Here is a 115343-nt window from a genome sequence, read left to right on the forward strand (position 1 = left end):
ACGGCCCACGCGCGGGCACCGGGATACGTCGACGCTGCCGCGATGGCCGAGACGGCGGCCTGGCCGTCGAACAGGGCCCGGCCGAGTGTCACCGATCCTGCTGCCAACACGGCCCAGTGGGCACCCGCGCGCCCGTACGGCAGGCCGACGCTGCCGGGGTTGACGACGGTGCGCCCGTCGACGAGGCGCACGAACGGCATGTGGGTGTGGCCCAGCACCACCGTCGACACCGAATCCGGCACGGGCGCCAGAACGGAGCGCCATCGTGCGAGCGACGAGTCGACGAGCACGACCTCCTCGTCGTTCCGCGGGGTGGCATGGACGAACAGGACCGGCCCGAACCCGTCGACCTCGACGGTCGCCGACGAGGGCATCGACTCGAGCAGCGCCCGGTGCGCCGCGGTCAGCTGGGCCGCACCCCACACCGACAGAGGGTCGTCGGCGAGCCCGACGTCCACTCCGCGCGACATCTCGAAGAGCTCGCGGTCGGCATTGCCCCGCACCAGCAGGCATCGGTCGCCGAGCCCCACGAGCCGGTCGAGCACCTCCGCGGGCTGCGGCCCCCAGGTGTGGTCGCCCGTGACGACGATGAGCTCCGCCGACGCGACCGCAGGGTGCGCCAGCGCCGCCTCGAGGGCCGGCAGCACGCCGTGCACGTCCGACAGCACCGCGACGCTCGAGACCATGCCCTCAGCCTGGCACTCCGTCGCTCAGACGGTCGCGGCGAGGGCGGCGAACTGCGTGATGCGGTGCGCGGGGTCGGGCACGTGGCCCTCGCCGCCCTCGGGATACCCCGTCGCAGCCGGAATGCGGGCCGCCAGCCACTCACCGTGCGCGGCCGGCACGATGACGTCGTGCACCCCGTAGCGGATGGTCACCGGCACCGCGATGTCCGCCGGGTCGAATCCCCACGGCGACACGAAGGCGAGGTCGTCGTCGACCCACCCGCCGGCGCCCTGCCGGTGGGCTTCGCGCTGTTCGTCGGCGAACACCCGGAAGATCGCAGGATCAGCGAATCGGTCGCGGTCGGCGTCGCTGAGCTCCCACCCGTCCGGCAGCAGAGCCGGGCGATCGCCGTCCAGCCGGACCAGGTCGGCCGCGGCCTCTCGCGCCAGCTCGACCTCGGTCCGTTCGAGTCCCTCGAGAGCCCACCGGAACTCGGTCACGTTCATCGGGTCCATGTCGGCGAACCAGTCGAGGCCCTCCGCGTCGATCGGGGCGATCCCGACCCGGCACTCGACCGCGCTGACCCGGCCGGGCAGCCGGTGCGCGACCGCGAGGGCGTGCGGTCCGCCGCCGGAGCCGCCCGTGACCGCGAACCGCTCGAGACCGAGGGCGTCGGCGAGCTCTTCGACATCGGACGCGAAGTCGGCGATGGAGCGTCCGAGCCGCCTGGACGACAGACCGTAGCCCGGCCGGTCGGGCGTGACGAGCCGGATCCCGGCACGGCTGAGCCCGTCGAGATCGACCGGATGGCCGAGGCGTGATCCCGGCGTGCCGTGGAGCCCCACGATCGGGACTCCGGCCGGGTCGCCCCACTCGGCGAAGCCCAGCGTCCGCCCGTCGCGCAGGGTGATGGTCTGGTCGCGGAGAGTCGTGTCTGCGGTCATGCTTCGACGCTACCCGGCGCTGGAACCCGTCAGATTCCGCCGAACGACCCTGCGACGCCGCCGAACCGCAGGTGCCGCTGGAAGACGAGGAACAGCACGACCGGCGGCAGCGACATGAGCAGCGCGAGCGCGGGGGAGTGACCGGCTGCCTCCAGGCCGATCGCCAGCGTGTAGTTCTGCTGCGACCGCAGGAAGACCAGCGCGACCAGGTAGTCGTTCCACGAGAGCAGGAACGTGAACACCGCCGCCGACAGCACCCCGGGCAGCGAGTTGCGCATCACGATCCGCCAGAAGCCGCCGGCGATCGAGCAGCCGTCGAGCCACGCGGCCTCCTCGAGCGCCACCGGCACGGACGCGATCGCCGAGGCCATCATCCACACCGCGGCGGAGATCGACATGCCGACGTAGACGACGGCGACGCCGGGCAGCGAGTCGACCAGCCCCACACCGGCGAACAGCACGAACAGGGGCACGATGGTCAGGATCAGCGGGAACGCCTGCAGCACGAACACGACCAGCGCATACCCCGACACCGCTCGGGAGCGCCCGCGAGTGAGCACGTACCCGGCGGGCGCGCCCACGAGGACGGCGACGGCGACGGTGGACAGGGAGACGGCGAGGCTGTTGCCGAACCAAGTCAGGCCGGCGCCCTGGACGAACGGGAGGAAGGCGCGCACGCCTGCTCCTGCGCCCACCAGCGACCGGAACGTCGCCGCGATCGGCACGAGCACCAGCGCCGTGACGATCGCCAGCAGGCCGAAGCGAGCCCAGGCCCCACCTCGCCGCGTCGTCACCGTCTCAGCGTAGCCGGGGTCGCACGGCGCACCCGACTGGGCGTCAGTTCGCCGCGGAGGCGGCGGGCACGCGCGCGAAGACCTGTGGGTAGTCGCTCAGCGAGGTCCAGTGCGCCGACGGCCAGGTGATGATCTCGGCCTTGCCCACGATGTCGCTGATCGGCACGAACGCCGTCGCGTCTTTCTTCGTGTAGTGGTACGCCGAGTCGGCGGAGTTGTACCGGTTGTCGCCGAGCACCCAGACGTCGCCCTTCGGCACGGTCACGGAGTACTGGAAGGCGTCGGCGGGCTTCGACGCGGGCACGTTGATGTAGGGCTCGCTGATCGGCACGCCGTTGACCTCGAGCTGGCCGGAGGCGTTGCAGCACGACACCTTGTCGCCCGGCAGGCCGATGACCCGCTTCACGAGGTGGTTGTCGCTGTCCTGCGTGCCGAGGCCTATCTGAGTGAGGCCCCACTGGATGCCCGCGATCACGGGGTTGCTGGACGTCGTCGACACCGTCGGCGCGCCCTCGCCGGAGAGCCAGCCGCCGGGGTCGGTGAAGACGATCACGTCGCCGCGCTTGAGCGACGAGACCTTGGGCACGAGCTCGTTCACGACGATGCGGTCGTTGATCTGCAGCGTGTTCTCCATCGACCCGGAGGGGATGTAGAACGACCGGAACAGGAAGGTCTTGATGAGGAACGAGATGAGGATCGCGGCGAGCAGGATGATCAGCAGGTCGCGCACGAAGACGAGCGGCCCGCCCTTCTTGGCCGGCTTGCGGCCACCCTCGCGTCGTCGCCCCGTGCGGCGGCGCAGGCCGTCGGCGTACCCCTCAGCAGATTCCGTCACGAAATACGATGTTACGGTGTCGAACCCGGGAATCCGCCGGGGCGCGCACACACCTCGGTCGGCGGGCGGCGGGGCGGACGGCCGTCACGGCAGCGGCACCTGCACCTCGACGTACGACGAGTCCCAGAACAGCGCCGCGCGGCCGGCCGGGGCCTTGCCCTGCAGCTGTCGGGGCAGCGGTGCGCCGAAGGTCTGCGTGCCGTTCATCGCGTTCGCGGCGGACAGGAGGACTCCCTGCCGCGCCTTCTTGGCCTCCGGGAACACACCCCGGAACAGCCCGCCGGCCTCCTCGGTGTGCGTCGCGACGACGAAGAAGAATCCCGCCTTCTCGTCGAGCAGCAGCGTCTCGAGCGGTTGGTCCTTGAGCGTCTCGACGTCGTCGACGACCACGGCGATCGGTCCGCCCCCGGCGGCGACCAGAGGCCCCGTGACGTCGTGGAGCGCGTCGCGCGAGAGCGCAGGATCCGACACCACGGGCACCCCGAGTCTCGTCGCGACCTCCCGCAGCGGCGAGTCCCGCAGCGACACCACCACGGTGGGCTGCCCGTCGGCGGCGAACCCGGCGACCACGGCGGCCAGGGTGGTCGAGCGGCCCGAGCGACGTTCTCCGACGACGAGGAACCCTCGTGCGGCGGCGATGTCGACGCGGTGCCGGGAAAGGGCGTCGCCGCCGACGCCGATGTCGACGCCGGTTTCGGCTGATCCTGCGGCCAAGGGCAGGTCCCCCGCCTCGAGCGAGGTGATCTCGGTCGGCATCACGTCGACGCGGAACGGCCGAAGGGCCGCAGGAGCCGGTGCCGCGGTCGCGGCGACCTCCGCCACGATCGCGCGGAACGTCGCCGTCTGCCCCTCGCCCGTCGGCTCGCCCGGCAGCATGGCCACCTGCACCTCCCGCAGGGGTGTGCCGAAGAACACCCGCCCCGGCCCGATCTCGGCGGGGAGCCCGCGGATCGGGATGCCCGCCGTCCGGTAGTCCTCGCGATCGGTCAGCGGCAGCACGTAGCGCGTGTCGATGAAGCCCGACACCTTGTCGTTGATGAGCGCCCGGTCGCCCGTGACGAGCAGGCGGATGCCCACCGCGGGGCCCTCGCGCAGAATGCGGACCATCTGCTCGCGGAACCCGATCATGTCGTCGGGTCCGAGATCGCTGGCGAGGCGCTCCCACCCGTCGAGCGCGACGGCGATGTACGGCAGGCGCTCGTGGGCCCGCTCGGTGTCGGCGAGGGCTGCGCGGTGCTCGGAGATGTCGCCGAACGAGTCGCGGGCGAGGACGCCCTGACGCCGGCCGATCTCGGCGATCAGGCGGGTGACGAACCGGGGCAGCCTGCCCTGCTCGAGCGGGGTGATGAGCGCGCCGGTATGGGGCAGGCCGGCCATCGGCCCGAGTCCGCCATTGCCGTAGTCGACGCCGTACAGGTGCAGGTCGGCGGGCGGGAAGGTCATGGCGAGCTGCGCGACGAGGCTGCGGAGCGTGGAGGTCCGCCCCGAGCGGGCGCCGCCGACGAACGACAGGTGCGAGCCGGACTCGATGCTCCAGGCGAGCGGCCGCTGGGCCTGATCGGACGGGACGTCCTCGAGCCCGATCACGACCGACCCCGCGGGGACCGCCTGGGTGACGTCGTCGAGAGTGAGCAGCGTCGGCAGGGGCAGGAGCCACGGCGACGGGTTCTTGGCGACGCCCAGCTCGTCGGCCGCCCGCTGGATCACGGCGACGAGGGCCCGGAGGTCCGTGTCGTCGTGGTCGACCGGCCCGGTCTGGGCGGCCTGCTTCTTCGGGAACACCACCGGCGCCCCGACAGCGCGCCACGGCCGGCTCAGGGCCGCAGGAGCCGAGGCGGTCGCGTGCACGACGCCCGGCCGCCGGCCCGCCACGCGCGCGGTCTGGAACCCGGCGGGAGCCGCCCCGACACCCCGCCGCGCGTACCCGCGCCCCGGCGTCGTCGTCGAGATGAGCGCCGCCTCGCCGGAGCCCAGGATGTCCGTCGAGTCGGCCTTGTCGGTCACGCGGAGCGCGACGCGGAGGTTGGTGTTGGACTGCATCTCGGGAGTGATCGCACCCGACGGGCGTTGCGTCGCCAGGATCAGGTGCACGCCCAGCGAGCGGCCGACGCGGGCGATGCGGACGAGACCGGTGACGAAGTCGGGGAGCTCGGTCTTGAGCTCGGCGAACTCGTCGATCACGAGGACCAGTCGGGCCATGCCGCGAGCGGCCGCCTGGTCGGGGTCGCGCTCCCACGCGGCGTCGGCGTCCTTCGCGCCCATCTCGCGGAGGACGTGCTCGCGGCGCTTCAGCTCGGCGTCGAGCGACTCCAGCGCCCGCTCGGTCTCGCGCCCGTCGAGGTTCGTGACGAGGCCCGTGGTGTGGGGCAGCCGCTCGCAGTCGGCGAAGGCCGAGCCGCCCTTGTAGTCGACGAGCACGAAGTTCAGCGCGTCGGGGCGGTTCGCGAGAGCCAGCGAGACGACGAAGGTCTGGAGGAACTCGGACTTGCCGGCGCCCGTGGTGCCGGCGACGAGGCCGTGCGGGCCGTCCTGGGCGAGGTCGAGGGCGAAGTCTCCGTCGGCTCCTGCGCCCACGACCGCCCGGGTCTCGCGCGGCGAGTACGACCAGCGGGCGACCAGCGGCGCCGGGTCGTCGAGATCGATGCCGGCGAGGTCGACGAAGCGGACGGCCTGGGGCAGCAGGTTGTCGTCGCCCACGCCGCCGACGTGCACGAGAGGCGCGAGGGCGCGGGCGACGACGTCGGCGCGATCCGGGGTGACCTGGTCGAGCAGGACGCGAGCATTCGGCACGGTCGAGGAGCCGGCCGACGACTCGAGCCGTGCGACGAGCGGAGAGGCGGGATCGACGAGGATCTCGCACGCAGCCTCTTCCGGCAGCCTCGACCGGTCGTCCTCGACCGCGATGACGTGGATCCCGAGCGCAGGGCCGTGTTCGAGCAGGCCGACCATGCCGGAAAGCGTCCGGTAGGCGCGCGCCTGGTCGAGCAGGACGACGACGTGCTGGTCGAAGCGGACGCCGCTGCGGGTGCCAGCGGCCTGCTGCCGGGCCTCGAGCAGGGCCGTCAGCTCGCGCAGCCGAGCGAGTCGCGTGTCGCCGGTGTTGCCGATCGCGGCGAGGGCGGAGGGGGAGCCGTCGGCGTGCGGCAGCCAGCGCACGAACGACCAGTCGGCCTCGGCTGCCTGGTCGCAGAGGAGGACGAGAGCCAGGTCGCGCGGCGACCTCGTCGTCGCCAGGCCGATCAGGAGCGAACGCGCCAGCGCCGTGGCCACCGGGCGAGGACCGGCGATGCCGACGACGCCGGACGCGAGGTCGACCGTGACCGGCGAGGGTGAGACCGTGAGCGACGCCGCATCGGAGGCCGTGGTGCGCGTGCCGTCGAGCGAGACGTCGAGCGGCACCGACCCGACTCCGATCCGCACCCGCAGGGCGTCGGGCTCGGCGGCCCGCCGTTCCCAGAGGCGAGCCGTGGGGGTCAGGGCGGTGTCGGCCAGGGCGACCGGCCCGGGATCCTGCGCCCACGACCGGACTCGCTGCTCGTCCGCGACCTCGGCCAGACGCGTCTTGGCCTCGGCGATCTCGGTCTTCCACTTCGCGACGGTGCGGCGGCCCGAGCGGGCCGCCGTGCGGCGGCTCGTGACGTTGTTGCCGATCACCATGACCGGCGAGGCGGCGGCCATGAGCAGCATGATGGGCTGCTTGAAGGCGAACGCCATGGCGACGCCGATCACCACGGGGAGAAGGGCGGAGAGCCAGGGCAGGGGCGACCTCTCGGCGGCGGTCGGCCGATCGCCGGGCATGCGGACGGACGGACGCTCGTGCGACGGCTGGATGCGCGACGACCGGTTGTAGGCGACCCGCCCGAGGCCCTCGGGCGAGACGTCGGCATCGCGTCGCGGCTGCGTGCCGATGCGCACGAGGCTCGCCCCGAGCTGCACGACGTCGTCGGGAGTGACGGTCGCTGCGCCGTCGACCCGAGACCCGTTGACCAGGACCACGGCGTCCGCCGACGCCGGCTCGATCGTCAGAGACGGCCGCGCTGCCGGGTTCGCGTTGTCGCGGCTCACCGCGACGGAGGCGTGCAGAGGCTCGAGCGCGGGGTCGACGATCTGCAGGAGTGCGTCGGGGCCCGACCCGACCGAGATCTCGGCGCCCGCGGGGAGCGCCACGACGTCGCCTCCGAACGGCCCGCCGACGATCTCCAGGCGGACGGTGCCCGGCGGCAGCTCGCTCAGGCTCGCGAGCGGCAGGCGGACTCCCGAGAGGACGCCGGTCGACGCCACCTCGCTGTCGGGATCGGCGCCCGGCACGATCGCCTGGGCCGGCAGACCGAGGGCGGCGGCGAGCTCGCCGACGGTCACGGACGGCTCGGCGTCGAGCACGACGTCGTGAGCTGACGCTGTGTCGTCCGGTCGCGGAGCGGAGAGGTTCAGGCGCACGGCGGGCCTCCTTCGGCAGGGGCGGGGATCACGAGTCGGCCTTCGGTCGGATCGGCGACAGGATCGGGGTCTTCGAGGCGGAGGCGGGAGCGGTCACCGCGGCCTGCAGGGGGCTCTCGGCGCCGGCCGCGAGCGACGGCTCGGCCAGGCCGGTCCGCACGACGACGGCGCCGACCGCCTGGTCGCCGGTCTTCGTCACGTACACGTGCGTGCCGAACTCGTCATAGCCGGTGAAGCCCGCATCGGCTGTGTAGACGAACGACCCGTCGCGGTGACAGACGACCCGGCCGTGGAGCGGGGTGCCGCACGACGACAGGATCGCCGGATACCGCTTCTCGCCGATGTCGCGAGCCGTTGCATCGCCCGTCACGGTGCGGGTGGCGGAGGCCGCGGCGACAGGTCGGGTCGTGGGCGCGTGGCTCCGGCCAGGAACCACGTTGACGCGCACGGTGCTCGTCGCGGTCTGGTCGCCGTAGCGATCGCGCAGGCGGAGTCGCAGCGACGCGCGACCCGAGAAGTCGGGCGCGGGGGAGAACACCACGCCGGTGCCGGAGAAGCGCACCGTGCCCGCCGCGCGCGGCGAGACCGAGCCGGCGCGGAACTGCGGCGACGCCGTCGTGCACGAGGCGCAGACGTACCGGAAGGTGTTGTACGGCACGGTGGTCGGCGTGCCCTGCGGCAGGGGGTAGCGGTAGCGGATCGTGGCGGGCAGCGTGAGCTCCGGCGCCTCGAGCGAGACGCGGTACGTCTTCGTCGACGACCGGCCGGCCGACGTGAACGCCACCGTCACGCGCTGCGTGCCGACGCCGCGAGCGAAGTCGGTCGCCGTGAAGGTGATCTGCCCGTCGTCGCAGGTCAGCGACACGAGGTCCGGCGACGCGCCGCGCGGGCAGGCGGTGACGGTCGCGCCCTTCGGCACGCCGACGCTGTCCGACCCGAGGTAGGGCAGCTGAATCGTCGCCGACGACGTGGACGCCGCCGCGGGCTCCGCCAGACCGGGGCGCAGGATCGCCGACACGATCACGACCAGAGCGGCAGCGGCCAGAAGGCCTCGCGCCGAGCGGCGGAGATCGCGCACCGGAACCCCCATTCCACCCGAGCAGAGAACGTGTCTACGGTAGCATTTTGAACACCACCGGAGACTCCGGCGGCGCCGGAGGGGGCTTCGTGACGATCGACGACGACGCGGCCGTGTCGTCCGCTGCCGCCGACCCGAAGCGTCCCATCCGCCCCGCGGGCGCACCTCCGCGACCCGGCGCGGCCGGCGGGCGGGTCGACGCGCCCTCGCCGGTTCCGAGTGAGTCCGCGGCGCACCTCGACGACGCCACGGTGGTCCGGCCGCAGCCGATTCCGCTGCCGCGGCGGGTGCTGCGCGACGAGCCCCTGGTCGCCGAGCGGATCGCGCCGCCCGGGCGGGAGTCCGGCCGAGAGGGTGTGGGCGGGCGGGTTCCCGATCCTGCGACCACCCGGCCCGCCACCGCACCCGTGCGCACCCTGGCCCCGGCCGCCGCCGCCCTGCCGACCGCTCCCGCCGTCGCGAGCGTGCTCACCCACCGGACCATCGGCCGGTCGGCCGGGCACCTCGACCTCGGCGACCCCCGCTGGTCGGTCGGCTCCGCCACCACTCTGCTCGAGACCCGCGTCGACGTGCTGCCCGAACTCGACGACGACGTGCCGGTGCGGCGGCTCACACGCCAGCCGGCGTTCCTCGTCTCGATGGGCGCGGCGGTCGTCGTGGTGGTCGTGGTCGTCGTGATCGTGCTGATGCAGACCGTGTTCCGCGGGCCCGACCGGGTCGAGAACCTGCAGCTCCTCGACGGCGGGGCGAACTACGTGCTGCAGTGGAACGGCCCGAACGTGCCGTACGCGATCGCGATGACCAACGCCTCGACGGGAAAGACCATCGACGTCTCGTCGCTGGTGCGCGGCGGCCGCGAGGCCTGGATCCCGAAGAACGGCGCCGAGGTCACCGACCGCTCGTGCTTCATCGTGCGGAGCCAGCGCGAGGCGACGTCACAGAAGCTGCCGGCCACGGCCGCCGGCCTGTCGGCGCAGGGAGCAGCGAAGGTCTGCGTGTCGCAGATCTCGTCGAACTGACTCCGCCCACGCGTCCGGCGTCGACGGGGCGCCGGTCAGGCGCGAAGGCCCGACAGCACGTGCGTCTCGCTCGTCCACCGCAGGGTGACCGACGTGCCCAGGCCGATGCGTGACCGGACGCTGGCTTGACCGCCGATGTTCGTCACGCGCTCGAGGATCGACACCCGCACACCCAGCCGCTCGCTCGGGCGGGACGTGTCGAAGCCCTGACCGTCGTCGACCACGACGATCTCGGTCACGCCCTCGATCACGCGGATCCTCACCGACCGGGAGGCACCGTCGCCGGCGTGCTGACAGCTGTTCACGAGCGCCTGCGCCGCCGCCGAGAAGAGCGTCTCGGCGACGTCCGCGGGCAGGAGCATGGCGGGGATCCGGTGCTCCGGCGTGATCGCCGCGTCCGGGTCGAGACGGCACAGCTCCTCCACGAGCCGCTTCTGCAGGGCGACGAGGGACACCGGCCGGTCGTCGACCGGGGGAGCCTCCGTGGCGTCCGCGAGCCTCTGCATGCTGAGCTTAGCCATCTCGGAGGCGAGGATCTCGGCGTCGCGGTTCACGGCCTTCGCCGCGGAGAGCAGCGTCGTGAGCACGCCGTCGTGGATGATCGCGTCGACCGAGACGCGCTCGACCTCCATGGCGTGCTCCCGCACGGCCTCGCCGTATCGCTCGATCGCACCGGCCTGCGCCTCGTCGACGGCTTTCGCCGCTCGCCAGAGCAGCGTCGCCAGGGTGAAGATCGCGACGCCGAGGAGGAAGGCGTACATCGAGTCGAGGAGGGCGAGGCCGAGTGACGCCCCGCCGCCTGACGGCGTCATCCGGACGACGATGTAGAGGAGAGGGACGACCGTCACGTAGACGGCCGCGATCCAACTCGAGAACGCGAAGACGCTGGACGCCATCGCGAGGCTGTAGAGGTCCCACAGCCACGGATGAGTGGGCTGCACGGAGCCGGGGTGGACGGCGGCCCAGGGCCAGCAGACGAGCGCGACGACGAACGCCACGGTGACGAACTGCGCGACGATCGTGAAGCGGCGGTTCAGGAGTCCCAGGACGGCCATGGCCCCGAACGAGCCGAAGAAGAGCATCAGCAGGAGCGACTTCCACGCGTTCGGCAGCGTGTGCTGCGAGAGGACCGCCGGCACGGACGACGCCCCGTAGACCACGCAGAACGCGCCCATGCAGCGCCGGAGGATCGACGCGATGAGGGTCCCCGTCACCGGTGACGCGGCGCGACGGCGCGGCGCGACAGGGGGCGTCTGCGGGGTGAGGGACACGGGCGGCTCATCGGATCGGGCGGGCGACGGGCGTGATCGGCAGCACTCGACGGTCGCTCGCTCAGGTCGCCGAGTGCGTTGCACTGTAACCGCCGCGAGTGTCCGACACGCGCTCGGCTGGCCCCCTGCCACGCGGACTGGGGGTACGTCTCAGCCGCATCGCGCAGCGCCCGGCTCGCCCGGCTCCTGAGCCTCGCCCGAGACCGGAAGAGCCGCCGGTCTAGACCAGGTCGCCCTCGGCGGCGTGCTCGAGGGCGGGCAGGGCGGCCAGCAGGAGCCGGCTCTCCTCGTCCGTGAGACCGTCCAGCAGGGCCCCGGCATACTCGGCTCGCTCCCGCCGCGCGTCGAGCACGGCCTGCTCGCCCGCGGTCGTCGCGCGGACGAAGAACGACCGGCCGTCGTCGGGGTCGGGAGCCTTCTCGGCGAGGTCGCGCCGGACCAGCTCGTCGATGATCCTGGTGGCCGACGGAGCCGAGACCCCTTCGACGCGCCCGAGCTGCGACGGCCGCAGCGGGCCCTGCCGCGCGATCGTCGACAGGGCCATCATCAGTCCGGGGCTCAGCTGCGACCTCGACGGTCGCAGCAGGCGGTTGAGCCGGCCGACGACGAGGGCGAGCCGAGCCGCCGCGCTGTCGGCGCCGACGTCGAGGACGCCGGTCGCCGCAGCGCTGTCGGTGCTCATCAGCTGTCTCGCACCGCGTTCGAGGCCGTCACGGGCGTCGACGAGCTCGACGTCGATGGCACGACCTCCGTCTGGCCGTCCTCGCCCGTCTCGACGATGTCGACGGAGCCGGTCGGCAGGTCGAGGTGCACGAACTTCTTGCCGCGGACCAGCGATGCGATGGCCGCGATGACCGTCATGATCGTGGCCGCCGTGAAGACGACGACGAGGCCGTGGTGGAACGGCGCCGAGATCAGCTGCGGGAAGAACTCCTTGCCGACGAGGGTCGATCGGTTGGCGCTCGACAGGCCCGACAGGACCTTCGAGCCCAGCAGCTCCTGGATCGGGTTGAAGCCGAGGAAGGCCGAGAACAGCGTCGAGACCGGGGGCAGCTGCGAGATCTGCGTCGCGACCGTCGTCGAGACGCCGTGGGAGGCGAGACCCGACTTGAGCGTCGACGGCAGTGTCGTGGAGAGGCCCGCGATCATGAGCGAGAAGAACACGCCGATGGAGAGTGACGTGCCCGCGTTCTGCACGGTGCCCGCCATGCCGGAGGCCGATCCGCGCTGGTTCGCCGGCACCGAGTTCATGATCGACGCGCGGTTGGGCGCTCCGAACATGCCCGACCCGACACCCGACAGGAAGGTGATGACGGCGAACGGCAGGTAGCTGAAGTTCACCGGCAGCAGGAGCAGGCCGACGAACGTGAGCGCGACCAGCACGAGGCCGCCCGTGGCGAACCCCTTCGCGCCGAAGCGGTCCGACAGAGTGCCCGAGATCGGCCCGGCGATGAGGAAGCCGACGGTGAGCGGGATCAGGTAGATGCCGGCCCAGAGCGGGGTGTCCTCATACGAGTAGCCGTGGAGCGGCAGCCAGATGCCCTGCAGCCAGATGATCAGCATGAACTGGAGACCGCCGCGGCCGATCGAGGCGAGGAGGCCGGCGAGGATCGCCATGGAGAACGACCGGATCTTGAACAGGCGCATCTCGAACATCGGGGACTTCGAGTGGAGCTCCATGAACACGAACACGACGAGCAGCACGATGCCGCCGATGATCCCGGCGAGCACCCACGGGTTGCCCCAGCCGGTCGCCGACGAGCCGTAGGGCTGGATGCCGTAGGTGATGGCCGCCAGAAGCGCCGTGAGGCCCACGGCGAAGACGATGTTGCCGGGCCAGTCGAGCTTGCCCTTGTTCTTGACGCCGACCTCGTGCAGAGACTTGTACGACCAGATCGTGCCGATGATGCCGATCGGGACGCTGACGAAGAACACGGCGCGCCAGTCGATGGTCGAGAGCAGTCCGCCGACGATCAGGCCGATGAACGATCCCGCGATGGCGGCGACCTGGTTGATGCCCAGCGCCATGCCGCGCTTGTTCGAGGGGAAGGCGTCGGTGAGGATCGCGGTGGAGTTGGCGAAGAGCATGGCGCCGCCGATGCCCTGCACGAGGCGCCAGATGATCAGCCACATGGCGCCGGTGCCGCCCGTGTACGGGTCGAAGGCGAGGGCGATGGAGCCGATCGTGAAGACGACGAAGCCGGCGTTGTAGATGCGGACGCGGCCGTACATGTCGCCGAGGCGCCCGAACGTCACGACCAGCACCGCCGTGATGAGCATGTAGCCCATCAGCATCCAGAGCAGGTAGCTGACGTTGCCCGCGGCGAGCGGGTTGAGATCGATGCCCTTGAAGATGGCGGGCAGCGAGATGATGACGATGGACGAGTTGATGACCGCCATGAGCACACCGAGGGTGGTGTTGCTCAGTGCGATCCACTTGTAGCGCGGGTGGTCTTTCGCGACGAAGGCAGGCACAGCAGCTTTCCGGGACGTAGTGGGTGGTCTCAAGCGAGATAGTTGCTTGATGTGAACTAACTATACGCCTCTTCCAAACGATCCGGTTCGTTCACCGAACGGTCGCGAGCCGTTCAATCGTCGTCCCTACTTTGTGGGCCATGCCCATCTCCTCCGGCTCACGCCGATCTCTGGGGCTGACGCTCGCCGTCGCCCTCTCCGTCACAGGCGCAGCCTCACTCACCGCCACCGGCGCCGCATCGGCCTCCGCCGCGACCGCCTCCTTCACTCCCGGCGACGTCGTCGTCTACCGCGTCGGCGACGGCACCACCGCGCTCAGCAGCGGAGCGACCCCGGTGTTCCTCGACGAGTACACGCCCTCGGGGACGCTCGTGCAGTCCGTGCCGATGCCCCAGACGGCGAGCGGTACGCAGCACGCCCTCACGGCCAGCGGCAGCTCAGGATCCGAGGGCCTCCTCACCCTCTCGGCCGACGGCCGCTACCTCATCGCCCCCGGGTACTCGGCCGCCGTGGGCACGAAGAAGATCTCCTCGACGGCCTCCGCCTCGACGCCTCGCACGATCGCGCGCGTCGCCGCCGACGGCTCGGTCGACACGTCGACGGCCCTCACCGACTCGGCCGACGGCAACAACGTCCGCTCCGCGACGTCGACGAACGGCACCGACCTCTACGTCGGCGGAGCCGCGGGCGGCGCCCGCTACACGACGCTCGGCTCGTCGACCTCCACCGAGCTCGACAACGGCACGTACAAGAACGTCCGGCAGGTCTCCGTCGTCGACGGCCAGCTCTACGCGTCGGCCGACCCGACGAAGGCGGGGCTCACGATCGGCACGATCGGCACCGGCACGCCGACGACCACGGGTCAGAGCGTCACGAACCTGACCTTCGACACCGCACCGAACGACCCCTACGCGTACTCGCTCCTCACCCTCGGCACCGGCACCGCGCCCGACACGCTTTACGAGGCCGACTCCACCAACGGCACCGTCGTCAAGTACGGCCTCGTGAACGGCACCTGGACCCAGGAGGGGTCGGTCCTCGTCCCGCAGGTCACCGGCCTCACCGCCAACGACTCGAACGGCGACGTCACGATCTACGCGACGTCGGCGGGCGTGAACTCCACCACCGGCACGCTGTACTCGATCACCGACGACTCCGGCGTCGGCGGCTCGCTCAGCGGCGTCGCGACGACCGTCGCGACGCTCCCGGCGAACGAGGCCGTCCGCGGCGTCGCCTTCGCCCCCGGCACCACGATCGGCTCGGGCGGCGGCATCAAGCCCCCGGTCGTGAAGCCGACCATCTCGACCGGCGACACGTCGCTGCCCGCCGCGCTCGGCGACACCACGCAGCAGACCCTCGCGGTGACCGTGGGTGACACGGCCGTCGATCCTGCGGACCTCACCGTCACGGCCACCTCGTCGAACCAGGCCGTCGCGGCCGACAGCGGCATCTCGATCACGGGCGCAGGAGCCGACCGCACCCTCTCGGTGAAACCGGGCGGCGTCGGCACCTCGACCCTCACCCTCACCGTCACCGCACCCGACGGCTCGAAGGCGCAGACCCAGGTCGCGTACGGCGTCTCGGATGACTACTCCGAGACAGCGTCGAAGGTCTCGTACCTGTCGGGTGCCGCGAACGCCTCGGCCGCGGTCGACGCGGGCGACGGCTACGCGTTCGTCGGCGACGACGAGTCCGACACGCTTCGTCTCTACGACATGACGAAGTCCGGGGCTCCCGTGGCGTCGTTCGACTTCGATTCGCTCCTGCCCGACGGCGACAGCGAGATCGACATCGAGGGCGCGTCCAAGCAGGGCGACGTCATCTACTGGGAGGGGTCGATGAGCAACAGCTCGAGCGGCAAGCTCGCCCCCGCCCGCAGCACGGTCTTCGCCACGCGGGTGACCGGCACCGGCGCGAACGCGACGCTCACCTACCTCGGCAGCTACACCGGGCTCCTGGCCGACCTCGTCGCCTGGGACCAGTCGAACGGCTCCGGCCTCGGCGCGAACTACCTCGGCCTGGCCGCCTCGTCGGCCGACGGCGTAGATGGACACGACTCGTCCGCACTGAACGTCGAGGGCCTCGAGTTCGCCTCGCCGACCTCGTCGACGGCGTACCTCGCCTTCCGCGCACCGCTCGAGCCGACCACCGACCGCCACCTCGCGATGCTGATCCCGGTGACGAACTACACGGCGCTCTCGACGGCGGGCAACCAGTCGTCGACGCACGCGACGTTCGGCAAGCCGATCTTCATGGACCTCGGCGGCCTCGGCATCCGCGACATCAAGGAGAACGCGAACGGCCAGTTCCTCATCGTCGCCGGCACGGCGAACGGCGACAACACCGGCTTCTCGCTCTACGCCTGGGACGGCGACCCGGCCCACGCGCCGCGCCTCACCGGCACGCAGCTGCCGCAGGTGCCCGCGACGCCGAACAACGGCTCGTGGGAGACCATCGTGAGCGTGCCCGACAGCCTCACGACGGGTTCGCAGGTGCAGCTCGTCCAGGACGACGGCACTGTGGACTGGTACGGGGACGGCCTCACCTCGAAGACCGGTGAGGCGACCGGGCTGCAGAAGGACCTCGCGGCCACGTTCACCTACACGGCTCCTGCGACCCAGGCCTCGTCGCTGACCGTGACGTCCAGCGCCGCGACCGTCGCCCCGCACACGGCGGTGACGCTCACGGCGACCGTCGCGGGCCAGCCCGCTTCGGCCGCTCCCACGGGCAGCGTGACGTTCGCGATCACCGGCGCCGACGGCTCGACCGTCACCTGCGCCGCCGGAGCGACCGCACCGCTCACCACGACGGACGACACCGCGTCGGCCGCCACCTGCACGCTGCCCGCCGGAACCCTGCGGGCCTCGGGCTCGGCTTACACGGTGAAGGCGACCTACGCAGGATCCGACGGCTACACGGCCTCCACCGGCTCGCTCACCGAGACGGTCGCCGGCATCGCCACGAAGACGTCTGCAGCGACGATCGCCCTCCTGCCGACGACGAAGACCCCGATCGGGATCCTCGGCGTCGTGGTCCCGGCCAAGCTGTCGTCGCAGACGATGGCCGGCACGGTCACCGTCACGGAGAGGAACTCGGCGGGGGCCGTCGTCGGGTCGCAGAAGACGACGCTGCCCGGGCTCCTGCCGATCATCGCCACCACCGTGCCGGGCGGGATCCTGCCGGTCGGCACGTCGACGGTCACCATCGCCTACGCGGGCAACGAGTACTACTCGCCCTCGTCGACGACGCTCACGGTCAAGCTCACCCGGTAGCCGGGGCGCAACCCCTCCCGCAGGCGCCTGTCGAATGGAAGAATGATTCCATGTTCGGCAAGCGCCTGCGGGGAACCGATTCCCCGATCACCCGCGACACCGGATTCGGCGTGGGCGCGCAGGTCTACGTCGTCGATCGATTCGAAGACCCGACGACCCCGTTCCCGGACGGCCCGACGGGCTTCGTGGTGCGTCACGGCGGGTCGGCCTGGGGCCCGGTCTCGGTGATCGGCGGGTCGTCGCGCGTGTGGTGGATCGAGTTCGACACCCCCCAGTACACCGCCGACCTCGAGGGGCCGCTGTCGCGCGTCCAGGTGCCCGAGCGCTACCTGCGGCTCGCGCCGCCGGTGGGGGAGAACGACTACCTCTCGTACTGAACGGACTCGCGGCGTCGTGAGCGCCGCGTGTCACCCGAGCGGGGGGCGCTCGCACTGGGGCTGCCGCGGCCGCACCGGCGAGCCCTACCGTCGGAGCATGATCTCCCCGCGCCTCGCCATCGCCGCCACCGTGCTCACGGTGGCCATCGCCGTGCCGAGCGTGATCGCGGCGAGCGTGTCGGCGGCTCCTGCGCCCCACACGCACTCGCACACGGTCACGAAGCACTAGCCCTCCGCCGGAGCCCTTCTCTCCTTCTTTCGAGTGGCCCGAAACGCACGCCGAACCCCGGTTCCACGTGCATTTCGGGCCACTCGTGGTTGCGGGGAATAGTTGGGCGCGCCATGCGTTGAACGAGATACATGCAAACGCATGGAATCTGACGTAAGGTTGGGGTCATGACACAGGCAGCACAGGGTCCGGTCCAGTTCGGCATCTTCTCGGTCGGCGACATCACGACCGATCCGACGACGGGCATCACTCCCACCGAGCACGAGCGCCTCAAGGCGATGATCACCATCGCCAAGCACGCCGAGGAGGTCGGCCTCGACGTCTACGCGGCGGGCGAGCACCACAACCCGCCGTTCGCGAACTCGAGCCCGACCACACTGCTCGCCATGATCGCGGCGCAGACCGAGCGGATCATCCTCTCGACCGCCACGACGCTCATCACCACGAACGACCCGGTGAAGATCGCCGAAGACTTTGCGCTGCTCCAGCACATCGCCGACGGCCGCGTCGACCTTACTCTCGGTCGCGGCAACACCGGCCCGGTCTACCCGTGGTTCGGCAAGGACATCCGGCAGGGCATCAATCTCGCCATCGAGAACTACGCGCTGCTCCACCGCCTCTGGACCGAGGAGGTCGTCGACTGGAAGGGCCACTTCCGCACGCCCCTCCAGGGCTTCACCGCGACGCCCCGCCCGCTCGACGACGTCGCCCCGTTCGTCTGGCACGGCTCCATCCGCTCGACCGAGATCGCCGAGCAGGCCGCCTACTACGGCGACGGATTCTTCGCCAACCACATCTTCTGGCCCGCGTCGCACACCCAGCAGATGGTGCAGCTCTACCGCGAGCGGTTCGAGCACTACGGCCACGGCCGCGCCGACCAGGCGATCGTAGGCCTCGGCGGCCAGGTGTTCATGGCCAAGAACTCGCAGGACGCCGTGAAGCGGTTCCGCCCCTACTTCGACAACGCGCCCGTCTACGGCCACGGCCCCTCGCTCGAGGACTTCACCGCGCAGACGCCGCTCACCGTGGGCAGCCCGCAGGAGGTCATCGACCGCACCCTCGGCTTCCGCGACTACGTCGGCCACTACCAGCGCCAGCTGTTCCTCATGGACCACGCCGGCCTGCCGCTCACGACGGTCCTCGAGCAGCTCGACCTGCTCGGCTCCGAGGTCGTGCCCGTACTCCGCGCCGAGATGGCGAAAGACCGCCCGGCCGACATCCCCGAGGGCCCGACCCACGCGGGGCTCGTCGCGGCCCGAGACGCCGCCGCTGCCAGCTCTTCGGTCGAGGCGCAGGATCGCGACAGCCTCTCGGCGGAGGTCTCCGCGTGACCGCCAAGCGCCTCGCCGTCGTGTCGGCAGGCCTCAGCCAGCCGTCATCGACCCGACTGCTCGCCGACCGTCTCGCCGAGGCCACCACACGAGCCCTCGCCTCGCACGGCGACGCCGTCGAGGTCGAGGTGATCGAGCTGCGCGACCTCGCGCACGAGATCACCGACAACCTCCTGACCGGGTTCGCGCCTCCGGCGCTGGCCGCCGCCGTCGACGCCGTCACGTCGGCGGACGGCGTGATCGCCGTCACGCCCGTCTTCACCGCGTCGTACAGCGGACTGTTCAAGTCGTTCTTCGACGTCGTCGATAAGGACTCGCTCGAGGGCACTCCGGTGCTCATCGCGGCGACAGCGGGCACGGCGCGGCACTCGATGGTGCTCGACTTCGCTCTCCGGCCGCTGTTCGCCTACCTGCGTGCGGTCGTCGTGCCACTGGGCGTCTTCGCCGCCTCGGAGGACTGGGGATCGGGCTACGGGACGACGACCACGCTGCCCGACCGCGTCGCCCGCGCAGGGGAGCAGCTCGCCGGGCTCATGGCCGGGCACGCGACCACGCGGCCCGACCCGCTCGCGGTCGTCCCGTTCGAGGAGCAGCTGCGACGACTGTCGGCCGAGTAGACCGCAGGAAATGTCTGCGGCGCCCGCTACGTTGAGACGACCATGACCGACACCAGCTCCGCCACCGCAGTCCTCGAACGCTTCCACGAGCGCCGCCACGCTCGCGCCGTCGCCCCGCAGGGGCTGCTGGCGCTCGTCAACACGCAGTGGGTCGACTCCGCGCAGACGATCTGGGGTGTGCCGGGCGAGTGGTCCCCGGCTCCTGCGGGCCTGGGCGGGCTCGCCCTGACCGCGACCGCCGCGGACGGCATCGAGGTCGACGGCGAGATCGTCGACGGCACGGTCTACGTCTCGGGCAGCGACGCCATCGCCCCGTCGACGATCCGCTTCAGCCCGACCGTCACGGGTACGGTCATCGCCAACGACGACAGTTCGTCGTACGCGCTTCGCGTGTGGGACGCCGAGTCCGACGGCATTCGCGCCTTCGGGTCGATCTCGTCCTTCCCGCTCGACGAGTCGTGGGTGATCACGGCCGACTGGGTTCCGACCGACGACGGCGCCGCGGTCGAGATCCAGCACCAGAAGGACGACGCGCCCCGCCGGCGCGACCTGCCGGGCCTGATCCGATTCTCTCGCGACGGCGCCGACTACGAGCTCGCCGCGTTCCCGGCGGGCGACGGCGAGCGGCTCCAGCTGGTCTTCGGCGACGCGACCAACGGAGGCTCGACATACTCGGTCGGGCGCTTCCTCTTCCCGATCCCCGGTGACGACGGCACCATCACGCTCGACTTCAACCAGGCCGTCCTGCCGCCCTGCGCCTTCTCGTACAACTACAACTGCCCGATCCCGCCGAAGCAGAACCGCTTCGCGGTGCCCATCGAGGCGGGCGAGCAGCAGGTGCTCGCCGCCGACGGATCGCTCCTCCACGAGGAGTGATCGCCCCCGTGTCGGGCGGCCGAAAACGGCCAGCCGAGTAGGATCGAACATGTGTTCACCCTGCTCGTCCGCCTCGCCGACGAGTCGATCGCCGCGACGACGTATGCCAGGGACGACACCGGTGAGCTGAAGCAGACCGAGACGCGATCCCTTCCGCCCGGTGACGACGAGGCCCTCCTGGAAGAGGTCGATCGTGGCGAGGCAGAGCACACGCGATGGGTCTGGGACGACACGTTCCGCTGGTACCCCGCGCTCCTCGCGGCGGGCCGGCGCGTCGAACGCTGCGTGGACCTCCGGCTCGTCCACGCCATCCTCCGCCGCTCCGCCTTCACCGCCGGTGCGGCCCTCCACGGCGCGGCGCCCGGCGCGTGGGACGCCGCGCAGGCGGCGGTCGCCGACGCGGGCGCGCTCTTCGTCGTGCAGCAGGAGTCGATCGCCGGCGCCGACGTCGAGTTCCTGCGGCAGCGCGAGGCGATCGAGCGCTCACCCCAGCGCAGCCGACTGGAGCTGCTCTCCGCCGCCGAGTCGACCGGCGCCCTCATCGCCTGCGAGATGCGTCACCGCGGCATCCCGTGGTCGGCGACGCGGCACGACGAGCTGCTCACGGCCGCCCTCGGGCCGCGGCCTCGCGGGGTCGGCGACCGACCCTCCGGGATGCTCGGCGACCTGTCCGCGGTCCGGTCTGCACTCGAAGCGCCCGACCTCAATCCCGACTCGCCCGGAGACCTGATCAAAGCTCTTCGTCAGGCGGGCCTCCAGGTGAAGACGACGCGGCAGTGGGAGCTCAGGGAGCTCGAGCATCCGGCGATAGCGCCGCTCCTGGCCTACAAGAAGAAGCAGCGTCTCCTCGTCGCCAACGGCTGGTCGTGGCTCGACACCTGGGTGGTCGGCGGCCGCTTCCGCCCCGAGTACGTCCCCGCCGCGGCGGCGACCGGGCGCTGGGGCACGTCGGGTGGCGGAGCGCTGCAGCTGCCTCGCGCCGTTCGCGGTGCCGTGACGGCCGACACGGGGTGGAAGCTCGTCGTGGCCGACGCGTCCCAGCTGGAGCCTCGGATCCTGACGGCCCTGGCTCAGGACGAAGCCATGGCGCGCGCGGGCGAGGGCGATCTCTACGAAGGGATCGTCGCCTCGGGCGCCGTCGCGACGCGCGCGGAGGCCAAGGTCGCCATGCTCGGCGCCATGTACGGCGCGACGCAGGGCGACGGCGGCCGGCTGATGCCACGACTGACGCGAGCGTTCCCGAAGGCGATCGCGCTGGTCGAGGCCGCCGCCCGCACGGGGGAGCAGGGCGGCATCGTCACGACCCTGCTCGGCCGCTCGTCGCCGCCGCCCGGCACGTTCGACGCGTCACGCCCGCCGGAGGACGGCCCGGCCGCGGTCGACGGCGGCATGCGGGCCTGGGGTCGGTTCACCCGCAACTTCGTCGTGCAGGGCACCGCCGCCGAGTGGGCGCTGTGCTGGATGGGCGCGCTCCGACGCACCCTGGCCGAACAATGGGGCGCAGGAGCCGAGGCACCCCACCTGGTCTTCTTCCTCCACGACGAGGTCGTGGTGCACACCCCCGAAGACATCGCCGACGACGTGGCCGACGCGGTCCGGGCCGCCGCGACCGAGGCGGGCCGCCTGCTCTTCGGCCGTGCGCCCGTGCGTTTCCCGGTCACCGTGGCCGTCGTCGACTCGTACGACAAGGCCAAGTGACACACGGGCCCACTCTCGGTAATCACACAGTTGTCATTTCGTTATCGAATCCGCCATAATTCACGTAAGTACCGCAGTTCGTTCGTTCACAGGTCGATGGGGAAGTCGCACCTAACGAATGGAGGAACCGTGGCTGACAAAAATCGAACCGCGTCGAGCGCGCGTGGAGTGCTGTTCATCCACTCGTCCCCTCGAGCTCTCAGCCCGCACGTCGAGTGGGCTGCTGGTGGTGCCCTTGGCAGGGCCGTCAACTTCACCTGGAGCGAGCAGCCCGTGCTGAAGGGCTGCCTTCGCGCGGAGTTCTACTGGGAGGGCCCCCAGGGCACCGGCGCGGCCATCGCGTCCGCGCTGCGCGGGTGGGAGCACCTCCGCTACGAGGTGACCGAGGACCCCAGCGCAGGGTCTGACGGCGGTCGCTGGATGCACACGCCCGATCTCGGCGTCTTCTTCGCGCAGACCGACTCCGCCGGCAACACGGTCATCCCGGAAGACCGGATTCGCTACGCGATGGAGATCGCAGGATCCAACACGCTCGAGCTGCACCGCGAGCTGCGGCTCGCCCTCGGCCAGGCGTGGGACGACGAGCTCGAGGCCTTCCGCCACGCGGGTGAGGGCAACCCCGTCGCCTGGCTGCACGCCGTCGGCTAGTCCGCTGCCCCTCCCGCCCGGCGCTGCCTTCCCTCCGGCGACAAAACGCGACACCTGCGACGCCCGGAAGCGTCGCAGGTGTCGCGTTTTGTCGCGATGGGGTGTGCGGGCGGCCGTCGCCTCAGGTCCCGAGCTAGACGGAGCGGAACGCGACGACGGCGTTGTGCCCGCCGAAGCCGAACGACGTCGAGATCGCGACGATGGGCTCGTCGCCGATCGGGCGCGGCTCGGTGACGAGGTCGATGTCGATCGACTCGTCGGTCTGCGTCGTGTTGATCGTCGGCGGCAGCGTCTTCGACTCCAGGGCCTTCACGGTGAACGCCGCCTCGATTGCGCCGGCGCCGCCGAGGAGGTGCCCGGTGGAGGCCTTCGTCGCCGAGATGGCGATGTTGGCCAGGTGGTCGCCGAAGACCCGCTCGAGGGCGCGGATCTCCGCGACGTCGCCGACCGGCGTCGACGTCGCGTGCGCGTTGATGTGACGGACGGCCTCGCGGGGCACGCCGGCCTGGGCCAGAGCATCGATCACGGCGCGAGCACCGCCGGTGCCCTCGGGATCAGGTGCGGTGATGTGGAAGGCATCGCTCGTCACGGCGCCGCCCAGGAGCTCGGCGTAGATGCGCGCCCCGCGGGCGAGAGCGTGCTCCTCGGTCTCGAGCACGAGCGCCGCGCCGCCCTCGCCGAGCACGAAGCCGTCGCGGGTGACGTCGTACGGGCGCGACGCGGTCGCCGGGTCGTCCGTGCGGCTGGAGAGCGCGTGCATCGAGGCGAACGCGGCGAGGGGCAGCGGGTGCACCGACGCCTCGGACCCGCCCGCGATGACGATGTCGGCGTCGCCCTTCTGCAGGTGGTCGTACGCGTTGGCGATCGACTCGGTGCTCGACGCGCACGCTGACACGACCGTGCGCGCCCCGGCGCGGGCGCCGAGCGACATCGAGATGGCGGCGGCCGGGCCGTTCGGCATGAGCATGGGGATGGTCATCGGCAGGACGCGCCGGGCGCCCTTCTCACGCAGGGTGTCCATGCCGTCGGTCAGAGTCCAGATGCCGCCGATGCCGGTGGCCCAGTCGACGAGGAATCGCTCGGGTACGACCTCGGGTGTGCCCGCATCGGCCCAGGCCTCGCGTGCGGCGATCAGCGCGTACTGCGAGGAAGGGTCGAGGCGCTTGGTCTCTTGCCGGGTGAGCTGTTCGGCGGGATCCTGCGCCACCGAACCGGCGAAGCGGATGGGGAGGTCGTACGTTGAGGTCCAGTCGGCCTCGACGGTGCGGATGCCGCTCTTCTTGGCGAGCAAGGCCTCCCACGACTCGGTGAACGTGCCGCCGAGCGGGCTGGTCGCGCCGATGCCGGTCACGACGATCTTCTTGGTCACAGTGTTCTCCTCGAATGCGCACCGCCGCCCGGGGGCGGAGGAGTGCGCGCAGAAACGACTCGGCCCGCGTCGGCGTGGACGCGGGCCGAGTGTCGGGGTGCTTAGCCCTGAGCCTTGGTGATGAAGTTGACGGCGTCGCCGACGGTCTTGAGGTTCTTGACCTCGTCGTCGGGGATCTTCACGTCGAACTTCTCTTCGGCGTTGACCACGATGGTCATCATCGAGATGGAGTCGATGTCGAGGTCGTCGGTGAACGACTTGTCGAGTTCGACGGTGTCGGTCGCAATGCCCGTCTCGTCGTTGATGAGCTCGGCCAGGCCGGCCAGGACTTCTTCGGTGGACTGTGCCATTGTTTCTCTCTCCTTGAGGGTGTCGTTGTGACCGGGGTAAAGCCTATTGCACGTCGTCGCGCCCTACGGCAGGACCACGACCTGCGCGCCGAAAACGAGACCTGCTCCGAAGCCGATCTGCAGTGACAGACCGCCCGAGAGACCCGGGTTCTCCGCCAGCAGGCGGTGCGTCGCGAGGGGGATGCTCGCGGCCGACGTGTTGCCGGTGGTCTCGATGTCGCGGCCGATGACGACCGACTCGGGCAGGCCGAGCTGCTTCGCGAACTCGTCGATGATGCGCATGTTCGCCTGGTGCGGCACGAACGCCGCCAGGTCGGCGGACGTGATGCCGGCCGCGTCGAGGGCCTTCTTGGCGACCTTGACCATCTCCCAGACCGCCCAGCGGAAGACCGTCGGGCCCTCCTGGCGGATGGTCGGCCACGCGACGCTCCCGGCGCCCTCGCGGAACTCCTGATAGGTCGAGGTCATGCCGATGGTCGACCACTCGCCGTCGGAACCCCACACGGTGGGCGAGATTCCGGGCGTGTCGGAGGGGCCGACCACGGCGGCCCCGGCGCCGTCCCCGAGCAGGAACGAGATGGAGCGGTCGGTCGGGTCGATGATGTCGCTGAGTTTCTCCGCGCCGACGACGAGCACGTAGTCGGCGATGCCCGACTTCACCAGGGCGTCGGCCTGGGCGATGCCGTAGGCGTAGCCGGCGCAGGCCGCCGAGATGTCGTAGGCCGCGGCGGGCTTCGCGCCGATCCGCTCGGCAAGCAGGGCCGCCATCGACGGCGTCGGCATGGTGTTGCTCACCGTCGAGACGAGCACGACTCCGATCTGGTCGGCCGTGAGGCCCGCCTTCTCGAGAGCCTCGCGCGAGGCGGTCTCGGCCAGGTCGACGGCCCCGACGTCGTGGCTGGCACGCTTGCGGGTGATCACGCCGGTGCGCTGACGGATCCACTCGTCGCTGGAGTTGATGGGTTCCGCGATGTCGTCGTTGGTGACCGTGAGGTCGCCGCGGGCTCCGCCGAGGGCGAGGATCCGGGTGAACTCGGGGCCGCGATTCTGCTTCAGCACGGGGGTGGTCATGAGGCTGCTCCCTGGAGAAGGTCGACGGCGGCCTGGAGGTCGTCCGGTGTCTTGATGGCGACGGAGGGCACGCCCTTCATGCCGCGCTTGGCGAGGCCGGTGAGAGCACCCGCGGGGGCCAGCTCGATCTGGCCGGTGACGCCGGCGGCGAGGAACGACTCCATGGTCTTGTCCCAGCGGACGGGCGACGCGACCTGCGAGACGAGAAGGTCGAGGTACTCCCGGCCCGAGGCGACGCGCGAGCCGTCGTGGTTCGTGAAGATCGGGGTCGCAGGATCCGAGACCTGCACGGCGGCAGCGGCCTCGCGAAGCGCCGGGATCGCCGAACCCATGTACCGAGTGTGGAACGCCCCCGCCACCTGCAGGGGGATCACTCGCGCCCGGGCCGGCGGCTCGTCCGCGAGCTTCGCGAGGGCCTCGAGGGCGCCCGCGACGACGATCTGGCCGCCGCCGTTGAAGTTGGCGGGCTCGAGGCCCAGCTCGTCGAGCTTGGCGAGCAACTCGGCCTCGTCGGCGCCGAGGACGGCGCTCATTCCCGTCGGCGTCTCGGCGGCGGCCGCGGCCATGCCCTTCGCACGGACGGTCACGAGCGAGACGGCGTCGCCCTCGGAGATCACTCCGGCGAGGGCCGCGGCGGTGAGCTCGCCGACCGAGTGACCGGCGACGGCGCCGACGGTGTCGGCGGAGACCCGCTGGAACAGGGCGCGGGCCGTGAGGAGACCCGCAGCCACGATGAGCGGCTGGGCGATCGCGGTGTCGCGGATCGTCTCGGCGTCGGAGACCGTGCCGTGCGCGACGAGATCCACGCCCGACGCCTCGGAGAGCTGCGCGAGGAGCGCGCGCGCCTCGTCGCCCGAGTCGGGGTCGTCGATCCAGGGGGTCAGGAATCCGGGGGTCTGAGAGCCTTGGCCGGGGGCCGCGAGAACGATCACCGGACCATCCTGCCAACCCTCACGCCGAACGCGGTGTGGCGACTCGACCAAGAATCAGGCGAAACGTTGGAGATCGCACTCAGGTGGACTGCCGTCACGATCGCGCGCCCTTCGTCTTGCCGCGCCCGGTCGGTGCATCCGGGTCGGCGATGGAGCCCAGGATGAGCGCCGCCTGCAGGATCAGAGCCTCGCGCGCCCCGGTGGCGTCCCACCCGATCACGTCGGTCACGCGCTTCAACCGGTAGCGCACGGTGTTGGGGTGCACGAACAGCTCACGCGCCGTGGCCTCGAGCGACCTGCCGTTGTCGAGGTAGCACCACAGCGTGGTGAGCAGCTCGGTCGAGTGGGCCTTCAGCGGCCGGTAGATGCGGTTGACGAGTGTGCCCCGGGCGACCGGGTCGCCGGCGAGCGCGCGCTCGGGCAGGAGGTCGTCGGCCTGCGCGGGACGCGGGGCGTTCCGCCAGGCGCGGGCCACGGCGAAGCCGGCGAGAGCCGCCTTCGCGCTGCCGGAGGCGTCGACGAGCCCCGGGACCTCGTGGCCGAGCACGAGCGGGCCGTCGCCGAAGCCGGGCTCGAGAGCGACGGCGATCTCGGTGAAGGTGGGGCGGGGGCGGGCGGCTGCGGTCGAGGAGCCTCCGCCTGCTCCTGCGCCCTGGTCGCCCTGGGCGATCTCGTCTTCGGTCTCGGCCCGGCCGATCACGAGGACCAGTCGGGAGCCCTGGACCCCGATGAGCACGTCGGCGTCGAGGTGGCGGGCCGTGCGACGGAGCACGTCGACGTCGAGCATGCGAGGGGCGGTGCCGACGAGCACCGAGACCTCGCCGTGGCCGTGCCAGCCGAGAGCGGCGATGCGGCTGGGCAGCTCGTCGTCGTACTCGCCGGAGAGGATCGAGTCGACGACGAGCGCCTCGAGCCGGGCGTCCCAGAGGCCGCGCGCCTCGGCGGCACGGGCGTACACGTCGGCGGCCGCGAAGGCGATCTCGCGGCTGTAGAGCAGGATCGCCTCCCGCAGGTACGGGTCGCGGTCTTGCACCCGGTCTTCGACGACCTCGCAGGTCACCCGGATCAGCTGCAGCGTCTGCTGCAGGCTCACCGAGCGCAGGAGCTCGCGAGGCGCCGCCCCGAACACGTCGGCGGCGATCCACGGTGTCGACCGCGGATCGTCGAACCAGCTGATGAACGACGTGATGCCGGCCTGGGCCACCAGCCCGACGGCCGAGCGCCGCCCCGGCGGCATGGAGCCGTACCAGGGCAGCGTCTCGTCGAGCTTCTTGATGGTCGCCGTGGCGAACTCGCCGGAGACGGTGCGCAACCAGGCCAGAGTCTTCTGCTTCGCCGCGGGATCCTGCTGCGGGCGAGGGGAGCTCACGACCTGATCAGCTCTCACCGCCGGCCGCGCCCGAGGTGCCCGCGGTGACGTCGTGCAGCTGGTAGCGGTCGATCGCCTGCTGGACGACGCTCGGGTCGACCTCGCCGCGCTTGGCGAGGGCCTGCAGCGTGCGGACCACCATGGACGGGCCGTCGATCTTGAAGAACCGGCGAGCGGCCGCGCGCGTGTCGGAGAACCCGAAGCCGTCGGCGCCGAGCGTGTAGTAGTCGCCGGGCACGAACTGACGGATCTGGTCCTGGACGGCGTGCATGAAGTCGGACACCGCGATGAACGGCCCCTCCGCCTCGGCGAGCTTGGACGTCAGGTACGGCGTCTTCGGCTCGGCGTTCGGGTAGAGGAAGTTGTGCTCCTCCGCTGCGAGGCCGTCGCGACGCAGTTCCGTCCAGCTCGTGACGCTCCAGACGTCGGCCGCGATGTTCCAGTCTTCCGCGAGCAGCTGCTGGGCCTCGAGAGCCCACGGCACGCCGACGCCGGAGGCGAGAAGCTGGGCGCGCGGACCGAGGTTCTCGGCGGCCTTGAGCTTGTAGATGCCCTTGAGGACGCCGTCGACGTCGAGGCCCTCGGGCTCGGCCGGCTGCGGCATCGGCTCGTTGTAGACCGTCAGGTAGTACATGACGTTCGGGTCGGAGTGCGTCGGGTTGCCGAGCGCGTCGGTGCCGTACATCCGCTCGATGCCGGCCTTCATGATGTGGCCGATCTCGTAGCCGTAGGCCGGGTCGTAGCTGACCACCGCGGTGTTCGTCGATGCGAGCAGGTGCGAGTGGCCGTCGGCGTGCTGGAGGCCCTCGCCGGTCAGGGTCGTGCGGCCGGCGGTGGCGCCGATGATGAAGCCGCGCGCCATCTGGTCGCCCGCGGCCCACATGGCGTCGCCCGTGCGCTGGAATCCGAACATCGAGTAGAAGACGTAGACCGGGATCAGCGGCTCGCCCTGCGTCGAGTAGCTCGTGCCCGTCGCCGTGAACGCGGCGAAGGCACCCGCCTCGTTGATGCCGACGTGGATGATCTGGCCCTGCGGGCTCTCCTTGTAGGCCAGGAGCTGCTCGCGGTCGACCGAGGTGTAGTGCTGGCCGTTCGGGTTGTAGATCTTCGACGTCGGGAAGTAGGCGTCCATGCCGAACGTGCGGGCCTCGTCGGGGATGATCGGCACGATGCGGTGGCCGAATTCGGGGCTGCGCAGCAGGTCTTTCAGCAGGCGCGCGAAGGCCATCGTGGTGGCGACCTCCTGCTTGCCGGAGCCCTTCTTGACGATGCCGTAGGCGCCCTCGTCGGGCACGTTCACCACGGTGTGCTTGGTGCGACGCTCGGGGATGTAGCCGCCGAGGTCGCGACGACGCGCCTGGAGGTACTCGATCGCCTCGTCGTTCTGACCGGGGTGGTAGTACGGCGGCAGGTAGGGGTTCTCCTCCAGCACCGCGTCGGTGATCGGGATGCTCATCTCGTCGCGGAAGGCCTTCAAGTCCTTCAGCGTGAGCTTCTTCATCTGGTGGGTCGCGTTGCGGCCCTCGAAGGTCGGGCCGAGGCCGTAGCCCTTGACCGTCTTCGCCAGGATCACGGTCGGCTGGCCCTTGTGCTCGCTGGCCGCCTTGTAGGCCGCGTAGACCTTGCGGTAGTCGTGGCCGCCGCGCTTGAGGTGCCAGATCTCCTCGTCGGAGTAGTCCTTGACGAGCTCGAGCGCCTTGGGGTCGCGGCCGAAGAAGTTCTCGCGGACGTAGGCGCCCGACTCGGCCTTGTAGGTCTGGAAGTCGCCGTCGGGCGTGCGGTTCATGAGGTTGAGGAGCGCGCCGGAGGCGTCGTTCGCGAGGAGGGAGTCCCACTCGCGACCCCAAACGACCTTGATGACGTTCCAGCCGGCGCCGCGGAAGAAGCTCTCCAGCTCCTGGATGATCTTGCCGTTGCCGCGCACCGGGCCGTCGAGACGCTGCAGGTTGCAGTTGATCACGAAGTTGAGGTTGTCGAGACCCTCGTTCGCCGCGACCTGGAGCTGGCCGCGCGACTCGACCTCGTCGAGCTCGCCGTCGCCGAGGAACGCCCAGACCTGCTGGTCGGAGGCGTCCTTGATGCCGCGGTTGGTGAGGTACTTCGCGACCTGCGCCTGGTAGATGGCGTTGATCGGCCCGAGGCCCATCGACACCGTGGGGAACTGCCAGTAGTCGGGCATGAGCCGCGGGTGCGGGTACGAAGAGAGGCCGTCGGCGCCGTGCGACTTCTCCTGGCGGAAGCCGTCGAGGGCGTGCTCGTCGAGTCGGCCCTCGAGGAAGGAGCGGGCGTACATGCCGGGGGAGGCGTGGCCCTGGAAGAAGATCTGGTCGCCGCCGCCGGGAGCTCCCTGGCCGCGGAAGAAGTGGTTGTAGCCGACCTCGTAGAGAGCCGCCGAGGACGCGTAGGTCGAGATGTGACCGCCGACCGAGATGCCGGGGCGCTGGGCGCGGTGCACCATGATCGCGGCGTTCCAGCGGAGCCACTTGCGGTAGCGGCGCTCGACCTCTTCGTCGCCGGGGAAGGCCGGCTCGTTCTCGGGCGCGATGGTGTTGATGTAGTCGGTGGTCGGCACCGTCGGGATGTTGACGTGCAGCTCGTGCGAGCGCTGAAGCAGGCTCAACATGATCTCGCGGGCCCGCTCGTGGCCGTGGGCCGCGACGAGGGCGTCGAGCGACTCCTTCCACTCCGCGGTTTCCTCTGGATCCCGATCGAAATCGTCGACCGAATACGGATCCTGTTCGTTGACCGACACCCTTTGACCTCGTTCTTTTGTAGGGAACACAATCTGCACCGGGCCGCCTGAGTGGGTGGCGCCGTGCGCGCGGGTACGTCGTCGTCCGAATGGGTGGGAGACGGGGCAGAACCCGCACGACCACTCTAGTTGCCGAAACCGACAACGCGTTCGTCGCCCCTCCACTCCCTTCGCGTCGAGCGAACCACGTGAACGCGGGGTTGCGTCGGCGTGTCGGCGGCGTAGCATCTCTCTTCGTGCCCGCACGCGCGAGGCGGCACGGAAGGAACCCCGACATGGCTCTGGCGAACGACGTCCAGGCACCCGACTTCGATCTCCCCAACCAGTTCGGCGAGCACGTCCGCCTCACCGACTTCCGCGGAGTCAAGCCCGTCGCCCTCGTGTTCTTCCCCCTCGCGTTCTCCTCGACCTGCACCAGCGAGCTGTGCGCCCTCCGCGACAACATCGCGATGTTCCAGGACCACCGGGTCGAGCTGATCGGCATCTCGGTCGACTCCAAGGCCACGCTGCGCGCCTTCGCCGAAGACGAGGGCTACGACTTCACCCTCCTCGCCGACTTCTGGCCGCACGGAGAGGTGTCGCGCCTCTACGACGTCTTCCTGGAGCACAAGGGCTTTGCGAACCGCGCGACCTACCTCATCGACGCCGCCGGCATCATCCGCGAGCACTTCATCACCGCTCCCGGCGAGGCCCGCTCCATCGACGCGTACCGCGAGGCGCTCGACGCCCTCGTGCCCGTCACCGCGTAGCAGCGCCGGGCGGGGAGACATCAGGGCGCAGGAGCCCCGGATCCTGGGTACGGTCGAAGCCATGGCCGACCAGATCGATCCCCTCCGCATCGAGCCGCAGCTCATGTTCACCGGCGACGCCCAGGCTGCGATCGACCTCTACACCTCCGCGTTCGGAGGCTCCGCCATCGAGCACGTGCAGCGAGCCGACGACGGGACCATCGCCTTCGCGGCGTTCTCGCTGGCCGGGCAGAGGTTCCGCTGCATCGACTCGGCGCCCGTCCACGACTTCACCTTCACGCCGTCGATCTCGCTCGCCGTCGACTGCGCACAGGCCGCCGACGTCGACGCGCTCGTGGGAGTCCTCGCCGCCGACGGCCAGGTCTTCATGCCGCTCGACACGTATCCGTTCAACGAGCGCTACGCCTGGGTCGCCGACCGGTTCGGCGTGTCCTGGCAGATCGGCGTCGGCGCGGCCTGAGGCCGAGTGCGGCCGAGCAGCCACATCGCCAGCGGCAGGGCCACTGCGCCGATGACGGCCCAGGCGAGGTCGAGACCGTCGAGCATGACCACGAACGGCGGGACGATCGTCAGGACGGCCGCCGCCGCGATGACGATCAGCGACGGACGCCGGTCGCCGGCCGGCACCGGGCGGGGAGCACGCTCCAGCCGGCCCACCACGAGCGACACGGTGAAGGCGAGGGCGAGGACGGCGGCGTACATCGGGATCCTGCTGGCCCACCACACCGGAGAACCGGGCACGGGCAGGGGCGCGCCCACGAGCACGAGCGCCCCGGTGAGCAGCACGGCCAGCGGCAGGTGCCACAGGTAGACGGTCATGCCGCGGCTGCCCACGACGAACACGACGTTCTGCGCGGCCCTCGTCTGCATGAGGCGCGCGAGCGCCGGTCGGAAGAGCCGCAGCAGGAAGAGCTGCGCGACGCCGAGCACCGCGAGCGTGGTCATCGGCGGGTTCTGGTCGGTGAGCATGTCGGCCGACCAGATGCCCGAGCGCGTCATCGGCACGAGGAGCGCCCAGCAGGCCAGCGGCACCGCGACGAGCACCGCCACCGGCATGCGCTCGAGCCAGCCCGAGGCGTAGACGAAGCCGAGCTGCTGCACGAACAGCCACACGAACACCATGTTCAGCAGGCCGAAGTCGGTCACACCGGTCGCATGACGGCCCAGGTCGACGAGCAGTCCCGCCGTCGCGAGCACCGCGAGGGTCGCCCACGGGTTCACTCGGTGCAGCCGCGCCATGAGCGGCACGAACAGCTGCGTGATGCCGTACGCCGCGAGGAACCACAGCGGCGACCCGATGCCGACGGCGGTGGTGCGCAGGATCGCGGGAGGCGCCCCGGCGATGGTCGCCACGCCGAGCCCCACCGCGAGGAACACGAACACCGCTGCCGCGGGCCGGCCGAGGCGGAGGAGTCTGCCGCGGACGTAGTCGCCGGCATCCTGCCCCCGGCGCTCGGCCGACGCCCACGCCGTCGCGCTGGCGAATCCGCCGACCACGAAGAACAGGGGCATGATCTGGCCGAACCAGGTGGCCCGGGCGAACCACGGCTCGTGCGTCAGGGGTGCCGTCACGACGAGCGCCCCGGCCGCGGTGCGCGACACGGCGAACATGAGCAGGTGGACGACCACCACGAGGAGCACGCAGGAGGCCCGTGCCAGGTCGACGGTGAGGTCGCGGCCCGCGAGGAGGGCCGTGCGGCTGTCGGTGGAGCGGTCGGCGGGAGCCGGAGCTCCGGCGTGTCGATGAGCGTCAGCGTTCATGTCTGGACGCTATCGGCGGCGTTCGCGGCGGCGCACCGGTCTCGCGGCTGAACCTGTGCATCCGCCCTGCGGACGCCCTGTGGCACCCCGGTGCCACTGGTCGTGGCATCCCGTGGCCCCGCGGCCTCACGCCGTCCCGGCCTCTCGCGTCGGTGTCGCAACGGGTTTCGGCCATGCAGCCAGCGGACTTTCGCTGGCACCATGGCCGGAATCGTGTGCGACAGGAAACGCGCGGCCGGTTCGGTACGATGGTGCGACGCTGCGGCCGAGGTCGCGTGCGGGCCTTTAGCTCAGTTGGTAGAGCGCCACGTTTACACCGTGGATGTCATCGGTTCGAGCCCGGTAGGGCCCACTCACACCTACGTCGTTCTGCCTATGGCCGGCGGCTCGGCCACGAGCGAGAGTTCCTCCACATCAGTGAGGAGGAACACCATGACCGGAACAGCCCTCTCGACCCTGCTCGTGGGCATCGCCTCGGCCGCCGTGGCGGCACTCGGCGCGGTGCTCGGGGTGAGCCGCCGTCGTTCGCGGATCAAGCTCCTCGAGCGGCTGGCGAAGCTCGAGCCCTCCCTCGACGGCGAGGCGCTCGTCGCCGTCAAGAAGCTGCAGGCGGTGCTCGCGGCGAAGCTGCTGGCGCACTACGCGTTCCCGGCCTCGGCGACGATCCGGAATGCGGCCCTCGGCTGCGTCGGTGTCGGCGCACTCGGTGTCCTGGCCTGGGAGTGGCTCGACTTCACCGCGAGGAGCAACGCGCCGCTCGCGATGGAGTGCGCTCTGGCCGTGTCGGCGCTTGCCGCGGTGCTGGCAGTCGTGCTGTTCGGGCTGTGGCCGCTGCTCCTGCACTCGGAACGACGTCAGAGCCGGCTCGCGCCCGTGGCCCCACCCACCGCGGAAGGCGCGCAACCTTCCGGAGAGACCCCTGTCAGAGCCGAGACCAGCCCCGCCTGACGCTGCCGTTTCGGCAGGCCCCGACGGCAACAGCGACGGCACGGCATTTGACGCAGGAGCAGCGGATCCACTTTCGTAAGCGGATCCCCACCGCGCACCGCCGCCTCCCGAGGAGTCGCCCATGACCCAGTCGCCGGACACCGCCACCCGCTCCACCCGCTCGATCGAGGTCCGCTCGATCGACTACGTGCCCCGCAGCGAGCGGCACGGGAAGGTGTGGCACATCGGCCCGCTGTGGTTCATGTGCAACGCGCAGATCACCACGCTGGCCATCGGCGTCGTGAGCTTCGTCGACGGCGGCAACCTGATCTGGTCGCTGATCGCGATCGTGCTCGGCCTCATCATCGGCACGTTCTTCATGGCGGCGCACTCGTCGCAGGGCCCGCAGCTGGGGCTGCCGCAGATGATCCAGTCGCGGCCGCAGTTCGGCTACATCGGCGCGCTGCTCGTGTGGCTGTTCGCGTTCCTGCAGTACGCCGGCTTCAACATCTTCAACACGGTGCTCGCCGGCGAGGCGATCGGCACCGCCATCCACACGGCGACGGGCCTCAACCCGCTCTGGTTCTGGATCGTCACGGTCGTGAGCGCGGTCATCGCCATCGCCGGCTACGACCTCATCCACCGCATGGAGCGCTACCTCAGCTACCTCACGATCGCCGCCCTGGCCCTGCTCACCCTCGCGGGCATCACGCACCTGCACCTGCCGGCGGGCTCGTTCGACCTGGGGCACTTCTCGCCGCTGGCGTTCTTCGCGCAGCTCTCCGTCGTCGCCGGGTACCAGATCTCGTGGGCGATCTACGTCTCCGACTACTCGCGCTACCTGCCCGCCACCACGCCGACCAGCCAGACGTTCCGCTGGACGTTCTGGGGCTCGGCCGTCGGGGGCGCCTGGATGATCTTCCTCGGTGCCTACCTCGCCGCGGCGGTGAAGAACTTCGACGCCGGCGACCCGATCCCGGCCATCGAGCAGGTCTCGAACGACCTGTTCCCCGGCTTCGGAACCATCGCCCTGCTCATCTTCGCGTTCGGGCTCATCGCCGTGATCGTCCTGAACATGTACGGCGGGTCGCTCACCCTCATCTCGTCGATCGACAGCGTCAAGAAGGTCAACCCGACGCTGCTCGTCCGCATCGTCACGGTCGTGATCACGGCGCTCATCTCGGGCGTGCTGGCGCTGTTCGCGTCCAGCAACTTCGCGACGAACTTCTCGTCGTTCCTGGTGCTGGTGCTCTACTTCTTCATCCCGTGGACGGCCGTCAACCTGACCGACTTCTTCATCGTCCGCCGCGGGCACTACGCCATCGCCGAGATCTTCAAGCCGTCCGGCATCTACCGCCGCTGGGGCTGGGCCGGCATCGCGTCCTACCTGATCGGCTTCGTCTGCATGACGCCGTTCTTCAACACGGCCTTCTACGTGGGCTTCATCGCCAAGGCCATGGGCGGTGTCGACATCTCGCTGTTCATCGGGCTCCCGATCGCGGGAGGCCTGTACTGGATCTTCACCCGCGGCCTCGACCTCGACGCCGAGCGGAGGCTCGCCGACGCGCAGGCCGCCGAGCTGGAGGACGCCGCGGAGCACCACCTCGCCGACGGAGCAGCCGTCTGACGGCCACCGTCGGATCCTGCGGCAGGATGGATGCGTGACCACCGACGACGACGCCACCCGAGCCCGCCTGCTCGCCGCCTACGACGAGCAGCTCCGCACCGACGCCGAGACGCCGAGTGCCGTCTCGGTCGAACGGCTCGGCCCGCTGCGGCTCGTCACGTTCGCCAGCGGCCGAGGGTTCATCACGTATCAGTCGCTCGGTGACCTCGGCGAGCCCGAGATCGCGGCCCTCGTGCCCGAGGCCTTCGCTCACTACACGGCGGACGAGACCATCACGTCGGTCGAGTGGAAGACCCGCGGCCACGACCGCGCGCCGGGGCTGCACGAAGCCCTGCTCGCGAACGGGTTCCGGCCCGACGACCCCGAGTCGATCATGATCGGCGATGCGCAGGATCTGATCGCCGACGTCCCGCTGCCACCCGGCGTCGCGCTGTGCCGGGTCACCGACGCCGCCGGCGTCCGCGCCATGTGCGCCATGGAGGCGGGCGTCTTCGGCGACACAGCGGAAGATGCGGCGGGCATGGAGGCGGCGACCCTCGCGAGATTCGCCCGCGACCCCGACATGGAGCTCTGGGTAGCCCTCGCCGGTGACACCGTGGTCTGCGCGGGGCGGCTCGAGCCCGTACCCGGCACGTCGTTCGCCGGGATCTGGGGCGGGGCGACGCTGCCCGAGTGGCGGCGCAAGGGCATCTACCGCGCACTCACCGCGGCTCGGGCACGGTCGGCCGTCGCCCTCGGCAAGACGCTGATCCACAGCGACTCGACGGAGTTTTCGCGGCCCATCCTCGAGCGCTCAGGGCTGCTCAAGGTGTCGACGACGACCCCGTACGTCTGGAAGCGGGGCTAGCGCTGCGACCGCCGAGACACGCCTGACCCGACGCGAACGGGCCCCGCAGACGACGAATCTGTCGGGTCGCGGGTGTCTCGACGCGCGGGTCGTCAGCGCCCGGCGGACAGGTGGAACAGGTTCCCGTCGGGGGAGGCGAGCACGGGGGCCGAGGCGCTGTCGTCGACGACGCGCGCTCCGAGGGCGACGAGGCGAGCGGTCTCGGCACGGAGGGCGTCGGCTCCTGCGCCCTCGACCTCGAGCGCCAACCGCCAGCGATTCGGCTCGTGACGCTCGTCGATCGGCGGGCCGCCCCAGGTGATCTTGGGGCCGCCGGCGGGGGAGCGGACTGCGGTCTCCTCGTCCTGGTCCCAGACGAGCGGCCAGTCGAGCGCGGCCGCCCAGAAGTACCCCTCGGCCTGCGTGCCGTCGGACGACAGGGCCCCGATCCGGCCGCAGTCGGCGAGGAAGGAGTTGCCTGGCTCGACGACGCAGAACTCGTCGCCCTCGGGGTCGGCGAGCACGACGTGGAGCTCTTCGGGCAGCTGCCCGACGTCGATGTGGCGGCCGCCGAGGGCGAGGGCGTGGGCGACCTGCTGATCCTGCGCCTCCTGCGACTCGGAGGTCACGTCGAAGTGCATCTGGTTCTTCTCGCGCTTCGGCGTCGCGGCCGCCACGAACACGAGGTCGAAGCCGGTGTCGTCGGGCGGAACGAGGGTCGCCGAGCCGTCGCCGTCGACACGCGGCTCGGGCCAGTCGAACAGCTCGGCCCAGAACCGCGCGGACGCGGCGGGGTCGAGCGCGTCGATGCGGAGAGCAACCAGTCGGGCGGACATGCCGCGACCCTACGCCGCCTGCGACGGGCAGGGCGCACGCGAGACTCGGTCCGAACTAGCCGACGCTGGGCGGGGCGACGCGCACGCGCTCGATCGCCTCGTCGGGGAAGATGTCACGCGGCAGGATCGACCAGACCCGCACGTTCCGATTCAGCAGCAGCACCCACCTGCCCTGCACGGCGACCCGGCGGAACGCGCCGTAGTCGTGTCGCACCACGCCCCGCGGAGTCGTGACGGTGAATCCGGCGTACCCGAACGCGGTCGTCACCAGCGAGCCCGGCTGGTACGACGTGCGGATGCTGCGCGACGACCGCCGGATGTTCAGCCCGTAGACGAGCGTGAACGCGGCGATGATGAAGAGCCCGTAGAGCAGGAGCCCGAGGTCGTGGCTGCCGAAGCTCGAGATGAGCATCACGACCGCCAGCAGTCCGCCGATCCAGACGAACGGCTGCCGGACGAGCGCGAACCGGGCGAACGTCCGCACCAGGTCGTCGAGGTCGGCTGGCCGCACCTGCCACTGCCGCACGCCGCTGTCGAGGGTCGGGCCGGTCGCGTCGCTCATCCAGCCATCGTACGAGGGCGCCGGTGGCGGCGCGGCCACGGGCCGGCGCGCGGCGGTGGTGGGGCCGTCGACGACTCGGGCGAGCGACAGCCCGGGCCTTCGGAGTCAGACGGCGCCGCGCGAGGAGACAGGGCGGCGGCGGAGTCCCGGATCCTGCAGCGACGGCGGCACGTAGGCCTGGTCGAGCGTGCCGATGTCGGTGCCGGGAGGGACGATCGCGTCGATCCGATCGAGCAGGTCGTCGTCGAGCACCGTGTCGACCCCGGCGAGGAGGTCGTCGAGCTGCTCCATGGTGCGGGCGCCGAGCAGGGCGCTCGTGACGCCGGGGTGCGCGATGACGAACGCCATGGCGAGGTGCGGCATCGAGATGCCCGCATCCGAAACCAGTGCGACGTACTCCTCGACAGCGTCGAGGCGCCGGGCGTCGCTGAACGAGGTGAGGAAGCGCGAGCGGATCACGTCGGTCTCCTGCCCGCGCCGCACCCGCCCGGTGAGCATGCCCTGGCCGAGCGGGCCCCAGGTGAGGATTCCCATGCCCGTGCGCTGCGCGACCGGCAGCACCTCGCGCTCGATGCCGCGGTTGAGCAGCGAGTAGGCGGGCTGCTCGGTGCGCAGACGCTCGTAGCCGCGTCGCTCGGAGATCGCGTGCGCCTCGACGATCTCGGAGGCGTCGAGGTTCGACGTGCCGAACGCCCTGATCTTGCCCTGACGGACGAGGTCGGTGAGGGCCGAGAGGGTCTCCTCCATGTCGGTCGCAGGATCCGGTCGGTGCAGCTGGTAGACGTCGATCCAGTCGGTCTGCAGCCGCTTCAGCGACCGCTCGACGGCCTGCATGATCCAGCGCCTCGACGCTCCCGTGTGGTTCGGGTCGTCGTCGACCGGGCGCCCGAACTTCGTCGCCAGCACGACGGCGTCGCGGCGACCCTTGAGGGCGCGACCGACGACCTCCTCGGAGTCGGCGTACGCATCGGACGTGTCGACGAGGTTGATGCCGGCGTCGAGCGCGCGGTGGATGATGCGCTCGGACTCGGCCGGCTCGTTGCCCATGCTCGTGGCGAACATGAGGGCCCCGAGGGCGTAGGGGCTGACCTTGATGCCGGTGCGGCCGAGGGTGCGGTACTGCATGGCGGGCTTCTCTTTTCGTCGATCCTCCGGTACGCTCCTGCGAAACGGAATGCTCTTCCGCAACTATACGGAATGGCTTTCCGTTAAGCAACGACAGGATCCGACACCATGCGCTCCGACGCCACCCGCAACGCCACCGCCGTCGTCGACGCCGCCCGCGCGGTGTTCGCCGACGAGGGCGTCGACGCGCCCGCGAAGCAGATCACCGACGCCGCCGGCGTCGGCGTCGGCACTCTGTACCGGCACTTCCCTCGCCGCTCCGACCTCATCGTCGCCGTCCTGCAGCACGAGGTCGACGAGTGCATCGCGCTGGCCGAGACGCTCGCCGACGCGGCCGACCCGTGGGACGCCGTCGTGGCGTTCGTCGACCGGTTCACGAGGTTCGTCGGCACGAAGCAGGGTCTCGCCGAGGCGCTGCACTCGGGGGACGCGGCGTATGAGGGGCTGCCGGACCTTCTGCTCGGGCAGCTCACCCCGGCGTTCGCCGAGCTGCTCGCGCGTGCGGTCGACAGCGGTGCGGCGCGGAGCGACGTGGAGGCGCGCGAGGTGCTGACCGGGGTGGCGATGCTGCAGCACGGGGTTCCCGGTGCTCCTGCGCCCCTCGCCCCGACGCTCACCCGGGTGTTCGTCGACGGGCTGCGCACGTCGACTGCCATACCGGTCTCGCGCTAACCTCGGCCCATGACCGAGAAGGTGACCGGGCCGGCCTCGTACTTCCCGTCGATCGAGAAGAAGTACGGCCAACCCATGCAGCACTGGTTCGACCTCGTCGAGGCGGCGCCGGTGTCGAAGCACATGGAGATCGTGTCGTGGCTGAAGACCGAGCACGGGCTCGGCCACGGGCACGCCAACGCGATCGTCGGCTACGTGAAGCAGCGGCAGGCCGCCGGTGCAACGGGCGCCGCCGGGTCGGGCACTGCCGGCTCATGACGCTGCCCGCCCTGCCGCGGAACGCCGGTCGCGAGGACGCCGAGCGGGCGCGGTTCCCTCGGCGGAGCCGCCTCGCCAGGGCGCTGGTCTGGGCGACGGTGGGGGCTCTCGTCGTGGAGCTCGGGACGCTCGTCGTCGGTGCGGCGACCTTCGGCAAGGGCGCCCTCGTCGTCGCGACCGCGGCACCGGCTCTCATCGCGGTCGTCGGCGGAGCCGCTCTCGCCTGGCGCGCGTTCGTCGAGAAGGCGGCCGCGCCCCGGCTGACCGCGGCGCTCGTCATGACGGCCACGATCTGGGTCGCGTGCACAATCGCCGTCCTGCAGGGGATGAATGTCGCGTTCAATTACGGCGAGAGCACGCTGCCGAACCCCGCTCCGCGCTGGCTCGACGTCTTCATGACCGCCGCCTTCGTGCCAGGAGCCCTGGCGCTCGTCGCCTCCGTCGCGCTCTTCATCGTGCGTGCGGCCCGCACCGGATCGTCCCACCGCGCGGCGCCGGCCGAGTACCGGCGGCGCTGACGTCGCCTCCGGCCCGCAAGGAGCGCCGTGTGACGCAAGGAGTGGCTTCGTGACGCCACTCCGTGCGTGAAACGGCACTCCTCGTTCGAGTCCGGGCGAGTTGACGCACGCCGGGCCGACTAGATCGCCCGGAGTGCGTGCAGTCGCCCGGGATCGCCGTGCCAACCGGCGCGTGCGAGAGTGGTCGCATGAAGAGCAGGCGGCCGAGCATGCGCGACATCGTCGCCGACGTGGAGGCGCGCCCGCTCGACCCGAGCGACGACCCGCGGCGCCGGTACGCCGGCGGCGTCAGCCCGGACGGCGACCTCTACGACCCGCAGGGGGTCGTGCTCACGGTGGTGGCCGAGGAGGTCGCCGGGAGCGACGCGGTGCGGATCCTGCGGACCGATGCCGGCGTGCGGATCGCGTGGGAGGGGTGCGGGTGCGGAGGTTCGCCGGAGTGCCGGATGAGCTGGCTTTCGCCGGGCGACGTCGAGATCCTGCGACTCGCCGGCTCCGAGCCCGAAGTCCTCGGCCGGGGGCGCACGCCCTCGTGGATCGACGTCTGGCGTGGCGAGGACGGTCGCCGCGTGCTCTTCGCGCACGGCGACGTGGGCTGGGGCGACGCCCTCGCCTGACGCCGGCCCGCTCCCGGCCTGCCGGGCCCTGCGTCCGGCGAGTGGCAAGAATCTGCTGATCGGGGCCCCTCCGCATCAGCAGTTTCCTGCCACTCGGCGGACGGATGAGGCGGGCGGGGCGAGGACGGCAGCGGACGGCAGCGCTACCAGCGCCGCACGACCGCGGCCTTCGGCCCGGCGACGAGGGCCTGCGCGGGAACGTCGTCGGCGACGACCGCACCGGCCGCCACGACGGAGTCGCGCCCGATCGTCACGCCCGGCAGAATCATGGCGCCCGCACCGATCCACACGTTCTCCTCGACCACGATCGGCGCCCCGGTGAGGAACTGCCTCCGCTCGCCCGGGTCGACCGGGTGCCCCATAGTGATGAACGTCGCCTTGGGCCCCACCATCACCCCGTCGCCGAGCGTGATGCCGCCGTAGTCGAGAAACGTGCAGCCCTGGTTGATGAAGACCCGCTCGCCGAGTCGCAGATTCAGGCCGTGGTCGGTGTAGAACGGCGGGTACACGGTCAGCCGCGACGGCAGCGGGCGGCCCAGGATCGCCGACAGCACCTCGGCACGACCCTCCTCGTCGTCGAACGCCAGCGCGTTGAGACGGTGCGTGAGCGCCGTCACCTCGAGGACGCGGGCGCTCATGGCGCGGAAGTCGGCGCCGAGAACGCTCTCGCCCCTCTCCCAGAGCTCGGGGTCGTGGATGGGGAGGCGTTCTTCGTGCTTCACTCACCCATCCTGCCGCCCGCCATGGCGTCAGTCGCGCAGGCGCGGCTCGACCGCGTCGAGGGGAGGCCAGGTGTACGAGTCGGCCGTGTAGACGTGGAACTCGATGGAGTCGAGGAGCCCGGTTTTCATCCAGACGAGGAAGCCGCCGAGCGGTTCTCCCTCGGCGTCGGCCGCGTCGCCTCGGGCGTGCAGGGGCGCTTCGGGCCAGTCGAGGCGTGGAGGATCGCCTTCGAGGTGCAGGTCGAGGTACTCGGCCGTGCCGCTGACCGACACGATCGACTCGACCTGCGCCGCGACGATCGCGCGCTCGGCAGGCCCGAGCGCTCCCGCGATGCGTCGCAGGAGCGCACGGGCCTCGTCGACGGTCGGCACCGGCGCCTTGGGCCCGGTCACATCAGCCCGCCGCGGGGCACCAGCCGCGACGCGTCGAGGCCGCATTCGCCCCTTCGGGGTTCGCTGAGTGGCAAGAGAATGCCGATGCCACGGTGCCACATCAGCAGAATTCTGCCGCTCGGCGTGGCGGGGCGGGCCGGGACTACGCCGAAGGCGCCCCGAGATCGAGCACGTGGTCGGCCGCCGCCGCGATCGCCGGGTCGTGCGTCGCGATGACGACGGTCGCCCCGCCGCGCGCCAGCCCCCGGACCATGCCGTCGACCCGGCCCCGCGACACGGGGTCGAGCTCGGCGGTGAACTCGTCCGCGATGAGCAGCCGAGGGGCGACGACGAGCGCCCGCGCTATCGCGACGCGCTGCTGCTGACCGCCGGAGAGCGCCTCGGTGAGGTGGTCGGCGACCGGCTCGAGGCCGACCTCGGCCAGGGCCGCGGCCGCACGCCGACGGATCCTGCGCCGCGACAGCCCCGCGTCGGCCTGCAGCGCCATCTCGACGTTCTCGCTGGCGGTGAGGAGACTCACGAGGCCGTAGGCCTGCAGGATCAGGGCCGTCCGCGACGCCTCGAACGGGTTCGTGACGGTGCCCGCGTCGGGCTGCTCGAGGCCGGCGAGGATCGCCAGGAGGCTGGACTTGCCGGATCCTGACGGCCCGATCACGGCCGTGACGGCCCCCGGAGGCGCCCACAGCGACACGTCGTCGAGGATCGCCCGGCCATCGCGGACGTAGCGGATTCCGGAAGCAAGCAGAACGCTCACGGCACCAGCCTCCCGTCGGCGATCCGGAAGCGCGTGTCCATCCGCGACGCGAGGGCCGTGTCGTGCGTGACGGCGATCACGGTGACCCCGCGCGAGACCGCGGTCGACACGAGCAGGTCGGCGACCGCGGCCCCGGTGACGGAGTCGAGCTGACTCGTCGGCTCGTCCGTGACCAGCACGCTCGGACCGGTGGCCAGGGCCGCCGCCAGCGCCAGCCGCTGCCTCTCGCCGCCCGACAGCCGGTCGCAGCGCGTGCCCGCGACCCGCGAGAGCCCGATCTCGTCCAGCAGCGGCTCGATCGCCGGGAGGTCGGATCGCCCGTGGCTCCGCGGAGCCCGCTGCGCGAACAGCAGGTTGTCGACGCAGGTGCCGTAGGGCAGCAGGTTGCGGAAGGGGTTCTGCGCCACGACCGCCAGCCGGGTGGCGCGAAGGCGCAGGAGCCGGCGCTCGTCGAGCGCGGTGAGGTCGGTCTCGCCGACGAAGACGCTCCCCGCCGTGGGCCGCTGCAGCCCGGCCAGGAGAGTCAGCAGCGTCGACTTGCCCGACCCCGAGGGGCCGATGATCGCCGCCGTCGCACCCGCCTCGACGCGCAGCGACACGTCGTCGAGCGCGACCACCGGCGACCCGTCGACGACGTACTCGTGGCGGAGGCCGGTGCAGACGACGCCCTCGGCGCCGCTGTGTGCGGGGATGCCGCTCATTCCTCGCCCTCCCTGAGCCTCGACGCGCGGGCATGGCTCAGCACGACCGCGGCCCCCACCAGCGCGGTCGCGGCCACGAGCGCCGCGAACCCGACGGCGAACACGACGAGCGGGGCCGCGTGCGGCACGAAGTCGAGCACGACCGGCGTCGACGTCGTGAACTCGGGCAGCACCGGCAGCACCACGAGAGCCGCGACGATGCCGGTCGGCAGGCCCAGCACGGCGGCGCCGCCGAGCAGCATCGCCTGCTCCAGCGCGGCCGATCGGAAGAGCGCGCCGGTCGGCACCCGAATCGCCCGCAGCGCCGCCAGCTCGTACGACCTCCGCCGGGCCGACGACGCGATCGACACGGCCGTGGCGCCACCGGCGAGCACCGCCCCGACGAACGACGCGACGAGCAGCAGCAGCATCGAGAGCGCAGGAGCCTGCCGACCGTACAGCGCGGACCTCGCCGCCGCGGTCTGAACGCTCTCCACCTCGATGCCCTGTTTCCTCAGGCGAGCCAGGGCGTCTGCGGGAGCCCGCGGGGAGAGCCACACCTGCCAGGTCGCCACGGTGTCGAACGACGGCAGTCCGGAGCGGAGGGCGGTGAGGTCTCCGACGGCGCCGAAGTCGAGCACGCGCGGCACGACCGGGCTCCTGCCGACCAGGGTGATCGGCAGCGAGACGCCGGAGTCGTCGACGAGCACCCGGTCGGCCTTCGCCGCGGGAACGATGGAAGGCGAAGCTGCGACAAGGGGCGCAGGATCCGAGACGGCCGTCGACGCCACCCCGCCGTAACCCCCTTCGTCGCTGCTGTAGCGGTCGGTGAGCCCGAGCTTCGTCGCACGCAGGCGGTCGGTCGCCTGGCCCTGCGGGGTGGCCGCCCGCCAGGCGCTCGCGTCGTCGAGCCGCGCGTCGAGGGTTCGGGGTGAGGCGGTCGCGCTCGCGCGGGCAGCGAGCCCTGTGACGGTGATCGTGCCGCTCATGCGACCGGTGACCTCGATCCGGCGGTCCCAGGTGAGCCCGAGCAGCACGCAGCCGTCGGAGCACGGCACAGCGACGCCGTGGGTCGAGGTGCCGTTCGCGATGGCCGTCGACTCGACGTCGACCTCCTTGCCCGTCGCCGAGCGAAGGTTGACCTGCAGAAGGGGTGCGGCCGCAGGATCGATCGCCGACGCCGAGAGCGAGACGGCGAGCGAGGTGCCCGTGAACCGGATCGCCGGAGCCGCCCCGGCACGGAGGTCGGCGGCGAGCTGCGTCGGCGTCGGGCCGCCGCGCGACCCGGCGCCCACAGCCGCGATCCGCGAGGCGTCGACGCCCAGGATCGTGCCCGAGATGGTCCCGCCGTTCGGCAGCCAGGTGGCGGCCGCCATCGCCCAGGTGCCGTCGGGGTCCGCCCGGTCGACCGCGTCGACGGGATCGACGTCGCCCGCGATCTGGACGGTGGCGACACGGTCCGCCCCGATCTCGGCATCGGCCCGGAAGGCGCGGTTCGCCGTCGCCACGGACTCGCCGGCGACGCCGAAGCACGAGAGCCCGACAGCGACGGCGAGGAGCGCCGCGAGACGGAGGCCGGCCGGCCGACGGGAGACCTGCCGGGCGGCCAGGAACAGGCCGATCCGTCGAGTGGCGCGCGTCGGGGCGACGGCCAGCCGGGCCGCCCGGGGGATCAGCCTGCTGCCGAGGAGCGAGACCGCCACGACGAGCAGACCCGGAGCGAGGAGCGTCAGGCTCGACGCCGAGGGCAGTCGCACCAGGACGACGAGAAGGCCGATGGCGACGACCGAGAGCGCGATCTCGGCACCGAGGAGCCAGCGCGGAACCGGGCGGGACTCGGCCGTGCGCCTCCACTGAGCGATGACGGTGCGTCGCACCACCTGCCGTGCCGCGACCAGGGCGGCCACCAGGCCGCCGGCGAACGCCGCCAGGGCGGCCAGCGGCGCGGTGACGGGCACCGCAACAGGGGTTCCGGGCAGCAGCGCCCGAGAGGCGAAGACGACGGAGCCCGCATAGCCCACGGCGAACCCGACCGGGAGGGCCGCGATCAGGACGAGCAGGGGCTCGGCGAGGCCGAAGCGCCAGAGCGCCCAGGGCGAGAGACCGCGGAGCTTCGCGAGGGCGAGCTCGGCGCCGCGTGCCTCCACAGCGTCCGCCATCATGAGGAACAGCACGAGCCAGCCGAGCACCGTCAGCTGCGCGGTGACGAGGCCGGCGCCGAGCTCCACCTGGTGCCGCTGCCGGGCGGCGTCGGCGAGGACGCGCGAGAGCCCGGTGACGACCGTGAAGCGCGAGTGGTCGGCGAAGCGGGACTGGACGCGAGCCGCGTGCTCCTGCAGGCCCGGGACCCCCGCGAGGCGCACTCGCGAGGCCACGAGGGGATAGTCGCGGTAGCCGTGCACCACGGTCTCGGACGGCAGGGCCTCGAAGGTCGACCGCGAGACGAACACCGCGTCGACCGTGTCGACGCCGGTGAGGTCGACCTGGGCGTCGAAGTAGCCGTGCCCGAACCAGAACGGCGCCGCGGTGTCCTTCGCCTCGTACACGCCGACGACCCTCTCGTCGCCCGATGCGAGCGAGACCGTGCCGCCGAGCTTCCAGCCGTAGGAGGTGTGCGCGACGGTCCGCGCCGAGACCGCGATCTCGCCCGGCTTCGTCGGGCACCGCCCCGCCGTGAAGTGCATCCGGGCGCAGGCGCCGGCACGCCAGACCTCCTGAGTGTTCACGCCGAGGAAGCCGTCGACGCCCGCCTTGCTGGCGAGGACGAGAGAGTCGATCCCGCCCCCGAACTCCGGCAGCGACGACGCCTTCGGCGCGGCCCTCAGGGAGGAGTCGATCTGCGACAGGGTGAGCTCCTGGCTCGGGAGGCCGTCGACGCGTCGGGTGGCCTCGAGCGAGAGGCCGGTGGCGTTCGCCGGCTCCTGCGTCAGGGTGTCGCGCAGGGTCGACTCGGAGGCGGCGCGCGCGTACAGGGGGCCGAGCGAGGCGCCGGCGAAGGTGAGCACGGCGGCGCCGAACACGGCGGCGGAGAGCGGGAGGCGCCAGAGGAGGCCGCGCCAGGCGAGCGACCGCGCGCGGCGGCTCATCCGAGGCGCGGACGCGAGGTGGCGCTCACTCGTCGTCGCCCGACCGGCGGCGCTCCAGTGCGCCCCGGACGGCCAGGATCCAGGCCACGACAGCCGCGATGACGCCGCCGAAGCTCGAGATGACGTTCGCGTAGTCGACGCCGACCACGCCCTGCCGCAGCTGCACGAACGCGCTGATGCCGTAGATCAGGAAGACGAGGCCGATGACCGCCCAGAGGAGGTCGGTGTGCCGGTGGACCCAGGCGAGCACTCGCGGCTCCCGGTCGTCGTCTTCCATGACCCCAGAGTACGGCCGCCGGCGGCACCGGCCTGCGCGCGACGCGACCGATGGGCCAGAGGCGATTCACAGGCATAGGCTCTCGCTCGCCGGTGGGGTCAGCGTTGATCCGCCCCGCGACGACGCGGGGTTCGGCGCCGGCAGAAACCAGGTCACACGCAATGCACTCCTTCTCGACGACCAGGGTGAGATCCGCCCTCGTCGCTCTCGCGGTCGCGGGGCTCGCGACCTTCGGTGTCGCAGCCCCGGCGCAGGCCGCCTCCGCCGGCGCAGCACCGGCGACCGCTGCGACCAACGCTGCGGGGTCGGCCTCGTCCGCCTCGCCGATGACCGCCGCGCAGGCGCAGGGCGTCCTGCGCTCCTGGCGGAACCCCCAGGGCACTCCCGACCTCGGCCCGAACGTCATCGTGTTCGACCCGAGCATGCCGCAGGCGACGATCCAGGCCACGGTCGACGCGGTCGCCGCGCAGCAGGTCGACAGCGAGATGGGCACCGGTCGCTACTCGCTGCTCTTCAAGCCGGGCGTCTACGGGTCGGCCGCGACTCCGCTGGACTTCCAGGTGGGGTACTACACCGAGGTCGCGGGTCTGGGGCAATCGCCGAGAGACGTCACGATCAACGGCCACGTCGACGTCTACAACCGCTGCCTCACGGCCGACAACTGCACCGCGCTCGACAACTTCTGGCGCTCGATGTCGAACCTCACCGTGAACGTCACTGGGCTCGACGGCTGCCGTGCCGGCACCGAGTTCTGGGCCGTGTCGCAGGCATCCCCGCTGCGCCGCGTGAACATCACGGGCGGCGGACTCTCGTACATGGACTACTGCACGGCCGGGCCCCAGTACGCCTCGGGCGGCTTCATGGCCGACTCGGAGGCCGGCAGCATCGTCAACGGCTCGCAGCAGCAGTTCTACACGCGCGACTCGACGATCGGGTCCTGGTCGAACGGCGTCTGGAACCAGGTGTTCTCAGGGGTCCAGGGCGCACCGGCCCAGAGCTACCCGAATCCGACCTACACGACGCTCGCGGCGACTCCTGCGAGCCGGGAGAAGCCCTACCTCTACGTCGACGCGCAGGGCCGCTACCGCGTGTTCGTGCCCTCGCCCCGCACGAACTCGTCGGGCACGACCTGGGCCGCCGGTGAGACGCCCGGCAGGTCGCTGCCGATCTCGGCCTTCGTCGTCGCGAAGCCGGGCGACTCGACCCTCAAGATCGACCTGCAGCTGGCCTTCGGCAAGAACCTCCTGCTCACGCCCGGGGTCTACGACGTGAGCCAGAGCATCCTGGTGACCCGCCCCGACACCATCGTGCTCGGCATGGGGTTCGCGACGCTGACCGCCGACCACGGCGCCGTGCCGATCCGCACGGCCGACGTGCCCGGCATCGACATCGCGGGGATCATGATCGACGCAGGAGCCCAGAACTCGCCCGCCCTGCTCCAGGTCGGCACGGTCCTCGGCACCCGCCTGCCGAGGGCGTCGAGCGCGAGCGACCCGACCGCCCTCCAGGACGTCTTCTTCCGCGTCGGCGGCCCGCACGTCGGCAAGGCGACCACGAGCCTGGTGGTCGACGACAGTCACGTGATCCTGGACGACATCTGGGCCTGGCGTGCCGACCACGGCACAGGAGTGGGCTGGACGGTCAACACCGCCGACACCGGCGTCGTCGTGAACGGCGACGACGTCACGGCCACCGGACTGTTCGTCGAGCACTACCAGAAGTACAACGTGATCTGGAACGGGCAGGGTGGCGAGACGATCTTCTTCCAGAACGAGCTGCCGTACGACGCGCCCGACCAGGCCGCCTGGCAGCACGACGGCAGTCTCGGCTGGGCCGCCTACAAGGTGGCGCCGACCGTGAAGACGCATCAGCTCTGGGGCGCAGGGTCGTACATCTTCACGGATGTGGACCCGACGCTGCACGCGAGCCGCGGCTTCGAGGTGCCGGTGACGCCGGGAGTGCAGCTGCACGACCTCCTCACGGTCGAGCTGGGCGACGGGACGCTCGACCACGTGGTCAACGACACCGGCGACCCGGTGACCTCGGCCGCCGTCGGGACGCCGAGCACGGTCGTCTCGTTCCCGTGACGGGCCCGGCGAGGTCTCGTCCCGTGAACCGAAACTGAGAAGAAGCCGTGAATCGCGGTCGCGCCGTCGGAGGTCTCCGGCGGCGCGGCCTCGTTTTCGGCGGGATTGCGCGGGTGCGGACGGCGACGCGGTGGGGCGCTCGGGCGATTCCGCGACCGGCACGGCGGCCCGGTGGACGGGCGGCGTCGTGGGGCGGGCAGAGGGTGGTCGCGGGGGAGACTCGGCCTGCTCCTGCGCTCCCTTAGCCTCGGATCGAGCCCTGGAGGTAGCCGTGCCCGAGTCCGCCCGCCCGCACCTGTTCTCGCCGATCACGCTGCGCGGCATGGAGTTCCGCAACCGTCTGTGGGTGCCGGCCCTGACGATGTTCACGGTCGAGTCGCGCGACGGCATGCCGAGCGACTTCCACTTCGTGCACCTGGGCGCGATCGCGACGGGCGGGGCGGGCGCCGTCATCGCCGAGGCCACCAGCGTCGAGCCCGCGGGCCGCGCGTCGCCGCACGACGTGGGACTGTGGAACGACGCACAGCGCGACTCCTGGGCACGCATCAGCCGGTTCGCGAAGGAGTACGGCACCAGGATCGGCATCCAGCTCGGCCACGCCGGCCGCAAGGCCTCCCAGCCCCGCTCGTGGGAGCCCCAGATCGGCACCCTGCCCACGTCGATGGGCGGCTGGACCACCGTCGGCCCCAGCGCCGTCGCCTACCAGGGGCTCGACGTGCCGCACGAGCTGACCGGCGACGAGGTCCGCGCGATGGTCCGCGCATTCGCCGACGCCGCGCGGCGGGCCCAGGAGGCCGGCTTCGACTTCGTCGAGATCCATGCCGCGCACGGCTTCCTGATCCACCAGTTCCTCTCGCCGATCAGCAACCGGCGCCGCGACGAGTACGGCGGCTCGCTGGAGAACCGCGCACGATTCTTCCTCGAGATCGTCACGGCCATCCGCGAGACGGTGGGGGAGTCGATGCCCCTGCTCGCCCGTGTCTCCGCCACCGACTGGGTCGAGGGCGGCTGGAACGAGGAGGAGACCGCGCTGGTCACCGCGTGGGCGCAGGAGCGCGGCGTCGACTTCTTCGACGTCTCGACCGGGGGTCTCGTCCCCGACGCGACGATCCCCGTGTTCCCGGGCTACCAGGTGCAGTTCGCCGACCGGCTCAAGGCCGCGGCCGACGCGACCACGGGCGCGGTGGGGCTGATCCTGACGCCCGCTCAGGCCGCCGAGATCGTCGAGTCGGGCCAGGCCGACGTGGCGTTCGTCGGTCGGGAGTTCCTGCGCGACCCGCACTTCGGTCTCCGCGCGGCGCACGAGCTGGGAGTTGACATCGACTACTACCCCCAGCCGTACCACCGCGCGAGGTTCCGGTCGCCGGCCGCCTGAGCCCCTGCGCTCCGAGTCGCCCCGGTCGCAGGAGCCCGGCGACCGTCTACCCGACGAACGTCGTGGTGCCCAGCTCGGCCGGCCCGCTCACCGTCACGGGCGCCGCGAAGTGGCCTGCGCCGTCGCCGGCGTACAGCGACACGACGCCGCCGGTGCGCGTCAGGACGTCGGGGCGCCCGTCGCCGTCGAAGTCGCCGACCGAGAAGACCTGCGTGGCCGAGGCCAGGCCCGACGGGCCGACGATGTGCGTTCCGAGGCCCTTCGCGGTGTGCGGGACGATCCAGAGCTGGCCGGCGGCAGTGCGCGCGATCAGGTCGTTGTAGCCGTCGCCGTTGTAGTCGCCACCGCCAGCGATGGCCGTGAAGCCGGTGAAGTTCGTGCTGAGCACCGTGTGAGGGCCGAACTGGCGGTACTTGGTGAAGGGAACGAGCCAGAGCTGCCCGGACTTCGTCGTCACGACGAAGTCGGGGAGCCCGTCGCCCGTGAAGTCGCCGACGGCCGCGACGATCGGGAACGCGTTCCAGCCCTTCGCGATGATGCCGCCGTTCGTGCCGAGGCCGCCCCCGGCCTTGCCGTAGTAGATCACGACGTTCCCCGAGGGGTCGATCGCGAGGACGTCTGCCACGCCGTCGCCGTCGAGGTCGCCGGCCGGGATGATGCGCCAGCGGCCGTCGACGGCGCGCCCGGTCGAGGTCTCCTCACCCGTGAGGGTGCCGTTGCCGGCGCCGGTGTTCGAGTGCAGCGTGCCGCCCGCCGACAGCGACAGGATGTCGGGGACGCCGTCGCCGGTGTAGTCGTGGGCTGCCGACGGGTTCGTCAGCGCCTCGAGCTGGGCGAGAGTGCCGTGGAAGGTGTCCTGGTCGCCGGGGAACGGGTCGGTACCGTTCGTGTTGAGCGACGTCTGCCAGAACGAGTACGACGCGAAGTTCGCCGGGAGGGCGGGTGTCGACGTCCCGGGGGACGTCACCCACAGCGCGTGCGACATGAACGCGTTGGTGTTGTTCATGCAGTCGGCCCAGAACGACTTGCTCGTGTAGATGATCGGCGTGCGCGTCGTCGCGACCCGAACCGCGCCCGAGAACTGCTGGATCCAGGCGACGAGGGCCGACGGCGTCATGTTGTAGCACGCGTTGACGCCGGTCTGCTGGTCGTTCACCTCGAGGTCGAGGGCCGGCGGGAGCGTGCGACCGTCCGCCGACCACTGCCCGTCGTGACCGAGGAACCAGGCGGCCTGCTGTGCCCCGGTGCCGGTGTTCGGCGCGGCGAGGTGATAGGTGCCGGTGAGCAGCCCGGCCGCGCGTGCGCCCTGCCACTGCGAGTCGAAGTTCGCGTTCGTGACCTTCACGCCGCCCGACGCCTTGATGTAGACGAAGCAGGCGCCCTTGGCACGGGCTCCGGAGAAGTCGGGTGACGCGCCCGTGCCCTCGAAGATGTCGAAGCCCTTGACGGCCGCGGTCGAGGTCGGAGTCGACTGGTAGCAGGTCGCGGTGCTCGCGACCGCGGCTCCGGACCCTGCGACCACGCCGGTCGCCGTGAGAGCAGCGGCCGCGATAGCGACGCTCGCTCGGATCATGATCGTGCGCAGCGATGTGCGCTGCGCCAGAGTCGGCCGATGCGACATTGTTCCCCCCGGAATCCGGACCGCGTCGACGCGACCCTGGTTGTACTCGATGGTCGAAGCATAACCCGGGCCAAAGACGACACGCCGGGGGCGTTCCTCACCGGTCTCCAACATTTCACTCGTTACACTTCCGCCATGACCGACACGCTCAGCACGCGACCGACGACGGAGGCGGTGAAGGCCTATATGGAGGCTTCCGATCACCCGATCCGTCGATCGAGGGCTGACGCCGAGTCGGTCGAGACCGAGTCTGTCGAGACCGGCTCCGCCGACACGGGCACCGCCGACGCTCACGCTGCCGAGTCCGGCGCGTTCCCCGAGCCGCCCGTCCGTGGCTCCCTGGACGACGACGACCTCGTCCCGCTCGTGGGCCGGCACACCACCGACACCGCGACCATCGACCTCATCGGCATCCTCCAGGCCCAGATGCAGCTCCGCGCCGAGGAGGCCGCCCGGTTCGCCGTGTGGGAGGAGCAGATGCGCCTCATCGGCACCGACGAGGCGCTCGGCGAGCTCGAGCGCACGAGGCTCCACTTCACCGGCGTGATCCCCGTCCAGACCGCTCCCACGATCGTCACCGCCGACGCCGTGCCGCAGAGCTCCCGCCTGGTTCCCGAGCGCCTCGTCAAGTCACCCGAGCCGGTCGTCACCGTCACCGCGGTGCCCGACACGGGCGAGAATCCTCACGTCCAGCGCGCCCGCGAGGCCGACGAGCGCCTCCTCGAGATCGAAGACGACACCGTCCCCAGTGCCGCTCGATTGCGGAACGCGACTCGCCCCGCGGTCTCGGGCGGCAGGATCGCGATCGTCGCACTCACCACACTGGCTGTCGTCGCCGTCGTCGTCGGGGTGGCGAGTGCCCTCCTCCTCCCGGTCGGGGCCCTCACGCTCAGCCTCGCCGCCGTCGGTCTGCTCGGGGCGGCGTGGCTCGTGGTCCTCGCCGTGCGCGTCCTCCTGCGCCGCGGCCAGGCCGGCTGACACCGACTTTCACGCGTCACCGCGGCGACCCCGACGCATCGCCCCCCGACGATGCCCCTTGGGTGCTCCGGCTAGGCTGAAGCCGTGCCGAGTCTCGAATCCGTCCGCTCCGTCGTCCACGATCTGTGGCCGCTACGCGGTGCCGAGCCGTGGGACTCCCCGGGGCTCGCCGTGGGCGATCCCGGGTCCGAGGTGACGCACATCCACCTCGCGGTCGACGCCGTGCTCGAGACCGTCGACGAGGCCGTGGCGATGGACGCAGACCTGCTGCTCGTGCACCACCCGCTGCTCTTCCGCGGCGTGACGACCGTGGCCGGCGACACCACGAAGGGCGCCGTGATCCAGCGCCTCATCGCGGGCGGAACAGCGCTGCTCGCCGCCCACACGAACGCCGACGTCGTGACCACGGGCACGTCGCGCGTGCTCGCCGCGCAGCTCGGCCTCGTCGAGCAGCAGCCCCTCGAACCGAGCTCGACCGACCCGTCGGGCGACACCGGCCTCGGCATCGCCGGGCGGCTGGAGACGCCGATGACGCTCATGGCGCTCGCCCGGGCGCTCACCGACATCCTGCCGCCGACCGCCGGGGGAGTCCGCGTGGCCGGGGCTCACGACGCGGTCGTCGAATCCGTCGCCCTGTGCGGTGGGGCGGGCGACTCGCTGCTCGACAACCCGCTCGTGCTCTCGTCGGACGTCTACATCACGAGCGACCTGCGCCACCACCCGGCCTCCGACGCACGCGAGCTGATGTTCCTGGGTCGCGGGCCGGCCCTCGTCGACATCTCGCACTGGGCGAGCGAGTGGCTCTGGCTCGACACCGCCGCCGCGCAGCTGCGCCGGGCTCTGCCCGACGTCGAGGTCACGATCAGCGACCTCCGCACCGATCCCTGGGACTTCGCCGTCGTCCGATGACGACCCGCCCCTTCCGCACCACGACCGAATGAGACGCACATGCCTCTGAAAGCCAGCCCCGCCGACCAGGCGCTCCTCCTCGACCTCCAGCAGCTCGACACCTCGCTGCAGCAGCTCGCGCACCGAGCTCGCCGGCTGCCCGAGAACGCCGCCCTCGAGGCGATCGAGAAGCAGACCGCCGAGCTGCGTGCCCGCCTCACCGCCGAGGAGGGCACCGCCGAGGACGCCCAGCGCGAGCTGTCTCGCATCGAGTCCGATGTCGCCATGGTCGAGGCGCGCGAGAAGCGCGACCGCGACCGGCTCCAGGCCACGTCGTCGCAGAAGGACATCCAGGCCCTCGAGCAGGAGCTCGCGTCGCTCGCGAACCGCCGGAGCGACCTCGAGGACGCCGAGCTCGAGGTCATGGAGCGCGTGGAGCAGCACACCGCGGTCGTGGCGGCAACGCGCGCCGAGCTCGACGAGATGCAGGCGACTCGAGAGAACACGCTCGCGGTCCGCGACGACGCGCTCGGCGGCATCGACTCCGAGAGGAAGCAGGCGACGGCGAACCGCGAGACGATCGCGGCCAAGGTGCCCGCCGAGCTCCTGGCCCTCTACGAGCGCCAGCGCGAGCGCTACGGCGTCGGCGCCTCGCACCTGCGAGCCCGTGTCTCCAGCGCCTCGGGCGTCGAGCTCACCGGCAGCGACCTCGCCGCCGTCCGTGCCGCCGCTCCCGACGACGTCCTGCTCTGCCCCGACAGCCAGGCCGTGCTGGTCCGCACCGACGAGTCGGGCCTCTAGCCCACTCGGCGCCCCGCGGCCGACCCCCTAGACTGGCTTCCGCGAATGGGTCGGCAAGACGGTCGCGTCGCGTCGGGTCCGCCCGACGCGCCGAGGAACGTCCGGGCTCCACAGAGCAGGGCGGTGGGTAACACCCACCCGGGGCAACCCGCGAGACAGTGCAACAGAAAGCAGACCGCCGGCCCTCCTCGGAGGGCCGGTAAGGGTGAAACGGCGGTGTAAGAGACCACCAGCGGCCCGGGTGACCGGCCGGCTAGGTAAACCTCGCCCGGAGCAAGGTCAGACAGGGAACGTCGAGGCGGCTCGCCGAGTTCCCGGGTAGACCGCTAGAGCGGTGCGGCAACGTACCGCCGAGATAGATGGCCGTCCATGCCGTGCTCGCACGGCAAGACAGAACCCGGCGTAGCAGCCGGCCCATTCGCCCCCCTAGTGAGCAACGGCCGCGCCGCGCGCCTGCACGATGGCCCAGCCGACCAAGGCCGCCGCGGCCACGGTGAGCACGGTGCCCGCGAGCGTGACGGCGTCTCCGAACTGCGCGTGCTGAGCGACCGACCAGTGAGCGGTGGCGATGCTCCCGGCGAACACCGCGGCCAGGATCGTGCCCGTCACCGCGATGCCCGTGGCGCTCGTCACCTCGGATGCCGTGTCGACGAGAGCGGCGCCGATCGAGGTGCGGTTCTCGGGGAGTCCCTTCAGCACGTTCGTGCCCGCGACGACGCCGTTGACGCGCATGCCCGCGGCCATGAGGACGAGCGCGAGGGCCACGAACACGTAGCCCCGCTGGCCCAGGATCGTGAACACGGCAAGCCCGAGCACCACGACCGCCGAGCTCGACCACGCCGCACGACCGAGCCCGACCCGGGCCACGAAGCGGTTCGTCAGCGGCCCGCCGAGCACGAGGACGATCACCTGCGGCAGCATGCCGAGCGACGCGAAGCCGGGCGTCCAGCCCCAGTCGAGCTGCAGCTGCAGCGTGACGAGGTAGCCGAGACCCGCGGTCGCGAGGCCCGTGGCCGCCTTGTAGGCGAGGCCCGAGGAGACGAGGGGGAGCGCCACGAGCTTCAGGTCGAGCAGCGGGTGCGCGGCACGGCGCTGTCGGATGACGAACAGGCCACCCGCGACGGCGGCGGCCCCGGCTGCGACCCAGGGCTCCCAGGATCCTGCGCCTAGATCGACGAAGAGGGTGGGACTCACCAGGGCGAGCACGATCGTGGCCGTGCCGAGCATCGCCCCCACGAGATCGACCGGCACACGGTGGAGCTCGGAGGCGTCGTCGCGCGCGATGCCGCCCCGCACGCCGATGAAGGCGAGGGCGGCGATCGGCACGTTGACGAGCAGGAGCACCTGCCACGGCGCGACCGCCAGGACGAAGCCGCCCACCGTCGGGCCGATGGCGAGGCCCACGAGACCGACGGTGGAGATGAGCGTGATGGCGCGGACGCGGAGGTCGTCGCCGGTGAAGAGCCGGAAGGCGAGGGCCATCGAGCCCGGGGTCGTCATCGCGGCGGCCACGCCCATCGCGACTCGGACGCCGATGAGCTCCGCGGGCGTCTGCACGAACGCCGTCGCGAGGCTGGAGAGACCGAGCAGCACGAGTCCGACGAGCATCACCCGGCGACGGCCGAGACGGTCGGCCAGGGCGCCGAGGGCGAGCATCAGCCCGCCGAAGACGACGGAGTAGGCGCCGGTGACCCACTGGAGCGCGGTCGTGGAGGCGTGCAGGTCGCGGCCGATCGTCGGAAGGGCGACGGTGAGGATCGAGTTGTCGAGCATCTCGAAGAGGAAGACGGCGGCGAGGCCGGCGAGGGCGACCCACGAGTCGCGCAGCCGCGCGGGAGCCACCGCAGGCGGAAGAATGGTGGGGGTCTGGTTCGTGGACATGCGACTAGATTAATTGACTAAATGTAGTTGCACAAGAGAGTGCTGCCGAAAGCGAGCCGGAATGCCCAGAACGAGCGAGCGCGGCGGGCCCCGGACCCGCGCGCGGATCCTCGAGGTCGCCAACCGCCTGTTCATGGAGAACGGCTACGACGCGGTCACGGTCGCGCAGGTGGCCCGCGAGGCCGGCGTGTCGAGCGTCACCGTGTTCAACCACTTCCCGCGCAAGGAAGACCTCTTCCTCGACCGCGCGGGCGACGTGCTCGACCTCCTCCACCGGGCCGTGGCCGATCGTGAGCCTGGTTCGGCGGTCGTCGACTCGCTCGAAGCGGCGGCGCTCGCGCTCATCGACGACGGGAACGCCCTCACCGGCTACCAGGAGCGGTCACTCGGCTTCCTGAGGACGGTGGCGGCTTCCGCCGCACTCCAGGCCCGAGCCCGAGCCATCCGCGGCGAGCTCGAGGTCGCGCTCCGCGACGAGCTCGTGGCCGACCCGGCATTCGACGGCGACGCCCGTCTCGTGGCCGCCCTGGTGGTGGCGGGGTACGCGACGCTCTTCGTCGAGAACGCGTCGCGCCTCCTCGACGGAGAGCCGTCGTCGGATGTGGCGGCCGACCACCGGCTCCGGCTCTCGCGGCTCTTCGACGCACTCCGTCACGGACTCGCCGACGGGGCATGACGACTAAGCTCGAGAACATGCCCCGCGACTCCCACGGTCATCTGACCCCGGGCCGGATCTCGCCGCAGCGACCGGTCCCCGCGTCGATCGCCCGTCCCGAGTACGTGGGCAAGGCGGCACCCACGCCGTACTCGCAGGGCGACGTGTACGACGAGGCCGAGATCGCCCTCATCGCCGAGTCGGGCCGCATCGCCGCCGACGCCATCAGCGCGGTCGGCGAGGCCATCCGCCCGGGCGTCACCACCGACGAGCTCGACCGCATCGGCCACGAGTACCTCGTCGAGCACGGCGCCTACCCGTCGACGCTCGGCTACCGCGGGTTCCCGAAGTCGACCTGCACCTCGGTCAACGAGGTCATCTGCCACGGCATCCCCGACGACACCGTGCTCGTCGACGGCGACATCGTCAACGTCGACATCACCGCCTACAAGAACGGCATGCACGGCGACACCAACCGCACCTTCGTGGTGGGCGAGGCCTCGCAGGAGGCACGCGACCTCGTCGAGCGCACCCGACTCGCCCTCGAGCGCGGCATCAAGGCCGTCGCCCCGGGTCGACAGGTCAACGTCATCGGCCGCGCGATCGAGATGTACGCGAACCGATTCGGCTACGGAGTCGTCCGCGACTACACCGGGCACGGCGTGGGGCGCGTCTTCCACTCCGGGCTGATCATCCCGCACTACGACGCCCCGCAGTACGACGACGTCATGGAGGTCGGCATGGTCTTCACGATCGAGCCGATGCTCACCCTCGGCGGCACCGAGTCCGACGTCTGGGCCGACGACTGGACCGTCACGACACGCGACCGGTCGCTCACGGCCCAGTTCGAGCACACCCTCGTCGTGACCGAGCGCGGCGCGCAGGTCCTCACGAGCTACTAGACCCCTCAACCCCCTTCGAGAGAGAGCATCACCATGGCAACGCACGCAGTCGGCATCGACATCGGCGGGACCGGAATCAAGGGCGCCGTCGTCGACGTCGAGTCGGGCGAGCTCATCACCGAGCGCGTCAAGCAGCCGACGCCGAAGGGCGGCGAGCCCGAGGCCATCGCCGAGGTCACGAAGCAGGTCGTCGAAGAGCTGGGGGAGCAGGCGAAGGGCCTGCCCGTCGGCATCGACTTCCCCGCCGCGATCATGGACGGCAAGACCCTGTCGGCCGCGAACGTGTCGAAGAAGTGGATCGGCTTCGAGGCCGAGAAGCTGTTCGAGAAGACGCTCGGCACGTCGATCCACTTTGTCAACGACGCCGACGCCGCCGGTTACGCCGAGGCACGCTACGGCGCGGCCAAGGGCGTGCACGGGCTGGTCATCATGACCACGCTCGGCACCGGCATCGGCACCGCGCTCATCAACGACGGGGTGCTGATCGTCAACGCCGAGCTCGGTCACCTCGAGATCGACGGCAAGGACTACGAGTCGAAGGCGTCGTTCGCCGCCAAGGAGCGCGACGAGCTCTCCTGGAAGCACTGGGCGAAGCGCCTGCAGAAGTACTACTCGCACCTCGAGGCGCTGCTCTACCCGCGGCTGATCATCGTCGGCGGCGGCGTCTCGAAGCAGTACGAGGAGTTCCTGCCGCTCCTCGACCTCCGCGCCGAGATCGTGCCCGCGAAGCTCCGCAACAACGCCGGCATCCTCGGTGCCGCGGCCCTGGCTTCGGAGTCCCACCCCGACTTCTAGCCCCGGCCGACATCTGGTATACTGAATATTCTTAGTCAGTTGCCGGGTTCCGGCTTGGTCGAGAGGTCGTGCCGTGAGCCGATTCGTCGTCATCGTCGCCGTGGCGGTCCTGACGCTCGCCTCACTCGTGGGTTCTGCGACAACCGCCGTGGCGGCATCGAGCGAGAAGGCCTCCACGGGTCTCGTCCAGGGCGCGTTCATCGGCAAGTACGTCTACACGGGCGTGCCGACCACGTGGTTCTCCTACGGCCCCAATCCGACCGCCACGGCCATGGCCATCCTGGCGAGCTCGCAGAGCGGTCCGCCGACTCGGCCTGTCGCCGAGTTCACGTTTCCCGCTCCGGGTACGAGCGGCCCCATCAGACCGGTGTCTCGGCCCGATCTCTGCCTGACGTCGTCGTACGATACAGGGTCGACAGCGGGCAAGCTGACCCCATGCGGCACCGCCACCGGCAACGCGCACCAGACCTTCCAGATCATGCCGACGGGCTACATCCGCGTCGAGGGCACGGGCTCCATGGTGCTCGACTACATGCTCAACTTCGTCTCCACCGGCGGGCCGAACCAGAACGCCGTCACGATCGACTCGTCGAAGCTAACGCCGGTCCCGTCGCCACCCGCTGCACTGACCGCCCAGGTCATGTCGATCGACGGCGAGTCGATGGCCGCGATGGTCGGCGGCACCGGCGAGCCGGGCGCAACCATCACGATCACCGGCCCCGGCGATCCGATCACCACGACGGTGGCCGACGACGGGTCGTGGTCGGCGAACGTGCCCGGCCTGACCGACGGCGAGAACGACCTCATGGCCACGCAGACGATGGGCGACGACACCCAGACGGCACCCCTCACGGTGATGATCGCGCCCGTCCCCGTCGTCCATCCGGCAGTCGCGACGACGGCGCTCCTCTCGCTCGCCGCTCTCACGCTCGCAGTCGTCGTCCGCCGGCGTCGCGTGACGTGACGGCCCCGCGCCGAGTCAGGTGCACGGCGGTCGGGGCTGCCATCGCGCGACTAGGGTCGAAGCATGGCTGACGACGACGACCAGTTCTGGTTCAACACGAAGACCCACCAGGTCGAGCAGGGCAAGCTCTCGCCCGCCGTCGACCGCGCCGGTCCCTACGCCACGCGCCAGGAGGCCGAGCACGCGCTCGAGCAGATCAAGGCGAACAGCGAGAAGTGGGCGGCCGAGGAAGCCGCCAACGACTGACCGCACCGGCCGACAGCACCGACCCCGGCAGGGGCCTCGTCGAAGGGGGAACGACGACATGCACACGCACGAAAAGCACCGGCACACCCTGGGCGCAGGAGCAGCCGCACTGCTCCTCGCCACCACTCTCGCCGGCTGCACCGCCGGCGCCACCACAGCCCAGCCCACGACCACCGTCACAGTGACGCAGACGCCCAGCCCGTCGGCGACGCTCGATGTGCAGTCGGCCCTGGAGTCGGCTCCTGTGCCCGCGCTCTGCCAGCACCCCGCCGGCACTCTGCAGGGCGGAACACTGCCCGGCCAGGCCGAGTCGACGGGCTACGTGAAGCTGTCGTCGATCGCCGACACGGGTGAGGGGCCGTACTTCGCCGAGGGCTCGATCACGGGCGTCGACGGCGAGGCCGTGGCCGCGTCGATCACGTGCAACGCGGGGGGAGTCCCGTGGCCCGACGTCATCGTGCTGTACGCCGTCGACGATGGCTCGTTGAAGCTCGAGGGCAGCTACTCGCTCGGAACGCCGACGAAGGCCGAGTCGGCGGTCACTCAGAGCGTCTCGGTGACCGGAGGCTCAGCCGTCGTCTCGTGGACGGGGCCGGGCGCGAACCAGCCGGCCGCAGACGGGAGCCTCCTGCAGAAGGCGAGCTTCACCGTCGCCGACGGCAGGGTCGTGATGTCGGGCTACACCTCGTCGACGAGCTAGAGCCCGGACGGCCGAGCTGTGCCCGTCTGCTACAGGCCTGACGGCCTGTAGGTGATCGGCAGGCGCCGATCCCGCCCGAACGCCATCCCCGAGATCTTCGGCCCGATCGCGCCCTGGCGCCGCTTCCACTCCGAGCGGTCGACGAGCCGCGTCACCTCGGCTACGACGGCCGCGTCGTAGCCGAGGGCCACGACGTCGGCGGCCCCGAGGGCTCGCGTGATGTACGCGTCGAGGATCCCGTCGAGCACGTCGTACGGCGGCAGCGTGTCCTGGTCGACCTGACCGGGCCGCAGTTCGGCCGAGGGCGGCTTCGTGATCGAGTTCGACGGGATCGGCTCGACGAGCCCCTGTGCGAGAGCGAACGCGTTGCGCCAGCGAGCGAGCTCCCACACCATCGTCTTCGGAACGTCCTTGATCGGCGCGAACCCACCGACCGAGTCTCCGTAGATCGTCGAGTACCCGACGGAGAGCTCGGTCTTGTTGCCTGTGGTGAGCACCAGGTGCCCGTCGAGGTTCGACAGCCCCATGAGAATCAGCGCTCGCGCCCTGGCCTGCACGTTCTCGGCCGCCAGGCCGGTGAGCTTCAGCTGCGACTCGAACGGCGCCACGAGGTCGGCGATCGGCTCGACCGAGTAGTTCACGCCGATCCGCTCGGCGACGTCGTCGGCGTCCGACCGCGAATGGTCGGACGACCACTGCGATGGCATCGACACGCCGTAGACGCGCGAGGCGCCGAGCGCGTCGGCCGCGATCGCCGCGCACACGGCCGAGTCGATCCCGCCCGAGAGCCCGAGGATCACCGACCGGAAACCGTTCTTGCCCACGTAGTCGCGCAGCCCCGTGACGAGCCCGTTCCACAGCTGCTCGAGGTCGTCGGGCAGCTCGGCGATGTCGGCGGCAGGAGCAGGCGACCGCGCATCGTCACCCGAGTACGCCGGCCCCGCGACGTCCACCCGGCGAATCCCTGCCGGAAGCGTGCGATTCGCGCTCGCGTCCGCCTCGACCTCCGCGACGAGGAGATGCTCCTCCCACTGCGGTGCCCGGGCCAGGATCGCGCCCGACCCGTCCACGACGACGCTGTCGCCGTCGAAGAGCAGGTCGTCCTGACCGCCCACGATGTTGACGTAGGCGACGAGCGTGTCGTTCTCCGTGGCCCTGCGAGTGACGAGGGGCAGCCGCACTTCGTCCTTGTCGGCGATCCATGGGCTGGCGTTGATGACGAGCAGGAGCCCGGCACCGGCGTCCATCACGCGCCCCACCGGCCCGCCGTCGCGCCAGAGGTCCTCGCAGATGATGAGCGCGACGTCGACGCCGCGGATCCGGACGACCAGCAGCTCGTCGCCGGGGATGAACACGCGGTACTCGTCGAAGACCGAGTAGTTGGGCAGGTGGTACTTCGCCGTGGTGGTGACGATGCGGCCGTCGAGCAGCACGCTGGCGCAGTTCTTGGCGATCGCGGTGGGCGCGTTCGAGGTGTCGAGCAACCTCGGCTCGAACGGCCCGTCGGGGTGGCCCACGACGACGGGCAGGTCGCCCAGACCCTCTGCCGCGAGAGTCTCGGCGAGCTCCTGCACCGCCTGCTTCGACGCCGACAGGAACGACGGCCGCGACGCGAGGTCCTCGATCGGATAGCCGGTGATGCTCATCTCGCCGGTCGCGACGAGGTCGGCACCGGCGGCTCTCGCACGGCGCGCGGCCTCGACGATCTGCCTCGAGTTGCCCTCGAGATCGCCGACGGTGGGATTGGTCTGCGCGAGCGCCAAGCGGAGTCGGGGCATAGCCACTAGCCTACTGAGTGACCCCTCCGGCAGGGCGTCGAGCACAGCGAAAGGGCCTGAATGGACAAGCAGACGGACTTCGTTCTCCGCACCATCGAAGAGCGGGGCATCAAGTTCATCCGACTGTGGTTCACCGACGTGATCGGCACGCTCAAATCGGTGGCCATCGCGCCCGCCGAGGTCGAGGGGGCCTTCGCCGAGGGCGTCGGCATCGACGGATCGGCGATCGAGGGCCTCACCCGGTCGTTCGAGGCGGACGTGCTGGTGCACCCCGACCCGACCACGTTTCAGATCCTGCCCTGGCGCTCGACCGACGACCCGACCGCGCGCATGTTCTGCGACATCGCGACGCCCGACGGCGTGCCCGGCGTCTCCGACCCGCGCAACGTGCTCAAGCGCACTCTCGCCCGCGCAGGCGATCGCGGCTTCACGTTCTACACGCACCCCGAGGTCGAGTTCTACCTGCTGAAGTCGTCGAAGATCGGCAAGGACGGCCAGCCCGAGCCCGTCGACCAGGCCGGCTACTTCGACAACGTGCCCGGCGGCACGGCCCACGACTTCCGCCGCCGCTCGGTGCGCATGCTCGAAGACCTGGGCATCTCGGTCGAGTTCAGCCACCACGAGGCGGGCCCCGGCCAGAACGAGATCGATCTCCGCTACGCCGACGCGCTGACGATGGCCGACAACATCATGACCTTCCGGACCGTCGTCAAAGAGGTCGCGATCGAGCAGGGCGTCTACGCCACCTTCATGCCGAAGCCGCTGCAGGGTCACCCGGGCTCGGGCATGCACACGCACCTGTCGCTCTTCGAGGGCGACTCGAACGCCTTCTTCGAGGCCGGAGCCGAGTACCAGCTCTCGAAGATCGGCCGCCAGTTCATCGCGGGTCTGCTCCGCCACGCTCCCGAGATCACCGCCGTGACGAACCAGTTCGTCAACAGCTACAAGCGCCTCTGGGGCGGCGACGAGGCGCCCAGCTTCGTCACCTGGGGCCACAACAACCGGTCGGCGCTCGTCCGCGTGCCGCTCTACAAGCCCAACAAGGGCCAGTCGAGCCGCGTCGAGTATCGCGCGATCGACTCCGCGGCGAACCCGTACCTCGCCTTCTCGCTGCTCCTCGCGGCCGGCCTCAAGGGCATCGAGGAGGGCTATGAGCTCCCGGCCGAGGCCGAGGACAACGTGTGGAGCCTCTCCGACGCCGAGCGCCGCGCCCTGGGCTACAACCAGCTGCCGGCGAGCCTCGACCACGCGCTGTCCCTCATGGAGGAGAGCGAGCTGGTCGCCGAGACGCTGGGCGAGCACGTCTTCAACTACGTGCTGAAGAACAAGCGGCAGGAATGGAAGGAGTACCGCGCGCAGGTCACTCCGTTCGAGCTCCGGTCGAACCTCGAGATGCTCTAGCCGGTCGAACCTCCCGATCCTGCCCTCCGCCTGCACCCCATGCCACGATCCGCGACGGCGCTGACCGATCTGGCCCGCTACGGCTTCGCCGACCTGCGGGCCAGTCGTGACCTCCTGGACGAGCTGACGGAACTGCAGCCGCTCGTTCCCGAGTTCCTCGAGGCGATGTCGAAGAGCGCCGACCCCGATCAGGCCCTCGTGCGCCTCGGCCGGCTGATCGAACGCGTCCCCGACGAGGTCGACGACCTGCTGCGGTCGTCGTCGCTGCCCAGCCCGACCGTGAGCGACGAGCGGCCGGGCGACCGCCTCATGCTCGTGCTCGGCGCCTCGGAGGGTCTCAGCGCCTTCCTGCTGCGTCGACCCGAGACCCTCGACGTGCTGCGGCGGAAGGTCTGGACAGTTCCGCACCAGGACGACTACGAGCGCGATCTCCGCCTCGCCACCGGCGACCTCACCGGCGACCCGGCGCGCACGGCCCTGCGTGTCGCCTACCGGCGCGCGCTCGTCTCCCTGGCGGCCTTCGACCTCTCGCTCTACGACCCCGTGGCCGGCCTCGACGTCGTGGCCGCCGCCCTGGCCGACCTCGCCGGCGCCGCTCTCGAGATCGCGCTCGCGGTCGCGCGGCGCGAGGTGACGTTCGCGGCCGACGAGGTCGCCGCCACCCGTCTCGCCATCATCGCCATGGGCAAGACCGGTGCCCGCGAGCTCAACTACATCAGCGACGTCGACGTGATCTTCGTCGCCGACGCGGGCGAGGGCCTCGCCTCCGACCGGGCCGTCGAGATCGCGACGCGGCTGGCGATGCACGCCACGCGGACGCTCTCCGACCTGGCTCCGGAGGAACCCCTGTGGGAGGTCGACGCCAACCTCCGCCCCGAGGGGAAGAACGGCGCCCTCGTGCGCACTCTAGCCAGCCACCTCGCCTACTACGAGCGCTGGGCCAAGCCGTGGGAGTTCCAGGCGCTCCTCAAGGCACGCCCGATCGCCGGCGACCGGGCTCTCGGCCAGGCCTATGTCGAGGCCCTCGCCCCGATGGTGTGGTCGGTCGCGTCGACCGAGAACTTCGTCGAGAGCGTCCAGAGGATGCGCGAGCGGGTCACCGCGCACATCCCCGCCGAGCAGGTCGACCGGCAGATCAAGCTCGGCCCGGGCGGCCTGCGCGACATCGAGTTCACGATCCAGCTGCTGCAGCTCGTCCACGGGCAGGGCGACGACCTCATCCGGCAGCGCTCGACGCTCGGGGCTCTCGGGGCCCTCGTCACCGAGGGCTACGTGGGTCGCGCCGAGGCGGCGGAGTTCGATCGCGACTATCGCGAGCTCCGGCTGCTCGAGCACCGCATCCAGCTGTCGCGGATGCGCCGCACCCACCTCATGCCGACCGACGCCGACGAGCTGCGGGTCATCGCCCGGGCGACCGGCCTCGCCACGAGCGCCGACGGGCTCCTCGAGCACTGGCACGCGATCAAGCGGCGGGTGCGGAGCCTGCACGAGCGCCTGTTCTATCGGCCGCTGCTCACCGCCGTGGCTCGGCGCCCCGAGCAGGAGCTCGCGCTCACCACCGACTCGGCCGTCGCCCGCCTGCAGGCCATCGGCTTCCGCGACCCCCGAGGCGCCCTCGGCCACATCAAGGCGATGAGCGAGGGGGTGTCGCGACGCGCGAGCATCCAGCGGCACCTGCTGCCCGCCATGCTGCAGTGGTTCGCCGACGGCACCGACCCCGACCTCGGGCTCCTCGCGTTCCGGCGCCTCAGCGACGGGCTGGGTGAGTCGTACTGGTTCCTCAGGATGTTGCGCGACTCCTCCGGCGCGGCACACCGTCTGACGACCGTGCTGTCGTCGTCCCGCTTCGTGGCGGACCTCCTCGAGCGCATCCCCGAGGCGGCGTCGTGGCTAGAGTCCGACGACGACCTGCGTCCTCGCCCCTACGACACCCTGCTCGACGAAGCCCTGGCGACCGTGGCGCGCCACGACGAGGCGGGGGCGGCGGCGCAGGTGCTCCGGACGTCGAGGCGGCGCGAGATCCTGCGCATCGCCCTGGGTGGGATCGTCGGCGTCACCTCCATCGACGAGATCGGCACCGGCCTGGCCGCCGTCATGTCGGCGACGCTGGCCGGCGCGCTGGCGCTCGCCCGGCGCGAGCACCCGGCCCCCGGGTCGTTCGAGTTCGCGATCATCGCCCTTGGCCGGTACGGGGGAGAGGAGCTCGGCTTCGGGTCCGACGCCGACGTGCTCTTCGTCTACCGCACGGGTCCCGACGACGAGGGCGCGCAGGCCAGGGCTGCGCAGATCGTGGCTGACCTGCACCGCTTCACCGACGACCCGCTGACCCCGCTCGACCTCGACGCCGACTTGAGGCCCGAGGGGAAGAACGGTCCCGTCGTCCGGTCGCTCGAGGCCTACGCCGCCTACTACCGGCGCTGGGCCCTCACCTGGGAGGCCCAGGCGCTGCTGCGCGCTCGGGGTGCGGTCGGCGATGCCGCGCTGCTCGCCGACTTCGAGAGCCTCGCCGACACCGTCCGCTACCCGGCGTCGCTCTCCGAGCAGGACGCCCGCGAGGTGAAGCGGATCAAGGCCCGGGTCGAGTCCGAGCGCCTGCCGAAGGGCGCCGACCCGACGCGGCACCTCAAGCTCGGGCGCGGCTCGCTGAGCGACGTCGAGTGGTTCGTGCAGCTCCTGCAGCTGCAGCACGCCGCGACCGTGCCAGGGCTCCGCACCCCGTCGACGCTTCGGGCGCTGGCCGCCGCGGTCGAGGCCGGCCTCGTCACCGCCGACGACGCCTCGAAGCTGCGCGACGCCTGGATCATCGCCTCTCGGGCGCGGTCCGCGGTCATGCTCTGGACCTCCCGCACGAGCGACGTCCTGCCCGCCGACCGGCGGCAGCTCGAGGCCGTCGCCCGGTTGATGGAGTACCCGCCGCAGTCCGCGACCGAGCTGGAGGAGGACTACCTCGCCACGACCCGTCGCGCCCGACACGTCTTCGAGGCCGGCTTCTACGGCGTCGAGAAGGCGCCGGACCCCTCCGTCTGACTTTCGCGACACGCCCAAGAACGCCTTCGTTCGGTCGACGGCGGAAAGAAAGTCAGATGTCCCCCGATTTGGTTGGGTGTACCCCGGCCTTTGTGACGTAGCCGTTACGGGCTCATGACGCGCGAAAGATGAGGGTATTACAGCGACGATGGCGTGTCGGCCGATCTCGGTCGTGCGTTTCTCCGGCCTGGCACGACGCTTGATCGGTATCTGACCAGGATATTTCCCGGTCTTGAGAAAATCTCGACGACACCTGGCGTCCTGAATTCCAGGAGCCCCGCCCGCGTCGGGCTCGGACGGCGCTGTGCGGTCGGCATTTCGCACGACACCATTCAGGGGACTCCGCTGTACCCCGTACCCCCGATTCGGGGGCCGGGCGTCGGACCTCGTTGTGAGGTCCACGGGGATCGACTACAAATTCAGGTACCCGAACGCCCGATTCCCCAATGATGCGGAAGCCGTCCTCTAACCCTCCGCGAGGCGACATCGTGTTAACGTTCATCCTTCAAATCAGGCACGTCATCAACGGACACCCTCAGGTGTACCTGTTCAGCGTGTACTCGATCATGATCTGGGTCCTCTGGATCATCAAGGTCGTGATCTCCCGCAACTACCGCCCCTTCACGGGCACGTTCACGGGCACCACCAGCGTGGTCGTCCCGGTCGTCGACGAGCCGGAGGACCTCTTCCGCGACGTCATCGGCCGCATGGTCGAGCAGGGGCCCGACGAGATCATCGTCGTGATCAACGGCAAGCCGAACCCGGCGCTGCAGGCCATCTGCGAGGAGTTCGCGCCGCTGGTGACGTGGACCCACACGCCGATCCCGGGCAAGCGCAACGCCGTCATGATCGGCACCGAGCTCTCCACGGGCGACATCACGGTGCTGGTCGACTCCGACACGGTCTGGACCCCGGGCACGCTCTCCGAGCTGGTCAAGCCGTTCGCCGAGGCCAACGTGGGCGGCGTGACGACGCGCCAGCGCATCCTGCAGCCCGAGCGCTCGTGGATCACCCGCTGGGCCGACTGGCTCGAGAACAGCCGGGCGCTCTACTCGATGCCGGCCCAGAGCGTCCTCGGTCAGATCGGCTGCCTCCCTGGCCGCACCATCGCGTTCCGCCGGGACATCCTGGTCCGGGTGATGGACAAGTTCATGACCGAGAAGTTCATGGGCACGTTCCTCGAGGTCTCCGACGACCGGACCCTGACGAACCTCACGCTCAAAGAGGGCTACCGCACCGTCTACCAGTACACGAGCCTCGTCTACACGGACGCCCCGCTGCGGATCAAGAAGCTGTTCAAGCAGCAGCTCCGCTGGGCGCGCGGCAGCCAGTACAACACCCTGCGCATGATGCCGTGGATGCTCGCCCACGCGCCGATGCTCGCCTTCTTCTTCGCGATGGACATCGTCCTGCCGTTCGTGCTGCTCGGCGTGGTCGGCGGCTGGATCTACGACGCCGTCACCCACCGCGGCGTGAACCTCTACACCGGCATCCTCACCGAGTACGGCTTCAAGTCGGGCGTGATCGCGATCGTCGCCCTCATGGTGGCGTCGTCGGTGCTGAGCATGGCGATCCGCCAGATGCGGCACCTCTCCGAGAAGCCGGGCGACTTCATCCGCCTGCCCGTCTTCATCATCGTGTCGACGTTCTTCCTCATGCCGATCCGCATCCTCGGCTTCTTCCGCATGGGCCACAACGCCGGCTGGGGCACCCGCGCCGGTGCCTACACCGGCGGCACCGTCACCGAAGAGGTCGAAGGCGTGGTGCAGGAGCGCGAGGAGGCCCTGCAGACCCCGATCGACGCCCTCGAGGCCCAGTTCGACCGCGGCACGTCGACGTACGACGGGTCGGAGGGCGAACCCTCGATCGACACCCTGTTCGACTTCGGCACTCCGGAGAACCCGACGGAGGGCACTGTCCTCGTGAAGAGCCGGCGGCAGTCGCGGACGGCTCTCGCCGCTCCTGCGCCCGCCCTCACCAAGCGCGGACGCAAGCCCCTCAACCCCAAAGCAGCGTGGCCGTACCTCATCGGCGCCACGATCCTCGTCCTGGAGGCGATCTTCATTGTCTGAGAACACCGTCTCACCCCGTTACGGCGAGACCATGATCACCCCGCTGAAGACCGGGGGAGCCTTCTGGTCCACCGGCACCCGGAACCGGCGACGCACGGCTCTCGGAGCCACGGCGATCGTCGTGCTCCTGGCCCTGATCTCGTGGCTCGTCTGGATCTCTCCCAGCGACAGCCCGGTCCGCAAGATCGTCGGCGACGTCGTTCAGCCCATCTCGACCGCGCAGCAGCTGCGCAACGAGAAGGCGAACCTCATGAGCGAGCTGGTCTCGTCGAAGTCGACCGTCTCGAACCAGTCGGCCGAGCTCGCCGCGCAGCGCAAGCAGCTCGAGGCCGCGCTCGGCAAGGCCGAGGCCCTCGAGAAGCAGCTGTCGGCGGCGAAGGCCGGCCAGTCGAAGGCTCAGGGGCAGGTCGCCTCGTACAAGGCTCAGCTCGCGGCCCTCGCGGGCGGCGGCGCGTCGACGGGTGCGTCGTCGGTCGCAGGATCGGGCACCACCTCGGCGGGAACGACCACGGCCGGCTCCGGCACCACGACCGCCCCCACCGGACCGACCGGCGTCACGACGCCGACCCTCGCGTCCATCAAGAACCCAACGTCGCGCTATTTCGGCCTTTACACCTCGCAGTCGCCGTTCAGCTTCTCCGAGTTCAACCAGGACGCCGCCGACATCGGCGAACAGCCGAACGTGGCCGGGTACTTCCAGGGCTGGGACAAGGACTTCCGCGCCGACGCCGTGCAGGCGGCCTGGGCGAAGGGCGACCTGCCCTTCATCACCTGGGAGTCGCAGTCGTCGACGGCCAGCAACAACGACATCGACCAGCCGACCTACTCGCTGCCGAACATCATCAACGGCAACTTCGACGCGTACCTCAAGAAGTACGCGGACGCGATCGTCGCCAACGGGCAGCCGCTCGCGATCCGCCTCGACCAGGAGATGAACGCCACCTGGTACCCCTGGAGCGAGGACAACGGTCACGGCACCGACCTCAACGGCAACAGCCAGGGCGACTACGTGAAGATGTGGCAGCACGTCTGGAACGTCTTCCAGTCGCAGGGCGCCAACAACTACGTCGCGTGGGTCTGGTCGCCGAACCGCATCGACCAGCTCACGGCCTCGCACAAGACCTTCTCGTATCTGCAGTCGCTGTACCCGGGCGACCAGTACGTCGACTTCGTCGGGATGTCGGGCTACGAGCGGCCCGCGACCACCGGCAACACGCAGGACACCACCTTCGCCAACACGTTCTCGCAGACGCTCACGCAGCTGCGGAAGCTCACGTCGAAGAAGATCCTGCTGTCGGAGATCGGCGCGGCCGAGGTCGGCCCCTCGGGCGGCAGCGTCAAACCGGGGTGGATCACGAGCCTGTTCGACGCCCTCGCGGATCCCGCGAACTCGGACATCGTCGGCTTCTCCTGGTTCAGCCTCACCGTGACCACCTCGTCGAACGGCCAGACCGTCACCAACGACTGGCGCATCAACTCGACGAGCGCATCCCTGCAGGCCTTCGCCGCCGGCATCCAACGGACCGACACGAACTACCAGCTCCGAAAAGCCGCGGCGCAGTAGCGCCACCCCACCTCCTCGTCCCTCCTTCCTCACATCCGGGAGAACACCATGACCACCGCCAAGAAGACGCCCGCCTCGACGCCGCAGGCTTCCATCACGCCGCAGGACGAAACGCCCGAGGGCACGAAGGGCCTCAAGCCCGTCATCAGCGTGATCGGCACCGGCTACCTCGGTGCGACGCACGCCGCCGCCATGGCCGAGATGGGCTTCGATACCATCGGCGTCGACATCGACCCGTCGAAGATCGAGGCGCTCGAAGCCGGCCGCGTGCCGTTCTTCGAGCCCGGCCTTCCCGAGCTGATCGTCAAGCACGTCGGCACCGGCCGACTGCGCTTCACGAGCGATCTCGCCGACGCCGTCGCGACGGCCGACGTGCACTTCATCTGCGTCGGCACGCCGCAGCGGCGGGGGAGCCACGCGGCGAACCTCTCGTACGTCGAAGCGGCGACCAAGGCCGTCGCCGAGTCGCTCAGCCACGACGGCATCATCGTCGGCAAGTCGACCGTGCCCGTCGGCACGGCGGCCCGCCTGCGGAAGCTCGTCGCCGACTCGAAGCCCGAGGGCATCGAGACGCAGGTCGTCTGGAACCCGGAGTTCCTCCGCGAGGCGCACGCCGTCGACGACACCCTGCGGCCCGACCGCATCGTGTTCGGCGGGACGGACGCGAAGAGCGAGGCCGTGCTGCGCGAGATCTACGCCGCCCCGATCGCGACCGGGACGCCCGTGATCTCCTGCGACCTCGCCACCGCCGAGCTCGTCAAGGTGTCGGCCAACGCGTTCCTCGCCACGAAGATCTCGTTCATCAACGCGATCTCGGAGCTGTGCGAGGTCGCAGGAGCAGACGTCCGTGTGCTCGCGGACGCCCTGGGGTATGACGACCGCATCGGCCGGAAGTTCCTGAACGCCGGCCTCGGCTTCGGCGGCGGCTGCCTCCCGAAGGACATCCGCGCCCTCATGTCGCGCGCCAACGAGCTCGGAGCCTCGCGCGTCGTCGGCCTCATGCAGGAGGTCGACGAGATCAACATGCAGCAGCGTCAGCGGGTCATCGACCAGGCCATCGACGCGTGCGGGGGATCCGTGCTCAACCGGAAGCTCGCGATCCTGGGCGCCGCGTTCAAGCCCGACACCGACGACGTGCGCGACTCGCCGGCCCTCAATGTCGCCGCCGCCCTGCACCTGCGCGGCGCGCAGGTTCTGGTGGTCGACCCCGAGGCGTCGCAGACGGCGCAGCGGAGCTTCCCGACTCTCTCATTCGCCGACAGCCTCGACGAGGCCGTGACGGACGCCGATGTGGTCCTGCTGCTCACGGAGTGGCCCGTCTTCGTGAACGCGGACCCCACGCACCTCGCCGAGCTCGCCGCGAACCCGGTCGTCCTCGACGCCCGCAACGCGCTGGACTCCGAGGTGTGGTCGAGCGCCGGCTGGGAGGTGCGTCCGCTCGGCGGCCGCACCGTCGCCCGGCAGCGCCGAGTGCTGGAGGGCGCTGCTCTTCCCGCCTAGCGGAGCGCACCCGGTCGGCGTGCAGGGCCGACCGGACCACCGGCTGGAGGGTCGTACCCGCGGAGGGGTGCGGCCCTCCTCTCTGTCTGCCTGTAGTTGCCACAGACGACGACGGCCCCGCCCTCCGTGAGGAGAGCGGGGCCGTCGTGTGATCCGGCGGTGCTAGTTACACCCCGAAGTACATCTCGAACTCGAACGGGTGGGGACGCTGCGCCATGGGCAGGATCTCCTTCTCGCGCTTGTACGCGATCCACGTCTCGATGAGGTCCTCGGTGAACACGTTGCCCTTGGTGAGGAACTCGTGGTCGGCCTCGAGAGCCGCGAGGGCCTCCTCGAGCGAGCCGGGCACCTGGGGGATGTTCTTGGCCTCCTCGGGCGGGAGCTCGTAGAGGTCCTTGTCGACGGGCTCGTGCGGCTCGATACGGTTCTGGATGCCGTCGAGGCCCGCCATCATCTGCGCGGCGAACGCGAGGTAGGGGTTCGACGCCGCGTCGGGAACGCGGAACTCGATGCGCTTCGCCTTCGGGTTCGTGCCGGTGATCGGGATGCGGATCGCCGCCGAGCGGTTGCCGGCCGAGTACACCAGGTTGACGGGAGCCTCGAAGCCCGGGATCAGACGGTGGTACGAGTTGATCGACGGGTTCGTGAAGGCCAGGACGGCCGGGGCGTGCTTGAGCAGGCCGCCGATGTACCAGCGGGCGAGGTCGGAGAGCCCGCCGTAGCCGTTCTCGTCGTAGAACAGCGGCTTGCCGTCGTTCCAGAGCGACTGGTGGGTGTGCATGCCCGAGCCGTTGTCGCCGAAGAGCGGCTTCGGCATGAAGGTGGCGACCTTGCCCCAGAGCTCGGCGGTGTTCTTGACGATGTACTTGAACTTCAGGATGTCGTCGGCCGCGTGCACCATCGTGTCGAAGCGGTAGTTGATCTCCTGCTGGCCGCCGGTGCCCACCTCGTGGTGCGCGCGCTCCAGGATCAGGCCCGACTCGATCAGCTTGATCGAGATGTCGTCGCGGAGGTCGGCCGTCTTGTCGACCGGCGAGACGGGGAAGTAGCCGCCCTTGTAGGCCGTCTTGTTGGCGAGGTTGCCGCCCTCTTCGACGCGGCCGGTGTTCCAGGCGCCCTCTTCGGAGTCGACCGAGTAGAACGAGCCGTTCTGCTTCACGTCGTAGCGGACGTCGTCGAAGATGTAGAACTCGGCCTCGGGGGCGAAGAACGCGGTGTCGGCGATGCCGGTCGAGGCGAGGTAGCGCTCGGCCTTCTTCGCGACCTGACGCGGGTCGCGCGAGTAGAGCTCGCCGTTGCGCGGGTTGAAGATGTCGAAGACCAGGATCAGCGTGCGCTCGGCACGGAACGGGTCGATGTAGCCCGTGGTCACGTCGGGGATCAGCTGCATGTCCGACTCGTGGATCGACGCGAAGCCGCGGATCGAAGAGCCGTCGAAGAGCTGCCCGACCGAGAAGAACTCCTCGTCGACGGTCGAGGCAGGGATGTTGAAGTGCTGCTGGACGCCGGGGAGGTCGGTGAAGCGGATATCAAGGAACTTGACGTCAGTGTCCTTGATGAACTTCAGCACCTCGGAAGAGTCTGTGAACATACGCGAAGGTCTCCAATGGGCGGATCTGTGGGCGAAAGCGGGACGCCTCCAGTCACGAGGCTATTGACGAGGGGTTTCGCCCCGGTGTCGTCAATGTTTCCGGGATGTTACGGGTCGTCCGTCGATCGGGGGACAGCTTTCCCCTCGGCGACTGTCGCTAGGCTCGTCGGCATGTCGAGCACCACCCCGCCGCAGCTTCCCGACGCGCCGCGAGAGAAGCCGCCGTGGCCGGGCCACGATCTCGGGCTCCCTCAGACCGGTGTCCGGTCGATCGCCCGCTTCGGCCGGCGCCTCGTGGCGATCTGCATCGACTGGCTGATCGCCGTGGTGATCTCCTCCGCGTTCCTGCACTACAACGGCTTCGCCACGCTGGGCGTCTTCTTCGTCATGCAGTGCATCTTCCTGATGACGCTCGGCGGCAGCGTCGGCCACCTCGTCGTTCGGCTGCGCCTCGTGCCCGCCCGCGGCGGAGCCCTGGCGTGGTGGAAGCCGCTGATCCGGACCTTCCTGCTCTGCCTGGTCGTCCCGGCGGTCATCTACGACCGCGATCAGCGCGGTCTCCACGACCGTGCGGTCGACACGTTCCTGGTGCGCGTCTGACACTCGTGGTGCAGAGCGTCGCCGGTTCGACGACGAACGCCGCCGACCACGTGGTCGGCGGCGTTCGTGTCACGCGTGGGGTCGCTCGCGATCAGCGCGGGCGGCCCGAGCGCATGCGCATGGGATCGACGCCCTTCGGGATCGGCAGCTTGTTCTGGCCGAGCGACTCGAGGCGGTTCGCGACGGCCAGCACCTCGGTCTTGCCGATGGCGTTCTTGATCTTGTTCATTCGGCCGCCGAGCTTGTGGAGCGGGATCGACTCGTCGTCGCCGGCTCCGACGCTCAGCACGGTGATCGGAACACCGGGCAGGATGCGCGCGACCTTGCGGCGCTCCTCGTCGACGATCTTCGCCGTGGCGCCCTTCGTCCCCTCGGTCACGAGCACGACCCCCGGACGGCCCACGGCGCGGTAGACGGCGGCCTGGTTGCGGCCGTTGACGGCCACGGGCATCTCGCTCGCGCGCCACTGCCGACGCAGGCCGCTCTTGAAGACGGCGCCGACGGCACCCGGCTGACCCGCGATCTGAGAGTAGGCGGCGCGCTCGGCGAGGCGGCCCAGCACGATCATGAAGAGCAGCACGCCGGCGAGGACGCCGACGATGATGTAGAGCACCAGGTTCAGGATGTGACCGCCGCCCAGCACGAGGCCGAGGACGACGCCCACGATCACGGGGACGACGAACGACGCGATCATCCACCAGATCGACGTCGGGTCGTACCGACGGGTCATGGTGAAGACCTGGTACATCTGCTTGATGCGACCGGGCTCTTTCTCGGGTGCCGAAGCGTTCTCCGGCGACTTGCTGCGTGCCATGCTGACCATGGTACGGGCTTCCCGGACGCAATGAGGCCTCCCCAGGTCCGCCCTGAGCGGAGTTGTCCCCGGGTGAGCCCGCCGCCCGGACGACCGCGCCCGCCGCTCGGGCCAGACTCGCGCCATGAAGAACGCAGGAGAACGCGGGCGGACTCTCGCCGACGGGCCTTCGTGCGAGGTCGCCGAGTGGCTGCCCCACGAGCTGTCACCCGTCGACGCCGCGCACGAGGCGACCGTGGTGAAGACGTGGCACGGGCCCGACTCTCGCCGTCGAGCTCTCGCCGAGGCGAGTGCGCTCGCCTGCGTCGACCACGCTCATCTCGCGTCGCTGCGCGGTCTCGTCGACGACGGTCGGCGGCTCGGAATCCTGCTGCCTCGCCTCTCGACGATCACCGCACGGCGCTGGCTCGCGGCGCGAGGGGCTCTTCCGGCGGGCGAGGCCGTGACGCTGCTGATCCCGCTCCTGCGCGCGCTCGTCCACCTCGAACGCCGCGGGCTCGACCGATTGGTCGATCTGGCGAGCGGTGTGACACTCGACGACGTGCTGTTCGACGCGCGAGGGGCTCCGATCGTCGCCTCGCTTCGGGCAGCTGCGGCATCCGGGCCGGAGCGCCTGTGGCGAACCGCAGGGGGCGCCGCCGCTGCCGGTCGACGACTGGTCGCCGACGTTACCCAGCACCTGAGCCCTGGCGTCGACCGTGACGGCCTGGCCGATGCGCTGTCGGCCGAGCCACCACCCGAACTCGACGAGCTCGTCGAGGTCGTCTTCGCCCTGGCCGAGCCGACCCCGCTCACCAGGGTCGCGGTCGCCCTCGACACCGGCGGGGAGGGGGACGGTCACGCCCTCGAACCACCGTCCCAGGGTCCGGAGCTCCGACGGCGGCTCGACGCGGTAGGGCGCAGGATCCTCGACAGCCTGCGCACCATCCGTCCGCGCGTCTGGGTCACCTGCGGCATCGTCGTCGCCTCCTGCGTCGGCGCGCTGTCGCTTCTCGCCGGGTCGGGCCGCGATCCGGCGCCGCCGTCGGCGGGCCCGGCGTCGACTGCCGGCACGGCACCGACTCCCGGCACGGCACCGACTTCACGAACGGGGGAGACTTCCGGCACGGCACCGACTTCCGGCCCGGGGGAGACCGCCCGGGCGACGGATCCGGTGTCGGGCGACAAGGCCGTGCTGGCGGGCGACGATGCCGACGCGGCGTTCCGCCTGCTCCTGCGGCTAAGGGCTGCGTGTCTGCATGAACTCGACACCGACTGCCTCGCGGGAGTCGACGAGGCGGGGTCGCCGGCGTCGGATGCCGATCGTGCGGCGGTCGACGATCCGTCTCGCCTCGGCACGGTCGCGGTCGGACTCGTCGCGGGCGACGTGGTCAACCGTCTCGGCGGTGCGGTGCTCTACGACGCACGGACCACCCCGGACGACGAACCGGCCTCCGTCCTCATGACGAAGACGGAGGCCGGTTGGCGCCTGAGGAGCATCTCGGTGGACGCCCCGTGACGTGTGCTAGATGCCGAGCTTGCCGGCGAAGTCGCCGCCCTCGAGACGGTTCTTCACCGCGACGAGGAAGCGGGCGGCGTCGGCGCCGTCGACGATGCGGTGGTCGTACGAAAGGGCGAGGTACACCATCCAACGGATCGCGATCGAGTCCGAGCCGTCGGCCGTGATCACGACCGGCTTCTTCACCACGATGCCGGTGCCGAGGATGGCGACCTGCGGCAGGAACACGACCGGCGTGTCGAACAGCGCGCCGCGCGACCCGGTGTTGGTCACCGTGAAGGTGCCGCCCGAGAGCTCGTCGGGCGTGAGCTTGTTGTCGCGGGTGCGGCCGGCCAGGTCGGCGATCGAGGCGGCGAGCTCGGCGATGTTGAGCGCCGAGGCGTCCTTCACGACCGGGGTGAGCAGGCCGCGCTCGGTGTCGACCGCCATCGCGATGTTCTCGTGGTCGGGGTAGACGATCGAGTCGCCGTCGACGGTCGCGTTCAGCTTCGGGTAGGCCCGGAGCGCCTCGGCTGCCGCGAGGGTGAAGAAGGGCAGGAAGGAGAGCTTGTTGCCCGTCTTCTGCTGGAACTCGCCCTTGACGCGGTCGCGGAGCGCAGCCACCTTCGTGACGTCGACCTCGACGACGCTCGTGAGCTGAGCGGTCTGCTGCATCGACTCGACGGCGCGCTGGGCGACGACCTTGCGGAGGCGGGTCATCGGCACCGTGGTGCCGCGGAGCGGGGAGTCCTCGAGCGGCACGTACGCCGTCGATGCGGTGGCAGGAGCAGCCGAGCCCGACGCGGCGGGGGTGCTGGCGGCCTTGGCGGCAGCCTCGAGGACGTCCTCCTTGCGGATGCGGCCTCCGACGCCCGAGCCGGCGACCGTCGACAGGTCGACGCCCTGCTCGTTGGCGAGCTTTCGGACGAGCGGCGTGACGTAGCCGACGGGGCCACCGGCGGCAGGAGCCGACGCGGCCGGGGCCGGAGCGGCGGCCGGGACCGGAGCGGCGGCCGGGGCAGGAGCGGCGGCGGGAGCCGGAGCAGCAGCCGGGGCCGGTGCGGCGGCGGGAGCCGGGGTAGCGGCCGGAGCAGCCGCGGGAGCCGGGTCGACCGCAGGCGCAGGAGCCGGGGGAGCGGCGGGTGCTGCCTCCTCCGGAGCGGGAGCGGCGTCGGACGGCACCTCGGCGGCGGGCTCGGGCGTGGCCGCCGACTCGCCGGAGGTCTCGTCGGCCTCGGGCTCGGCTGCGGGGGCCTCCTCGGCCTGCGGGGCGTCGGGCTCCTCGGACGCGCCGGCACCGGAGCCGTCGCCGATCTTGACGAGCGGGGTGCCGACCTCGACGGTTTCGTCCTCGGGGACGAGGATCTCCTCGATCACGCCGGCGATCGGCGAGGGGATCTCGGTGTCGACTTTGTCGGTCGAGACTTCGAGCAGGGGCTCGTCGACCTCGACGCGGTCGCCGACGTTCTTGAGCCAGCGGGTGACCGTGCCCTCGGTGACACTCTCGCCGAGTGCCGGGAGGTTGACGGATTCGCTCATCAGGGGGACTCCTTCTTGCAAAAACTAATGGTGGTGGGAGGTGAACCGGCGGCCCGCAGCGATGCGCTGCGGGCCGCTGGGCTGCTACATGGCGTGGAGGGGCTTGCCGGCCAGTGCCAGCATCGCCTCGCCGATCGCTTCGTTCTGGGTGGGGTGCGCGTGGATCAGCGAGGCCACGTCTTCGGGGTAGGCCTCCCAGTTCACGGTGAGCTGGGCCTCGCCGATGAGCTCGCCGACGCGCGCGCCGATCATGTGGACGCCGATGACGGGGCCGTCGTTGAGGCGGACGACCTTGATCGAGCCGGAGGTGCCGAGGATCGACGACTTGCCGTTGCCCGCGAGGTTGTAGTCGTACGACGAGATCTTGTCGGCGCCGTACTTCTCGGTCGCCTTGGCCGTCGTGAGTCCGACCGACGCGACCTCGGGGTCGGAGTAGGTGACCTTCGGGATGTTCGCGTCTTCGATGACGATGGGCGACTGGCCCGCGATCTCTTCCGCGACGAAGATGCCCTGCTGGAACGAGCGGTGCGCGAGCTGGAGGCCGGGGACGATGTCGCCGACTGCGTAGACTCCGGGCACGCTCGTCTCGAGGCGCTCGTTCGTGATGACGAAGCCGCGGTCCATCGTGATGCCGACCTCTTCGTAGCCGAGGTCCTGCGTGACCGGGCCGCGCCCGACCGCGACCAGGAGGATGTCGGCGTCGAAGGTCTGGCCGTCTTCGAGCGTGACGTGGACGCCCTCGTCGCTCTGCGTGACCGACTGGAAGCGGATGCCGAGCGAGAACTTGATGCCGCGCTTCTTGAACGCGCGCTCGAACGACTTGGAGATCGACTCCTCCTCGTTCGGGACGAGGTGGGGGAGCGCCTCGATGATCTGCACGTCGGAGCCGAAGCTCTTCCAGACGCTGGCGAACTCGACGCCGATCACGCCGCCGCCGAGGATGGCGACGCGGTTCGGGATGTAGTCGAGCTCGAGGGCGTGCTCGCTCGTGATGACCCTGCCGCCGATCTCGAGGCCGGGCAGGCTGCGCGAGTATGAGCCGGTCGCGAGGATGATGTTCTTGCCCGTGATCGTGTCGTCGCCCACCTGCACGGTCGACGGCGAGGTGAGGCGCCCGGCACCGGTGATCGTGGTGATGCCGCGGGCCTTCACGAGACCCTGGAGTCCCTTGTACTTGTGGTCGATGATGTCGCGACGGTAGGTGGTCACGCCGGCCAGGTCGATGCCGTGGAAGTCGGTGTTGACGCCGTACTTCGCGCTCTCGCGCGACACGTCGGCCACCTCGGCCGCGTGCAGCAGGGCCTTCGTCGGAATGCAGCCGCGGTGGAGGCAGGTGCCTCCGACCTTGTCCTTCTCGATGAGGGCGACGGAGAAGCCGAGCTCGCTCGCCCGCAGGGCAGCCGCGTAGCCTCCGCTTCCGCCGCCCAGGACCACGACGTCAAAATTCTGTTCCGACACCCAGCAACTCCTTCGTGCGATCGGAGGGGGCCGCGGCCGTTTGTCGGGCCGCGCAGCCCTCCCAAGTAAGCGGGTTTTCCCGCCTCCACTACCCTAGTACGCCACCTGTTGCCGGGCGGCCAGGCCCAGAGCGAACGCTCTTGGAATCGAGAGAAGAGGGCGAACGCTCTTGGAATCGAGAGAACGAGCCGTCAGGATCCGAGAGACTCCGCGAGCCCGATGAGCGTGCGGACCGCGATGCCCGTCGCCCCCTTCGTGGTGAAGCCGTATCCGCCCGCCTTGTTCTCGCTCGGCCCCGCGATGTCGAGGTGAGCCCAGGGGATGAGGTCGTCGGTGCCGTCGCGCTTGCCGACGAACTCCTTGAGGAAGACGCCCGCGAGGAGCATGCCCGCCGCGGAGTTCCCGGGCGTGGCGTTGACGAGGTCGGCGACGTCCGACTTGAGGCGCTGCCGCAGCTCGGGAGCGAGCGGCACCCGCCAGAACGGCTCGGCGGCGGCGTCGGCGAGCTCGACGACGCGCGGAGCGAGGTCGTCGGTGCCCATCACTCCGACGTAGCGCATGCCGAGTGCGACGATCTGGGCGCCGGTGAGCGTGGCGACGTCCACGATGGCGTCGGGCTGCTCCTCGCTGGCTGCGACGAGGCCGTCGGCCATCACCAGTCGGCCCTCCGCGTCGGTGTTCGTCACCTCGACCGTCGTGCCGCCCTTGATGGTGAGGACGTCGTCGGGGCGGATCGGGTCGGCGCCGAGCATGTTCTCGGAGATGCACATCCAGGCGGTCACTTTGACCGGCAGTCCCAGCTCGGCCGCTGCCAGAGTGACCGCCATGACGGTCGCGGCGCCGGTCATGTCGTACTTCATGCCGAGCATGCTGCCGGAGGGCTTGAGCGAGAGCCCGCCGGTGTCGTAGGTGATGCCCTTGCCGACCAGCGCGAGGTGCTTCGTGGCGCCTGCCGGCGAGTAGACGACCTTGGCCATGCGCGGCGGGCGGGCGGAGCCCTGCCCCACGCCGATGATGCCGCCCCAGCCGCCGGCCTTCAGCTCGTCGCCGGCGAGCACGGTGACGGTGACGTCGTCGTGGGTGCCGAGGCGGACGGCCGCGTCGGCGAGATCGGCGGGGGCGAGGTCGATCGGCGGCGTCATCACGAGGTCGCGGACCGTGTGGACGGCTGTCGCGACGGTCGTCGCCCGGGCGACCACCTGCTCCTGCACGGCGGTGTCGGTCACGAAGACGATCTCAGCGACCGCGGGCTTGGAGTCCTTCGCCGAGGCGTGGCGGTAGGCGTCGAACGAGTAGGCGCCGATGGCCGCGCCCTCGAGGGTCGCCAGGGCCTCGGGCTCGTCGGCCACGGGGAGCGCGAGAGCGACCCGGGGCTGGCCGGCCAGCTGGCGTGCCGCGGATCCTGCGGCGTAGCGGAGCGTCTCGACCGACGGCTCGCCGCCGAGGCCGATGAGAGCCAGCGACGTCACGCCCGACGGCGCAGCATCGCCCAGCGCCGAGATCGGCAGACGGGTGAGCTCGTCGCGGCCGCCCGTGACGCCCAGGTCGACGAGCTGCGCGGCGAGGTCGGGGGCGTCGCGCAGGAGCCGAGGCGCGTCGCCGTTCGCTCCCGGCACGACCCCGACGACGAGCACGTCGGCGGCTTCGAGAGCGGACACAGGGACGACGGAGAGCTGGGGGACGGTCATGCTCCGAGCCTAGCCACGGCGGGCGACCGCACGCCTCCGCGCGCGAGCCGACACGTGTTCGCTGTCAGCATCGCCCGGCCGGGCGTGCCGGGGCGGAGCAGGTGCCTAGCATGGAGGAATGTCCGATCCTGACGACCTGTACGAGCTCGCCGATGCCGCCTCCGGCATCCCCGCCGGTCTGCCGCTCGTGGCCGGGCTCACCGGGTTCGCGGACGCAGGCAGCACGGTCGCACAGCTGTCGCAGTACATGCTCGACACGCTCGACGGCGAGGTCGTCGCCACGTTCGACGTCGACACCCTTCTCGACTACCGCGCCCGTCGGCCGATCATCACGTTCGACCAGGACCACATCGAGGACTACGAGGCGTCGAGCCTGACGCTCTCCCTCATGAAGGACGAGATCGGGCAGCAGTTCCTCCTCCTCTCGGGCTTCGAGCCCGACTTCCGCTGGCGCCAGTTCACTCGCGCCGTCCTCGGTCTCATCGAGCGCTACCAGGTGTCGACGACGACCTGGGTTCAGGCGATCCCCATGCCGGTGCCGCACACGCGACCGCTCGGCGTGACGGTGAGCGGGAACCGGGTCGACCTGATCGAGTCGCTGTCGGTGTGGAAGCCGACCACGCAGGCTCCTGCGAACGCCCTCCACCTCCTCGAGTACACGCTCGCGAAGACCGAGCACCCGATCGCCGGATTCGTGCTGCTCGTGCCGCACTACCTGGCCGACACCGAGTTCCCCGACGCGGCGGTCGCCGCCCTGTCGAGCATCAGCGCCGCCACCGGACTCATCTTCCCGACCGACCGTCTGCGCGAGGAGGGGCGGGACTTCCTCGCCAAGGTCGACGAGCAGGTGCAGGGCAACCACGAGCTCACCTCGCTGGTCGAGACCCTGGAGAAGCGGCACGACACGTACATGGAGGGGAACCCTCTGCCGTCGCCCCTCATCGGCTCCGACGGGCAGGTGCCCAGCGCCGACGCGATCGCCGCCGAGCTGGAGAAGTTCCTCTCGCGGAGGGGCGACGACGAGACCGGGCCTACCATCGGCTGATCGCCCGCCGACGGGAATGCGTGAGGCCTGTCACGCGTTCTTCTTTCCGTAGTCATTGCGCACCGCGCAGGTTCTCCATTACCAGGATCCACGTGTTCTGTAAACGGCGACCCTCGCGACGTGCAATAATTGCGTACGGACCCGTTCCTGCCCGCGAGTGAAACGCCGGGGGCTTGACATGGGTCCTTGGTTTGCCCAAAAACACCGGTTTGCCCCAAACACCAGGTTCTCCCACACCCCGGTTTGCCCACACGTGCCGCTCACCACGGCCTCAGCCCGACTGAAAGGTGCACCCCATGGCCACTCGCACCAAGACCACCACCGCGACCGTCGAGGTCGACGAGGAGGCCGCCGTCGCCGAGACGGCCGCCGCGCCCGCCGCCAAGACGGGCGCCACCAAGACCGCCGCCGCCAAGACCGCGGCGAAGAAGGCTCCGGCGAAGGCCGCCACCAAGAAGGCGTCGCCGGCCAAGACCTCCAAGAAGGCGAAGTCGGACGACGACGAGGACGACGACGTCGCCGTCGACGAGGCCGATGTCGAGACCGAGGACACCGCCGAGACGCCCGACGACTCCACCGATGACGAGTCCGCCGACGAGGCGTCCGACGACGACGAGAGCGACGAGGCCAAGGCCGCGCGTGCCGCCGACGAGGTTCTGCCCACCGGTGCGCTGGTCATCTCGCAGGACGACGACGACGAGATCCCCGTCTACTCGACGACGATCACCGGCGCCACGGCCGACCCGGTCAAGGACTACCTCAAGCAGATCGGAAAGGTCGCGCTCCTCAACGCGGCCGAAGAGGTCGAGCTCGCGATGCGCATCGAGGCGGGCCTGTTCGCCGAGGACAAGCTGTCGAACTCCACCGGCCTCTCCAAGGAGCTCGAGCGCGAGCTGCGCTGGGTCGCCCGCGACGGTCAGCGCGCCAAGAGCCACCTGCTCGGCGCGAACCTCCGCCTCGTGGTGAGCCTCGCCAAGCGCTACACCGGCCGCGGCATGCAGTTCCTCGACCTGATCCAGGAGGGCAACCTCGGCCTCATTCGCGCCGTCGAGAAGTTCGACTACACGAAGGGCTTCAAGTTCTCGACGTACGCGACGTGGTGGATCCGTCAGGCCATCACGCGCGCCATGGCCGACCAGGCCCGCACGATCCGCATCCCCGTCCACATGGTCGAGGTCATCAACAAGCTGGCCCGCGTCCAGCGTCAGATGCTGCAAGACCTGGGTCGCGAGCCCACGCCCGAAGAGCTGTCGCGGGAGCTCGACATGACGCCCGAGAAGGTCATCGAGGTCCAGAAGTACGGCCGCGAGCCCATCTCGCTCCACACTCCGCTGGGCGAGGACGGCGACAGCGAGTTCGGCGACCTCATCGAGGACACCGAGGCGGTCGTCCCGGCCGACGCGGTGGGCTTCACCATGCTGCAGAAGCAGCTGGAGTCGCTGCTCGACAGCCTCTCCGAGCGCGAGGCCGGCGTGATCCGCATGCGCTTCGGCCTCGGCGACGGCATGCCGAAGACCCTCGACCAGATCGGCGACACGTTCGGCGTGACGCGCGAGCGGATCCGGCAGATCGAGTCGAAGACGATGGCGAAGCTGCGTCACCCGTCGCGGTCGCAGTCGCTCCGCGACTACCTCGAGTAAGAGTCTCCCGCCGCCGACACTGCCGCCGACGTAAGGAATTCCTTGAAGTACTTCTTCCCGATCCTCCTCGGGCGCCTCGCCCGTGTTCTCGCGAGAGCCCGAGGGGGAGGGTCGGCGTACCCGGGCTACCTCGTCCTCAAGCTCCTGCCGTCGTTCCTGACGGACGTCACCCGGCAGTTCGACCGCGGCGTGCTCTTCGTCCTCGGCTCGAACGGCAAGTCGACCACGACGCACATGCTCTCCGACGTGATGCGCGCGCACGGGCTCCGTGTGTTCACGAACCCGACCGGGGCGAACCTCCCGCAGGGCATCGCCTCCGCGCTCCTGAGCGAGGTCAGCCTGTTCGGCCGGCTGAAGGCCGACGTCGGCGTGCTGGAGGTCGACGAGGCGTTCGCCGTCGAACTCTCCGGGCACCTGCACCCGTCGACCGTGCTCATGCTCAACGTGCAGGTCGACCAGCTCTACCGCTTCTACGAGACCGAGCGCGTCGCCGCGATGATGACCGACACGGCAGCGACCGCGTCGGCGCACGTCGTCACCAACCGCGACGACGAATACATCGGCCCGTTCTCGTCCGCCTCGCTCGACGTCACGCGCTTCGGCGCCTCGGCGGCACTCGTCGCGGCGGCCCCGCACGGGCTTCAGAACGCCAACGACTTCACCCGGGGCGCAGGAGCCGCGGCTCCTGCGCTCGACGCCCAGGCCGAGGTCACCGCTCTGACCCCCGCCGGCGCGACGATCGCCCTGGGCGGCGCGTCGATCGACGTGCGGCTTCCGGCCCGCGGCCTGCACTACGCCGTCGACGCCGCCGCCGCGATCCAGACCGCCCGCGTCGCCCTCGGCGCAGAGTTCGACGAGGTCAAGGCGCAGGCGGCGTTCGCGTCGATGAAGCCGGCCTACGGTCGTGGGGAACGACTGAAGATCGGCTCCGACGAGGCCGAGTTCGTCATGTTCAAGAACGCGGCGAGCCTGCAGCTCAATCTCGACGCACTGCAGTCGGCGCCCGAGCAGGTGCTGCTCGCCATCGACGAGGGCACGCCCGACATCTCGTGGATCTACGACGTCGACTTCGGAAACCTCGACCACGTCGACGTGGTCTCGGGAGCGAAGGCGTGGCAGATCGCCCTGCGACTCGAGCACGCCGGCATCCCGATCACGACGGTCGAGCCGGACATCGAGAAGGCGATCGAGCTGATGAAGCGCCTCCCGTCGCCCTCCCACAAGACCAAGAACTTCATCGTCAACTACGAGCAGATGATGATCGCCCGCAAGATGCTCGGCTACCCCGACCTGGAGAAGCGCGCATGAGCCTCATCACCCTCCTCCAGCTCTACCCCGAGCAGCTCGGCGTCTCGGGCGACGGCGGGAACGTCGTCACGCTGGCCGAGCGCGCACGTCGCGCGGGGCACTCGGTCGAGCTCGTGTCGCACCGGCCGGGCGACGAGATCCCCGCGGCGGTGCCCGATCTCGTGCACGTGGGCAGCGGCCCGCTCTCGACTCTGCGCGCCATCCACTCGGATGCGCAGAGGTTCGCGGGGCTCCTGCGCGACTGGGCCGACGCCGGGGTCCCGATCGTCGCCATCGGCGGCGGCATGGAGCTGCTGTCGAACGGCATCACCGGCGAGGGCGCCGACCTCGAGGGCCTGGGCCTGTTCGACGCGGTTGCGCATCGCGGGGCGAAGCGGCGGGCGAACTACTTCCGCGTCGAGACGACGTACGATGGCGACCTGCTGACGCTGTTCGGCTTCGAGGACCACGCCACCCGCTTCGAGCTCGGCCCGACCGGCACGCCGTTCGGAATCGTCGCCAGCGGCGGCGGCAACGGCGACGGCACCGAGGGTGTCGTGCGCGGCGCCTCGTTCGGCACGCAGCTGAAGGGCCCGGCGCTGCCGCTGAACCCCGAGCTCACCGACCGCGTGCTCACCGCCGCCCTGGCTCGCACCGGCGGCACCTACGAGACGAACGCCTTGCACGCGAAACTCGACGAGTTCGCCCGGCAGTCGCGCCTCGTCATCGAGAAGAACCTGGAGCACGTCTTCAAGGCGATGTAGCCCCGACTCTCCGCTCGCTCTGCGACAAAACGCGACACCTGCGACGCTCGAGGACGTCGCAGGTGTCGCGTTTTGTCGCGCGGAAGGGGGGCTAGGGGGCGCGGACCTCGAGCGTCAGGCGCACCTCGATGCGGTCGCCGATCGCGACGCGCTCGGCATCCTGCACCCGCTTCTTGATGGGCACGACGTAGGCGCCGTCCTTGGGCCAGAGCGAGGTGGTGACGGTCGTGTCGCCGACCGTGAGCGTGACCGGGATCATGCCCCAGCCGTAGGTCACGAGCGACGCGACATCGGCGATCGCGTCTGCGGCGTCGTCGGGCACCGTCACGAAGTGGAACGGCGCCGGGCCGCGCCACTCGCACACCTCTCCTTCGAACGACAGCTCCATGCCTTCACGCTAACGCCGAGGGCGGGACGGCAGAAGGCCCGCACCCCGGGGTCGGGATGCGGGCCTTCTTGATAAGTCTGTCGAAGCCTCGTGCCTAGTGGGCGCTGAGCTTGGCGGTCTCGTCGAGCCACTCGAGCGCGTTCGGCTGCAGCTTCTCTTTGAACTTCGCGCCGTGGTGGGCGCAGAAGAGAAGTTCGCCCGATGCCATGGTCGCCCGGATGTAAGCCTGGGCTCCGCAGGAATCGCAGCGATCTGCCGCGGTCAGCTGGTAGCGGGAGCCGAGCTCGTCGACGGCGTCGTGGTGGGTGGCCATCTGAGTCATGTGATGCTCCTCCAATCGGTGGTGCGCGGGTTCTAGACACCAATGAAAACACAGCACTGTTTCGATCGCGCGTCATTTGGCCGGATTTCGCTGGCCGCGTACGCGAATCGACGCCCCCAGTTCGAGCGCCGGTGAACCCCGTGTTTCTGCGGGGGTGTCGGGCGCAGGAGCAGGCGAAGACCCTCGTATCCTGAAGTGGTCGTGTGCCCTGCATCGTTCCTCTGAGCGAACCGTACGCACACCGCAGAATCACCGAAGGAGAACCGTGGCCACCACCACGCCCGACAGCTACTCCGCGCGGCACCTCTCGGTGCTCGAAGGCCTCGAGGCCGTCCGCAAGCGGCCCGGTATGTACATCGGCTCGACCGACTCGCGCGGCCTCATGCACTGCCTCTGGGAGATCATCGACAACGCCGTCGACGAGGCTCTCGGCGGGTTCGGCACGTCGATCGACGTGATCCTGCACGCCGACGACAGCGTCGAGGTGCGCGACACCGCCCGCGGCATCCCGGTCGACATCGAACCGAAGACCGGGCTCACCGGCGTCGAGGTGGTCTTCACCAAGCTGCACGCCGGCGGCAAATTCGGCGGCGGCTCGTACGCGGCGTCGGGCGGGCTCCACGGTGTCGGCGCGTCGGTCGTGAACGCACTCAGCGAGCGGCTCGACGTGAGCGTCGACCGCGGCGGGAAAACGCACTCGATGTCGTTCCACCGGGGCGAGCCCGGGACCTTCGCCGACGTCGACGCGAGCGACCCGCATCCTGATGCAGCCTTCGCTCCGTTCGAGCAGGACTCGACGCTGCGGGTGACCGGCAAGGTCGCGAAGGGCGTCACAGGCACACGGGTGCGCTACTGGGCCGACCGGCAGATCTTCACCAAGGGCGCCGCCTTCTCGACCGAAGACCTGGTGGCGCGCGCGCAGCAGACCGCCTTCCTGGTGCCGGGCCTCACGATCCGGATCCGCGACGAGCGACCGGCCAGCATCGCCCTCAGCGAAGACGGCCAGGCCATCGAGAGCGTCTTCTCGTACGAGGGCGGCATCTCGGAGTTCGTCGACCACCTCGCACCCGACCGCGCGCTGACCGACACCTGGCGGCTCACCGGCACCGGCCACTACACCGAGACCGTTCCCGTGCTCGACGACAAGGGCCACATGGTGTCGACCGAGGTCAAGCGCGAGTGCGAGGTCGACATCGCCCTGCGCTGGGGCGAGGGCTACGAGACCGTCACACGGAGCTTCGTCAACATCATCGCCACGCCGAAGGGCGGCTCGCACCAGGCCGGCTTCGACCAGGGGCTGCTCAAGTTCCTCAAGCAGCAGGTCGACCAGAACGCCCGCAGGCTCAAGGCCGGCAACGACAAGCTCGAGAAGGACGACATCATGGCGGGCCTCACCGCCGTCCTGACGGTGCGCCTGCCCGAGCCGCAGTTCGAGGGCCAGACGAAAGAGGTGCTGGGCACGCCCGCCGTCCGCGCGATCGTCGCGAAGGTCGTGGGCGACGGCATGGCCGCGCTCTACGCATCGTCGAAGCGCGACGACAAGACCCAGACCGCAGCGCTCCTCGACAAGATCGTCGCCGAGATGAAGTCGCGCATCGCCGCCCGCGCCCACAAGGAGACGCAGCGACGCAAGAACGCCCTCGAGTCGTCGTCGCTCCCCGCGAAGCTCGTCGACTGCCGCTCGAACGACGTCGCCTCGACCGAGCTGTTCATCGTCGAGGGCGACTCGGCCCTCGGCACCGCGCGTGCGGCCCGCAACAGCGAGTACCAGGCGCTCCTGCCGATCCGCGGCAAGATCCTCAACGTGCAGAAGGCCTCGGTCAGCGACATGCTCTCGAACCTCGAGTGCGCGTCGATCATCCAGGTCATCGGCGCAGGATCCGGGCGGTCGTTCGACCTCGACCAGGCCCGCTACGGCAAGGTCATCATCATGAGCGACGCCGACGTCGACGGCGCGCACATCCGCACGCTCCTGCTGACGCTCTTCTTCCGCTACATGCGCCCGATGATCGAGTCCGGGCGCGTGTTCGCCGCCGTCCCGCCGCTTCACCGCGTCGTCGTCCAGAACCCCGGGTCGAAGCCGAACGAGACGATCTACACCTACTCCGAGCAAGAGCTCCAGGGAGTCCTGGCGGGCCTTCGCAAGTCGGGCAAGAAATACCAGGATCCGATCCAGCGCTACAAGGGCCTCGGCGAGATGGACGCCGAGCAGCTCGCCACCACGACGATGGACCGCACCGGGCGGCTCCTGCGACGGGTGAAGGTCGAGGACGCCGAGAACGCTGGCCGCGTGTTCGAGCTGCTCATGGGCAACGACGTCGCACCCCGCAAGGACTTCATCATCGACGGGGCGAACGACCTCACGCGCGAGAGAATCGACACGTAGCCCGCGGCCACGGCCGCAGCACCAGATTCGGCATCAGCCGCAGCACCACCCGGGAGAGTCATGCGCCTCACACCCACCCAGATCGCGTATCGCGACGCCGTGCGCGAGCTGTGCGCGTCGCTCGTGCCCGACGAGGCGGCCCGGCGGCGGCTGACCGCCAACGACTCGCTGCTGCACAGCGAGGAGGCCGCCACGGCTTTCGCCGAGCGCGACCTTCTCGGGGTGTCGCTGCCCGAGGCGGACGGCGGCGCCGGGCGTTCGTTCGTCGAGGAGTGCCTGCTCCTGGAGGAGACGGCCCGCACGGGCGTGCCTCTCATGGCCTACTCGACGGCCCTGACGGCCGCGCAGTCGTACCTGCGTTTCGGCGATGCGACCCATCGACGCACGATCGTCGAGTCGCTGCGGCATGGCCACGCCGAGTCGATCTCGTTCACCGAACCCGAGGCCGGCAGCGACCTGGCGTCGGCGCAGACCACCGCGCGACGCGACGGCGACGACTGGGTCATCTCGGGCCGCAAGACCTGGATCTCGTTCGCCCACCTCGCCCGCCATCTGCTCGTCCTCACCCGCACCGACGACACCGGTGTGCGGCACGACGGGCTCACGCTGCTCATGGTGCCCGCCGACGCGCCGGGCGTGACGATCCGCGCGATCCCGACCATGGGGGCGCACATGGTCAACGACGTCTTCCTCGACGAGGTCCGGGTCGCAGGAGCAGCGGTGGTCGGCCAGGTGGGCGAGGCCTGGCGGCACCTCGGCCGAGGTCTCGCGGTCGAACGTCTCATCATCGGCGCCATGTGCGTGGGCGCCTCCCAGCGCGCCCTCGACCAGCTCGTCGCGCACGTCACCACGCGGGTGCAGTTCGGCAAGCCGCTCTCGAAGAAGCAGGCGGTGGCGCACCGGATCGCCGACCTCGCGACCGAGATCGCGGTGCTGCGGTCGTTCGTCTACGACGTCGCCGAGCGGATCGACCTGGGGGAGGAGGACGCCCTGAACTTCGAGGCGTCGATGGCGAAGCTCAAGGGCTCCGAGACCTTCAAGAAGACGACGCTCGAGGCCGTGCAGCTGATGGGCGGATACGGCTACGGATCGGAGTTCGGCATGGAGCAGCAGCTGCGCACCGCGATCGCGCCGACGATCTACGGCGGGGCGAACGAGGTGCAGCGCGAGATCGTCGCGCGCGGCCTCGGCCTCTGACTCACCTCCTCCGCGACACAACGCGACACCCGCGACGCTCCACGGCGTCGCGGGTGTCGCGTTGTGTCGCAACAGAGGGTCGCTAGGAGACCGCGGCGCCGATCGAGCCGACGACCGTGTCGAGCGGGGCGCCGGAGGCGTCGCGCCGCGACAGCGCCGTCGGCAGGGCGCGCACGCCGCCGTCAGCCGCCACGGCGAGGGGCGGCGCGAGGCCGACCCACGCGACCGACAGGGAGTCCTCGCCCTTCAGAAGCGCGTGCGCCCTCACCCCGCCGGTCGCACGCCCCTTGGCGGGATAGTCGCCGAACGCCGACACCTTGGCACGGCCGGGGTCGGCACCCGCGATCGTCGACGCCGAGGTCGAGATGGTGGCGACGACGGCGTCGGCGGTGTCGGCGACGGCCCCGAAGAAGATGACCGCTGCTCCTGCGCCCAGAGAGATGCCGGCCACGCCGCCGCCCGCCGGGCCCTGCGGGCGCACCAGCGACGCGGAGAACCGCAGCAGCTGCGTGGTCGAGGTGATGAAGACGAGCTCGTCGGAGTCGGGGCCCTGCGCCGCGCCGACCAGCGAGTCGCCGGGCTTCAGCGCGATCACCGGGAAGTCGGGCTTGGACGGCCAGGCACCCGGCGTGACCCGCTTGACGACGCCCTGTGCGGTGCCGAGCGCGAGCGGCAGGTCGGCGTCGAGCGACACCAGCGCCAGCACCTTCTCGCCCGTCGCGAGCACGCCGAGGTAGTCCTTGATCGGCACACCCGCGCCGAGCTGCACCGAGGTCGGGGGAGCGGCGGGCACGTCGACCGGGCTGAACCGGATGAGGCGCCCGGCAGTGGTCACGGCCCCGATCTCGGCCCGCGTGGTGGTCGTGAGCGCCGACCGGATGGCGTCGTGCTTGGTGCGCCTGGAGGGCACGACGACGGCCGACCCATCGGAATCGGCTGAGGGCAGATCGACGCGCAGGATCCGACCCGTCGTCGACAGATACACCCTCGTCGGCGCATCCGCGACCTCGAGAACGGGCGCCGACCGCTTCGACGTCGATGCGACCGACGGCGCAGCCTCCGTGAGCAGGGTGCGCCGGGGAGTGCCGTACGTGTCGGCGATGTCCTCCAGCTCGGTGGAGACGAGGGCCCGCAGCTTCGCGCCGTCGGCCAGCAGCTCGCGCAGCTCGGCGATCGCGGCGTTGAGCTCGTCGCGCTCGTTCTCGAGCTCGATGCGGCTGAACCGGGTGAGGCGGCGCAGGCGCAGCTCGAGGATGTACTCGGCCTGCAGGTCGGAGAGGTCGAACACCTGGCGCAGGCGCGTCTTGGCCGCGTCGGAGTCGTCGCTCGTGCGGATGACCTGAATCACCTCGTCGATGTCGACGATGGCGATGAGGAGGCCCTCGACCAGGTGCAGGCGGTCCTCGCGGCGCTGGAGGCGGTACCGACTGCGCCTCGTGACGACGTCGATGCGGTGGGCGACGTAGACCTCGAGGAGCTCCTTGAGGCCCAGAGTCCGCGGCTGGCCGTCGACGAGCGCCACGTTGTTGATCGAGAAGCCGTCTTCGAGCGGAGTGTGCCGGTACAGCTGCTCGAGGACCGCCTCGGGGCTGAAGCCCGTCTTGATCTCGACGATGAGGCGCATGCCGTGGTGGCGGTCGCTGAAGTCGTTGACGTCGGAGATGCCCGTCAGCTTCTTGGCGTTGACGCCGTCCTTGATCTTCTCGATGACCTTCTCGGGGCCGATCATGTAGGGCAGCTCGGTGAAGACGAGGCCCTTCTTGCGCGCCGTGAGGTTCTCGATCGACACGCGGGCGCGGGTCTTGAACGAGCCGCGGCCCGCGGCGTAGGCGTCGCGCACGCCGGCGAGGCCGGCGATGGTGCCGCCGGTGGGCAGGTCGGGCCCGGGGATGAAGGCCATGAGGTCGTCGAGCGAGGCGTCGGGGTGGTCGATCAGGTGGCGGGCCGCGCCGATGACCTCGATGAGGTTGTGCGGGGCCATGTTGGTCGCCATGCCGACGGCGATGCCCGAGCCGCCGTTGACGAGGAGGTTCGGGAACGCGCTCGGCAGCACGTCAGGCTGCATGAGCTGGTTGTCGTAGTTAGGCACGAAGTCGACGACGTCTTCGCCGATGCCCTCGACCATGGCGAGGGCCGCAGGAGCCAGTCGCACCTCGGTGTACCGGGCAGCCGCGGGCGGGTCGTCCAGAGAGCCGAAGTTGCCGTGCCCGTCGACCGTGGGCAGCCGCATGGTGAAGTCCTGCGCGAGGCGCACCAGGGCGTCGTAGATCGCCGAGTCGCCGTGCGGGTGGAGCTTGCCCATCACCTCGCCGGTGACGCGGGCGCTCTTCACGTGGCCGCGGTCGGGCCGTAGCCCCATCTCGGACATCTGGTACAGGATCCGGCGCTGCACCGGCTTGAGGCCGTCGCGGGCGTCGGGCAGGGCGCGCGAGTAGATGACCGAGTAGGCGTATTCGAGGAACGAGCCCTGCATCTCGGCGGAGACGTCGATCTCCTCGATCCGCTCGCCGTCGAAGGCTCCGCTGCCGCCCGTGATGTCGGTCGTGGTCATGTCCCGCCGTTCCGCCGCCGACACCCGGCCCCGATGGCCGTGCTCGCCGGTGTTTCTGCCTGTTCCGGGCCCCTGTGTCAGACTGGAGCCGATGACGACCATGGTACCGACGCGCCCCTCCGGCGCCGGGAGCCTGGCCGACGTCCTGCCGAGTTGCGCGGCCGCGATCCTCGGTCCGGGCGCCGGCTTCGACGACACGCTGGGGCTGGGGGCCGCCCGGTCGGTCGTCCTGCTGCTCGTCGACGGGCTCGGCTCGGCGGCACTCTCGGCGCGCTCCGCCTACGCCCGGACTCTCGCGGCGAAGCGCACGTCGCTGTTCTCGGGCTTCCCGACGACCACCGCGTCGGCCCTCGCCACGGTCACCACGGGCGCCCTGCCGGGGGAGCACGGCCTCGTCGGGTACTCGGTGCTCGACCCCGAGGGCGACCGCGTCGTGAAGCAGCTGTCGGAGTGGACCGGTGCCGTAGATCCTGCGACCTGGCAGCGCCGACCCACCGTCTTCGAGTCGGTGCGGGCCTCGGGCGCCGACGTCGCGCTGTCGGTGGTCGGGCCGGCGCGGTACGCCGCGTCCGGGCTGACGAAGGCGATCCTCCGCGGCGCCGACTACCGGTCGGCCGACAGCGTCTCGGCGAGGTTCGACGAGACACGGCGCCTGCTCGCCGCCCCCGGCCGCAGCCTGACCTACCTCTACGTGCCCGAGCTCGACATGGCCGGCCACCGCTACGGGTGGGAGTCCGACCGCTGGTCAGCGGCCCTCGAGAGCCTCGACGCCGAGATCAGGCGCCTGGAGCAGGATCTGGCGGCCGATCAGGCCCTCGTCGTCACGGCCGACCACGGTGTCCTCGACGTCCCGAACCACCGTCACATCGTCTACGGCGACGAGGCCGACCTCATGAACGGGGTGCGACACGTCGCGGGTGAGCCGCGATGCCTCCAGCTCCACGTCGACCCGACCGCGTCGGCGGAGCAGCGTGCTGACCTCCTGGCGGCCTGGCGGGAGTCCGAGGACTCGAGGTCGTGGGTCGTGTCACGGGACGAGGCCGTCGAAGCCGGCTGGTTCGGCGAGGTCGCGCCCGACGTTCTGCCGCGCATCGGCGACGTCCTCGTCGCCGCACGCAAGGGCATCGCCTACTACCGCGGTGAGAACGACCGGGGTCGGGGCATGATCGGGCAGCACGGCTCGTGGTCGTCGGAGGAGACGCAGGTGCCACTGATCCGCTTCGGCGCGTTCGCCTAGGCCCGACTCCGTCAACCCACGACGTCGCCTCGCGGCGACGCCGACTGGAAGTCAGGCGGGGTCGTCGTCCGATCGGGCGCCGAACACGATCTCGTCCCAGCTCGGCATGGACGCGCGGCCCTTGCGAGCGCGGCTCTTGGCGCGCGCGGGCTCGGGTGCGCCCTCCGACGGAGACGTCGGGCGCGCACGATTGGCCGTGGGATGCGTGGCGATCGGCTTCGTCGCCCGGGGCGGCTCGGCGCCGTCGCGGGTGTCGTCGACCACACCGTCGTCCTCGCCCAGGTCGTCCAGGGCGGGCAGCGGCACCTCGATCACCCGGAGCGACCCGGTGGACGGGTGGGCCGCTCGCGAGTCGGCCGCCGACGGGCCGGAGGCGTCGTCGGCCTCGGGGTCGAAGCGGGCCGCCTCGCGCTCACCGCGGCGACGTCGCAGCGCCTCGAGCAGGTCCGCGGTCTGATTGTGGTCGGTCGCGGCCTCCGGCGCCCTGTTCATCGCGGCGAACGATGCGGCCGAGCGGCCGTCGCGGGTGCGATCGAACGGCACCGGCGGCTCGGGGATCACCGTCTCGGGTGCCTCGGGAGCGAGCTCGAAGGCGCCGCTGTCGAAGCGACCCGACTCGTCCGGCTGGGCCGGGGCGGAGCCGATGAGCGGCGCGTCGGTGAGGTCGATCGGGCCGGTCGAGCCGACCGCCCGAAGACGCGGGACGAGAGTGGTCTTCGAGCCGTCCTGGCGCGAGAGGGTGTGGGCATCGCCGTCGAGCGGAGCCAGAGCCTGCTTCTTCGGCTCGAACCGCCACGACGCCTCGCGCTCGACCTCGGAGGCCGTGTAGGTCACGTGCACGACCCAGCCGGCTTCGTCCTTGTAGCTGGTCCAGTCGCGGTCCGTGGCGTCGGCCCGGTCGAGCCGGGCGTCGATGACGTCGCCGAAGCGGCTGGTCTCGGCCGTCGCGCCGTCGGCGCCGACGACGCTGACCTGCACGGACCGGGCGCTCTCGAGCAGGAAACCTCGCTCGTCGAGCACGGGCCCCTCGAACCGGCGCACGTAGTCGATCTCGGCGCCAGTCGCGGCAGCGACCTCCTCGGCCGTCTTGCCCGCGCGGATGCTCGCCTGGATCTCACGAGGCGTGACACGGGCGGCGGATGCGGCCTGAGCCGGTCGCAGCTCGGGGTTCGCCTGTCGCAGCTGCGACTGCAGCGACAGCGTCACGGGCAGGCGGAATTCGCTGCCGGCGTCGGTGGCGACGAGCAGCGCGCCGCTCTCGACTCCGATGACCTTCAGATCCTGCATGGTGTCACGCCTTTCGCCGTCGTGATTCGCCAGTCAGGATGCCACGGAACACCCGCGATTCCGGGGAATAACGCGGGCGTGCCGCAAGTTGACACCGTGCGGTTCGAGGGGCGTCGACAGAGGCCTCGACGGGCCGCGCGGACCGGTTTGCTATTGAACTGTGTTTGGTGCAAACTGTGCCCGCGATTTTGCGAAGCGCACTTCTCGACAGGTGTGCGACTTCGGTACACAGCACCGACGACAGACTGGATGGGCATGGCCACCGACTACGACGCACCTCGAAAGAACGACGACGATTCCGAGTCGATCGAGGCGCTGAAAGAGCGGGTTCCCGACAAGATGTCCGGTGTGGTCGACGTCGATGACGCCGACAACCCCGGCAGCTTCGAACTCGCGGGTCAGGATCTCTCCGACCTCGATCTCGACGTCGTCGTCCTGCCCCCGCAGGCCGACGAGTTCACCTGCGTCGAGTGCTTCCTCGTGAAGCACCGCTCGCAGCTCGACCACGAGACCAAGCTCGGCCCTATCTGCCTGGAGTGCGCGGCCTGATCCCGTCGATGGCCCGGCTCAGCTTCTGGGGTGTCCTGGTGGACACCAGCCAGTAGGGGGCCGGGTCGTTCAGATCGGTCAGCTCGATCCTCAGCACCGGGTGCACCCACCCGCGAAAGAGAGTCCACGCACGCGCGTCCAGGCGCGGACCCCGTTCGGCCGTCGCTTCCTCCGCGAGGAAAGCGGCGGCCGTTCCCATCTCCTGGGGGTAGAGCACGGCGCGCCCGGCGTGGAAGCCCTCCTCGTCGACGCGGAGCACCGGCGACCCGAACCACAGGGCCGCGGCGAACGCGAGGAACAGCACGATCCCGATCGCCCACCCCACCGGGACGTTGATCGGCAGGAACACCAGCACGCACGCCGGCACGACCATCAGCAGGGCCAGGAAGACGAGCGGGGGCGGCACGAGGCGTTCGCGGTACGAGGTGTTCATACGACTATTCGACCAGACTTCTGCACTACCCTCTGACACGTGACTTCGAGCCTCGACGTTCTCCTCGCCCCTGTTCCGGGGCACGAGACCCTCTCCGCACCGTCCTACGCGCATCCGGGCGACGCCGGTGCCGACCTCCGATCGGCCGAGTCGCTGACCCTGGGCGCCGGAGCCCGCGCGCTCGTCGCCACCGGGGTGTCCATCGCGCTCCCCGAGGGCTACGCGGCCTTCGTGGTGCCGCGCTCGGGCCTCGCCGCTAAGCACGGCATCACCGTGCTCAACAGCCCCGGCACCGTCGACGCAGGCTACCGCGGCGAGATCAAGGTCACGCTCCTCAACACCGACCCCGAGGCCGACTACGCGATCGAGGCCGGCGACCGCATCGCCCAGCTGATCGTCATGCCCGTCGTCCGGGCGAACTTCGTCGAGGTCGACACCCTGCCCGAGAGCGTCCGCGGCGAGGGCGGATTCGGCTCGACGGGCTACTCGGATTGTGCGGGCAACGCACGCGCAACGGAAGGCACGAAGTGAGCAGGAAGTCCAGGCGCGAGGCCGCGCAGGCGCTGGCCGAGCAGGAGGCCGCGACGTCGGCCGAGATCGACGAGGTCACCGCCGACGACTCCGAGGTCGAGATCGTCGAGGCCGAGGAGGCCGCCGTCGAGCTCATCATGGACGACAAGTCCGCACCCGAGAACCGCGCCGAGGACGGCCCGCTCGACGAGACCGAGGCGAACCCCGTGCGCCCCTACGTCGACCTGGGCGGCGTCAAGATCGTTCCCCGCGAGGGCCTCCACCTGCGCCTCGAGGTCGAGGAGGGGTCGAAGCGCGTGGTCGCGGTCGGGCTCGACTTCGCGAAGTCGACCCTGCAGGTGCAGCCGTTCGCTGCTCCTCGCTCGACCGGGCTCTGGCACGAGATCCGCGAGCAGATCGCCGACCAGATCCGCAAGCAGGGGGGCACGACCACCGAGGTCGACGGCCCCTTCGGCCCCGAGATCGCCGCCGAGATCCCCATCGCCGCAGGAGCAGAGGGAGCAGTCGCCGGCCAGACCACCCGCCTCGCCCGATTCATCGGCGTCGACGGCCCGCGGTGGTTCCTCCGCGGCGTCATCGCGGGCGACGCCACCGTCGACCCGGAGGCCGCCGAGAAGATCGAGGAGCTCTTCCGCAGCGTCGTCGTCGTGCGCGGCAACGACCCGATGCCTCCGCGCGACCTGATCCCGCTCCACATGCCGAAGCAGAACCCGGGCGACCCGGGCACCACCGCCGTCTGAGGCTGTGACGGGCACCGCATGAGCGACGGCGACACCACCCCCGAGCACGACCACCCGACCGCGTCGATCGGCGATCAGCTGCGGCAGGCCGCCCTGCGCGCCGGCATCAGTCGGGTCGCACCGGGCGACGCACCCTCGGGTCACGCCCTCCTGACGGCGATCGGGGGAGTCCGCGGGCTCGTCGAGTCGATCCTCCCGGGCTTCGCCTTCCTCATCATCTACACGCTCAGCCACTCGCTGCTGCCCTCGGTGCTGATCCCGGTGGCGATCGGCGTGATCTTCGTGGTGGTGCGCGCGGCCCAGCGAGGCCCCGTGCCGCAGGCGGTCGCCGGGCTCCTGGGCATCGCGGTCTCGGCCGTGCTCGCCATCATCTCGGGCCGCGCCGTCGACAACTTCCTCCCCGGCATCATCATCAACGCCGTCTCAATCGTCGTGCTGCTGGCCACGCTCGTGGCACGCTGGCCGCTTATCGGCATCATCGTCGGCCTCATCACCGGCGAGGGCTCGGCGTGGCGCGACGACCGCGCGAAGCGTCGCGTGCTCACGCTCACCACGTGGCTCTGGGTGCTGCTGTTCGCGGTGAGGCTGGTCATCGAGATCCCGCTCTACCTGGCGGACGAGGCGGCCCTCCTCGGAGGGATCAAGCTCATCACCGGCGTGCCGCTGTACGCCGCCATGCTCTGGGTGACGTGGCTGCTGGTGCGGACCGTCTACGCGGCGCGGGCTGCCGACGACGAGTCTCCCGCGGCTCCTGCGGCCTGACCTCGCCTGTTCACGACACGGTCACGCGCCGTGCGGGACGCCCGTCTCCGCGCGTGCTAGATTTATCTCGACATCAAGATAAATGGCCCGAGACGGCCGCCGAGACGGCGCCGGACTTAGGCTGGCCTTGCTGGTGGAGCGCAACGCTTCGTCGGCATCATGAGGCGAGTCAGCGCAAGGGAGACGGCACGTGTCAGACGTAAACAGTTTCGGCTCGAAGAGCACTCTCACCGTCGGTGAGAAGTCGTACGAGATCTACCGCATCGACGCGGTGCCCGGTCACGACAAGCTCCCATTCAGCCTCAAGGTCCTCCTCGAGAACCTCCTCCGCACGGAAGACGCCGCCAACGTCACCGAGGCCCAGATCAAGGCCCTCGGGTCGTGGGTGCCTCAGGCGGAGCCCGACACCGAGATCCAGTTCACGCCCGCCCGCGTGGTCATGCAGGACTTCACCGGCGTCCCGTGCATCGTCGACCTCGCCACCATGCGCGAGGCGATGGCCGACCTCGGCGGCGACCCCAAGAAGATCAACCCGCTGTCGCCGGCCGAGCTGGTCATCGACCACTCCGTCATCGCCGACCTCTTCGGCACCGAGAACGCCCTCGAGCGCAACGTCGAGCTCGAGTACGAGCGCAACGGCGAGCGGTACCAGTTCCTCCGCTGGGGCCAGACCGCGTTCGAGGACTTCAAGGTGGTGCCCCCGGGCACCGGCATCGTGCACCAGGTCAACATCGAGTACCTGGCGCAGGTCACCTACACGCGCACCGTCAACGGCCAGCTGCGCGCCTACCCCGACACGCTCGTCGGCACCGACTCGCACACCACGATGGTCAACGGCCTGGGCGTGCTCGGCTGGGGCGTCGGCGGCATCGAGGCCGAGGCCGCGATGCTCGGCCAGCCCGTGTCGATGCTGATCCCCAAAGTCGTCGGCTTCAAGCTCTCGGGCGCGATCCCGACCGGCGTGACCGCGACCGACGTCGTGCTGACCATCACGCAGATGCTCCGCAAGCACGGCGTCGTCGGCAAGTTCGTCGAGTTCTACGGCGAGGGCGTCGCCGAGGTGCCGCTGGCGAACCGCGCCACCATCGGCAACATGAGCCCCGAGTTCGGCTCGACCGCCGCGATCTTCCCGATCGACGACGTCACGCTCGACTACCTGCGCCTCACCGGCCGCAGCGAGGAGCAGGTCGCGCTCGTGGAGGCGTACTCGAAAGAGCAGAAGCTCTGGCACGACCCCGCCACCGAGCCGAACTACTCCGAGTACCTCGAGCTCGACCTCGCTACGGTCGTGCCGTCGATCGCCGGCCCGAAGCGCCCGCAAGACCGCATCGAGCTGTCGGCCGCGAAGAGCCAGTTCGAGGTCGACCTCGGCAACTACGCCGAGGCCACCGACCACTCCGGCGTCGACGAGGCCGTCGAGGCGACGTTCCCCGCGTCCGACCCGGTGGGCTTCACGGCGCAGGACGAGAACTCGGCCCACGCGCACTCTGCAGCGTCGTCGCACATCGGCCACCCCGCGGTGCAGGCGCCGTCGCACGCGTCCAAGCCGACGAGTGTCACGCTCGACGACGGCTCGGCCTTCACCCTCGACCACGGCGCGGTCGCCATCGCGGCGATCACGTCGTGCACGAACACGTCGAACCCGTCGGTCATGCTCGCCGCCGGCCTCCTGGCCCGCAACGCGTCGAAGAAGGGACTCAAGGCAAAGCCCTGGGTCAAGACCACGCTGGCTCCCGGGTCGAAGGTCGTCACCGACTACTACGAGAAGGCCGGCCTCACAGGCTACCTCGAAGACCTCGGCTTCTACACGGTCGGCTACGGCTGCACGACCTGCATCGGCAACTCGGGCCCGCTCCTCGACGAGATCTCGACCGCCGTGCAGGACAACGACCTCGCCGTCACGGCCGTCCTGTCGGGCAACCGCAACTTCGAGGGTCGCATCAACCCCGACGTCAAGATGAACTACCTGGCGTCGCCGCCGCTCGTCATCGCGTACGCGCTGGCCGGCTCGATGAACTTCGACTTCGAGAACGACGCGCTCGGCACCGGCTCCGACGGCCAGGACGTCTTCCTGAAAGACATCTGGCCCGACGCCTCCGAGGTGCAGAAGACGATCGACGAGTCGATCGACACCGGCATGTTCACGCACGAGTACGCAGGCGTCTTCGACGGCGACGAGCGCTGGCGCACGCTGCCCACCCCCGAGGGCAACACCTTCGAGTGGAGCGACGAGTCGACCTACGTGCGGAAGCCCCCGTACTTCGACGGCATGACCATCGAGACCACGCCGGTGACCGACATCTCCGGCGCTCGGGTGCTGGCGAAGCTGGGCGACTCGGTCACGACCGACCACATCAGCCCGGCCTCGACGATCAAGGTCGACAGCCCCGCGGGCCGCTACCTCGCCGACCACGGCGTCGAGCGCAAGGACTTCAACAGCTACGGCTCGCGCCGCGGCAACCACGAGGTCATGATCCGCGGCACGTTCGCCAACATCCGCCTGCGCAACCAGCTGCTCGACGACGTCGAGGGCGGCTACACGCGCGACTTCACGCAGCCCGACGGCCCGCAGTCGTTCATCTACGACGCCAGCCAGCACTACCAGGAGCAGGGCACACCTCTCGTGGTCCTTGCGGGCAAGGAGTACGGCTCCGGCTCGTCGCGCGACTGGGCGGCCAAGGGCACCTCGCTCCTCGGAGTGAAGGCCGTCATCACCGAGAGCTTCGAGCGGATCCACCGCTCGAACCTCATCGGCATGGGCGTCGTGCCGCTGCAGTTCCCGCAGGGCGAGACGTGGGAGTCGCTGGGCCTCGACGGCACCGAGTCGATCAGCATCGCCGGGCTCACCGAGCTCAACGACGGCACCACGCCGAAGACCGTGCACGTCACGGCCGAGCCGACCGAGCACAGCCCCGAGGGCAAGCAGACGATCGAGTTCGACGCCGTCGTCCGCATCGACACACCCGGTGAGGCCGATTACTACCGCAATGGCGGGATCCTGCAGTACGTCCTGCGGAGCCTCGTGTAGCAGCCACGTCATCCGGCAGAACGAACGCCCTACCTCCTCCGTCGCGGAGGGGTAGGGCGTTCGGCCGTCCGTGACCCGCGACGCATAAACTGACTGAGCGGTCGACCCCGAGGCCGCGGAAAGCGAGAACCATGAGCCTCCTCGAGACGATCCACGGGCCTCGCGACCTCGACGGTCTGACCGACGAGCAGATGGTGGAGCTGGCGGCCGAAATCCGCCGCTTCCTGGTCGAGAAGGTGTCGCAGACCGGCGGTCACCTCGGCCCGAACCTCGGCGTCGTCGAGCTGACCCTGGCCCTCCACCGCGTCTTCGACTCGCCTCGCGACGCCATCGTCTTCGACACGGGCCACCAGTCGTACGTGCACAAGCTCCTGACGGGGCGCCAGGACTTCTCCGAGCTCCGTTCGCGCGGCGGCCTCGCCGGCTACCCGCAGCGCTCCGAGTCCGAGCACGACATCGTCGAGTCGTCGCACGCATCGTCGTCGTTGTCCTGGGCCGACGGCATCTCGCGCGCCTTCACGCTCACCGGCCACGGCGACCGCCACGTCGTCGCCGTCGTCGGCGACGGTGCGCTCACCGGCGGCATGACGTGGGAGGCGCTCAACAACATCTCCGACGACAACGACCGCCGTCTCATCATCGTCGTCAACGACAACGGCCGCTCGTACGCTCCGACCATCGGCGGCATGGCGCGGTTCCTCAACTCGGTGCGCACCAATCAGAAGTACCGCGACATGCACCTGTCGAGCGCAGCGGCCTTCGACCACTTCGGTGCGCCGGCCCGCGCCTTCTACCGAGGCGTCCGCGGCGGCCTCCACGGCTTCCTCAGCCGCTTCACCAACAACGAGGCCCTCTACTCCAACCTCGACATCAAGTACATCGGCCCCATCGACGGTCACGACCAGGCCGCGATGGAGGAGGCGCTGACCCAGGCCAAGAACTACGGCGCGCCTGCCATCGTCCACGCCATCACCGAGAAGGGTCGCGGCTACGAGCCGGCCCGCCAGGACGCGGCCGACCAGTTCCACGCCGTCGGCCACATCGACCCCGAGACCGGCGAGGCCCTCGAGACAGCGACCGGCCCGGGCTGGACCAGCGTCTTCGCCGACGAGATCGTCGCCCTGGCCGACACGGACCGCAGGATCGTGGGCATCACCGCCGCCATGCTGCGCCCGGTCGGGCTTCACCGCTTCGCCGAGAAGTACCCCCGCCGCGTCCTCGACGTCGGCATCGCCGAGCAGCACGCGGTCGCCTCGGCCGCCGGCCTCGCGTTCGGCGGCCTGCACCCGGTCGTCGCGCTCTACGCGACCTTCATCAATCGGGCCTTCGACCAGGTGCTCATGGACGTCGCCCTGCACAGGGCCGGCGTCACGTTCGTCCTCGATCGGTCGGGCGTGACCGGGCCGGACGGCCCGAGTCACCACGGCATCTGGGACCTCGCGATCCTGCAGGTCGTGCCCGGCATCCGCCTGGCTGCTCCACGCGACGCGACCCGCCTGCGCGAGGAACTCCGCGAGGCCGTCGCCGTCGACGACGGGCCGACCGTGGTGCGGTTCCCGAAGGGCGACGTGGGCGACGACATCCCCGCGATCGAGAGGCTGGCCGACGGCGTCGACGTGCTCGTGCGCGCCGAGCGACCCGACGTGCTCATCATGGCCGTCGGAGCAATGGCACGCCTCGGCCTCGACGTCGCCTCGCGCCTGGCCGACCAGGGCATCGGCGCGACCGTCGTCGACCCGCGCTGGGTGGTGCCAGTGCCGCGCAGCGTCATCGACCTCGCGGCCGGGCACCGCCTCGTGGTCACCCTCGAAGACGGAGTGCGGGTGGGCGGCATCGGCACCCGAGTGCGGCAGGACCTCCGGGCCGCCGACGTCGACACCGCCGTCACCGAGCTGGGTCTGCCCGACGAATTCATCGAGCACGCCAGCCGCGGCCAGATCTTCGAGGCGGCCGGCCTCACGGCGCAGGACGTCGCGCGCGACGTCACCGCGATGGTGCTGGGCTCGAAGCTCCCGGTCGCCCGCCCCGAGCAGGAGGCAGCGGCCCAGCACCTGCGCGGCTAGGCGACGCCGCGGATCGCGGGCTCGTGGAAGGTCCGCCCGCGCACGCGCTCGGACGCGCCGACGCGGTCGAGGTACGGCGTCACGCCGCCCATCTGGAACGGCCAGCCCGCCCCGAGGATCAGGCAGAGGTCGATGTCCTCCGGCGCGCCGACGACGCCGTCGTCGAGCATGCGGCCGATCTCGTCGGCCAGGCCGTCCTCGATCCTGGTCTGAAGCTGCTCCTCGGTCAGGGGAGTGCCGGGGCCGGCGGCGAGCGACACGGCCTTCTTGTCGAAGCCCTTCCGCTTGCCCTTGGCGTCGCGGTCGAAGATCTTCCCGTAGTCGGCGAGGCGGTGCAGCCCCTCCGATTCGAAGAAGCGCTCGGGGAAGGCCGCGTGGTGCGTGTCGAGCACGTGGGCCCCGACCTTGAGCCCGACGAGCTCGAGCAGCTCGAACGGCGTCATCGGCAGGCCGAACGGTGCGGTGGCCCGGTCGACGACCTCGAATGGCGTGCCGGTCTCGACCGCGTGCATCGCCTCGCCGAGCAGTTTGGCCAGGATGCGGTTCACCACGAAGCCGGGCGCGTCAGCCGTGATCACGGCGTTCTTGCCGAGCGTCTTGGCCACCACCATCGCCGTCGACAGCGTCTCGTCGTCGGTCGCCGCCGTGTTCACGACCTCGACCAGCGGCATCACGGCCACAGGGTTGAAGAAGTGGAAGCCGAGCAGCCGCTGCGGGTTCTCCAGCACCGATCCGATCGCCGTCACGGACAGCGACGACGTGTTGGTGGCCAGGATGCACTCGGCCGAGACGACCTGTTCGACGTTGCGGAACACCTCCTGCTTCACCCCGAGCTCTTCGAACACGGCCTCGATGACCCAGTCGGCGTCGGCGAAGTCGGCGAGGTCGGTCGTGCCGGAGATGAGCGCCTTGAGGCGGTTCGACTCGTCGCGCGAGATGCGCCCCTTCTCCTGCATCTCGTCGATGGAGGCGCGGATGCCCGCGACGCCCTTGTCGACGCGCTCCTGGTCGATGTCGGTGATGACCACCGGCACGCGGAGCTTCCTCACGAACAGCAGAGCGAACTGCGAGGCCATGAGGCCCGCGCCGACGATGCCGACCTTCGTGATCTTCCGGGCGAGGTCGGGGGAGGGAGCCCCGGCAGGGTGCTTCGCGCGCTTCTGCACGAGGTCGAACGCGTAGAACGAGGCACGGCCCTGGTCGCCGGCTGCGAGTTCGGCCAGTGCTTCGTCCTCCGCTTCGAAGCCGGCCTCGCGGGTGCGCTTCTTCGCGCCCGCCAGCAGGTCGAGGGCGGCGTACGGGGCCTTGGCGACGGTGCCGATCCTGGCCTCGAGGGTCTTGCGCGCGATGGCGATCGCGGCGTCCCACTTGACTGCCCGCTCGACCTTGCCCGGCACGTTCGGCCGGTCGACCTTCACGGTGCCGCCGAGCACGCCGTCGGCCCAGCGCAGCGAGTCCTCCAGGAACATCGCCGAGCCGAACATCGCGTCGACGATGCCGAGGTCGAGGGCCTCCTTCGCCTTCAGCGTGCGGTTGTTGCGCAGCGGGTTCTCGACGATCACCTTGAGCGCGTTCTCGATGCCGATGAGGTTCGGCAGGAGCCACGCGCCGCCCCACCCGGGGATGATGCCGAGGAACACCTCGGGGAATCCGAGCGCAGGAGCCGAGGCGTCGACCGTGCGGTAGTCGGCGTTGAGCGCGATCTCCATGCCGCCGCCGAGGGCGAGCCCGTTCACGAACACGAACGTCGGCACGCCGGCGTCGTGCAGCTTGCCGAGCGCCTCGTGGCCGAGCTGCGCCATCTTCTTCGCGGCGGCCTTCGACGAGATCGTCGACACTTTCGAGAGGTCGGCGCCTGCTGCCAGGAAGTACGGCTTGCCGGTGACGCCGATCGCCTGGATCTCGCCGGCGGCGGCCCGTTCCCGGAGGCGGTCCATCGTCTCGCGGAACTCGACCAGGGTCACGGGGCCGAGGGTCGTCGGCCGACGGTGGTCGCGGTCGTTGTCGAGGGTGACGAGCGCGAGCGTCCTGCCCGAGGGCAGGGTCACGTCGCGGACGTACGAGTGGGTGACGACCTCGTCCGCCGACTGGGCGACGAGCTCTGCGACGTCGAGGCTCACTTGGTCTTCCTTCCGTCGAAGTGCGGGTTCTCCCAGATGACGCTGCCGCCCTGGCCGAGGCCGATGCACATGGCCGTCAGGCCGTAGCGGACCTCGGGGTGCTGCTCGAACTGGCGGGCGAGCTGGATCATCAGCCGCACGCCCGACGAGGCGAGCGGGTGGCCGAGCGCGATGGCGCCGCCCCAGAGGTTGACGCGCGGGTCGTCGTCGTCGATGCCGAAGTGGTCGAGCAGTGACAGCACCTGCACGGCGAACGCCTCGTTGAGCTCGAACAGGCCGATGTCGTCGATCGTGAGCCCCGCCCTGCGGAGCGCCTTCTCGGTCGACGGGACCGGGCCGATGCCCATGATCTCGGGCTCGACGCCGGCGAACGCGAAGCTCACCAGGCGCATCTTCGGGGTCATGCCGGCCGCCTTCGCCGCCTCCTCCGAGGCGATGAGGCTGACCGTGGCGCCGTCGTTGAGGCCGGACGAGTTGCCTGCGGTGACGCGTCCGTGCGGCCGGAACGGCGTGCGGAGCGTCGCGAGGCCCTCCATGGTCGTGTCGGGGCGGGGTGCCTCGTCACGGTCGGCGAGGCCCCATCCTGCGTCGCTCTTGACGGCGACGGAGACCAGGTCGGGCTGGATGTCGCCCGAGGCATAGGCTGCGGCGACCTTCTGCTGCGAACGCATCGCGTAGCGGTCGGAGCGCTCTTTGGTGAGGGCCGGGAACCGGTCGTGGATCCGCTCGGCCGTGTTGCCCATGTTCAGGGCCTCGGCGCTGACCAGTCGCTCGGAGAGGAACCTCGGGTTCGGGTCGGCGCCGAAGCCCATCGGGTGCCGCCCCATGTGCTCGACGCCGCCCGCGAGAGCGAAGTCGTACGCGCCGAAGGCGATGGCCCCGGCGACGGTGGTGACGCTGGTCATGGCGCCGGCGCACATGCGGTCGATGGCATAGCCCGGCACGGACTGCGGCAGGCCGGCGAGCAGCGCGGTGGTGCGGCCGAGGGTCAGCCCCTGGTCGCCCTGCTGCGTGGTCGCGGCGATCGCGACGTCGTCGACGGCCGCAGGATCAAGCGACGGGTTGCGTTCCAGCAGCCCCTTCATCGCCTTCACGACGAGGTCGTCCGCCCGCGTCTGCCAGTACATGCCCTTGTCGCCGGCTCGGCCGAACGGGGTCCGGACCCCGTCGACGAACACGACTTCCGATCGAGTGGCCACTCTGCCTCCTGATGTCGAGATACGTCTCGAATCCTAGGAGCGACACCTGTGGGGAACGATTCCTTTGACTAAACCGACGAATCCGAACCGGGCGTCTCGGGCGACGATTGGCCAGCCTCGACAAACGCCTGCGCGATAACCGGTGCCGTGAAGCGGATCTGCCACTCACGGGCTCCCTGACGGCGCAGCGCTTCGCCGATGTGCTCGGCGTCGACGACCTCGGGGACGTCCCAGGCGACCCGACGGAGGTGGTCGGGCGTGAGGAGGTTCTCGACCGGGATCGACATGGCCTCTGCCATGTTCTGCAGCTTCGGCCGCGCCGCCTTGTAGCGTGCGTCGGCCTCGGGCGCGCGGTCGATCCACGAGCGGGGCGGCGGCAGCTGGTCGGTCGACGGGCCGCGGAGCGACGGCAGATCGGAGGTCGCCCGACCGCGCTCGAGGGCGGCCCACCAGCGGGCGAGCTCGGTGCGGCTGGCTCGACCGACGAAGTCCTTCTGCCCGCCGAGCTCGCGCTTGGTCGTGGGGTTGGCCCGCACGGCGGCGATGATCGAGGCGTCGGGCAGGAGCCTGCCGGGTGCGGTGTCGACCTCGCGCGCGTACGCGTCGCGGGCCTCCCACAGCTCGCGGACCAGCCCGAGGGCACGCTGCCCCCGCAGGGTCGACAGCCCGGAGGTGCGGCGCCACGGCTCGGGCCTCGGCGGCTTCGACTCCTTGCGGAGCGTCGCGTCGAACTCCTCCTCGGCGATCTCGATCTTCTCCTGCTCGGCCAGCACGACGTACATGGCGTCGCGGAGATCGACCAGGAGCTCGACGTCGAGCGCCGCGTAGACCAGCCAGCTCTGGGGGAGCGGCCGGGTAGACCAGTCGGCCGCCGAGTGCTCCTTGGCGAGGTGGATGCCGAGGAGCTCCTCGACGACGGCGCCGAGGCCCACGCGGGGCATTCCGGCGATCCTGGCGCCCAGCTCGGTGTCGAATATGCGGGTCGGGTCGAGGTCGACCTCGCGAAGGCACGCCAGGTCTTGGCTGGCCGCGTGGAAGATCCACTCCTCGTCGCGGATCACGTCGTTGAGCTCGGAGAACGAGCCGATCGCCGGCGGGTCGAAGAGGAAGACGCCGGAACCGCGGCGGAAGATCTGGATCAGGTACGCGCGCTGCGAGTAGCGGTAGCCCGAAGCGCGCTCTGCGTCGATCGAGATCGGCCCGTGGCCGGCCCTGATCTGCTCGATCGCGGCGAAGTAGCCCTCGCGCGTGTCGATGACGTCGACGTGCCCGTGGTCGTCGTCGGCCGTGGCCACGCGCGCGGGCCGCTGCGACTCGGGCAGGAGGCTGTCGGCGGGGCTCTCCGGGGTCGGGGTCTGCGCGGCGCTACTCACGCCCGACCCTTCGCGAGGCCAGCAGGGTCACGCCCTCGGACGTCGGCGGGAGGCCGGCGAGCGTGCAGATGAGCTCCGACCACGCCTCGACGTGCGGAGCCAGCCGCGAGTCGCTCGGCGACCACGACGACCGCAGCTCGATCTGGGCGCCGTCGCCCTGCTCGGCCAGCTCGCCGTAGCCCGACGACAGGATCTTCGTCGCGGTGCCCGAGGCCGCGGTGTACTCGGCGCCATTGGCGTCGAGCGAGTCGATCAGCCACGACCAGGCGACGTCGGCGACGAACGGGTCGAGCCCGATCTCGACCTCGAGCGGAGCCTGCGCGAAGCTGACGACCCGCCAGGGGCCGCCCCACTGCTCGGGCTCCTCGGAGTCGTAGAGCACGATGAAGCGACCGGTTCCGAGCTCAGGATCGGCGACACCCCGAGCGCCCACGACGTCGGCCGCCAGGGCGAACGAGTGCGGGGCGAGGCCCTGAGGGGCCGGGATCTCCGTGACGCGGAGGTCGTCGCGCGCCTCGACCGCACGGACCGCCTCGAGCGCGGACGCGAACTCGGCCGGCACGGGAGCGGCCGGCACGTCGGCGTCCCCGGAGGGACCTGAGGGAGTTTCGGTCACGTCAGAAGACTAGGCTCGATGACGAACCCGTGGCCAGAGGCACGCCGGGCGCCGTCGCCCCTCGGCAGGCCTCGGTGCGCGAGCGGAGCGGAGGACGATCTCATGAGTCGAGTCACGGCTCCTGCGCCCCATCGCTCGGCCGGGCGCATTGCGGTCGTCGCCAGCGCGATCTCGGTCGGCGGCGTCGCGATCGCGGCAGCGGCCGGCTTCGCGGGGCTGACCTACGCCGTCGCGCGGTTCATCGTGACGCCGGCGAAGGCGCGTCGCGAGCGCATCAGGATCATCTCCGTCGACACGACGGCCGGCACCGTCGCGATGACGTCGACGCCCGACACCCGTCTGCCGGGGCGGTACGGGTTCCACTTCGACGAGGGGCGCGGCTACGCCCGGCTGGGCGAGGTGCTTCACGACAACGGGCAGGTCGTGGTGCGGCGCGTCGACGCCGTCGACGAGGGGGTGCTCGCCTCGGCGAAGCGCGGCGGGCTGCTCGGGTGGTACTACCGGCGCCCGGCCGACGCCGGGCTGCCGTTCACCGAGGTCACGGTCGAGACTCCGGTCGGTCCGGCGCCCGCGTGGCTGGTGCCACCGGTCGACGCGGTGCCCGGCGACGACACGCTGGGCGGGCGCTGGGCGATCATCGTGCACGGTCGCGGCGTCGTGCGGGGCGAGACCCTGCGGGCGGTGCCCTCGTTCCGCGAGGCGGGATTCGCGTCGCTCGTCGTCTCGTACCGGAACGACGGCGAAGCGCCGGCCTCGGCCGACCACCGCTACGGCCTCGGGCTCACCGAGTGGGCAGACGTCGAGGCCGCGATCGACTTCGCCGTCGCTCGGGGAGCCCGCGAGGTCGTGCTCATGGGCTGGTCGATGGGCGGCGCGCTCGTCCTCCAGACATTGATCAGATCGAAGCACCAGGACGTCATCCGCGGACTCGTGCTCGAGTCGCCCGTCGTCGACTGGCGCACGACCCTCCGCTACCAGGGCGACGTGCTGCACCTGCCCGAGCCGATGCAGGGGAGCGTCCTCCGGATCCTCGGAACGACGCGGCTGTCGTCGATCACCGGGCAGGCGGAGCCGATCGACTTCGACGCGCTCGACCTCGTGAGCGGGGCCTCGCAGATCACGGTGCCGATCCTGATCCTGCACTCCGACGACGACGGGTTCGTGCCGTCGACGGCGTCGCACGCGCTCGCGCAGGCGCTGCCCGACCTGGTGGAGTTCGAGGTGTTCTCGGTCGCGCGGCACACGAAGCTCTGGAACATCGACCCCGAGCGGTTCGACCGGACGATCCGGGAGTGGCTCGCGCGCCTGCCCTGACCGCGTCTGCCTCGCGGTGCGCGTTGCGGCGCGTTTCACGCATCGCGGCGTGACGCGTCGCGCCGCGACGCGGGAAACGCGCCTCCATTCGGACACGCCGCCGCTCGGCCCGTGGAGTCGACGGCGTGTTGCACCGACCCGTCGCGATCTGGCCACGAAGCTGAGGTCATGTCGGCATCTGGCGGAACGACCGGAGACGCCCCCGCGGTCGGCGATCCGGCCACCGTGTCGGCGCTCGCGGCTCGCATTCTGGGCCAGCTCAGTCTCAGCGCGTGGTTACCCGGTGCGTTCTTCGTCGCCTGCATCGCCGTGCTTCTCTGGTTTCAGCGCGTGCACTCGGTGACCCTCGCCGGAGCCGGGCAGTTCGTTCAACACAACTGGATTCCCTTTCTGATCTTCGCCCTGCCGGCCGTCGTCATCTCGACGCTGGTCACGCAGGCCTTCGCGTTCGAGGCCATACGGGCCCTGGAGGGTTACTGGCCGAGTGTCTGGCCCCTTGATCGCTTTCGACACTCGGCACAGAAGAGAGCTCTCAAACGCAAGGCGGCCCGCAGCGACGAGTACGAATCGGCACTCGTCGAAGCCTTCCGTTCGGCTCGCCCGGCGTTGGAAAAGCGGGGCATCCATGAGGACATCCTGGATGCCGTCGAGAGAGACCTCCAGGGCAAGGCGCGCCCCTCCCGCCTGACGGAGGACGAGCACGATGAAGCGGATTCGCTCGAATGGGAGGAGCTGTGCGCGCCATGGCATTCCGCCCGCATCGTGCGGCTCCGGCAGGCGAGAAGCGAGCTGCCGGAGGACTCACGCGTCATGCCGACGAGGCTCGGCAATGTCCTCCGTGCCGGCGAAGACGCACTGACGAACAGCGGCGACCTCGAGGGTTTCGTCATGCGCAATCGTGATCGAGTTCCGTCTCGCATCCTGGTCAATCACGACGAATTCCGCACTCGCCTCGACATGTACTGCACCATGGTCTTCGTGTCTCTGGCTCTGGGTGCGTTCACGTGGCCGATCCTGTGGAACGTGCCCTGGCCACAGCGGGTGGTGGTCTCGGCGATACTCGCAGTAACGGCAGCAGCCAGCTATCTGGCCGCCCTCGGCAGCGCGCGGGGCTACGTCGTGGTGCTCCGCCAGATCGACAGGTACGCGGGAACGGACTAGCGAGAGGCGCTAATGGTCTGCGCGACGGCTCACAGTCGGACTCTGTCCATCTTCGCTCCGCAGCGACAGATGGCTTCCACGGCGAGAGTCGACTTCGTTCGACCGCAGACCGGGCACACGAACTCGTCGCGCGACGGCTTGGGAAGCCCGGCAACTCGATCGTCGACCATGACGGCATCATCCTCTGGCGCACCCAGGGAGTCAAGCATTGCTCAGGATCCCGCGTCGGGCCAGCCGATCGGGTTCGTCGCCGTCTCGTAGAGGTCGTCGAATTTCGCCTCGTGGTAGAACGCACGATCCTTGATGCCGGCGTGATGCGCCGCCTCCTCGCTGACGTAGAGAAGGTCTTCGCCGTCGTCGTCGGCGGCATCGACCGTGCCCCAGGGCAGGGTGTCGTGGGCGATCGCGGCCTCGTACGTCTTCTCGCCCGCGGCGATCGTGTCGGTGCGGACGTAGAGGAAGTCATCGTCGGCGAGGTGCCCGAGGCCCGACGGATCGTTCTTGTCGTACCAGTCGAGGCGGCACTCGTCGTCGAGCTCGTAGAGCGAAAGGTCGAGACGCGTCTCGAACGGCGCCAGATCCGAGGTCGGTCCGGCCTCGAGAGCGGCCTTCAGTCGCTTCATGGCGGCGTCGGAGACCGAGCCGTGCATCGTCGAGATCAACGACCAGAACTCCGCCGAGGGCATGGCCGCTTTCTCGGCATCAGCGGCTTCGGCCAGGATCCGAGCGTCCGCTTTCGACGGCGCCGCCGTGGAAGTCGGGTATCCGGCGTGACCAGGCACGTTCGAACGGCACTGCGTCGGGTGCGTCTTCTCGGGCAGGCGATTGAGGAGGTGTGGCGTCGGCTGCGACGTGCAGGCGACCAGCCCCACGCTCAAGCCGAGCACGGCCAGAAGCAAGGCGAGACGGCGGGGGCGAATCACAGGCTGAGCATATCTCGACGGTGGAGTCGAGCTAGGAGCGCTCAACGCGCCAGCGGGCATACAGGGCACTCTGGTCGTCGATCAGCAGCTGCGTGAGCGCCAGCCGCGACGCGGGGAACCGCTCGGAGCCGAAGGCCGGCAGCCCCGAACCGATCACGACGGGCGACGTGGTGAGGCACAGCTCGTCGACGAGCCCCGCCTCGACGAACTGGCCGGCGAGCGAGGGGCCGCCCTCGCAGATGAGCGAGGTCATCCCGTGCGCATGCAGCGCCTCGACGATCGCGCGCGGCGACAGCCGCCCGTCGACGTCGGGCACCACGAACACGGTCGCGTCGGCGGCGACGGTGCCGCCGAGCGACTCGTGCACGGTGTCGACGGCCGACGCGGGGCACAGCACGATGACTCGCTCGGCGAGACTGTCGGCGATCCTGTGCCCGGAGAGATCGCCCGAGGAGGTGACGACGGCCAGCCGAGCCCGCGACGGCACACGATAGCCCTCCGCCCGGACACTCCGGGCGCCCACGACGACCGCGTCGGCGACGTCGCGAATGGCCTTCAGGATCGTGCGATCCGCCGGGTTCGACAGCGTGTCACTCGTGCCGTCGCTGCCGGCGGCATCGCCCGAGACAGCGGCGATGAGATTGATGCGCAGCCACGGGTCGGTCGGCGGGCGGTACCAGTCCTGCAGCGTCGCCGCGGTCTCGTCGGAGCCGACGTCGAGGCTGGTCGACACGTCGGGCCCGGCGTCGGCGGAACGGTGCAGCAGGCGGATCTCCACCAGAAGACCGTAGCGCGAGGCCGCTCAGGCCTGCGCCGGGCCCTGCGCCTTCTCGCCGATTTGGCGCTTGGCGCGCCCGAGGAGCGCGGTCATGCCGCGGATGCGAAGCGGGCTGACCGCCTCGACGAGCCCGATCGTCTGCGGGTAGTCAGCAGGAACGGCCAGCGCCTCGTCGACGGTGAGCCCGTCGAGCCCCTGCGCGACGATCGATGCGAACCCTCGGGTCGTCGGCGCCTCGCGCGGCGCCGTGGCGTACAGGTGCACCCGGTCGACGCCGGCCTCGTCGGGCGTGACCTCGGCGAAGATGAACACCGGCGACTGGCACTCGACCACCTGTTCGAGGAGGTCGGGGTGCTCGGCGTAGCGCTCCGGCAGCTCCGGCAGCTCGTTGGCGAACTCCAGCAGCAGCTGCAGACGGTCCTTCACGCCGAGGTCGAGGAAATCCTGGCGGATCTCTGCCAAGGCAGCGGGCAGGGCGGCCGCCGGCAGCGCGCCGGAGGCGGGGGAGTCGCTCATCGCGCCCCGGCGAGCACGGGCGCCGGTGCCTCGCCGGGCTCCGACCCGGTGACGATCGGCACGCGAACCGCCGAGCCCCACTCGGTCCACGAGCCGTCGTAGTTGCGCACGTTCTCGAAGCCGAGGAGGTGGTGCAGCACGAACCAGGTGTGGCTCGACCGCTCGCCGATCCGGCAGTAGGCGATGACGTCGTCGCCGTCCCTCAGGCCTGCGCCGTCGCGATAGATCGCCGAGAGCTCGGCCACCGAGCGGAACGTGCCGTCTTCGGCCGCCGCCTTGCCCCACGGCACGTTCTGCGCGCTCGGGATGTGGCCGGCGCGCAGGGCGCCCTCCTCCGGGTACGCGGGCGCCGTGGTGCGAGAGCCGTCGAACTCCTCGGGGCTGCGCACGTCGATCAGCGGGCTGCCGAAGTGGGCGAGCACGTCTTCCTTGAAGGCGCGCAGGGTCGAGTCGTCGCGCGTGAGCACAGCATAGGCCGCAGGAGCCGGCGACACCGCGTCCGTGGTGTACGCCCGGCCCTCCGCCTCCCACTTCGCGCGGCCGCCGTCGAGCAGCCGGACGTCCTGGTGCCCGAAGAGGCTGAGCACCCACAGGGCGTACGCCGCCCACCAGTTGTTCTTGTCGCCGTAGATCACCACGGTGGTGTCGGGCGTGATGCCGCGCTCGGCCATGAGCTCGGCGAAGCGCTCGGCCGACACGTAGTCGCGCAGCACCGGGTCGTTGAGGTCGGTGTGCCAGTCGAGCTTCACCGCGCCGGGGATGTGGCCGGTCTCGTAGAGCAGGACGTCCTCGTCCGACTCGACGACGACGAGCCCCGAACCGGGCGTCGCCGCCTGATCGAGGTGCTCGGCGAGCCACTCGGTCGTGACGAGGCGCTCGGGGTGCGCGTACTCGGCGAACTTCGGGTTCGGATCGCGGTCGACGGTCATGTTTCCTCCTGTCGTCGCCCTCGTGAGGCGAGAAGTGCGTGGCGTGCCCGGCGGTAAACTCCAAGAGCCGGTCACTCGCACAACGCTAGGCGCGCTCCGTCTATGCCGAGCAGGGCCCGTAAGACTCCGTCACATCTCTTTCCCGCCCGCAGAAAGGCGCCCCTGCATGAGCAACGAGACGCAGGCCACCCCGACCGTCGTCTCGCTTCGCGACCGCACGCCCACCATCACGGCGGCCGAGATCGTCGCCCACCTCGTTCCCCCGAGGCAGTTCGACGGCGCCAGCCTCGAGAACTACCGGCCCGACCCCGAGTACCCCTCGCAGGCCGCCGCTGTGGAGGCCGTCCGTTCTTTCTCGACGGCGCAGGAGCCCGCGCGAGGCCTCTTCCGCAGAAAGTCCGCCCCGCGCTCGAAGCCCGGCCTCTACCTCGACGGCGGATTCGGCGTGGGCAAGACCCACCTCCTCGCCGCCCTCTGGCACCGGACGGACGGTGAAAAGTACTTCGGCACCTTCATCGAGTACACCGCGCTCGTCGGCGCGGTCGGCTACCAGGGCGCCGTCGCGCAGCTGAAGGGCGCGAAGCTCCTGTGCATCGACGAGTTCGAGCTCGACGACCCGGGCGACACCATGATCATGACGCGCCTGCTCGGCGAGCTGGCCGACGGCGGCGCCCGCATGGCGGCGACGTCGAACACCCCGCCGAACGCGCTCGGCGAGGGCCGGTTCGCGGCCGCGGACTTCCTCCGCGAGATCCAGGCGCTCTCGGGTCGCTTCGAGACGCTCCGGATCGACGGCACCGACTACCGCCGTCGCGAGGTCGAGGCGCACGCCGTCGTCACCGGCGACCTCGACGCGGCCGTCGCCTCGGCCGACGGAACAGTCTCGGTCGACGACTTCGACGCGGTGATCGAGCACCTCGCCACCGTGCACCCCTCGAAGTACGTCAAGCTGATCGACGGCGTCGACACGGTCGCCCTCCGCGGCGTGACCGCGCTGCGCGA

98 protein-coding genes, 1 tRNA gene and 1 other RNA gene (2 of these 100 running past the window's edge) are annotated in these 115343 nt (G+C 70.5%); 54 read left to right on the plus strand and 46 right to left on the minus strand.

Translation table 11 applies throughout. From position 1 onward, the window contains the following. The 6 genes from C8E83_RS05235 to C8E83_RS05260 form a co-directional block, all read right to left on the minus strand. Nucleotides 1-686 carry the 5' portion of a metallophosphoesterase family protein gene (locus tag C8E83_RS05235; protein WP_121368756.1) on the minus strand. Its footprint begins 70 nt before the window's first position, so 686 of the gene's 756 nt are visible here — the first part of the coding sequence; it begins with the start codon at nt 684-686; its stop codon lies off the left edge, out of view. A 24-nt stretch (nt 687-710) separates the two neighbouring features. Further along, nucleotides 711-1610, minus strand: coding sequence for an alpha/beta fold hydrolase (locus tag C8E83_RS05240; RefSeq protein ID WP_121368757.1), 900 nt, complete (start codon nt 1608-1610; stop codon nt 711-713). Nucleotides 1611-1639: 29 nt separating this feature from the next. After that, nucleotides 1640-2404, minus strand: coding sequence for a carbohydrate ABC transporter permease (locus C8E83_RS05245; RefSeq protein WP_121368758.1), 765 nt, complete (start codon nt 2402-2404; stop codon nt 1640-1642). Nucleotides 2405-2447: 43 nt separating this feature from the next. After that, nucleotides 2448-3239 (minus strand): signal peptidase I, encoded by a 792-nt coding sequence (gene lepB, locus C8E83_RS05250; protein ID WP_245981430.1) that lies wholly within the window; start codon nt 3237-3239, stop codon nt 2448-2450. Nucleotides 3240-3323: 84 nt separating this feature from the next. Next, on the minus strand, nt 3324-7676 hold the full coding sequence (locus C8E83_RS05255; RefSeq protein WP_121368759.1) for a type VII secretion EssC family protein: 4353 nt from the start codon (nt 7674-7676) through the stop codon (nt 3324-3326). Between the two features lie 28 nt (nt 7677-7704). Further along, complete coding sequence (locus C8E83_RS05260) at nt 7705-8754, minus strand: Ig-like domain-containing protein (protein ID WP_121368760.1); 1050 nt, start codon at nt 8752-8754, stop codon at nt 7705-7707. A gap of 47 nt (nt 8755-8801) precedes the next feature. Here C8E83_RS05260 and C8E83_RS05265 point away from each other — a divergent pair, with 47 nt between their 5' ends. Then, nucleotides 8802-9773, plus strand: a complete 972-nt coding sequence (locus tag C8E83_RS05265; protein ID WP_121368761.1) for a hypothetical protein — start codon at nt 8802-8804, stop codon at nt 9771-9773. Nucleotides 9774-9808: 35 nt separating this feature from the next. Here the strand turns inward: C8E83_RS05265 and C8E83_RS05270 are convergent, their stop codons facing one another. The 3 genes from C8E83_RS05270 to C8E83_RS05280 form a co-directional block, all read right to left on the minus strand. Next, nucleotides 9809-11044 (minus strand): ATP-binding protein, encoded by a 1236-nt coding sequence (locus tag C8E83_RS05270; RefSeq protein ID WP_121368762.1) that lies wholly within the window; start codon nt 11042-11044, stop codon nt 9809-9811. Between the two features lie 220 nt (nt 11045-11264). Then, entirely contained in the window at nt 11265-11726 is a 462-nt protein-coding gene (locus tag C8E83_RS05275; protein ID WP_121368763.1) for a MarR family transcriptional regulator, read from the minus strand. Beyond that, a complete protein-coding gene (locus C8E83_RS05280) occupies nt 11726-13519 on the minus strand; it encodes an MFS transporter (RefSeq protein ID WP_245981432.1) in 1794 nt (597 codons plus the stop codon). The genes C8E83_RS05275 and C8E83_RS05280 overlap by 1 nt, the downstream gene beginning before the upstream one ends. Before the next feature lie 140 nt (nt 13520-13659). On the opposite strand from C8E83_RS05280, the gene C8E83_RS05285 reads away from it, so the two are divergent. The 8 genes from C8E83_RS05285 to C8E83_RS05315 all read left to right on the plus strand — a co-directional run bounded on the left by C8E83_RS05285 (nt 13660) and on the right by C8E83_RS05315 (nt 22567). Continuing rightward, the gene (locus C8E83_RS05285; RefSeq protein WP_121368764.1) at nt 13660-16791 is read left to right on the plus strand and encodes a beta strand repeat-containing protein; all 3132 of its coding nucleotides are present in this window, start codon (nt 13660-13662) and stop codon (nt 16789-16791) included. A 50-nt stretch (nt 16792-16841) separates the two neighbouring features. Further along, a complete protein-coding gene (locus tag C8E83_RS05290) occupies nt 16842-17168 on the plus strand; it encodes a hypothetical protein (protein WP_121368765.1) in 327 nt (108 codons plus the stop codon). Between the two features lie 97 nt (nt 17169-17265). Further along, nucleotides 17266-17397 carry a hypothetical protein gene (locus C8E83_RS20000; RefSeq protein WP_281270797.1) on the plus strand — a complete coding sequence of 44 codons (132 nt, stop codon included), beginning with the start codon at nt 17266-17268 and terminating at the stop codon, nt 17395-17397. A gap of 167 nt (nt 17398-17564) precedes the next feature. After that, nucleotides 17565-18728 carry an LLM class flavin-dependent oxidoreductase gene (locus tag C8E83_RS05295; RefSeq protein WP_121368766.1) on the plus strand — a complete coding sequence of 388 codons (1164 nt, stop codon included), beginning with the start codon at nt 17565-17567 and terminating at the stop codon, nt 18726-18728. Then, the gene (locus tag C8E83_RS05300; RefSeq protein WP_121368767.1) at nt 18725-19345 is read left to right on the plus strand and encodes an FMN reductase; all 621 of its coding nucleotides are present in this window, start codon (nt 18725-18727) and stop codon (nt 19343-19345) included. Before C8E83_RS05295 ends, C8E83_RS05300 begins: the two co-directional genes overlap by 4 nt. A 42-nt stretch (nt 19346-19387) precedes the next feature. Continuing rightward, complete coding sequence (locus C8E83_RS05305) at nt 19388-20221, plus strand: DUF1684 domain-containing protein (protein WP_121368768.1); 834 nt, start codon at nt 19388-19390, stop codon at nt 20219-20221. A 51-nt stretch (nt 20222-20272) separates the two neighbouring features. Beyond that, entirely contained in the window at nt 20273-21919 is a 1647-nt protein-coding gene (locus C8E83_RS05310; protein WP_245981433.1) for a bifunctional 3'-5' exonuclease/DNA polymerase, read from the plus strand. Between the two features lie 168 nt (nt 21920-22087). Continuing rightward, nucleotides 22088-22567: a DUF3145 domain-containing protein gene (locus C8E83_RS05315; protein WP_245981885.1), complete on the plus strand. Its 480-nt coding sequence runs from the start codon at nt 22088-22090 to the stop codon at nt 22565-22567. Between the two features lie 133 nt (nt 22568-22700). On the opposite strand, the gene C8E83_RS05320 is transcribed toward C8E83_RS05315, so the two are convergent. The 6 genes from C8E83_RS05320 to aceE all read right to left on the minus strand — a co-directional run bounded on the left by C8E83_RS05320 (nt 22701) and on the right by aceE (nt 30410). Further along, entirely contained in the window at nt 22701-23936 is a 1236-nt protein-coding gene (locus C8E83_RS05320) for a beta-ketoacyl-[acyl-carrier-protein] synthase family protein (protein WP_121368770.1), read from the minus strand. Between the two features lie 101 nt (nt 23937-24037). Then, nucleotides 24038-24286 carry an acyl carrier protein gene (locus C8E83_RS05325; protein ID WP_121368771.1) on the minus strand — a complete coding sequence of 83 codons (249 nt, stop codon included), beginning with the start codon at nt 24284-24286 and terminating at the stop codon, nt 24038-24040. 63 nt (nt 24287-24349) lie between these two features. Continuing rightward, entirely contained in the window at nt 24350-25357 is a 1008-nt protein-coding gene (locus C8E83_RS05330; RefSeq protein WP_121368772.1) for a beta-ketoacyl-ACP synthase III, read from the minus strand. Then, complete coding sequence (locus C8E83_RS05335; protein WP_121368773.1) at nt 25354-26289, minus strand: ACP S-malonyltransferase; 936 nt, start codon at nt 26287-26289, stop codon at nt 25354-25356. The genes C8E83_RS05330 and C8E83_RS05335 overlap by 4 nt, the downstream gene beginning before the upstream one ends. 94 nt (nt 26290-26383) lie before the next feature. Next, nucleotides 26384-27658 carry a PucR family transcriptional regulator gene (locus tag C8E83_RS05340; protein ID WP_121371752.1) on the minus strand — a complete coding sequence of 425 codons (1275 nt, stop codon included), beginning with the start codon at nt 27656-27658 and terminating at the stop codon, nt 26384-26386. Between the two features lie 7 nt (nt 27659-27665). Next, the gene (aceE, locus tag C8E83_RS05345) at nt 27666-30410 is read right to left on the minus strand and encodes a pyruvate dehydrogenase (acetyl-transferring), homodimeric type (RefSeq protein WP_121368774.1); all 2745 of its coding nucleotides are present in this window, start codon (nt 30408-30410) and stop codon (nt 27666-27668) included. Between the two features lie 275 nt (nt 30411-30685). Between aceE and C8E83_RS05350 the strand changes: the two genes are divergently transcribed. Together C8E83_RS05350 and C8E83_RS05355 are read left to right on the plus strand one after the other, a co-directional pair. After that, entirely contained in the window at nt 30686-31159 is a 474-nt protein-coding gene (locus C8E83_RS05350) for a peroxiredoxin (RefSeq protein WP_121368775.1), read from the plus strand. Between the two features lie 61 nt (nt 31160-31220). Then, nucleotides 31221-31619, plus strand: coding sequence for a VOC family protein (locus C8E83_RS05355; RefSeq protein ID WP_121368776.1), 399 nt, complete (start codon nt 31221-31223; stop codon nt 31617-31619). On the opposite strand, the gene C8E83_RS05360 is transcribed toward C8E83_RS05355, so the two are convergent. After that, nucleotides 31559-32920, minus strand: coding sequence for an acyltransferase family protein (locus C8E83_RS05360; protein WP_121368777.1), 1362 nt, complete (start codon nt 32918-32920; stop codon nt 31559-31561). The two genes, C8E83_RS05355 and C8E83_RS05360, sit on opposite strands and share 61 nt — an antisense overlap. A gap of 279 nt (nt 32921-33199) precedes the next feature. Between C8E83_RS05360 and C8E83_RS05365 the strand changes: the two genes are divergently transcribed. From C8E83_RS05365 to C8E83_RS05380, 4 genes are all read left to right on the plus strand, one after another. Beyond that, nucleotides 33200-33272 (plus strand) — tRNA-Val (locus tag C8E83_RS05365). 80 nt (nt 33273-33352) lie between these two features. Then, the gene (locus tag C8E83_RS05370; protein ID WP_121368778.1) at nt 33353-33868 is read left to right on the plus strand and encodes a hypothetical protein; all 516 of its coding nucleotides are present in this window, start codon (nt 33353-33355) and stop codon (nt 33866-33868) included. Between the two features lie 121 nt (nt 33869-33989). Then, entirely contained in the window at nt 33990-35474 is a 1485-nt protein-coding gene (locus tag C8E83_RS05375) for a purine-cytosine permease family protein (RefSeq protein WP_121368779.1), read from the plus strand. 34 nt (nt 35475-35508) lie between these two features. Beyond that, complete coding sequence (locus C8E83_RS05380; protein ID WP_211331666.1) at nt 35509-36321, plus strand: GNAT family N-acetyltransferase; 813 nt, start codon at nt 35509-35511, stop codon at nt 36319-36321. A 92-nt stretch (nt 36322-36413) separates the two neighbouring features. Here C8E83_RS05380 and C8E83_RS05385 read toward each other — a convergent pair whose 3' ends face one another. The 3 genes from C8E83_RS05385 to C8E83_RS05395 all read right to left on the minus strand — a co-directional run bounded on the left by C8E83_RS05385 (nt 36414) and on the right by C8E83_RS05395 (nt 38823). Next, nucleotides 36414-37136, minus strand: a complete 723-nt coding sequence (locus C8E83_RS05385; RefSeq protein ID WP_121368780.1) for a VOC family protein — start codon at nt 37134-37136, stop codon at nt 36414-36416. Nucleotides 37137-37191: 55 nt separating this feature from the next. Next, the gene (locus C8E83_RS05390; protein WP_121368781.1) at nt 37192-37698 is read right to left on the minus strand and encodes a hypothetical protein; all 507 of its coding nucleotides are present in this window, start codon (nt 37696-37698) and stop codon (nt 37192-37194) included. 105 nt (nt 37699-37803) lie between these two features. Then, nucleotides 37804-38823 (minus strand): aldo/keto reductase, encoded by a 1020-nt coding sequence (locus tag C8E83_RS05395; RefSeq protein ID WP_121368782.1) that lies wholly within the window; start codon nt 38821-38823, stop codon nt 37804-37806. 108 nt (nt 38824-38931) lie between these two features. On the opposite strand from C8E83_RS05395, the gene C8E83_RS05400 reads away from it, so the two are divergent. From C8E83_RS05400 to C8E83_RS05415, 4 genes are all read left to right on the plus strand, one after another. After that, nucleotides 38932-39495 carry a TetR/AcrR family transcriptional regulator gene (locus C8E83_RS05400; RefSeq protein ID WP_121368783.1) on the plus strand — a complete coding sequence of 188 codons (564 nt, stop codon included), beginning with the start codon at nt 38932-38934 and terminating at the stop codon, nt 39493-39495. Nucleotides 39496-39504: 9 nt separating this feature from the next. Continuing rightward, the gene (locus tag C8E83_RS05405) at nt 39505-39753 is read left to right on the plus strand and encodes a DUF4287 domain-containing protein (protein WP_121368784.1); all 249 of its coding nucleotides are present in this window, start codon (nt 39505-39507) and stop codon (nt 39751-39753) included. After that, nucleotides 39750-40271 (plus strand): hypothetical protein, encoded by a 522-nt coding sequence (locus tag C8E83_RS05410; protein WP_121368785.1) that lies wholly within the window; start codon nt 39750-39752, stop codon nt 40269-40271. The genes C8E83_RS05405 and C8E83_RS05410 overlap by 4 nt, the downstream gene beginning before the upstream one ends. Nucleotides 40272-40459: 188 nt before the next feature. Continuing rightward, a complete protein-coding gene (locus C8E83_RS05415) occupies nt 40460-40888 on the plus strand; it encodes a hypothetical protein (RefSeq protein ID WP_121368786.1) in 429 nt (142 codons plus the stop codon). Nucleotides 40889-41031: 143 nt separating this feature from the next. On the opposite strand, the gene C8E83_RS05420 is transcribed toward C8E83_RS05415, so the two are convergent. The 6 genes from C8E83_RS05420 to C8E83_RS05445 all read right to left on the minus strand — a co-directional run bounded on the left by C8E83_RS05420 (nt 41032) and on the right by C8E83_RS05445 (nt 46800). Then, nucleotides 41032-41610, minus strand: coding sequence for a DapH/DapD/GlmU-related protein (locus C8E83_RS05420; RefSeq protein ID WP_245981434.1), 579 nt, complete (start codon nt 41608-41610; stop codon nt 41032-41034). 27 nt (nt 41611-41637) lie between these two features. Then, entirely contained in the window at nt 41638-42003 is a 366-nt protein-coding gene (locus tag C8E83_RS05425; protein ID WP_121368787.1) for a hypothetical protein, read from the minus strand. Between the two features lie 142 nt (nt 42004-42145). After that, a complete protein-coding gene (locus C8E83_RS05430) occupies nt 42146-42757 on the minus strand; it encodes an ABC transporter ATP-binding protein (protein WP_121368788.1) in 612 nt (203 codons plus the stop codon). After that, nucleotides 42754-43458 carry an ABC transporter ATP-binding protein gene (locus C8E83_RS05435; protein ID WP_121368789.1) on the minus strand — a complete coding sequence of 235 codons (705 nt, stop codon included), beginning with the start codon at nt 43456-43458 and terminating at the stop codon, nt 42754-42756. Before C8E83_RS05435 ends, C8E83_RS05430 begins: the two co-directional genes overlap by 4 nt. Further along, nucleotides 43455-46523: an ABC transporter permease family protein gene (locus C8E83_RS05440; RefSeq protein ID WP_121368790.1), complete on the minus strand. Its 3069-nt coding sequence runs from the start codon at nt 46521-46523 to the stop codon at nt 43455-43457. Before C8E83_RS05440 ends, C8E83_RS05435 begins: the two co-directional genes overlap by 4 nt. 25 nt (nt 46524-46548) lie before the next feature. Then, nucleotides 46549-46800: a hypothetical protein gene (locus C8E83_RS05445; RefSeq protein WP_121368791.1), complete on the minus strand. Its 252-nt coding sequence runs from the start codon at nt 46798-46800 to the stop codon at nt 46549-46551. A gap of 326 nt (nt 46801-47126) precedes the next feature. Here C8E83_RS05445 and C8E83_RS05450 point away from each other — a divergent pair, with 326 nt between their 5' ends. Further along, nucleotides 47127-48887 (plus strand): adenylyl cyclase, encoded by a 1761-nt coding sequence (locus C8E83_RS05450; RefSeq protein WP_245981888.1) that lies wholly within the window; start codon nt 47127-47129, stop codon nt 48885-48887. 271 nt (nt 48888-49158) lie between these two features. Next, nucleotides 49159-50262: an NADH:flavin oxidoreductase/NADH oxidase gene (locus tag C8E83_RS05455; protein ID WP_281270798.1), complete on the plus strand. Its 1104-nt coding sequence runs from the start codon at nt 49159-49161 to the stop codon at nt 50260-50262. 46 nt (nt 50263-50308) lie between these two features. Here C8E83_RS05455 and C8E83_RS05460 read toward each other — a convergent pair whose 3' ends face one another. Then, nucleotides 50309-51835 (minus strand): GH25 family lysozyme, encoded by a 1527-nt coding sequence (locus C8E83_RS05460; protein WP_211331667.1) that lies wholly within the window; start codon nt 51833-51835, stop codon nt 50309-50311. Between the two features lie 183 nt (nt 51836-52018). On the opposite strand from C8E83_RS05460, the gene C8E83_RS05465 reads away from it, so the two are divergent. From C8E83_RS05465 to rnpB, 4 genes are all read left to right on the plus strand, one after another. Next, nucleotides 52019-52861: a hypothetical protein gene (locus C8E83_RS05465; protein WP_121368793.1), complete on the plus strand. Its 843-nt coding sequence runs from the start codon at nt 52019-52021 to the stop codon at nt 52859-52861. Nucleotides 52862-52945: 84 nt separating this feature from the next. Next, entirely contained in the window at nt 52946-53770 is an 825-nt protein-coding gene (locus tag C8E83_RS05470; RefSeq protein ID WP_121368794.1) for a Nif3-like dinuclear metal center hexameric protein, read from the plus strand. Nucleotides 53771-53809: 39 nt separating this feature from the next. Further along, complete coding sequence (locus tag C8E83_RS05475; protein ID WP_245981436.1) at nt 53810-54550, plus strand: zinc ribbon domain-containing protein; 741 nt, start codon at nt 53810-53812, stop codon at nt 54548-54550. A gap of 46 nt (nt 54551-54596) precedes the next feature. Continuing rightward, nucleotides 54597-54971: RNase P RNA component class A (gene rnpB, locus C8E83_RS05480), an RNA gene on the plus strand. A 5-nt stretch (nt 54972-54976) separates the two neighbouring features. Here rnpB and C8E83_RS05485 read toward each other — a convergent pair. Further along, nucleotides 54977-56431: an MFS transporter gene (locus C8E83_RS05485; RefSeq protein WP_121368795.1), complete on the minus strand. Its 1455-nt coding sequence runs from the start codon at nt 56429-56431 to the stop codon at nt 54977-54979. Between the two features lie 61 nt (nt 56432-56492). On the opposite strand from C8E83_RS05485, the gene C8E83_RS05490 reads away from it, so the two are divergent. The 6 genes from C8E83_RS05490 to C8E83_RS05515 all read left to right on the plus strand — a co-directional run bounded on the left by C8E83_RS05490 (nt 56493) and on the right by C8E83_RS05515 (nt 60693). Continuing rightward, nucleotides 56493-57107, plus strand: a complete 615-nt coding sequence (locus tag C8E83_RS05490; protein WP_121368796.1) for a TetR/AcrR family transcriptional regulator — start codon at nt 56493-56495, stop codon at nt 57105-57107. Nucleotides 57108-57124: 17 nt separating this feature from the next. Then, a complete protein-coding gene (gene map / locus C8E83_RS05495) occupies nt 57125-57988 on the plus strand; it encodes a type I methionyl aminopeptidase (protein ID WP_121371758.1) in 864 nt (287 codons plus the stop codon). A 33-nt stretch (nt 57989-58021) separates the two neighbouring features. After that, nucleotides 58022-58783, plus strand: coding sequence for a polyphosphate--glucose phosphotransferase (gene ppgK, locus C8E83_RS05500; RefSeq protein WP_121368797.1), 762 nt, complete (start codon nt 58022-58024; stop codon nt 58781-58783). Nucleotides 58784-58856: 73 nt separating this feature from the next. Next, nucleotides 58857-59747: an RICIN domain-containing protein gene (locus C8E83_RS05505; RefSeq protein WP_121368798.1), complete on the plus strand. Its 891-nt coding sequence runs from the start codon at nt 58857-58859 to the stop codon at nt 59745-59747. Between the two features lie 63 nt (nt 59748-59810). After that, nucleotides 59811-59993, plus strand: coding sequence for an SPOR domain-containing protein (locus C8E83_RS05510; protein ID WP_121368799.1), 183 nt, complete (start codon nt 59811-59813; stop codon nt 59991-59993). Nucleotides 59994-60051: 58 nt separating this feature from the next. Continuing rightward, nucleotides 60052-60693 (plus strand): hypothetical protein, encoded by a 642-nt coding sequence (locus C8E83_RS05515; RefSeq protein ID WP_121368800.1) that lies wholly within the window; start codon nt 60052-60054, stop codon nt 60691-60693. A 29-nt stretch (nt 60694-60722) separates the two neighbouring features. On the opposite strand, the gene C8E83_RS05520 is transcribed toward C8E83_RS05515, so the two are convergent. Then, nucleotides 60723-62471, minus strand: a complete 1749-nt coding sequence (locus tag C8E83_RS05520; protein ID WP_121368801.1) for an NAD+ synthase — start codon at nt 62469-62471, stop codon at nt 60723-60725. A gap of 60 nt (nt 62472-62531) precedes the next feature. On the opposite strand from C8E83_RS05520, the gene C8E83_RS05525 reads away from it, so the two are divergent. The 5 genes from C8E83_RS05525 (at nt 62532) to C8E83_RS05545 (ending at nt 72035) form a co-directional block, all read left to right on the plus strand. Beyond that, nucleotides 62532-63872 carry a glutamine synthetase family protein gene (locus tag C8E83_RS05525; RefSeq protein WP_121368802.1) on the plus strand — a complete coding sequence of 447 codons (1341 nt, stop codon included), beginning with the start codon at nt 62532-62534 and terminating at the stop codon, nt 63870-63872. Nucleotides 63873-63911: 39 nt separating this feature from the next. After that, on the plus strand, nt 63912-66899 hold the full coding sequence (locus C8E83_RS05530; RefSeq protein WP_121368803.1) for a bifunctional [glutamine synthetase] adenylyltransferase/[glutamine synthetase]-adenylyl-L-tyrosine phosphorylase: 2988 nt from the start codon (nt 63912-63914) through the stop codon (nt 66897-66899). A 488-nt stretch (nt 66900-67387) separates the two neighbouring features. Beyond that, nucleotides 67388-68971 carry a glycosyltransferase gene (locus C8E83_RS05535; RefSeq protein ID WP_121371759.1) on the plus strand — a complete coding sequence of 528 codons (1584 nt, stop codon included), beginning with the start codon at nt 67388-67390 and terminating at the stop codon, nt 68969-68971. Then, complete coding sequence (locus C8E83_RS05540) at nt 68964-70535, plus strand: glycosyl hydrolase (protein WP_211331668.1); 1572 nt, start codon at nt 68964-68966, stop codon at nt 70533-70535. The genes C8E83_RS05535 and C8E83_RS05540 overlap by 8 nt, the downstream gene beginning before the upstream one ends. A gap of 192 nt (nt 70536-70727) precedes the next feature. Then, on the plus strand, nt 70728-72035 hold the full coding sequence (locus C8E83_RS05545; RefSeq protein WP_245981890.1) for a UDP-glucose dehydrogenase family protein: 1308 nt from the start codon (nt 70728-70730) through the stop codon (nt 72033-72035). 166 nt (nt 72036-72201) lie between these two features. Here C8E83_RS05545 and glnA read toward each other — a convergent pair whose 3' ends face one another. Continuing rightward, nucleotides 72202-73626, minus strand: a complete 1425-nt coding sequence (glnA, locus tag C8E83_RS05550; protein ID WP_121368806.1) for a type I glutamate--ammonia ligase — start codon at nt 73624-73626, stop codon at nt 72202-72204. A gap of 171 nt (nt 73627-73797) precedes the next feature. On the opposite strand from glnA, the gene C8E83_RS05555 reads away from it, so the two are divergent. Next, on the plus strand, nt 73798-74226 hold the full coding sequence (locus tag C8E83_RS05555) for an RDD family protein (protein ID WP_121368807.1): 429 nt from the start codon (nt 73798-73800) through the stop codon (nt 74224-74226). Between the two features lie 91 nt (nt 74227-74317). Here the strand turns inward: C8E83_RS05555 and C8E83_RS05560 are convergent, their stop codons facing one another. Continuing rightward, nucleotides 74318-75040 carry a DUF4191 domain-containing protein gene (locus C8E83_RS05560; RefSeq protein WP_121371760.1) on the minus strand — a complete coding sequence of 241 codons (723 nt, stop codon included), beginning with the start codon at nt 75038-75040 and terminating at the stop codon, nt 74318-74320. Between the two features lie 124 nt (nt 75041-75164). Between C8E83_RS05560 and C8E83_RS05565 the strand changes: the two genes are divergently transcribed. After that, nucleotides 75165-76538 (plus strand): serine/threonine-protein kinase, encoded by a 1374-nt coding sequence (locus tag C8E83_RS05565; RefSeq protein WP_121368808.1) that lies wholly within the window; start codon nt 75165-75167, stop codon nt 76536-76538. A gap of 6 nt (nt 76539-76544) precedes the next feature. On the opposite strand, the gene sucB is transcribed toward C8E83_RS05565, so the two are convergent. The 3 genes from sucB to C8E83_RS05580 form a co-directional block, all read right to left on the minus strand. After that, entirely contained in the window at nt 76545-78056 is a 1512-nt protein-coding gene (gene sucB / locus C8E83_RS05570) for a 2-oxoglutarate dehydrogenase, E2 component, dihydrolipoamide succinyltransferase (protein WP_121368809.1), read from the minus strand. Nucleotides 78057-78140: 84 nt separating this feature from the next. Beyond that, a complete protein-coding gene (lpdA, locus tag C8E83_RS05575) occupies nt 78141-79514 on the minus strand; it encodes a dihydrolipoyl dehydrogenase (protein ID WP_121368810.1) in 1374 nt (457 codons plus the stop codon). Nucleotides 79515-79705: 191 nt separating this feature from the next. Beyond that, nucleotides 79706-81202 (minus strand): leucyl aminopeptidase, encoded by a 1497-nt coding sequence (locus C8E83_RS05580; RefSeq protein ID WP_121368811.1) that lies wholly within the window; start codon nt 81200-81202, stop codon nt 79706-79708. A 118-nt stretch (nt 81203-81320) separates the two neighbouring features. On the opposite strand from C8E83_RS05580, the gene C8E83_RS05585 reads away from it, so the two are divergent. From C8E83_RS05585 to C8E83_RS05600, 4 genes are all read left to right on the plus strand, one after another. Beyond that, a complete protein-coding gene (locus C8E83_RS05585; protein WP_121368812.1) occupies nt 81321-82247 on the plus strand; it encodes a proteasome assembly chaperone family protein in 927 nt (308 codons plus the stop codon). A 296-nt stretch (nt 82248-82543) separates the two neighbouring features. Then, on the plus strand, nt 82544-83887 hold the full coding sequence (locus tag C8E83_RS05590) for an RNA polymerase sigma factor (protein WP_121368813.1): 1344 nt from the start codon (nt 82544-82546) through the stop codon (nt 83885-83887). A 42-nt stretch (nt 83888-83929) separates the two neighbouring features. Further along, nucleotides 83930-85195, plus strand: coding sequence for a MurT ligase domain-containing protein (locus C8E83_RS05595; protein ID WP_121368814.1), 1266 nt, complete (start codon nt 83930-83932; stop codon nt 85193-85195). Next, nucleotides 85192-85938 (plus strand): type 1 glutamine amidotransferase, encoded by a 747-nt coding sequence (locus C8E83_RS05600; RefSeq protein WP_121368815.1) that lies wholly within the window; start codon nt 85192-85194, stop codon nt 85936-85938. The genes C8E83_RS05595 and C8E83_RS05600 overlap by 4 nt, the downstream gene beginning before the upstream one ends. A gap of 91 nt (nt 85939-86029) precedes the next feature. On the opposite strand, the gene C8E83_RS05605 is transcribed toward C8E83_RS05600, so the two are convergent. Further along, the gene (locus C8E83_RS05605) at nt 86030-86326 is read right to left on the minus strand and encodes a DUF1905 domain-containing protein (RefSeq protein ID WP_121368816.1); all 297 of its coding nucleotides are present in this window, start codon (nt 86324-86326) and stop codon (nt 86030-86032) included. Between the two features lie 94 nt (nt 86327-86420). After that, nucleotides 86421-86648 (minus strand): DUF7455 domain-containing protein, encoded by a 228-nt coding sequence (locus tag C8E83_RS05610; RefSeq protein ID WP_121368817.1) that lies wholly within the window; start codon nt 86646-86648, stop codon nt 86421-86423. A 265-nt stretch (nt 86649-86913) separates the two neighbouring features. Here C8E83_RS05610 and C8E83_RS05615 point away from each other — a divergent pair, with 265 nt between their 5' ends. Further along, nucleotides 86914-89034: a DNA gyrase/topoisomerase IV subunit B gene (locus C8E83_RS05615; protein WP_121368818.1), complete on the plus strand. Its 2121-nt coding sequence runs from the start codon at nt 86914-86916 to the stop codon at nt 89032-89034. Between the two features lie 60 nt (nt 89035-89094). Further along, nucleotides 89095-90231 carry an acyl-CoA dehydrogenase family protein gene (locus C8E83_RS05620; protein ID WP_121368819.1) on the plus strand — a complete coding sequence of 379 codons (1137 nt, stop codon included), beginning with the start codon at nt 89095-89097 and terminating at the stop codon, nt 90229-90231. Between the two features lie 82 nt (nt 90232-90313). On the opposite strand, the gene C8E83_RS05625 is transcribed toward C8E83_RS05620, so the two are convergent. Beyond that, nucleotides 90314-92782 carry a DNA gyrase/topoisomerase IV subunit A gene (locus C8E83_RS05625; RefSeq protein WP_121368820.1) on the minus strand — a complete coding sequence of 823 codons (2469 nt, stop codon included), beginning with the start codon at nt 92780-92782 and terminating at the stop codon, nt 90314-90316. Between the two features lie 91 nt (nt 92783-92873). On the opposite strand from C8E83_RS05625, the gene C8E83_RS05630 reads away from it, so the two are divergent. Beyond that, a complete protein-coding gene (locus C8E83_RS05630) occupies nt 92874-94019 on the plus strand; it encodes an alkaline phosphatase family protein (protein WP_245981438.1) in 1146 nt (381 codons plus the stop codon). Nucleotides 94020-94070: 51 nt separating this feature from the next. Here C8E83_RS05630 and sepH read toward each other — a convergent pair whose 3' ends face one another. Continuing rightward, on the minus strand, nt 94071-95306 hold the full coding sequence (sepH, locus tag C8E83_RS05635) for a septation protein SepH (RefSeq protein ID WP_121371762.1): 1236 nt from the start codon (nt 95304-95306) through the stop codon (nt 94071-94073). A gap of 255 nt (nt 95307-95561) precedes the next feature. Here sepH and C8E83_RS05640 point away from each other — a divergent pair, with 255 nt between their 5' ends. Beyond that, entirely contained in the window at nt 95562-95855 is a 294-nt protein-coding gene (locus C8E83_RS05640) for a DUF4193 domain-containing protein (protein ID WP_066283692.1), read from the plus strand. On the opposite strand, the gene C8E83_RS05645 is transcribed toward C8E83_RS05640, so the two are convergent. After that, entirely contained in the window at nt 95830-96288 is a 459-nt protein-coding gene (locus C8E83_RS05645) for a DUF3093 domain-containing protein (RefSeq protein WP_121368821.1), read from the minus strand. The two genes, C8E83_RS05640 and C8E83_RS05645, sit on opposite strands and share 26 nt — an antisense overlap. 39 nt (nt 96289-96327) lie before the next feature. On the opposite strand from C8E83_RS05645, the gene dut reads away from it, so the two are divergent. The 5 genes from dut (at nt 96328) to dxs (ending at nt 103412) form a co-directional block, all read left to right on the plus strand. Beyond that, on the plus strand, nt 96328-96819 hold the full coding sequence (gene dut / locus C8E83_RS05650) for a dUTP diphosphatase (RefSeq protein ID WP_121368822.1): 492 nt from the start codon (nt 96328-96330) through the stop codon (nt 96817-96819). A 137-nt stretch (nt 96820-96956) separates the two neighbouring features. After that, nucleotides 96957-97559, plus strand: a complete 603-nt coding sequence (locus C8E83_RS05655; protein ID WP_121371763.1) for a DUF3710 domain-containing protein — start codon at nt 96957-96959, stop codon at nt 97557-97559. Nucleotides 97560-97577: 18 nt separating this feature from the next. Continuing rightward, on the plus strand, nt 97578-98321 hold the full coding sequence (locus C8E83_RS05660; RefSeq protein WP_121368823.1) for a DUF3159 domain-containing protein: 744 nt from the start codon (nt 97578-97580) through the stop codon (nt 98319-98321). 190 nt (nt 98322-98511) lie between these two features. Then, complete coding sequence (locus C8E83_RS05665; RefSeq protein WP_121368824.1) at nt 98512-101349, plus strand: aconitate hydratase; 2838 nt, start codon at nt 98512-98514, stop codon at nt 101347-101349. A gap of 131 nt (nt 101350-101480) precedes the next feature. Continuing rightward, complete coding sequence (gene dxs, locus C8E83_RS05670) at nt 101481-103412, plus strand: 1-deoxy-D-xylulose-5-phosphate synthase (RefSeq protein ID WP_121368825.1); 1932 nt, start codon at nt 101481-101483, stop codon at nt 103410-103412. Here dxs and C8E83_RS05675 read toward each other — a convergent pair. From C8E83_RS05675 to C8E83_RS05690, 4 genes are all read right to left on the minus strand, one after another. Then, nucleotides 103409-105532 carry a 3-hydroxyacyl-CoA dehydrogenase NAD-binding domain-containing protein gene (locus tag C8E83_RS05675; RefSeq protein ID WP_121368826.1) on the minus strand — a complete coding sequence of 708 codons (2124 nt, stop codon included), beginning with the start codon at nt 105530-105532 and terminating at the stop codon, nt 103409-103411. The genes dxs and C8E83_RS05675 overlap by 4 nt on opposite strands. Further along, on the minus strand, nt 105529-106731 hold the full coding sequence (locus C8E83_RS05680; protein WP_121368827.1) for a thiolase family protein: 1203 nt from the start codon (nt 106729-106731) through the stop codon (nt 105529-105531). The genes C8E83_RS05675 and C8E83_RS05680 overlap by 4 nt, the downstream gene beginning before the upstream one ends. A gap of 68 nt (nt 106732-106799) precedes the next feature. Further along, nucleotides 106800-108026, minus strand: a complete 1227-nt coding sequence (locus tag C8E83_RS05685; RefSeq protein ID WP_211331758.1) for an HRDC domain-containing protein — start codon at nt 108024-108026, stop codon at nt 106800-106802. 70 nt (nt 108027-108096) lie between these two features. Beyond that, entirely contained in the window at nt 108097-108720 is a 624-nt protein-coding gene (locus C8E83_RS05690) for a DUF3000 domain-containing protein (RefSeq protein WP_121368828.1), read from the minus strand. A gap of 102 nt (nt 108721-108822) precedes the next feature. Between C8E83_RS05690 and C8E83_RS05695 the strand changes: the two genes are divergently transcribed. Both C8E83_RS05695 and C8E83_RS05700 read left to right on the plus strand, forming a co-directional pair. Next, nucleotides 108823-110034 carry an alpha/beta hydrolase family protein gene (locus C8E83_RS05695; RefSeq protein ID WP_121368829.1) on the plus strand — a complete coding sequence of 404 codons (1212 nt, stop codon included), beginning with the start codon at nt 108823-108825 and terminating at the stop codon, nt 110032-110034. 168 nt (nt 110035-110202) lie between these two features. Next, a complete protein-coding gene (locus C8E83_RS05700; protein ID WP_121368830.1) occupies nt 110203-111195 on the plus strand; it encodes a hypothetical protein in 993 nt (330 codons plus the stop codon). Between the two features lie 212 nt (nt 111196-111407). Here the strand turns inward: C8E83_RS05700 and C8E83_RS05705 are convergent, their stop codons facing one another. The 4 genes from C8E83_RS05705 to C8E83_RS05720 are packed head-to-tail and all read right to left on the minus strand — an operon-like array spanning nt 111408 to nt 114341. Beyond that, nucleotides 111408-112118, minus strand: a complete 711-nt coding sequence (locus C8E83_RS05705) for a DUF4240 domain-containing protein (protein ID WP_170159854.1) — start codon at nt 112116-112118, stop codon at nt 111408-111410. 31 nt (nt 112119-112149) lie between these two features. Then, nucleotides 112150-112896 (minus strand): dihydrofolate reductase family protein, encoded by a 747-nt coding sequence (locus C8E83_RS05710; protein ID WP_170159855.1) that lies wholly within the window; start codon nt 112894-112896, stop codon nt 112150-112152. A gap of 24 nt (nt 112897-112920) precedes the next feature. After that, a complete protein-coding gene (locus tag C8E83_RS05715; RefSeq protein ID WP_121371765.1) occupies nt 112921-113412 on the minus strand; it encodes a SufE family protein in 492 nt (163 codons plus the stop codon). Beyond that, a complete protein-coding gene (locus C8E83_RS05720; RefSeq protein WP_121368833.1) occupies nt 113409-114341 on the minus strand; it encodes a sulfurtransferase in 933 nt (310 codons plus the stop codon). Before C8E83_RS05720 ends, C8E83_RS05715 begins: the two co-directional genes overlap by 4 nt. A gap of 166 nt (nt 114342-114507) precedes the next feature. Here C8E83_RS05720 and zapE point away from each other — a divergent pair, with 166 nt between their 5' ends. Further along, nucleotides 114508-115343 carry the 5' portion of a cell division protein ZapE gene (zapE, locus tag C8E83_RS05725; protein ID WP_121368834.1) on the plus strand. 178 nt of this gene lie beyond the right edge of the window, so the window shows 836 of its 1014 coding nt (coding positions 1-836); it begins with the start codon at nt 114508-114510; the stop codon falls past the right edge of the window.

It is taken from the genome of Frondihabitans australicus (assembly GCF_003634555.1).
Lineage (GTDB): Bacteria > Actinomycetota > Actinomycetes > Actinomycetales > Microbacteriaceae > Frondihabitans > Frondihabitans australicus.

Coding starts and splice junctions, on each gene's coding strand:
- C8E83_RS05625 (WP_121368820.1), bottom strand. CDS start 92,782: ATGACCACGACCGACATCACGGGCGGCAGCGGAGCCTTCGACGGCGAG.
- C8E83_RS05460 (WP_211331667.1), bottom strand. CDS start 51,835: ATGATCCGAGCGAGCGTCGCTATCGCGGCCGCTGCTCTCACGGCGACC.
- C8E83_RS05720 (WP_121368833.1), bottom strand. CDS start 114,341: ATGACCGTCGACCGCGATCCGAACCCGAAGTTCGCCGAGTACGCGCAC.
- C8E83_RS05640 (WP_066283692.1), top strand. CDS start 95,562: ATGGCCACCGACTACGACGCACCTCGAAAGAACGACGACGATTCCGAG.
- C8E83_RS05695 (WP_121368829.1), top strand. CDS start 108,823: ATGAGTCGAGTCACGGCTCCTGCGCCCCATCGCTCGGCCGGGCGCATT.
- map (WP_121371758.1), top strand. CDS start 57,125: ATGCCCCGCGACTCCCACGGTCATCTGACCCCGGGCCGGATCTCGCCG.
- C8E83_RS05490 (WP_121368796.1), top strand. CDS start 56,493: ATGCCCAGAACGAGCGAGCGCGGCGGGCCCCGGACCCGCGCGCGGATC.
- C8E83_RS05590 (WP_121368813.1), top strand. CDS start 82,544: ATGGCCACTCGCACCAAGACCACCACCGCGACCGTCGAGGTCGACGAG.
- C8E83_RS05700 (WP_121368830.1), top strand. CDS start 110,203: ATGTCGGCATCTGGCGGAACGACCGGAGACGCCCCCGCGGTCGGCGAT.
- C8E83_RS05360 (WP_121368777.1), bottom strand. CDS start 32,920: ATGAACGCTGACGCTCATCGACACGCCGGAGCTCCGGCTCCCGCCGAC.
- sucB (WP_121368809.1), bottom strand. CDS start 78,056: ATGAGCGAATCCGTCAACCTCCCGGCACTCGGCGAGAGTGTCACCGAG.
- C8E83_RS05395 (WP_121368782.1), bottom strand. CDS start 38,823: ATGCAGTACCGCACCCTCGGCCGCACCGGCATCAAGGTCAGCCCCTAC.
- C8E83_RS05440 (WP_121368790.1), bottom strand. CDS start 46,523: ATGAGCCGCCGCGCGCGGTCGCTCGCCTGGCGCGGCCTCCTCTGGCGC.
- C8E83_RS05510 (WP_121368799.1), top strand. CDS start 59,811: ATGGCTGACGACGACGACCAGTTCTGGTTCAACACGAAGACCCACCAG.
- C8E83_RS05405 (WP_121368784.1), top strand. CDS start 39,505: ATGACCGAGAAGGTGACCGGGCCGGCCTCGTACTTCCCGTCGATCGAG.
- C8E83_RS05325 (WP_121368771.1), bottom strand. CDS start 24,286: ATGGCACAGTCCACCGAAGAAGTCCTGGCCGGCCTGGCCGAGCTCATC.
- C8E83_RS05715 (WP_121371765.1), bottom strand. CDS start 113,412: ATGAGCGACTCCCCCGCCTCCGGCGCGCTGCCGGCGGCCGCCCTGCCC.
- C8E83_RS05445 (WP_121368791.1), bottom strand. CDS start 46,800: ATGGAAGACGACGACCGGGAGCCGCGAGTGCTCGCCTGGGTCCACCGG.
- C8E83_RS05435 (WP_121368789.1), bottom strand. CDS start 43,458: ATGAGCGGCATCCCCGCACACAGCGGCGCCGAGGGCGTCGTCTGCACC.
- C8E83_RS05475 (WP_245981436.1), top strand. CDS start 53,810: ATGCCTCTGAAAGCCAGCCCCGCCGACCAGGCGCTCCTCCTCGACCTC.
- C8E83_RS05355 (WP_121368776.1), top strand. CDS start 31,221: ATGGCCGACCAGATCGATCCCCTCCGCATCGAGCCGCAGCTCATGTTC.
- C8E83_RS05370 (WP_121368778.1), top strand. CDS start 33,353: ATGACCGGAACAGCCCTCTCGACCCTGCTCGTGGGCATCGCCTCGGCC.
- C8E83_RS05295 (WP_121368766.1), top strand. CDS start 17,565: ATGACACAGGCAGCACAGGGTCCGGTCCAGTTCGGCATCTTCTCGGTC.
- C8E83_RS05330 (WP_121368772.1), bottom strand. CDS start 25,357: ATGACCACCCCCGTGCTGAAGCAGAATCGCGGCCCCGAGTTCACCCGG.
- C8E83_RS05400 (WP_121368783.1), top strand. CDS start 38,932: ATGCGCTCCGACGCCACCCGCAACGCCACCGCCGTCGTCGACGCCGCC.
- C8E83_RS05655 (WP_121371763.1), top strand. CDS start 96,957: ATGGACGACAAGTCCGCACCCGAGAACCGCGCCGAGGACGGCCCGCTC.
- glnA (WP_121368806.1), bottom strand. CDS start 73,626: ATGTTCACAGACTCTTCCGAGGTGCTGAAGTTCATCAAGGACACTGAC.
- C8E83_RS05610 (WP_121368817.1), bottom strand. CDS start 86,648: ATGACTCAGATGGCCACCCACCACGACGCCGTCGACGAGCTCGGCTCC.
- C8E83_RS05465 (WP_121368793.1), top strand. CDS start 52,019: ATGACCGACACGCTCAGCACGCGACCGACGACGGAGGCGGTGAAGGCC.
- C8E83_RS05305 (WP_121368768.1), top strand. CDS start 19,388: ATGACCGACACCAGCTCCGCCACCGCAGTCCTCGAACGCTTCCACGAG.
- C8E83_RS05630 (WP_245981438.1), top strand. CDS start 92,874: ATGACGACCATGGTACCGACGCGCCCCTCCGGCGCCGGGAGCCTGGCC.
- dxs (WP_121368825.1), top strand. CDS start 101,481: ATGAGCCTCCTCGAGACGATCCACGGGCCTCGCGACCTCGACGGTCTG.
- C8E83_RS05645 (WP_121368821.1), bottom strand. CDS start 96,288: ATGAACACCTCGTACCGCGAACGCCTCGTGCCGCCCCCGCTCGTCTTC.
- C8E83_RS05525 (WP_121368802.1), top strand. CDS start 62,532: ATGGACAAGCAGACGGACTTCGTTCTCCGCACCATCGAAGAGCGGGGC.
- C8E83_RS05410 (WP_121368785.1), top strand. CDS start 39,750: ATGACGCTGCCCGCCCTGCCGCGGAACGCCGGTCGCGAGGACGCCGAG.
- C8E83_RS05415 (WP_121368786.1), top strand. CDS start 40,460: ATGAAGAGCAGGCGGCCGAGCATGCGCGACATCGTCGCCGACGTGGAG.
- C8E83_RS05385 (WP_121368780.1), bottom strand. CDS start 37,136: ATGTCCGCCCGACTGGTTGCTCTCCGCATCGACGCGCTCGACCCCGCC.
- C8E83_RS05585 (WP_121368812.1), top strand. CDS start 81,321: ATGTCCGATCCTGACGACCTGTACGAGCTCGCCGATGCCGCCTCCGGC.
- C8E83_RS05565 (WP_121368808.1), top strand. CDS start 75,165: ATGAAGAACGCAGGAGAACGCGGGCGGACTCTCGCCGACGGGCCTTCG.
- ppgK (WP_121368797.1), top strand. CDS start 58,022: ATGGCAACGCACGCAGTCGGCATCGACATCGGCGGGACCGGAATCAAG.
- C8E83_RS05240 (WP_121368757.1), bottom strand. CDS start 1,610: ATGACCGCAGACACGACTCTCCGCGACCAGACCATCACCCTGCGCGAC.
- C8E83_RS05520 (WP_121368801.1), bottom strand. CDS start 62,471: ATGCCCCGACTCCGCTTGGCGCTCGCGCAGACCAATCCCACCGTCGGC.
- sepH (WP_121371762.1), bottom strand. CDS start 95,306: ATGCAGGATCTGAAGGTCATCGGAGTCGAGAGCGGCGCGCTGCTCGTC.
- C8E83_RS05580 (WP_121368811.1), bottom strand. CDS start 81,202: ATGACCGTCCCCCAGCTCTCCGTCGTCCCTGTGTCCGCTCTCGAAGCC.
- C8E83_RS05515 (WP_121368800.1), top strand. CDS start 60,052: ATGCACACGCACGAAAAGCACCGGCACACCCTGGGCGCAGGAGCAGCC.
- C8E83_RS05375 (WP_121368779.1), top strand. CDS start 33,990: ATGACCCAGTCGCCGGACACCGCCACCCGCTCCACCCGCTCGATCGAG.
- C8E83_RS05530 (WP_121368803.1), top strand. CDS start 63,912: ATGCCACGATCCGCGACGGCGCTGACCGATCTGGCCCGCTACGGCTTC.
- C8E83_RS05660 (WP_121368823.1), top strand. CDS start 97,578: ATGAGCGACGGCGACACCACCCCCGAGCACGACCACCCGACCGCGTCG.
- C8E83_RS20000 (WP_281270797.1), top strand. CDS start 17,266: ATGATCTCCCCGCGCCTCGCCATCGCCGCCACCGTGCTCACGGTGGCC.
- C8E83_RS05555 (WP_121368807.1), top strand. CDS start 73,798: ATGTCGAGCACCACCCCGCCGCAGCTTCCCGACGCGCCGCGAGAGAAG.
- C8E83_RS05275 (WP_121368763.1), bottom strand. CDS start 11,726: ATGAGCACCGACAGCGCTGCGGCGACCGGCGTCCTCGACGTCGGCGCC.
- C8E83_RS05620 (WP_121368819.1), top strand. CDS start 89,095: ATGCGCCTCACACCCACCCAGATCGCGTATCGCGACGCCGTGCGCGAG.
- C8E83_RS05560 (WP_121371760.1), bottom strand. CDS start 75,040: ATGGCACGCAGCAAGTCGCCGGAGAACGCTTCGGCACCCGAGAAAGAG.
- C8E83_RS05485 (WP_121368795.1), bottom strand. CDS start 56,431: ATGTCCACGAACCAGACCCCCACCATTCTTCCGCCTGCGGTGGCTCCC.
- C8E83_RS05390 (WP_121368781.1), bottom strand. CDS start 37,698: ATGAGCGACGCGACCGGCCCGACCCTCGACAGCGGCGTGCGGCAGTGG.
- C8E83_RS05600 (WP_121368815.1), top strand. CDS start 85,192: ATGAGCCTCATCACCCTCCTCCAGCTCTACCCCGAGCAGCTCGGCGTC.
- C8E83_RS05290 (WP_121368765.1), top strand. CDS start 16,842: ATGTTCGGCAAGCGCCTGCGGGGAACCGATTCCCCGATCACCCGCGAC.
- C8E83_RS05350 (WP_121368775.1), top strand. CDS start 30,686: ATGGCTCTGGCGAACGACGTCCAGGCACCCGACTTCGATCTCCCCAAC.
- C8E83_RS05285 (WP_121368764.1), top strand. CDS start 13,660: ATGCCCATCTCCTCCGGCTCACGCCGATCTCTGGGGCTGACGCTCGCC.
- C8E83_RS05605 (WP_121368816.1), bottom strand. CDS start 86,326: ATGGAGCTGTCGTTCGAAGGAGAGGTGTGCGAGTGGCGCGGCCCGGCG.
- C8E83_RS05450 (WP_245981888.1), top strand. CDS start 47,127: ATGACCGCCGCGCAGGCGCAGGGCGTCCTGCGCTCCTGGCGGAACCCC.
- C8E83_RS05545 (WP_245981890.1), top strand. CDS start 70,728: ATGGCCGAGATGGGCTTCGATACCATCGGCGTCGACATCGACCCGTCG.